Source organism: Cognaticolwellia mytili, from assembly GCF_002104475.1.
Lineage (GTDB): Bacteria > Pseudomonadota > Gammaproteobacteria > Enterobacterales > Alteromonadaceae > Cognaticolwellia > Cognaticolwellia mytili.
The window spans coordinates 1-115,343 of record NZ_NBOF01000006.1 but is presented as its reverse complement, the minus strand read 5'-3'; the positions used below and the strand labels follow the sequence as shown (position 1 = coordinate 115,343).

The 115,343-nt window shown below is 38.4% G+C and carries 96 protein-coding genes (1 of these 96 running past the window's edge); 57 read left to right on the top strand and 39 right to left on the bottom strand.

Features of this window, described 5'->3' with window-relative positions; translation table 11 throughout:
* On the bottom strand, window positions 1-100 hold the 5' portion of the coding sequence (locus tag B7C41_RS18175; RefSeq protein ID WP_085300401.1) for a ThiF family adenylyltransferase. 755 nt of this gene lie to the left of the window's left edge; only the first 100 of its 855 coding nucleotides appear in the window; it begins with the start codon at window positions 98-100; its stop codon lies beyond the left edge, outside the window.
* A gap of 288 nt (window positions 101-388) precedes the next feature.
* Between B7C41_RS18175 and prsT the strand changes: the two genes are divergently transcribed.
* Entirely contained in the window at window positions 389-3,130 is a 2,742-nt protein-coding gene (prsT, locus tag B7C41_RS18170; RefSeq protein WP_085300400.1) for an XrtA/PEP-CTERM system TPR-repeat protein PrsT, read from the top strand.
* A gap of 542 nt (window positions 3,131-3,672) precedes the next feature.
* On the opposite strand, the gene B7C41_RS18165 is transcribed toward prsT, so the two are convergent.
* The gene (locus B7C41_RS18165; protein WP_085300399.1) at window positions 3,673-4,491 is read right to left on the bottom strand and encodes a PEP-CTERM/exosortase system-associated acyltransferase; all 819 of its coding nucleotides are present in this window, start codon (window positions 4,489-4,491) and stop codon (window positions 3,673-3,675) included.
* A 151-nt stretch (window positions 4,492-4,642) separates the two neighbouring features.
* Window positions 4,643-5,482 carry a patatin-like phospholipase family protein gene (locus B7C41_RS18160; protein ID WP_085300398.1) on the bottom strand — a complete coding sequence of 280 codons (840 nt, stop codon included), beginning with the start codon at window positions 5,480-5,482 and terminating at the stop codon, window positions 4,643-4,645.
* Between the two features lie 114 nt (window positions 5,483-5,596).
* Between B7C41_RS18160 and B7C41_RS18155 the strand changes: the two genes are divergently transcribed.
* Window positions 5,597-6,361: a S1 family peptidase gene (locus B7C41_RS18155; protein WP_085300397.1), complete on the top strand. Its 765-nt coding sequence runs from the start codon at window positions 5,597-5,599 to the stop codon at window positions 6,359-6,361.
* Between the two features lie 49 nt (window positions 6,362-6,410).
* On the opposite strand, the gene B7C41_RS18150 is transcribed toward B7C41_RS18155, so the two are convergent.
* From B7C41_RS18150 to gpmI, 3 genes are all read right to left on the bottom strand, one after another.
* Window positions 6,411-7,175, bottom strand: a complete 765-nt coding sequence (locus B7C41_RS18150; protein ID WP_235839774.1) for a divergent polysaccharide deacetylase family protein — start codon at window positions 7,173-7,175, stop codon at window positions 6,411-6,413.
* Between the two features lie 91 nt (window positions 7,176-7,266).
* Complete coding sequence (locus B7C41_RS18145) at window positions 7,267-8,448, bottom strand: murein hydrolase activator EnvC family protein (RefSeq protein ID WP_143764469.1); 1,182 nt, start codon at window positions 8,446-8,448, stop codon at window positions 7,267-7,269.
* 6 nt (window positions 8,449-8,454) lie between these two features.
* On the bottom strand, window positions 8,455-9,996 hold the full coding sequence (gpmI, locus tag B7C41_RS18140) for a 2,3-bisphosphoglycerate-independent phosphoglycerate mutase (protein WP_085300395.1): 1,542 nt from the start codon (window positions 9,994-9,996) through the stop codon (window positions 8,455-8,457).
* A 279-nt stretch (window positions 9,997-10,275) separates the two neighbouring features.
* Here gpmI and B7C41_RS18135 point away from each other — a divergent pair, with 279 nt between their 5' ends.
* The 4 genes from B7C41_RS18135 (at window position 10,276) to gpsA (ending at window position 12,565) form a co-directional block, all read left to right on the top strand.
* Window positions 10,276-10,704 carry a rhodanese-like domain-containing protein gene (locus B7C41_RS18135; RefSeq protein WP_085300394.1) on the top strand — a complete coding sequence of 143 codons (429 nt, stop codon included), beginning with the start codon at window positions 10,276-10,278 and terminating at the stop codon, window positions 10,702-10,704.
* An 18-nt stretch (window positions 10,705-10,722) separates the two neighbouring features.
* A complete protein-coding gene (grxC, locus tag B7C41_RS18130; protein WP_085300393.1) occupies window positions 10,723-10,980 on the top strand; it encodes a glutaredoxin 3 in 258 nt (85 codons plus the stop codon).
* Window positions 10,981-11,050: 70 nt separating this feature from the next.
* On the top strand, window positions 11,051-11,554 hold the full coding sequence (gene secB / locus B7C41_RS18125; protein ID WP_085300392.1) for a protein-export chaperone SecB: 504 nt from the start codon (window positions 11,051-11,053) through the stop codon (window positions 11,552-11,554).
* Window positions 11,555-11,557: 3 nt separating this feature from the next.
* Window positions 11,558-12,565, top strand: coding sequence for an NAD(P)H-dependent glycerol-3-phosphate dehydrogenase (gene gpsA, locus B7C41_RS18120; protein ID WP_085300391.1), 1,008 nt, complete (start codon window positions 11,558-11,560; stop codon window positions 12,563-12,565).
* Window positions 12,566-12,676: 111 nt separating this feature from the next.
* Here the strand turns inward: gpsA and trmL are convergent, their stop codons facing one another.
* Complete coding sequence (gene trmL, locus B7C41_RS18115) at window positions 12,677-13,141, bottom strand: tRNA (uridine(34)/cytosine(34)/5-carboxymethylaminomethyluridine(34)-2'-O)-methyltransferase TrmL (protein ID WP_085300390.1); 465 nt, start codon at window positions 13,139-13,141, stop codon at window positions 12,677-12,679.
* Between the two features lie 156 nt (window positions 13,142-13,297).
* Here trmL and B7C41_RS18110 point away from each other — a divergent pair, with 156 nt between their 5' ends.
* Window positions 13,298-14,224, top strand: coding sequence for a cation diffusion facilitator family transporter (locus tag B7C41_RS18110; RefSeq protein ID WP_085300389.1), 927 nt, complete (start codon window positions 13,298-13,300; stop codon window positions 14,222-14,224).
* Between the two features lie 15 nt (window positions 14,225-14,239).
* Here the strand turns inward: B7C41_RS18110 and B7C41_RS18105 are convergent, their stop codons facing one another.
* Genes B7C41_RS18105 through B7C41_RS18095 form a run of 3 tightly spaced genes read right to left on the bottom strand, consistent with a single transcriptional unit; the run spans window position 14,240 to window position 17,409 of the window.
* Complete coding sequence (locus B7C41_RS18105) at window positions 14,240-15,250, bottom strand: alpha/beta fold hydrolase (protein WP_085300388.1); 1,011 nt, start codon at window positions 15,248-15,250, stop codon at window positions 14,240-14,242.
* A gap of 60 nt (window positions 15,251-15,310) precedes the next feature.
* Entirely contained in the window at window positions 15,311-16,708 is a 1,398-nt protein-coding gene (locus B7C41_RS18100; protein ID WP_085300387.1) for an ATP-binding protein, read from the bottom strand.
* Window positions 16,708-17,409, bottom strand: coding sequence for a response regulator (locus B7C41_RS18095; protein WP_085300386.1), 702 nt, complete (start codon window positions 17,407-17,409; stop codon window positions 16,708-16,710). Before B7C41_RS18095 ends, B7C41_RS18100 begins: the two co-directional genes overlap by 1 nt.
* Before the next feature lie 151 nt (window positions 17,410-17,560).
* On the opposite strand from B7C41_RS18095, the gene B7C41_RS18090 reads away from it, so the two are divergent.
* Window positions 17,561-18,061, top strand: coding sequence for a Spy/CpxP family protein refolding chaperone (locus tag B7C41_RS18090; RefSeq protein WP_085300385.1), 501 nt, complete (start codon window positions 17,561-17,563; stop codon window positions 18,059-18,061).
* Here B7C41_RS18090 and B7C41_RS18085 read toward each other — a convergent pair.
* The 5 genes from B7C41_RS18085 to rsgA all read right to left on the bottom strand — a co-directional run bounded on the left by B7C41_RS18085 (window position 18,053) and on the right by rsgA (window position 23,396).
* Window positions 18,053-20,032, bottom strand: a complete 1,980-nt coding sequence (locus tag B7C41_RS18085) for a M56 family metallopeptidase (protein ID WP_085300384.1) — start codon at window positions 20,030-20,032, stop codon at window positions 18,053-18,055. The genes B7C41_RS18090 and B7C41_RS18085 overlap by 9 nt on opposite strands.
* 48 nt (window positions 20,033-20,080) lie before the next feature.
* Window positions 20,081-20,467 (bottom strand): BlaI/MecI/CopY family transcriptional regulator, encoded by a 387-nt coding sequence (locus tag B7C41_RS18080; protein WP_085300383.1) that lies wholly within the window; start codon window positions 20,465-20,467, stop codon window positions 20,081-20,083.
* Between the two features lie 191 nt (window positions 20,468-20,658).
* The gene (locus B7C41_RS18075) at window positions 20,659-21,381 is read right to left on the bottom strand and encodes a glycerophosphodiester phosphodiesterase (protein ID WP_085300382.1); all 723 of its coding nucleotides are present in this window, start codon (window positions 21,379-21,381) and stop codon (window positions 20,659-20,661) included.
* Window positions 21,382-21,423: 42 nt separating this feature from the next.
* Entirely contained in the window at window positions 21,424-22,326 is a 903-nt protein-coding gene (gene asd / locus B7C41_RS18070) for an archaetidylserine decarboxylase (RefSeq protein WP_085300467.1), read from the bottom strand.
* A 32-nt stretch (window positions 22,327-22,358) separates the two neighbouring features.
* Entirely contained in the window at window positions 22,359-23,396 is a 1,038-nt protein-coding gene (rsgA, locus tag B7C41_RS18065; RefSeq protein ID WP_085300381.1) for a small ribosomal subunit biogenesis GTPase RsgA, read from the bottom strand.
* Window positions 23,397-23,608: 212 nt separating this feature from the next.
* Between rsgA and orn the strand changes: the two genes are divergently transcribed.
* The 5 genes from orn to B7C41_RS18040 all read left to right on the top strand — a co-directional run bounded on the left by orn (window position 23,609) and on the right by B7C41_RS18040 (window position 30,365).
* Entirely contained in the window at window positions 23,609-24,154 is a 546-nt protein-coding gene (orn, locus tag B7C41_RS18060; protein WP_085300380.1) for an oligoribonuclease, read from the top strand.
* A 128-nt stretch (window positions 24,155-24,282) separates the two neighbouring features.
* Window positions 24,283-24,768, top strand: coding sequence for a DUF4442 domain-containing protein (locus B7C41_RS18055; RefSeq protein ID WP_085300379.1), 486 nt, complete (start codon window positions 24,283-24,285; stop codon window positions 24,766-24,768).
* A 127-nt stretch (window positions 24,769-24,895) separates the two neighbouring features.
* Complete coding sequence (locus tag B7C41_RS18050) at window positions 24,896-28,498, top strand: hypothetical protein (RefSeq protein ID WP_085300378.1); 3,603 nt, start codon at window positions 24,896-24,898, stop codon at window positions 28,496-28,498.
* Entirely contained in the window at window positions 28,495-28,692 is a 198-nt protein-coding gene (locus B7C41_RS18045; RefSeq protein ID WP_085300377.1) for a DUF1289 domain-containing protein, read from the top strand. Before B7C41_RS18050 ends, B7C41_RS18045 begins: the two co-directional genes overlap by 4 nt.
* A 29-nt stretch (window positions 28,693-28,721) precedes the next feature.
* Window positions 28,722-30,365, top strand: coding sequence for a response regulator (locus B7C41_RS18040; protein WP_085300376.1), 1,644 nt, complete (start codon window positions 28,722-28,724; stop codon window positions 30,363-30,365).
* A 22-nt stretch (window positions 30,366-30,387) separates the two neighbouring features.
* Here the strand turns inward: B7C41_RS18040 and queG are convergent, their stop codons facing one another.
* Window positions 30,388-31,533 (bottom strand): tRNA epoxyqueuosine(34) reductase QueG, encoded by a 1,146-nt coding sequence (queG, locus tag B7C41_RS18035; RefSeq protein ID WP_085300375.1) that lies wholly within the window; start codon window positions 31,531-31,533, stop codon window positions 30,388-30,390.
* A 35-nt stretch (window positions 31,534-31,568) separates the two neighbouring features.
* On the opposite strand from queG, the gene B7C41_RS18030 reads away from it, so the two are divergent.
* The 16 genes from B7C41_RS18030 (at window position 31,569) to B7C41_RS17955 (ending at window position 51,891) form a co-directional block, all read left to right on the top strand.
* Complete coding sequence (locus B7C41_RS18030; RefSeq protein WP_085300374.1) at window positions 31,569-33,080, top strand: NAD(P)H-hydrate dehydratase; 1,512 nt, start codon at window positions 31,569-31,571, stop codon at window positions 33,078-33,080.
* Window positions 33,081-33,134: 54 nt separating this feature from the next.
* On the top strand, window positions 33,135-33,620 hold the full coding sequence (gene tsaE / locus B7C41_RS18025) for a tRNA (adenosine(37)-N6)-threonylcarbamoyltransferase complex ATPase subunit type 1 TsaE (RefSeq protein WP_143764467.1): 486 nt from the start codon (window positions 33,135-33,137) through the stop codon (window positions 33,618-33,620).
* 135 nt (window positions 33,621-33,755) lie between these two features.
* Window positions 33,756-35,075: an N-acetylmuramoyl-L-alanine amidase gene (locus tag B7C41_RS18020; RefSeq protein WP_085300373.1), complete on the top strand. Its 1,320-nt coding sequence runs from the start codon at window positions 33,756-33,758 to the stop codon at window positions 35,073-35,075.
* Between the two features lie 7 nt (window positions 35,076-35,082).
* A complete protein-coding gene (gene mutL, locus B7C41_RS18015) occupies window positions 35,083-37,047 on the top strand; it encodes a DNA mismatch repair endonuclease MutL (RefSeq protein ID WP_085300372.1) in 1,965 nt (654 codons plus the stop codon).
* A 13-nt stretch (window positions 37,048-37,060) separates the two neighbouring features.
* Window positions 37,061-38,017 (top strand): tRNA (adenosine(37)-N6)-dimethylallyltransferase MiaA, encoded by a 957-nt coding sequence (gene miaA / locus B7C41_RS18010; RefSeq protein WP_085300371.1) that lies wholly within the window; start codon window positions 37,061-37,063, stop codon window positions 38,015-38,017.
* A gap of 125 nt (window positions 38,018-38,142) precedes the next feature.
* Window positions 38,143-38,406: an RNA chaperone Hfq gene (hfq, locus tag B7C41_RS18005; protein WP_085300370.1), complete on the top strand. Its 264-nt coding sequence runs from the start codon at window positions 38,143-38,145 to the stop codon at window positions 38,404-38,406.
* A 33-nt stretch (window positions 38,407-38,439) separates the two neighbouring features.
* Complete coding sequence (gene hflX / locus B7C41_RS18000) at window positions 38,440-39,726, top strand: ribosome rescue GTPase HflX (protein ID WP_085300369.1); 1,287 nt, start codon at window positions 38,440-38,442, stop codon at window positions 39,724-39,726.
* 81 nt (window positions 39,727-39,807) lie between these two features.
* Window positions 39,808-40,950 (top strand): FtsH protease activity modulator HflK, encoded by a 1,143-nt coding sequence (hflK, locus tag B7C41_RS17995; protein WP_085300368.1) that lies wholly within the window; start codon window positions 39,808-39,810, stop codon window positions 40,948-40,950.
* A 3-nt stretch (window positions 40,951-40,953) separates the two neighbouring features.
* A complete protein-coding gene (gene hflC, locus B7C41_RS17990; RefSeq protein WP_085300367.1) occupies window positions 40,954-41,838 on the top strand; it encodes a protease modulator HflC in 885 nt (294 codons plus the stop codon).
* Window positions 41,839-42,330: 492 nt separating this feature from the next.
* Entirely contained in the window at window positions 42,331-42,516 is a 186-nt protein-coding gene (locus B7C41_RS17985; RefSeq protein ID WP_085300366.1) for a DUF2065 domain-containing protein, read from the top strand.
* A 125-nt stretch (window positions 42,517-42,641) separates the two neighbouring features.
* Window positions 42,642-43,940 (top strand): adenylosuccinate synthase, encoded by a 1,299-nt coding sequence (locus tag B7C41_RS17980; protein ID WP_085300365.1) that lies wholly within the window; start codon window positions 42,642-42,644, stop codon window positions 43,938-43,940.
* Window positions 43,941-44,490: 550 nt separating this feature from the next.
* Entirely contained in the window at window positions 44,491-45,732 is a 1,242-nt protein-coding gene (locus tag B7C41_RS17975; RefSeq protein ID WP_085300364.1) for a malic enzyme-like NAD(P)-binding protein, read from the top strand.
* Between the two features lie 168 nt (window positions 45,733-45,900).
* A complete protein-coding gene (locus tag B7C41_RS17970; RefSeq protein WP_085300363.1) occupies window positions 45,901-47,325 on the top strand; it encodes a sigma-54 interaction domain-containing protein in 1,425 nt (474 codons plus the stop codon).
* A gap of 192 nt (window positions 47,326-47,517) precedes the next feature.
* The gene (gene ccoG / locus B7C41_RS17965; RefSeq protein ID WP_085300362.1) at window positions 47,518-48,897 is read left to right on the top strand and encodes a cytochrome c oxidase accessory protein CcoG; all 1,380 of its coding nucleotides are present in this window, start codon (window positions 47,518-47,520) and stop codon (window positions 48,895-48,897) included.
* A gap of 201 nt (window positions 48,898-49,098) precedes the next feature.
* On the top strand, window positions 49,099-49,512 hold the full coding sequence (locus B7C41_RS17960; protein WP_085300361.1) for a VOC family protein: 414 nt from the start codon (window positions 49,099-49,101) through the stop codon (window positions 49,510-49,512).
* Between the two features lie 222 nt (window positions 49,513-49,734).
* Complete coding sequence (locus B7C41_RS17955; protein WP_085300360.1) at window positions 49,735-51,891, top strand: putative bifunctional diguanylate cyclase/phosphodiesterase; 2,157 nt, start codon at window positions 49,735-49,737, stop codon at window positions 51,889-51,891.
* Window positions 51,892-52,219: 328 nt separating this feature from the next.
* Here the strand turns inward: B7C41_RS17955 and metJ are convergent, their stop codons facing one another.
* Entirely contained in the window at window positions 52,220-52,552 is a 333-nt protein-coding gene (gene metJ / locus B7C41_RS17950; RefSeq protein ID WP_085300359.1) for a met regulon transcriptional regulator MetJ, read from the bottom strand.
* Window positions 52,553-52,783: 231 nt separating this feature from the next.
* On the opposite strand from metJ, the gene metB reads away from it, so the two are divergent.
* On the top strand, window positions 52,784-53,941 hold the full coding sequence (metB, locus tag B7C41_RS17945; protein ID WP_085300358.1) for a cystathionine gamma-synthase: 1,158 nt from the start codon (window positions 52,784-52,786) through the stop codon (window positions 53,939-53,941).
* Between the two features lie 123 nt (window positions 53,942-54,064).
* Window positions 54,065-56,572: a bifunctional aspartate kinase/homoserine dehydrogenase II gene (gene metL / locus B7C41_RS17940; protein ID WP_085300357.1), complete on the top strand. Its 2,508-nt coding sequence runs from the start codon at window positions 54,065-54,067 to the stop codon at window positions 56,570-56,572.
* 77 nt (window positions 56,573-56,649) lie between these two features.
* On the opposite strand, the gene B7C41_RS17935 is transcribed toward metL, so the two are convergent.
* Entirely contained in the window at window positions 56,650-57,315 is a 666-nt protein-coding gene (locus B7C41_RS17935) for a TorF family putative porin (RefSeq protein ID WP_085300356.1), read from the bottom strand.
* 326 nt (window positions 57,316-57,641) lie between these two features.
* Here B7C41_RS17935 and rpe point away from each other — a divergent pair, with 326 nt between their 5' ends.
* From rpe to B7C41_RS17920, 3 genes are all read left to right on the top strand, one after another.
* The gene (gene rpe / locus B7C41_RS17930; RefSeq protein WP_085300355.1) at window positions 57,642-58,313 is read left to right on the top strand and encodes a ribulose-phosphate 3-epimerase; all 672 of its coding nucleotides are present in this window, start codon (window positions 57,642-57,644) and stop codon (window positions 58,311-58,313) included.
* A 69-nt stretch (window positions 58,314-58,382) separates the two neighbouring features.
* Window positions 58,383-59,387 carry a tryptophan--tRNA ligase gene (trpS, locus tag B7C41_RS17925; RefSeq protein WP_085300354.1) on the top strand — a complete coding sequence of 335 codons (1,005 nt, stop codon included), beginning with the start codon at window positions 58,383-58,385 and terminating at the stop codon, window positions 59,385-59,387.
* A gap of 167 nt (window positions 59,388-59,554) precedes the next feature.
* Window positions 59,555-60,235 carry a phosphoglycolate phosphatase gene (locus B7C41_RS17920; protein ID WP_085300353.1) on the top strand — a complete coding sequence of 227 codons (681 nt, stop codon included), beginning with the start codon at window positions 59,555-59,557 and terminating at the stop codon, window positions 60,233-60,235.
* Here B7C41_RS17920 and B7C41_RS17915 read toward each other — a convergent pair.
* The 3 genes from B7C41_RS17915 to B7C41_RS17905 all read right to left on the bottom strand — a co-directional run bounded on the left by B7C41_RS17915 (window position 60,232) and on the right by B7C41_RS17905 (window position 64,416).
* Window positions 60,232-61,707, bottom strand: a complete 1,476-nt coding sequence (locus B7C41_RS17915; protein WP_085300352.1) for an NAD(P)/FAD-dependent oxidoreductase — start codon at window positions 61,705-61,707, stop codon at window positions 60,232-60,234. The two genes, B7C41_RS17920 and B7C41_RS17915, sit on opposite strands and share 4 nt — an antisense overlap.
* Before the next feature lie 496 nt (window positions 61,708-62,203).
* Window positions 62,204-63,172 (bottom strand): FHA domain-containing protein, encoded by a 969-nt coding sequence (locus B7C41_RS17910; RefSeq protein WP_085300351.1) that lies wholly within the window; start codon window positions 63,170-63,172, stop codon window positions 62,204-62,206.
* Complete coding sequence (locus B7C41_RS17905) at window positions 63,163-64,416, bottom strand: S1 family peptidase (RefSeq protein ID WP_085300350.1); 1,254 nt, start codon at window positions 64,414-64,416, stop codon at window positions 63,163-63,165. The genes B7C41_RS17910 and B7C41_RS17905 overlap by 10 nt, the downstream gene beginning before the upstream one ends.
* Window positions 64,417-64,789: 373 nt before the next feature.
* On the opposite strand from B7C41_RS17905, the gene B7C41_RS20450 reads away from it, so the two are divergent.
* The 3 genes from B7C41_RS20450 to feoB all read left to right on the top strand — a co-directional run bounded on the left by B7C41_RS20450 (window position 64,790) and on the right by feoB (window position 67,869).
* A complete protein-coding gene (locus B7C41_RS20450; RefSeq protein WP_235839773.1) occupies window positions 64,790-65,212 on the top strand; it encodes a hypothetical protein in 423 nt (140 codons plus the stop codon).
* Window positions 65,213-65,461: 249 nt separating this feature from the next.
* Complete coding sequence (locus B7C41_RS17895) at window positions 65,462-65,689, top strand: FeoA family protein (RefSeq protein WP_085300349.1); 228 nt, start codon at window positions 65,462-65,464, stop codon at window positions 65,687-65,689.
* Window positions 65,689-67,869, top strand: coding sequence for a ferrous iron transport protein B (feoB, locus tag B7C41_RS17890; protein WP_085300348.1), 2,181 nt, complete (start codon window positions 65,689-65,691; stop codon window positions 67,867-67,869). The genes B7C41_RS17895 and feoB overlap by 1 nt, the downstream gene beginning before the upstream one ends.
* Before the next feature lie 118 nt (window positions 67,870-67,987).
* Here feoB and B7C41_RS17885 read toward each other — a convergent pair whose 3' ends face one another.
* Window positions 67,988-68,908 (bottom strand): S1/P1 nuclease, encoded by a 921-nt coding sequence (locus tag B7C41_RS17885; protein WP_158089160.1) that lies wholly within the window; start codon window positions 68,906-68,908, stop codon window positions 67,988-67,990.
* A 179-nt stretch (window positions 68,909-69,087) separates the two neighbouring features.
* Here B7C41_RS17885 and B7C41_RS17880 point away from each other — a divergent pair, with 179 nt between their 5' ends.
* Window positions 69,088-69,483, top strand: a complete 396-nt coding sequence (locus B7C41_RS17880) for an MmcQ/YjbR family DNA-binding protein (RefSeq protein WP_085300346.1) — start codon at window positions 69,088-69,090, stop codon at window positions 69,481-69,483.
* 60 nt (window positions 69,484-69,543) lie between these two features.
* On the opposite strand, the gene B7C41_RS17875 is transcribed toward B7C41_RS17880, so the two are convergent.
* Both B7C41_RS17875 and B7C41_RS17870 read right to left on the bottom strand, forming a co-directional pair.
* Window positions 69,544-71,118 carry an RCC1 domain-containing protein gene (locus B7C41_RS17875; RefSeq protein ID WP_085300345.1) on the bottom strand — a complete coding sequence of 525 codons (1,575 nt, stop codon included), beginning with the start codon at window positions 71,116-71,118 and terminating at the stop codon, window positions 69,544-69,546.
* A 373-nt stretch (window positions 71,119-71,491) separates the two neighbouring features.
* On the bottom strand, window positions 71,492-72,232 hold the full coding sequence (locus B7C41_RS17870; RefSeq protein ID WP_085300344.1) for a PEP-CTERM sorting domain-containing protein: 741 nt from the start codon (window positions 72,230-72,232) through the stop codon (window positions 71,492-71,494).
* 487 nt (window positions 72,233-72,719) lie between these two features.
* Here B7C41_RS17870 and B7C41_RS17865 point away from each other — a divergent pair, with 487 nt between their 5' ends.
* Window positions 72,720-74,972, top strand: a complete 2,253-nt coding sequence (locus B7C41_RS17865; protein WP_235839772.1) for a YHYH protein — start codon at window positions 72,720-72,722, stop codon at window positions 74,970-74,972.
* 95 nt (window positions 74,973-75,067) lie between these two features.
* Here B7C41_RS17865 and B7C41_RS17860 read toward each other — a convergent pair whose 3' ends face one another.
* The 5 genes from B7C41_RS17860 to B7C41_RS17835 form a co-directional block, all read right to left on the bottom strand.
* On the bottom strand, window positions 75,068-76,861 hold the full coding sequence (locus B7C41_RS17860; protein ID WP_085300343.1) for a bifunctional diguanylate cyclase/phosphodiesterase: 1,794 nt from the start codon (window positions 76,859-76,861) through the stop codon (window positions 75,068-75,070).
* 318 nt (window positions 76,862-77,179) lie between these two features.
* Complete coding sequence (locus tag B7C41_RS17850; RefSeq protein WP_085300341.1) at window positions 77,180-77,698, bottom strand: Rab family GTPase; 519 nt, start codon at window positions 77,696-77,698, stop codon at window positions 77,180-77,182.
* A gap of 74 nt (window positions 77,699-77,772) precedes the next feature.
* A complete protein-coding gene (locus B7C41_RS17845; protein ID WP_085300340.1) occupies window positions 77,773-79,557 on the bottom strand; it encodes an OmpA family protein in 1,785 nt (594 codons plus the stop codon).
* Window positions 79,557-80,090 carry a hypothetical protein gene (locus tag B7C41_RS17840; RefSeq protein ID WP_085300339.1) on the bottom strand — a complete coding sequence of 178 codons (534 nt, stop codon included), beginning with the start codon at window positions 80,088-80,090 and terminating at the stop codon, window positions 79,557-79,559. Before B7C41_RS17840 ends, B7C41_RS17845 begins: the two co-directional genes overlap by 1 nt.
* 230 nt (window positions 80,091-80,320) lie before the next feature.
* A complete protein-coding gene (locus tag B7C41_RS17835) occupies window positions 80,321-81,199 on the bottom strand; it encodes a LysR family transcriptional regulator (RefSeq protein WP_085300338.1) in 879 nt (292 codons plus the stop codon).
* A 93-nt stretch (window positions 81,200-81,292) separates the two neighbouring features.
* Here B7C41_RS17835 and B7C41_RS17830 point away from each other — a divergent pair, with 93 nt between their 5' ends.
* The 3 genes from B7C41_RS17830 (at window position 81,293) to phrB (ending at window position 83,762) form a co-directional block, all read left to right on the top strand.
* Window positions 81,293-81,793, top strand: coding sequence for a lactoylglutathione lyase family protein (locus B7C41_RS17830; RefSeq protein ID WP_085300337.1), 501 nt, complete (start codon window positions 81,293-81,295; stop codon window positions 81,791-81,793).
* Between the two features lie 100 nt (window positions 81,794-81,893).
* On the top strand, window positions 81,894-82,163 hold the full coding sequence (locus B7C41_RS17825; protein WP_085300336.1) for a DUF6482 family protein: 270 nt from the start codon (window positions 81,894-81,896) through the stop codon (window positions 82,161-82,163).
* Window positions 82,164-82,370: 207 nt separating this feature from the next.
* Window positions 82,371-83,762 carry a deoxyribodipyrimidine photo-lyase gene (phrB, locus tag B7C41_RS17820; protein WP_085300335.1) on the top strand — a complete coding sequence of 464 codons (1,392 nt, stop codon included), beginning with the start codon at window positions 82,371-82,373 and terminating at the stop codon, window positions 83,760-83,762.
* A 76-nt stretch (window positions 83,763-83,838) separates the two neighbouring features.
* Here the strand turns inward: phrB and B7C41_RS17815 are convergent, their stop codons facing one another.
* The 6 genes from B7C41_RS17815 to B7C41_RS17790 all read right to left on the bottom strand — a co-directional run bounded on the left by B7C41_RS17815 (window position 83,839) and on the right by B7C41_RS17790 (window position 93,432).
* Window positions 83,839-84,705 carry an alpha/beta hydrolase family protein gene (locus B7C41_RS17815; RefSeq protein ID WP_085300334.1) on the bottom strand — a complete coding sequence of 289 codons (867 nt, stop codon included), beginning with the start codon at window positions 84,703-84,705 and terminating at the stop codon, window positions 83,839-83,841.
* Window positions 84,706-84,930: 225 nt separating this feature from the next.
* Window positions 84,931-89,220, bottom strand: coding sequence for a cobaltochelatase subunit CobN (locus tag B7C41_RS17810; protein WP_158089159.1), 4,290 nt, complete (start codon window positions 89,218-89,220; stop codon window positions 84,931-84,933).
* Window positions 89,221-89,247: 27 nt separating this feature from the next.
* Window positions 89,248-89,553: a DUF2149 domain-containing protein gene (locus B7C41_RS17805; RefSeq protein ID WP_085300332.1), complete on the bottom strand. Its 306-nt coding sequence runs from the start codon at window positions 89,551-89,553 to the stop codon at window positions 89,248-89,250.
* On the bottom strand, window positions 89,540-90,169 hold the full coding sequence (locus B7C41_RS17800) for a MotA/TolQ/ExbB proton channel family protein (RefSeq protein ID WP_085300331.1): 630 nt from the start codon (window positions 90,167-90,169) through the stop codon (window positions 89,540-89,542). The genes B7C41_RS17805 and B7C41_RS17800 overlap by 14 nt, the downstream gene beginning before the upstream one ends.
* 119 nt (window positions 90,170-90,288) lie before the next feature.
* On the bottom strand, window positions 90,289-91,455 hold the full coding sequence (locus tag B7C41_RS17795; protein ID WP_085300330.1) for an HmuY family protein: 1,167 nt from the start codon (window positions 91,453-91,455) through the stop codon (window positions 90,289-90,291).
* Window positions 91,456-91,473: 18 nt separating this feature from the next.
* Complete coding sequence (locus B7C41_RS17790) at window positions 91,474-93,432, bottom strand: TonB-dependent receptor plug domain-containing protein (RefSeq protein ID WP_085300329.1); 1,959 nt, start codon at window positions 93,430-93,432, stop codon at window positions 91,474-91,476.
* Between the two features lie 287 nt (window positions 93,433-93,719).
* On the opposite strand from B7C41_RS17790, the gene B7C41_RS17785 reads away from it, so the two are divergent.
* From B7C41_RS17785 to B7C41_RS17745, 9 genes are all read left to right on the top strand, one after another.
* Window positions 93,720-94,088 carry a PadR family transcriptional regulator gene (locus B7C41_RS17785; protein WP_235839771.1) on the top strand — a complete coding sequence of 123 codons (369 nt, stop codon included), beginning with the start codon at window positions 93,720-93,722 and terminating at the stop codon, window positions 94,086-94,088.
* A gap of 1 nt (window position 94,089) precedes the next feature.
* The gene (locus B7C41_RS17780) at window positions 94,090-94,863 is read left to right on the top strand and encodes a hypothetical protein (protein ID WP_085300327.1); all 774 of its coding nucleotides are present in this window, start codon (window positions 94,090-94,092) and stop codon (window positions 94,861-94,863) included.
* A gap of 62 nt (window positions 94,864-94,925) precedes the next feature.
* The gene (locus B7C41_RS17775; protein ID WP_158089158.1) at window positions 94,926-95,933 is read left to right on the top strand and encodes a WD40 repeat domain-containing protein; all 1,008 of its coding nucleotides are present in this window, start codon (window positions 94,926-94,928) and stop codon (window positions 95,931-95,933) included.
* Window positions 95,934-96,306: 373 nt separating this feature from the next.
* Window positions 96,307-97,371 carry a transporter gene (locus tag B7C41_RS17770; RefSeq protein WP_085300325.1) on the top strand — a complete coding sequence of 355 codons (1,065 nt, stop codon included), beginning with the start codon at window positions 96,307-96,309 and terminating at the stop codon, window positions 97,369-97,371.
* A 20-nt stretch (window positions 97,372-97,391) separates the two neighbouring features.
* Complete coding sequence (locus B7C41_RS17765) at window positions 97,392-97,994, top strand: YfiR family protein (RefSeq protein ID WP_085300324.1); 603 nt, start codon at window positions 97,392-97,394, stop codon at window positions 97,992-97,994.
* A complete protein-coding gene (locus B7C41_RS17760) occupies window positions 97,981-100,056 on the top strand; it encodes an EAL domain-containing protein (protein ID WP_085300323.1) in 2,076 nt (691 codons plus the stop codon). Before B7C41_RS17765 ends, B7C41_RS17760 begins: the two co-directional genes overlap by 14 nt.
* Window positions 100,057-100,645: 589 nt before the next feature.
* Window positions 100,646-102,229 carry an alkaline phosphatase gene (locus B7C41_RS17755; protein WP_085300322.1) on the top strand — a complete coding sequence of 528 codons (1,584 nt, stop codon included), beginning with the start codon at window positions 100,646-100,648 and terminating at the stop codon, window positions 102,227-102,229.
* 24 nt (window positions 102,230-102,253) lie between these two features.
* Complete coding sequence (locus tag B7C41_RS17750; RefSeq protein ID WP_085300321.1) at window positions 102,254-104,086, top strand: alkaline phosphatase; 1,833 nt, start codon at window positions 102,254-102,256, stop codon at window positions 104,084-104,086.
* Window positions 104,087-104,195: 109 nt separating this feature from the next.
* Window positions 104,196-104,906, top strand: a complete 711-nt coding sequence (locus B7C41_RS17745; protein ID WP_085300320.1) for a hypothetical protein — start codon at window positions 104,196-104,198, stop codon at window positions 104,904-104,906.
* Between the two features lie 107 nt (window positions 104,907-105,013).
* Here the strand turns inward: B7C41_RS17745 and B7C41_RS17740 are convergent, their stop codons facing one another.
* From B7C41_RS17740 to B7C41_RS17730, 3 genes are all read right to left on the bottom strand, one after another.
* Entirely contained in the window at window positions 105,014-105,979 is a 966-nt protein-coding gene (locus B7C41_RS17740) for a siroheme synthase (protein WP_085300319.1), read from the bottom strand.
* A 69-nt stretch (window positions 105,980-106,048) separates the two neighbouring features.
* Window positions 106,049-106,531: a putative 4-hydroxy-4-methyl-2-oxoglutarate aldolase gene (locus B7C41_RS17735; protein ID WP_085300318.1), complete on the bottom strand. Its 483-nt coding sequence runs from the start codon at window positions 106,529-106,531 to the stop codon at window positions 106,049-106,051.
* 123 nt (window positions 106,532-106,654) lie between these two features.
* The gene (locus B7C41_RS17730) at window positions 106,655-107,392 is read right to left on the bottom strand and encodes a substrate-binding periplasmic protein (RefSeq protein WP_085300317.1); all 738 of its coding nucleotides are present in this window, start codon (window positions 107,390-107,392) and stop codon (window positions 106,655-106,657) included.
* 129 nt (window positions 107,393-107,521) lie between these two features.
* On the opposite strand from B7C41_RS17730, the gene prmA reads away from it, so the two are divergent.
* The 6 genes from prmA (at window position 107,522) to purD (ending at window position 114,063) form a co-directional block, all read left to right on the top strand.
* Window positions 107,522-108,403 carry a 50S ribosomal protein L11 methyltransferase gene (gene prmA / locus B7C41_RS17725; RefSeq protein WP_085300463.1) on the top strand — a complete coding sequence of 294 codons (882 nt, stop codon included), beginning with the start codon at window positions 107,522-107,524 and terminating at the stop codon, window positions 108,401-108,403.
* Between the two features lie 196 nt (window positions 108,404-108,599).
* Window positions 108,600-109,577, top strand: a complete 978-nt coding sequence (gene dusB / locus B7C41_RS17720) for a tRNA dihydrouridine synthase DusB (RefSeq protein WP_085300316.1) — start codon at window positions 108,600-108,602, stop codon at window positions 109,575-109,577.
* Between the two features lie 5 nt (window positions 109,578-109,582).
* Window positions 109,583-109,870 carry a DNA-binding transcriptional regulator Fis gene (gene fis, locus B7C41_RS17715; RefSeq protein ID WP_044832893.1) on the top strand — a complete coding sequence of 96 codons (288 nt, stop codon included), beginning with the start codon at window positions 109,583-109,585 and terminating at the stop codon, window positions 109,868-109,870.
* A gap of 205 nt (window positions 109,871-110,075) precedes the next feature.
* Window positions 110,076-111,671 (top strand): bifunctional phosphoribosylaminoimidazolecarboxamide formyltransferase/IMP cyclohydrolase, encoded by a 1,596-nt coding sequence (gene purH, locus B7C41_RS17710; RefSeq protein ID WP_085300315.1) that lies wholly within the window; start codon window positions 110,076-110,078, stop codon window positions 111,669-111,671.
* A gap of 225 nt (window positions 111,672-111,896) precedes the next feature.
* Window positions 111,897-112,712 carry a class I SAM-dependent methyltransferase gene (locus B7C41_RS17705; protein ID WP_085300314.1) on the top strand — a complete coding sequence of 272 codons (816 nt, stop codon included), beginning with the start codon at window positions 111,897-111,899 and terminating at the stop codon, window positions 112,710-112,712.
* A 64-nt stretch (window positions 112,713-112,776) separates the two neighbouring features.
* Window positions 112,777-114,063, top strand: a complete 1,287-nt coding sequence (gene purD, locus B7C41_RS17700) for a phosphoribosylamine--glycine ligase (protein ID WP_085300313.1) — start codon at window positions 112,777-112,779, stop codon at window positions 114,061-114,063.
* A 96-nt stretch (window positions 114,064-114,159) separates the two neighbouring features.
* Here the strand turns inward: purD and B7C41_RS17695 are convergent, their stop codons facing one another.
* Window positions 114,160-114,903 carry a hypothetical protein gene (locus B7C41_RS17695; RefSeq protein WP_085300312.1) on the bottom strand — a complete coding sequence of 248 codons (744 nt, stop codon included), beginning with the start codon at window positions 114,901-114,903 and terminating at the stop codon, window positions 114,160-114,162.
* Between the last annotated feature and the right edge of the window lie 440 nt (window positions 114,904-115,343).

Genomic DNA, 115,343 nt, shown 5'->3' with positions numbered 1-115,343 from the left:
CTGCTCCTGCTATTGCTACCTTTTTACTGCGAAGGATCTGCTGCTCATCTTCGGTCACCCAGCCAATATTTCTGGAAAAAGCAGCTTCGTAGTTAAACATTTAATACTCCTTAACTTAATCTAATTGTGTAATTGATGGTTGTAATAGGACCCGACTCAATGAATGAAACTCTAATTATACGTTTTGAATATTGCATTAAGCAGTCTTGGTTGTTCTAATATTATTTTAAAGTGAAATTAATGCTTTATCATCATAGCTTAAATATTATATTGTTGACTTACTATTTTGATAGCAAAAGTAATCGAAAATACGTCATTAATAATACCTTTTATTAGCAATAAGGTGTGCTTAGTTATTGACTATTAATAAGAACAACAGGAAAGTTAAATGAATTTTTTTAGACCAATAATATTTGTTAGTGTTGCCATAATGCTATCAGCGTGCGTGAACGATGAATCCGCACAAAGCTATATCATTAAAGCTGAAAAATTAATTGCTAAAAAGCAAGATAATGCTGCGATTATTTCATTAAAGAATGCGATTAAAGTTGACACTAAAAATGCTCAGGCTAGGTTTTTATTAGGACGTTTATATCTGAGTACAGGTGATGCTGAAAATGCTGAAAAGGAATTAGAGCGAGCATATAGATTTAAATACGATATCGATAAAGTGATGCCTTTACTGGCCAGAGCATATATGTTGACTGAATCTGATGCAGATATTCTTGCTCTTCAAGACCAAGAGGAGACACTGTCTCAGTTAAGTACTCAATATCTCGCATATAAAACAATGGCGGCAGTACGAACGGGGAATGACAAACTTGCTCAAGTAACAGTTGATTCTGCTTTGTCTATTTCGGATGGCTATAGCATGCTTGCGAATGCTTATTTAGAGATTTCGAAGCAGAATACAGGACATGCGAGAACACTTGTTGAACGTATTTTAGAAGCAACACCCAATAATGTCGATGCCCTTATGTTGCAGGGGCAGATAGCAACAGTTGAAAAAAATTATTCTCTAGCTGTTGATAGCTTTAAGCAATATCAAAAGTTGCAACCCAATTATGGAAAAGTACAACTATTCATTGCTGATTCTTTGATTAAAAATGGGCAGTATAAAGAAGCTGAGAAAATTGCTGACGCTATTTTAGCTAAAATTCCTAACCAGCCCTTCTTACAATATATTAAGGCAATGGCGCGTTTTGAAGACAAAGACTACCAAGCTGCAAGTAACCTTGCAAATCAATCAATAAGTGCTGGATTTAACTCTTTTAGCTTAAAATTGGTTGCAGGAGCAAGCGCATACTATTTGAAGAACTATAAACAAAGTTATAGTTTTTTGAAAGACTTGACTCCCCATCTTCCAGTGGACCACTCTGCGCAAAGAATGCTTGCATTAAGTCAGTTACAATTAGGGTTAATTGATGATATTAGCGAAACACTCTCTGACTCGGATGAAAAAATTAAAAAAAATGCACATTTCTTATCAGTGCTAAGTTATGAATTACTAGAGGCAGGGGCTTACGATAAAGCACAAGAAATGGCTGATTATGCCGCGAACTCGAGTAATATTTCTGCTGAGGGAACAGCAAGAGCTGGTATTTTAAAGTTAATGATGAATGACCCCTCCGGCATTGAAAAGTTAGAATTAGCATTGCAACAAAACCCTGAATTGATTTCCGCAGAACTTGCACTGGCTTTTGCATCAATTAAATCAGGGGATCTAGCGCGAGCAAGCAAAATATCGAATAAATGGTTAGAATTATATCCAAATAAAGCGGGAGGATATAATTTGCAAGCAGCCATTTTTTTCAAGAAAAACAAGTTGGAAAAAGGAAAAGTTGCTTTAGAAAAAAGTTTACAATTAGAGCCAAATAATGCTTTTGCTTTAACCAAAATTGTGAAGTTGGCTGCTTACCAAAAAGACGTGAAACAAGCCAAGTTATTAACCGAGCAGGCATTAAGGTCTCATCCAAATAATATTGAAATTCTTTATCAATATTTTGAGTTTCATAAAGACGAAGCGGGTTTAAAGGTTATAACTAAAGCGCAGCAAGATCATATGGACAATGTTAAATATGGTATTTTATTAGCTGATGCACTTATGCAGTTAAATCAATTCAAGCAAGCTAGTAATGTATTAGATAGTTATCAGCTAAATATAAAAACGCCGAAACGCTATTGGCAGTTGGTACTTGCTGCTAACGCTAAGCAACCGGAAGGTAAAGATGTATATTTAATTTTGAATAAATGGCATAAAAATAACGCTTATCATATCGAGCCTGTATTTTTACTCGCTAATTATTGGGCTAGTAAAAGATCGCCAGATAGAGCATTAAAGATTTTGGAAAAGTCTGAGAAAATACACCCCAGTAATATAATGATAAATTTGTTGAAAATGCAAATATTATTGAGAAACTCCCGTGTATTCGACGCTAGGGCATTGCTGGATGATTTGAATGAGCTTGATGTTAATGATGACTTGATGGCAGGAATCGAAGGTCGAATTTTTTTACTTGAAAAAAAGTTTGCTAAGGCTATACCTAAACTTCAACAACTATATAACGTGAAACCGACGAGTGGTAATGTAACTTTTCTTGCCAGAGCATTAGAAGCTAATAACCAAAAACCGCAAGCAATTGAACTACTGGAAAGATTTTCAAATAAAGAAAAAATCGGTAAAAAGATTGATCTAAGGGTAAATTTGAGTCTAGCTGATATGTACTTATCAAAACATAAAAGTAAGGCCATTATGGTTTACGAGCGACTTGCCAAAGCTGCACCTAATAATATTGTGGTATTAAATAACTTGTCTTGGCTTTATATCGAACAGAAAAAATTTAGGCTGGCATTAAAGCACTCAGAGCAAGCTTATGCGCTTAATGCTAAAATGCCTAGCGTAGTTGACACTTATGCTTATGCTTTGTTGAAGTCTAATAAAAAGAGCGAAGCACTAATAAAGGCTAAAGAAGCATATGAATTATCTATGAAAAAAGATGTAGATATTGCATTAAACTTTGTTGAAATATTATTAGCAAATAATAACGATAAAGATGCTCAAGGCATACTGAATGATATAACCGCAGTAACAGCAGCACAAAAAGAGAAGAAGTTACTATTATCTCGATAATTTATTTGTGCAAATAATCTATTACCTCCGACTAAACCTTGCATCTCATCTCGATATTTTCCCGTTTTGATTAAAGTGTCGGACTTTAATCAAAACGAAAAAGGTAACTCTCATATTACATACTAGCAACCCAGCGATTCCAACCATTATATACAAAGCATGTTTAATGAACCTAACTGAAGATCTCAATAACACTCGAGGGCTTGACGAAAACGGTGCTATTTTGAGACGTAAATATAAGATTTTCCATTACTTTTTATATTAATTGATGGATATAGTGAATATGCAGAGCATCGTGATTATCAGTCGCATCTTGTGATTAACGATATCGGCTATATGAAAAAAAGCGATGCCACCATAGGAAAACAATGAAATAACCCAGTAATGCAAAGTGCTGTGGGCGAACTTTGCTAGATATTTTGCTTGATAGAAAGTGAATTTGGAATGAAAGTAATTTAGCTCGAACTTAAGCTGAAAAAATACACTGGCTCACTGCTAGACCAAGTATGAGCCACTACAAATAAAAACATTTTTATCCTCTGTTAATTTAACCGTCTTAGTTGACTACAAATATCACGTTCTATAGCGTTATATAGGCATCTAAAACCTGGCGTTAAGTTCTCCATAAAAATGGTGGGGTTGATGTAATAAGGTGCACGCAAGCCATGATAATCGATAGCATCACCTAATTGTATGAAATTTATACCGACAAACTTCATACTACGGGCCAGTCTAGGCTCCATCATCACATAAACATGTTTAACTCCAGTTTCTATACTCATAGTTGCCGCCGCCATATATAGGCCAATAGCAATAAAAGGAAAACAGCGGAGTTCCGTTTCAGAATAGCTTGTTTCGCTAATAGCACCAATAGCTGAACCTTTAAACTTATCGGCTTTACGTCGTCTAAAGTCAGCTTTTACTGCTAGGCGAGATATTTCTGCTATTTCATGACGGGGAAAGTTACTTGGATGTAGTTCTTTATTTTGAATGGCTGCCATACAATATTTTTCTATCGGTAGTAATTCATCGTCGCTTATTGACTTTACTACCCTTACACAGCTAGTGTATGTTTCTGTTGGTTTATGTTTAATCATAGAAAAAATAGATTGAGCATCGAATTCGTCTTGCTCTTTCCCTTCATCTTTTACTTGTTCAAAAGCTAATTCTTCACAATAAACATTATGGCGAATACGAAATACTTCATCTCTAAGCTCATCGTTGATTGCTACTTCAGGCTGTAAAAATTGAGTGAAGTGCTCAGCAATATTCATTGCGTCATGATTAACTTTCATTGATGCAAGTCGTTTAGCGACATTTCCAATTACCGGCGCATTTAGCAATTTCTTGCTCCAACTCATTATGACCTCAGCTTTCTAGCGTATTATAAAGGTTATGTATTGATACCATTATTACTTGTTTTTAATCTAGTTATACAATTAATTTAGCATGTTATACATAATTATAGAATATATTAGTTAAGTTATTGAACTAATATGACATTTTAATGATTTACTCGATATTAAGTGTTTGCTTTTTTAGCTTAGTCTTAATCGGAACTATCTCCATTGCGGTTTGATAGCCAATGTCAAATAAAGTCATTTTTTTTTCTTTACTTAAACCAAAGTCAACTGCCGAAGATAGCCCTGTATTGATAATGATAGTATTGTGCCAAAAAGCATCATTTATATATTCACGAGATATGGTGGTCATAAATGTTCTAATGAGTAGTGTAACGTAGTTAACTATGGGGAATAGCCCATTGGTTTTAAGTTCATTGTATTCATGTTCGCCTCGCAGTCTAAAGCACAATACCGGCGTGCCATCCATTGCCCAGTCACGATGTAGGGCGTCTTCTGATAAAATACTACCGTCAACCATCAAATGCTTGCCAAAGCTTTTAAAACTGAAAACTAATGGAATTGACATCGAGAATCTAACTGCCAAAGATATTTTCATGCCAGGTGTTCTATTACGGTTGAAAATAACAGGTCGGCCTGTTTTTACATCGGTGGCAACAATATGTAAATTATGATCGAGATCGGCAAATGTTTTCCCTTTTAAATGATGATCAACCCATTGCTCAAAAGCATCACCAGAGCTTAATCCACCATTACGAATTAAGCTTACTAATGAGAAACCTCTAAATTGATTATAATTGGTCGTTACTGCAATATGTTTAATTTCTGCTATTGAAAGTCCTGTGGCATAAAGACTGGCAATGATGCTCCCTCCAGATACACCAACAAGATGAGAAAAATTAATACCTAAGTCTTTTAACGCTTGCAATACACCAATATGAGCGGGCAGTCGTGTGCCACCGCCAGCTAAAATAGGTACAATATTAGCCAAATAATTTTCTCCACATATTTAGGTTACTTAAGTATGGGCAAAAATTTAGAATTCGCTAGCGACAAAGTGTGCTAACTTCAACTAATAATTATTAATTTTTAGAAAGAGTGAAATATGAACCGACTGCTATTGTTATTAATATCACTGAGTGTGTTGTTAAGCGCAACAGCCTACAGTGGTCTAGTTGAAACAGTGCGCTTAGTAAAGCCTTCGGTTGTTGGTATTGGAGTCTACACTCCGACAGGCCAGCCGAAAAATCAACTCTATGGCAGTGGCTTTGTTATTGGCGATGGTACGTATGTTGTGACTAATAGTCATGTAATTGCTAAAGAGTTGGACGAAAGCTTATTGCAAAAGTTAGCAGTTTTTACTGGTAGAGGTGCTGCGGAAAAAGTAAGAATAGCGACATTAATTGCTTCAGATAAAGAGCATGATATCGCTATTCTTAAAATTGATGGCCTGCCTTTACCTGCAATGCAATTGTCAGATAGTAACTTTCGCCCTGAAGGTAGTGATGTAGCTTTTACTGGTTTTCCGATTGGGGCTGTACTAGGACTTTATCCAGTGACACATAAAGGGTTAGTTGCCGCGATAACACCAACAATTATTCCGGTTGATGATTCAAGGCAAATTAGTATTGCGGTGCTAAAGCGCTTACGTGACCCGTATTTAGTCTATCAATTAGATGCCACAGCTTACCCTGGTAATAGTGGTAGTGCTTTGTACGACATTGAAACTGGTGAGGTGATAGGGATTATCAATAAAGTTTTTGTTCAACAAAGTAAAGAAACGGTGATTAGTAAACCTAGTGGTATCACTTATGCGATACCAGTGAAATATTTACATAAATTATTAAATAAACATCACATTAAAATATAATCGGCAGGATGATTAATATTTTCTATTAGTATATAGAGTGCTTTAGGTATTATTCGTCAGCGTTGATTTTTTTAGTCGAATCAGTTTCTTGAGCAATGAATAATTTTGAAATTGGCACTAGTTCTATATTATTCTCAGCTAATAGTGGTAGTAGTCTAAGCAGCGAGCTAATTGTTTCTGGATGTGGGTGAGCAATAGCGATGACAGGTTGGTGTTTTTTTGCTGCCAAAATAAGCTTGCTAAATTGCCCACTAATGTATGAGTGCTGTAATTGATTATCAAGAAATATATGTCGATGTAAGCTTGGTACCCCAAAATTTTTTGCGACTTGTTCTGCTTGGCTAGCCCGGCTGGTCATACTATCAATGAAAATCAAGTTTCGTTCTTTTAGAAACTTCATTGTCCAAGCCATTGGTTCATATAGTTCAGTGAGTTTGCTACCCATATGATTATTTATGCCTAGTGCAAATGGCACTTCAGCAAAGGCATCAGACAATTGTTGTCGAATGTTAGCTTCATTCATTTGACTTGTTAGTGCACCAGGCCCTAGTTTTTTTCCATTTCGAGCTTCCATTGGAATGTGAAGAATAACGTCATTACTTTTTGCTTTTGCTTGTAGTGCCAAAGACCGGCCATAAGGTGTACGTGGTAAGATCGCGTAGCTAATATTGCCAGGTAAATCCAAAGCTTGCAGATCACTTTTTCGATAGCCAATGTCATCAATGATAATGGCTACTTGCAATGCTTTTGCTGATGCCCAAGGAGAGATTAGCAAGTTAAGTAATATGTAAAAAGCCAGAAATATTCGTGACACAAAGAGCCTTTTCATCATGATAAATATCTATTGAGCGTAACACGTAACCAAGATGAAATCGACAGTGGCTTATTAATCATTAAATTGAGCATTATCTACACCAAAGTTTTGGATTCATTGCTCTTCCAGCATGACGAATTTCAAAATAAAGCCCTGATTGAGTTTGGCCACCACTTTGACCTATTAATGCAATAGGCTCACCGGCTTCTACGCGATCACCAACTGATTTAAGTAATGCTTGATTATGGCCATATAAACTCATGTAACCGTCACCATGATCAACCACAGAAACCAGCCCGTAACCTTTAAGCCAGTCTGAAAATAAAATAGTACCACTATGGACAGTCTTTACTTGCCGGCCAATGGGGGCAGATAAGAAAACGCCTTTCCATTTTAAATAGCCCTGTTTTCTTGTGCCAAAACTATGTTGTATTCTACCGCGAACTGGCCAACTGAGTTTTCGTTTTAATTTACTTAAACCAACTAAGTTTTCAGCAGCACGTGCGGCTTCAGCCATTCTTTTAAGTAACGCAACAATTGAAGCTTCCTCTTGTTCAAGCTTAGTTAATATTTGTTGGCCATTAAGCTGTTTGCTATTAAGTGCTTTTAAGGTTTGTTTCTGTTTGGTTTTAGATAACTCAAGAATTTGTTTCTGCTGGTTCTGTGCTTGGGTTAATTGCTGCAATTGCGCCACTTGTGCCTGATGCTGCGTTTTTATTTTATTGAGCTGAACAATGGTTTCTTTAAAGGTTTCTATCTCATTAATTCTGGCTTTGTTTAAGTACTGATAATGGGTGATGGTACGTTGCACACTGGCAGAATTTTCTTGGTTTAGTATTAATTTTAAGTAATCATGATGCCCGGTTGAATAGGCCGCTCGTAGCTGTTTTGCTAAAATTTTCTCTTGTTGTTTTTTCTCTGATTCGAATTGTTGCTTTTCTACGCTGAGCTGGCTTAATTTTTTTTGTGTATCGTTTAGGTCATTACTGGTTGTCGATAGTGTTTTTGCTATCTGTCCAATCGCAATATCATCGGCTTTTAATTGCTGCTCTAAATCGCTAATTTTAACCTTAGTGGTGTTGAGTGCACGTTTTTGCTGAGAAATAGCTTGCTGAATATCATTAAGTTTTTGGTTGGTTTTATCGGTATTTTTAACTGCTTTATCTTGACTTAATACTTGAAAAGAAAATATAAAAAGCAATAAACCTACAGCCATAATAGTAGTGATGACAGAAGAATTATTACTTTTATGCTGCAATGTTAAAAACATCATAACGACCTAGCTTAATTTCATTAAATTACTGCCGGTCATTTCTTGTGGTTGTGGTAATTCCATTAAGGATAAAATGGTTGGGGCTAAATCACTTAACGCACCATGTTCTGCAGCTTGGGCATTTCTACCGACATAAATGAGTGGTACAGGTTCACAGGTATGTGCTGTATGAGCTTGTCCGGAATTATTATCAAGCATTTGTTCTGCGTTACCATGATCGGCAGTAATTAAACATTCACTTCCTGTTTCCTCAAGTGCGGTTAACACTCTGGCAATGCTGATATCGACAGCTTCACAGGCTTTTACGGCAGCATCAAAATCACCCGTATGGCCAACCATATCGCCATTTGGATAATTACAAACAATAAAGTCATGTTCACCACTTTTTATCGCCGCAACAAGTTTATCGGTCAGTAATGTTGAGTTCATTTCTGGTTGTAAATCATAAGTGGCCACTTGCGGAGAAGGTATAAGAATGCGTTCTTCGCCTTTAAATAACTCTTCTTTACCGCCACTAAAGAAAAATGTCACATGAGCATATTTCTCTGTTTCTGATATACGTAGTTGAGTTTTATTATGTTTCTCTAGCCATTCACCCAAAACATTATCGAGTTTTACCGTAGGAAAGGCGCATGGTGCGTTAATGTCAGCCGCATATTCAGTCAACATAACAAAACTGCTTATTTTAGGTTGCTGTTTGCGAACAAAGCCAGAGAAATCAGCTTGAGTGAAGCAACGACTAAATTGACGGGCTCTATCGGCTCTAAAATTCATAAATATCATGGCATCGCCATCATTTACTTTTATTGTTTCGCCTTTACTATCAGTGATAGCAGACGCTTTAACAAACTCATCGTTTTCATCGCGCTCATAAGCGGCATTTAAGGCATCAGTTGCCGAACTATATTGATATTCTGCTTCGCCTGATACCATTAGGTCGTACGCTAATTCAACACGATCCCAACGTTGATCTCTATCCATTGCATAATAACGACCAATAACGGAAGCAACTTGACCACAACCAAGTTCAGCAAACTTTTCTTGCGCTTTAATTAGTGAAGTTTCTGCGCTGCGCGGTGGAGTATCTCGGCCATCTAAAAATGCGTGTAAGTAAACCTCTTTTGCACCTTTACTTGCTGCCATTTCTAGCATGGCAAATATATGTTCTTCATGACTGTGTACACCGCCTGGAGATAATAAGCCAAAAACATGTATCGCTTTATTATTTTCTACAGCCGTTTCTACCGCGTTTGATAGTGTAGGGTTGGCTTGGAACTCTTTATCTTCAATAGCTTTAGTGATGCGAGTAAAATCTTGATAAACAATACGCCCGGCACCTAAATTTACATGGCCAACTTCTGAATTACCCATTTGTCCTTCAGGTAAACCTACCGCCATGCCAGATGTTTGAATCAGCATGTTAGGTTTGTTCGCCATTAAGTTATCGAGTACAGGTGTTTTGGCATGATAAATAGCATTGGACTCAGGATCTTCTCTGTATCCCCAACCATCTAAAATAATAAGAACTGTCGACTTCTTGTTTGGCATTACGGCTTCCTTTAATCATTCAATGAGTGATAAAACGTCAATTAATGGGACAATATGTAAATTTCGCCGCCAGTATATCAAGAGACGAGCCTAATATCTTCTGAACATCGCGAGAAAATGTTTCAGTTTTACCTGCAGTTTTGCGTTGAAAGTTGTTGTTTATTCGATCAGCATCGTCTTATAAACATTAAAAGCCCAACTCCATGAAAAGTTCAGTTTGGGTTTATTTTATTAGCCTGTATACTGTTGCCAATTTTAGTTAATTAGAATGTAGAATTTATGGACCAACTTATTACGTTTGCAATGAGCCAACCTTTATTAAGCGCGGCTTGGCTTGCCATTGTTTCAATGATTGTCGTGTTAACGATTAGAATTCAAATGTCGCCGATTAAACAATTGAGTACGCAACAAATGACTTTCTTAGTGAATAGAGAGTCGGGTGTTGTTGTTGATACTCGTAGCGATAAAGACTTTAAAGCGGGTCATATTGTCGATGCAATTCACCTTGATAGTGAAAAAGTTAGTAAAAATGATTTCGTAAGTCTTGAAAAACATAAAGATGATCCCATCATTATTGTATGTACGGCAGGTATCAGTGCCGGTAAAGTTGCTAGCCAAATGGCTAAAGCAGGCTTTACTCGTGTGAATTTGCTTAAAGGTGGTATGAATGCTTGGCAAAGTGCTGGCTTACCAGTTGCGAAAAAGTAACAAACACAACGAGGTATCATGATGGCAGTTGAAATATACACTAAAGTAACTTGTTTTTATTGCATGCGAGCGAAAGCTTTACTTGATGATATGCAGGCTGCTTACCACGAAATTAAAATCGACGGTGATGCAGCGCTGCGTGAGAAAATGATCACACGCAGCCAAGGGGCTTCAACAGTTCCGCAAATATTTATAAACAACCAACATATCGGTGGTTGTGATGATTTATTTGCTTTGCATGCCCAAGGAAAATTAACCACACTTATTGCAGGCTGAATAGAGCAGGCGTAAGTGAAAATTAGAATTTAATTCGTCAATGAATGACGAAAACATAGGAAATAAGAAAATGGCTGACGAAAACCAAAACGGCGCAGAAGCAACAAACGAGCAACAAGCACCACAATTTGCGATTCAACGTGTTTACACGAAAGATATTTCTTTTGAAACGCCAAATTCTCCGGCTATTTTTCAAAAAGAATGGAAGCCAGAAATTCAATTAGACATTGATACAAAATCAAATAAATTGGCTGACGATACTTATGAAGTGACTTTGTCATTGACAGTAACCGCTAAAATTGAAGAGCAAACAGCATTTTTAGCTGAAGTACAGCAAGCGGGTATTTTCACTATTGGTAACTTGCCTGAAGCGCAATTGGCACATACTATTGGTGCATTTTGTCCAACTACACTATTCCCATATGCGCGTGAATCAGTTGCTAACTTAGTAAGCCGTGGTTCATTCCCACAAATTAACTTAGCACCGGTTAACTTTGAAGCTTTATTTGCTAACTACATGCAGCAACGTGCAGCACAAGCAGAGCAAGCGCCTGCTAGTACAGAAACGCATTAATTTATGACTGATAAGTCTGCAGCTATAGCTGTTATTGGTGCCGGTTCATATGGCACTGCGTTAGCTATTTGTTTAGCGCGTAATGGCCACCAAACTTTGCTTTGGGGCCGTGATGCTAACCATGTCGCAGAAATGGCCAGTAGCCGTGCAAATGAAAAGTATTTGCCTGGGAGTAAGTTTCCAGACTCGTTAGCTGTTAGTGCTGACTTAGCCATGGTAGCTAGTGCCAGCAAAAATGTTTTATTAGTTGTGCCTAGTCATGCTTTTGGTGAAGTGCTTAGTCAAATCAAGCCCCATATGCGTCAAGATGCGCGTTTGGTGTGGGCGACTAAAGGCTTAGAGCATGATTCTGGTCGACTACTACAAGATGTTGCCATAGAAGCGCTAGGGGAAGATATTTCTCTTGCGGTGCTTTCAGGGCCTACGTTTGCAAAAGAAATGGCGGCAGGTTTACCAACGGCTATTTCTTTATCATCAAGCGATGAAGACTTTGTTAGCGATATTTCAAATCTGTTGCATTGTGAAAGAACATTTAGAGTTTATAGCAATAATGACTTTATTGGCGTTCAACTTGGTGGTGCGGTGAAAAACGTTGTTGCTATTGGCGCCGGTATGGCTGATGGCATTGGCTTTGGTGCGAACGCTCGCACTGCGTTAATTACCCGTGGTTTAGCTGAAATGACGCGTTTAGGTTGTGCTTTGAATGCACAAGCGTCAACCTTTATGGGGATGGCTGGCTTAGGCGATTTAGTATTAACTTGTACTGACAATCAATCGCGTAATCGTCGTTTTGGTTTGGCATTAGGTCACGGTGAAACGGTAGAAAAAGCGATGGCGGATATTGGTCAAGTGGTTGAAGGTTATCGCAATACTAAAGAAGTTCATATGCTGGCTGAACGCATGGGCGTGGAAATGCCGATTGTTGAGCAAGTTTATCAAGTACTTTATTGTGGTAAAGATGCCAAACTTGCAGCAGCAGACTTATTGTCTCGCGAACGAAAATTTGAATGACTTTCTCAATAGAAGTAGAAAATTAGCTTAAATTAAAAAAGCGTATTAACTTAACGTAATGCGCTTTTTTTGTGCTCATAATATTGATGGTTACTTACGATTGCTTAGTAGCTAAATTGAATTTGCAAAGCCTAATTGACGCCATGCTTCGTAAACAATAACGGCGGTCGCGTTAGATAAGTTCATACTGCGGCTGTCTTTTAACATTGGGATCCTGATTTTATCTTGATCAGGGATTTGTTGCCTAACATCTTCTGGTAAACCGCCAGTTTCTGAACCGAATAATAAATAATCACCAGCTTTAAAATCTACATCACCATAATAGCCAGTTGATTTAGTCGTTACGGCAAGAATACGTTCAGGTTGTTCGCTTTCTACAAAGCTTTGAAAGTTTGCATGGCGTTTCAACGCTGCAAATTCATGGTAGTCTAATCCTGCTCTTCTTAGTTTTTTATCTTCTAGATCAAAACCTAATGGCTCAATAAGATGTAACCTAAAACCCGTATTAGCGCACAAGCGAATAATATTACCCGTATTAGGTGGAATTTGAGGTTGGAATAAAACGACGTCTAACATATCAAGCACTTAATAAATTCAATAATGAATATTATTATAACCTGCTTTAATTATAATTATGCTAAATAATTTATGGTGTCGTTGGTAAAGTAAAGTAATTAAAATAGCTAAAACGTTATCTGTAAATTGGCATTCGCATTATTAATTGAGGGCAACATGGAAACCAATAACTTACCGTCAGAACGCTATGCTGCACTGGTTAAACTAGCGGCATTTACTGCCACTGCTACAGCGTTATTACTCGTCGTACTCAAAATTTATGCTTGGTTTGCGACTGATGCCAGCGCCATGCTTGCCTCAGCAACAGACTCTATTCTAGATTTATTTGCTTCAGTGATGAACGTAGTTATATTACGCTTTGCACTTGCCCCTGCTGATGATGAACATAAATTTGGCCATGGTAAAGCTGAAAGCCTTGCTGGACTTGTGCAAGCCGCATTTGTACTTGGCTCTGCATTGCTACTCGTTTTTAATGGTGTTGACCGAGTAATAAACCCACAAGAAATTGTCAGAACTGAGGTCGGTATTTGGGTATCAATTATTGCTATTGTGATGACGTTGTTATTGGTGCTGGTGCAAAAATACGTAATTGCTAAAACCCGTTCTGTTGCGATAAGTGCTGACGCTCTGCATTATCAATCTGATCTTTTACTCAATTTGGGCGTATTATTGGCGTTATTTTTAAGCCAAGGTTATTGGTTGCAAGCCGATGGTGTATTTACTATTGGTGTTGGTGTATTTTTGTTATTAGGTGCTAGTAAAATTATTTGGATGAGTGTGCATCAACTAATGGATCATGAACTTACAGAAGACGAATTAGATAAAATAAAGCAGATTGTCTATGCCCATGAAGGCGCATTAGGCTTACACGAGCTAAGAACACGTCAAGCAGGTCAAAATCGCTTTATTCAATTTCACTTAGAGTTAGATGATGGCTTATCTCTTTTAGCAGCCCATAGCATTGGTGAAGCGATTGAAGCTGAAATTATTCAGGCTTTAGCCCCGTGTGAGGTTTTGATTCACCATGATCCTTCATCAGTTGTCAGTAATGAGCTAGCCAACAATGAAAAGCCTGTTGATTAACATCATTGTTTTACGCTATGACTTGCATGAATACCAGTTAATTGCAGAGTCTAGCGCAATGTCTCGATATTTATCAATTTCAAAAAATAGCTCGTGATAAGCACCTGAAATAATCTTGGGTTCTCCACCAATACATGCGGTATGATTAATTTTATATAACTGCTGACAGAAGCTATTTTGCGCTGCATTATCTACAATATGCTCTTCACTTGCCTGCATCATTAACACTGGCTGAGTTACCTTAGCAAGGTCATTGAATATGTTTTTGTTGGTGATCAATGCTTGGCTAAGCCAATGAAATGTTACACCACCCAATTTTAGTTCCGATTGTTCTTCGTATAGCGTTCGAAAGCGTTGAAATCGTGTTTTTGAATGCATGAGTTTATTGTCGGCAAAAGATGTTTTATTAATGTCATTTTGCCCCAAGAAATACCAAGGTGTGCTTGAAAGCCATTGATTTATTTTTGTGCCCGTATTTACTATAAATTCAGCTATTGCACTTGGTGTACCACCACTTGATACCGCTATCATTGGTGAACTAAGAACTAATGACTGCACTTTATTTTGGTGTTTTTGTAGGTATCGTAAGGCAATTGCTCCGCCCATGGAATGAGCTAACATAAAAGGGCTATGTGATTTTTCTGGGTGTAAACTAGGTAGCACCTGACTAAGTAACTGGTGCAGGTCGTCAGCATAATCATCAAACTTTGCTACATAGCCTTTAAATCGGTTTGCTAGAAGGCGTTCTGACAACCCTTGTCCACGGTGATCAATAATAACGCTATCGTATCCTTGCTGATCCAGATCATAAGCTAGTTCTTGGTATTTTAAATAGCTTTCCGAGCGTCCAGGTATAATGACGATATAAGATTCTTCAGCACGTTTAAAGTTTGTCACGTAAGCAATTTTAATCTTGTCAGTGCTGGTAAACGTTGCTTGATTTGCATTTTGCCAAAAGGCATCGATAGCGATAATTTTTTCAGATGTTAGTGTTCGTTTCGCAATTATGCTTACCGCATCGGCCATTTAGAATATTCCCATAAGTTATAAATATATAAGCTATTTTTACATAGATTAGTTTGATTCTTATAAGCTATCTTTACTGATAATGACAGGTAATTCAATGGTGACGGTAAGACCATTACCTTGATTATTGCTCGCATGAATATGCCCGTTGTGCGCAACAATAGCCTGTTTAGCTATTGCCATACCTAAACCTGTACCGCCAGTTGCTCGGTCACGTGCTTGTGCAACACGGTAAAAGGGTTCGAATAACTTGTCTAAATCTTCTAATGGCACACCAGTACCGCTATCAACAATGTCTATAGTAAAGCTGTTACTATTTTGTCTTAAGTAAACTATAAGTGTGTCACTTGGGTGGCTATATTTAACAGCATTAATCAAAATATTATTAAAGGCGCTGGAAAGTAAATTAGGATCTGCCTGAGTTAAACAGGTGCTTGCGGCCTTAAGTGTAATCGTAATTGATTTCTCATTGGCAATGTACTGAGCGTCTTCGATACAAAGTTCTAATAATTGCTGAAGGTCAACAGACATCAATTCCATTTGGCTGATGGTGTTTTCCATGCGAGAAAGTGATAAAACGCTAGAAATCATTTCATCTAAACGTGCAACTTCTAACTCGCAGCGTTGTAAGTGTTTTTGTAGTAGTGTTGGGGCAATATTTTCTTGCTGTGCAAGCCCTAAAGCAATTTGTAAGCGTGTCATTGGAGAGCGTAATTCATGAGAAACATCAGCCATCAAACGTTGATGAGAGCCAATGTTTTGCTCCAATTTTTCGGCCATTAAATTAAAGCTGCTTGCACAAGCACCAATTTCATCATTACGTTGCGCTGCTAACGGCACTCGTGCGGTAAATTCGCCATCGCCAAAGCGGGCGGCTGTTTTTTGCATTGCTACCAGCGGCTTAGTTAACGAGCGAGTCAGCAGCCAAAGAAAGATTGAGCTAATAATAATGGGGATGCTGATACGAATCCAAGTTGGTAGCCGTAACATAAAAGCACCCAAACGAGATTTTCTATCGCGACTCGCGAGAAAAACTTGATAAGGAGTGTTATTTATCTCTATAGCAATAGGGCCGGTCATGCGGAAAAATTCAAACTTCACTGTAGTTAATCTATCTAAGTTATTTTCACTTAGAAAGCTTGCCAAATGTGAAATATGCCAAGATTTTGATGATATAACTTCTTGACTCAGCATGTTTTTCACTAATAATTCTTTGTCCATCCGCTTGGGTAATATTGTCAACAAAGCTTGCGGGTTCATCGGTGCCTGACGAGAAATTAAGTTTTTGATGCGATCAAGCTTACTTATATCTGAGTGATGGGTGGGGACAATAAAGCTTTTTGGACGAAATTGCTCAGAAACAAGGCGAGTGATACCTATCGTTAATACGACGATTAGCCAAAAACAAATAAACAGCTTTGCCCCTATTGAGGAAAATCGACTGTGAAACCTTATCATTAGTTAAGCTCACCAGCTAGAAAAATATAGCCAGCGCCACGAATAGTCTTGAGTTTATCACTCGGACTAAAAGGCAAAAGTTTTCGCCTTATATTACTTACATGCATATCAATGCTGCGGTCGAAAGCGCTTAACTTTCGTTTAAGTACTCGCTCGGAAATTTCACTTTTGCTGACAATTTCACCGGGTTTAGACATTAAGTATTCAGTGATTTGATATTCAGTGCCAGTCAGCTCTACATACTCGTTATGGCAGCTGACTTGGCGGGTTGCATGATTGAGTATGACACTATTAACTTCTAACGTGCTACTTTGTTCTTTACTGGTTTGTACAATATCAATGCGTCGAAGAATAGCATTTATACGGGCTAGCAATTCACGGTGTTGAAAAGGTTTAGGCAGGTAGTCATCAGCCCCTAACTCTAAACCGAGAATACGATCAGCGTTATCGCCCTTTGCAGTTAACATTAAAATAGGCGTTTTATGATTGCCTCCAAGAGCTTTTAATACTTCAAAGCCCGTCAAGCCAGGCATCATAACATCTAATAAAATAAGTGAAATACTATCATCGAATGCTTTTTCTAAGCCAGATACACCGTCGTAGCAACAAACTAATTCAAAACCTTCTGTAGCAAGGTAATCAGATAACAACTCGGCTAGTTCTTTATCGTCATCAATTAATAAAAGTTTATGTTTTTTCATCTTTACCACAAGGTTGTGAGTATTTAATTGCCTTCATCATAGCGTATTAATTTTACTGTGCTTAGGATATTTACATAACATTTACGTTGGTTTTCGTTTCTTTTCGTTGCAGGTTTTATACTTTACTGACATTAATTGAGGAGTACCACCGATGAGAACACATAAACTATATTCAGCAATAAAACCTTACTTGACCATAGGCGTTACTGTGCTGTGTTTAACAACATTTAATGCTAGTGCTAATGCTTTAGCGAACAATAATGGCAAGTCTCATACTGGTCAACACCAAAGTAGAGGTGAGCAAGGCCACCTTAAAAAACAGATGAAAAAACGCTTTAAAATGTTGGCGAATAAATTGGAACTGACTAAGATACAGCGCCAAAAAATTCGTACAGTATTTAGTGAAATGAAAACTGATAAAAGAGAGCGTCGAGTGTCAATGTCTGGCTTTAAAGAACAAGTCGATGTTTTAGCGCAAGCTCGTGAATTTGATGAAGATAAATTTAATACGTTATATGCAAGTTTTCAGAATAAGTTCAAAGCGTTAGTAATGGACAAGGCCAAAATGCATCATGCAATAATGCAGGTGTTAACTTCAGAGCAAAAAGCTAAGTTTTCATCGATGGGCAAGCATCGCGGATCTTTATTTTAATAGACTGAAGGAGAATATTTTTGACATTTGGCTTTCTATCGCAATGCCGTTCTCTTTTGCTGGTAGAAAGCGCCACTTGTCCATGGCGTTACGAATGGAGTTTCGAAAATAATTAACCTTACTTTTTGATTCAAATTGGATGTCTTTGACAAAACCATTCTTATCAATAATAAACTCAACCATAATCTCTAACTCAATACCTTTTCTTTTTGCTGAAGAAGGATATCTAGGCTCTATTGACGTAATCAACTTAGCTAGGCTGCTTGTTGGGAGGATTTCAGCGTTCGTTGCATAGATATCATTAAACTTATTACTGATACGGCTATCAATATCACGATAAACATTGTTTGCTAATTTTGATGAATTAAACTCTGGTTGTGACTGATATTTTACACCAAGTTGTGTATTAGCCGCTTTAGGGGCGTCTAATAATGACGCCACTTGTTGTGAGTATGGATTTGCTAAAGTTGCGGCGTTATTTCTTGAATCAGTGCGTTCAAAAGCTATATCCGACATAGACTTATTTGCACTTGCTTTAAGTACTTGCTTATTAGCTAATACAGGCTCTTCTATCGATTTACTTTGATTCTGCTTGTTACTCTGTTTTGCTATTGAACCTTGTACTATAGGTAATTCATTAACATACATAGTGTCGGTGCTTGGAGTCGAATTTCTAGCTTGTTCGTTTAATGTTGATGCTTGTTTTGTAAATTTACTTTTTTGCTTAATGCCAGCTAAATAATTATTTTCATCAATAGATTGAGTCGCTGTTATCTTTTTATTTTTAACACTAGTTTTGTTGTTAATCGCGATCAATTGGTTAGCAAGTGAAGAACTCGTGTTTAAGCTTTCAATTGCTAAAGGGGCATAAGCTACAGAACTTTTATTTAATTCAATAGGTGAATGACTAAGCGAAATACTGCCTGACTGCAAATCTATGATTGGTAGTGTTAACGAATTCTGTGAAAAACCAAAAATAATAGCTAGTAAAATAGTAAATGAAGCTAACCACTTTCCTGAATCTGTTGTTTGGCTACAATGCGGTTGATTATCTAACAACCTCACGACTCTTTGCTTTAAATCTCCGCCTGATGCTGCCATTGCCATACTTGGAATAGCATGATGTCTATGTTTTTGACATAAAGAAGCCGTGTCTGCCAATGTGTGCGCATAGGCAATTGCGCTACTGCCATGTTGTACGGCAATATCATCACTGCAATACTCTCTTTCGTTACGCATTTGTTTTGAAACCCAGCGAACTGTTGGGTGAAAAAACAATAGTGTTTCTACCAGTGTTTGTAAGAAATTCACCAAATAGTCATGACGGCGTATATGTGCTAATTCGTGTAGTAACAACATATCTAATTGTTGAGGGGTTAAACCTGAAATCATACTAAATGGAATAAGTACTACGGGCTTTAACCAACCAATTGCCATTGGTACATCTGTTTTGCTAGATAGTAAAAGCGTTACTTTTTTCGTTAGACCAATTTTATTGACTAAACCTTCAAAACGAATTTGCAGCGCAGTGTTAACTGGCATTGTGCCTTGCACAGGTAATTTATTAACGTTATATAGCTCAATTAAAAGCTTAACGGAGAGCAGGGTAACAACACTTAACCAAAAAATAGAAATAGCAGGTAAATATTCAAGCCACTCAACATACCAAGCGTTTGCTTGTATTTTTTCAAGGTAGAAGCCTTGATCAAGCAAAGGTATCGATTGTACAAAGTTAGTGGTCTGCCGATAGCTATTATCATAAACAATGAAAAATGTTATTAAAGGCAAAGCAAGGTTAGCTAACATCGCTGTAGAAGCTAAGACATAGCGAGTTTGTGATTTTTGGTAGGAAATTAATGACAATAAAAGCTTTAATACCAGCGCAACGATAAGCCCTTGCCACAAAAAGTGGATAAGAGTTATTGCTATACCGGCTAATAACGGATTATTAGTTAAGCTTTCCTGCATCATTGAATACTTTGTTTACCGTTTAATTATTTGCGTTAGCTATGTTGCTAACTAAGATTGTTGCTCTAATTCGTTGAGTAACTGTCTAATGTCCTCAATATCTTCTTTACTTGTCGAGTTGTCTAAAGCTCGCATGACTAATTTAGATGTTGAGCCACCAAAAGCTTTTGATACTAAATCTTTTAATAATGATGATTGAGTCACCATTTCGCTATTCGCAGGAGCATAAACATGTGCTCGGTTTGTTTCGTCGCGAATAACTAATGCTTTCTCGTGCATTATTTGTAATATTTTCAGTACCGTAGTATAGCCAGTTTTCTGAGTTTGGCTAACAGATTCATGAATTTGTCGAACCGTCGCAGGCCCCATTTTCCAAAGGATATTAAGTAACGTTAGCTCAGCTTCGGTTGGCTTTATATCTGATTTATCTCGTAACATTGAGATTCCTTAAAGCAAAATTATTTAGTGATGTTTGCATGTTTTTAATACGAATAAACTCGTACCATATTGCACTTATCCTAGCGTGAGACGAATAAATGAGCAATAGCCGTTGCTAAATTGTTTTGGTCACTACCTGTTAAAAGTTAATAATATGTAACTAATTATTGACTACAGTAACTAAAAGCAGCTTATTGTAAGCTTAAAAGCATCTTTCGTAAGCGGTTTGGGAAATTGGTGAAAATACCATCGACACCAAAGGATAAGCATTGCTTTATCTCATCGATGTTATCAACGGTATATACCCAAACCGCTAATCCACGCTTGTGAGCGTCAGTGACTATTTCTTGGTTCAGGCAGTCTATTGCTAAATTTAATTGCGCAACTTTCAACGGCTGGCAAAACTCAGCATAATTAATTGGGCAACAGGCAATAAGTGCCGCTGTACATGCGTTGGGCAGCAGTGCTGACAATGGTAACAGTGCGTGATGATTAAACGAAGAGAGTATTAATTGTTCTTCGGTGATAACACCTTTATTGATTACCTTTTTAATTAGCTGATTTAATTTTGCTATTTCATGTAGTAACGCCGAGCCTTGTGCTGCTGATTTTAACTCAATATTAATAAAGCAATGTTTTGAAATAGTACGAAGAGCTTCTGGTAAGGTACAAATATTTTGGTTTTTAGATGGGGGTAAATCTAATAGCTGAGTCAGCGTAAGTTGATTATAGTGAGTACGTTGACCGTTATATTGTAGGTATTGATCATGTAGCAGTATAAACTCGCCACTGGCATGGTGGTATTGCACATCAAATTCAATACCGTCACAACCTTGTGCTATCGCCTGTTCAAAAGCTAATAGAGAGTTTTCTGGAAACTCTCCACTAGCGCCACGATGGGCTATTATTTTCATTTTATGCCGTTATTAGTTATGGCAATAAATAAAAAATGATAATTAATCATTATTGGTGTCGTCTTTGTCACTTGCTTGCTGTTCAAAAGCAACTAAGTCAGCATAATGCTCACCCAAGCGAGTCACGGTTTCAGGTCCTGCTTGTTGATTAAACTTCACCATATTCGGGGCGAAAGTACTAACAACGGTTGAACCCAATTTGAATCGTCCCATTTCAGCGCCTTTTTCTAAGGTAATAGCATCAATGCCGCTTGCAGGGTATTTCCAGCGAAACACATCTTTTCCAGCAGGTGGTGTTACGGTACCTGCCCATACTGTTTCAATACTAGCGACAATAGTTGCCCCGACTAATACCATTGCCATTGCGCCTTGTGCGGTATCGAAAATAGCAACCACACGTTCATTGCGTGCAAATAAGTTAGGCACATTATTCGCTGTTAACGGATTTACTGAGAATAAGTCGCCAGGCACATAAATCATTTCACGTAATGTGCCAGTAATTGGCATATGAATACGATGATAGTCTTTAGGCGCTAAATAAATACAAGAAAACTCACCATCTTGAAATGGCGCTGCGGTTTCTTTATCACCGCCAAGTAATGTTTCTAAACTATAGTCAAAGCCTTTTGCTTGAATAAGTTGACCTTTTTCAATTGGACCTTGCTGGCTTATCGCGCCATCAACAGGGTAACAAATTGTGCTCGGGTCGCTATCAATGGTGCGAGCGCCATCTTCTAGTTCACGAGTAAAAAAGTCATTAAAGGTTTTAAAATCGCTAGCATTTTTTAATTTTGCTTCCGCCATATTAATGTCATAGGCCTTGATAAAATAGCTAATTGCTTTTGTGGTTAGCCAGCCAGCCTCAGCTGCGGCAAATTTGCCAACCAAGCGTGAAATTCCATGTTTAGGCATGAGGTATTGCAGAGCGATTTTAATTTTATTGATTAACACTATTGTTCCTTAATTTTCTTTTATTTTTAATTGTTAAAGCGCGTTGTTAAGGTGTTGTCACCTAGACTTGCTAAAATTCGTTGAAAACTTGCTAGTCGTTCTGGGTGTATTTTCCCAGCATCTTTGGCAGCTACTAAAGCACAGCCGGGATCTGTTTGGTGTTTGCAGTCTCTAAACTTACATGTGCCCAAATAGTCATTAAATTCAGTAAAGCCATTGCTGACTTGTTCAGGCGATAAATGCCATAAACCAAATTCTCGAATGCCTGGAGAATCAATCAAATCACCACCATCTTCAAAATGGTAAAGCCGAGCTACTGTTGTGGTGTGTTGTCCTAAGCCTGAGTTTTCTGAAACTACTTTGGTCACAACACCTAAATCAGGCATCAAGGTGTTAGTAAGTGTTGACTTACCTACGCCTGACTGCCCAACAAATACACTTGTATGCTGGCTAAGTTGCTTTTTTAGTTCGGCAATACCGGCACCAGTTTCATTGCTGACATAAGTAACGTGATAACCAATATCACGATAAATGCTCAATTGCTTCTCAATGATCTCTCGATTGCTATCGTCAAGTAGATCAATTTTATTCATCAAAATAACCGGAGTTATGCCTGTCTGCTCTGCGGCTACTAAGTAACGGTCAATAATATCAGCATTAAAGGCTGGTAATACTGATGAAACTATTAGGATCTGTGAGATGTTAGCGGCAATCGGTTTTACACCGTCGTAAACATCTGGTCGACTTAATACCGAGTCGCGTTCATGTACAGCTTCAATAACACCAGAAATGCTGTGTTGGCTTTCTTTACCTTTACGCCAAAGGACTTTGTCGCCGCAAACTAAAGAAGAAATACTGCGGCGTAAATTACAACGACAGATTTCGCCATCATTTCCTTCAACATCAGCATGCTGACCAAAGCGACTGATAACAGTACCTGTTTCGGCTAAACCTAGTTGGTCATCTTGCCATTGCACTTTCTCAGTAGATTTTCGTAACTTCTTGCTTTGGTTAGCTTTGATCTGTCGAGCTTGACCTTTAGTTATTTTTTTGGCTTTAGCCACAAGTAATTCTCATTTTATGTTAACTCAGAATCTGTTTTTTAATCTGCCTTGGCAAATCACAAATAAATTTAATCATGTTGCATTCTAACGTATTATACACTCAAGCACGGCTTAAATGCATGTGTAATCGCGCCTTTTACCAGCAGCATATTGTAAGGTTTGTTTGGCAAAATAGGTGAATTTGAGCAAGACCAATTGATGTAGGAAAGATAATGAGCACTAATGATAGCAATTTGATTTGGTTAGATTTAGAAATGACCGGCCTAGAGCCAAGTACTGATGTTATCTTAGAAATTGCGACAATAGTGACTGATAGTCAACTAAACATATTGGCGGAAGGTCCCGTTTTTGCTATTCATCAAAGTGATGATGTTTTAAATAACATGAGCCAGTGGTGTATTGAACATCATGGTGACTCAGGTCTCACACAGCGATGTCGAGATAGTAAAACGACATTAGCACAAGCTAGCGCAGAATCATTAGCTTTTTTCGAGCAATATGCGGTTAAAGGTAAGTCGCCTATGTGTGGTAATAGCATTGGCCAAGATCGACGTTTTATTAATAAATACATGCCAGAGTTTGAAGACTACTTTCATTATCGTAACCTTGATGTCAGTACCGTAAAAGAGCTTGCACGCCGTTGGAACCCTACAGTGCTTGATAAGGTAGTTAAAACTGGCGCGCATTTAGCGCTTGATGATATTCGTGAATCGATAGCGGAATTAAAAATTTACCAAGAACATTTCTTTAAATTTTAAACGTTGTTAGCACCAAAACAAAAATTTAAAAAGACGCACTAGCGTCTTTTTTTGATAATAAACTTGCAGGTCTGACCAGTTTGTTGCAATCTTAAGTACATTCTACTGATCATATCCTAAGGACATTTATGGCTAACCGTTTTGGTCGTGCTGTTGCGTTAATCAAAAAACTCCCAATAGCTACCCACTCATTTTTATTAACAAAGTTATTTTGCTCGCAAGTTAAATATGCCAATACTTCAAAAGTTACCTTGGTTGATATTCAGCAAAAAGAAGTAAAGTTAGTCATAGCAAATCGAAAAAAAGTTCAAAACCATATTGGTGGTGTACATGCCATTGCTGCAGCGCTTTTGGCAGAGTCAGCTACAGGTATTGTTTTTGGTTTAAACTTGTCTGACAGCCATTTACCTTTGCTAAAATCAATGACAATTCATTATCAGCGTCGCATGCAAGGTGCTTTAACCGCGGTAGCGAAAATATCAGATGAGCAAATTACACAGTTAAGCCAAGAAAAAGGCAGTATGGATATTGCAGTAACAATAACTGATGAGTCAGGGCAGCAGCCGATTGAGTGCATTATGACCTGGGCTTGGGTAGAAAAAAGAAAAAAGTAGCCGTAAGCAATCCCTTAACGTAGTTAATAAATTTTAGCGAAGATTAAACGTTGCTAATTATCACTAAATCCATACACTAATGACGATATAGATTATCTACCTGACTTGTTAAGGTGTTGCTACGTTCATGGATTCAACTTTGCCACTTTATCGCCAATTTTCTGGTCGGTTATTGTTATTACTTTTGTGCTTTATTTTAAGTGCTGTTACAGGTTTTTATACTTACTTTTATAAGGAAAAACAAATTCTTGTGGTTGTTGGGCAACAATTGCCTGCAATACGAGAATATAATCAGCGTCAACGACTATTGCTTAATCATGAGCGTTTGATAAACACTATTGTTACGAGTGAAACGGCAACAAACTTTTCAACATCCTTTCAAATGTTAACTGATAACTTAAAGCAATTGTCGATTTTATCGAGCAACAATTCTCGATTAATTGATCGCTTATCACAGCGTATTCAATTACAAGTCGAAAACGTTAACGGCTTGACAGAGAATTACCGACGTAATACACAATTAAAAAATAATGTTATTATTCAGCTAACTATAGTAACCAATAGTTTATCAAAATTCATTTCAAAACAAGCTAAACAACAAGCATCGTTATATCAACAAGCTAGCTCGGGTAATATCAGTACCAAGCAAGCACTTGTACTCAGTAATATCGCAATTAATTTAAATAACAATCGAGAGCTACATCGCTCACTGCTTGATAATTTGGTGATGTTCAGCAATTTAGACTTACATTATGACTTAATTGAATTTAATTATTTGCAACAAAGAACTGATTCTGGCTTGCAGAGCTGGTTGATAACAATGAGCCATACGACTAAGAAAAGTCATGCGGAGGAGTCGTTGTTAGCTGAAGTATCGGTTTTAAATGATTTGTTATTCTTAGAGCAACATAGTTACGAAAAATGGTCCAGACAATTGAATCAATTTGATGACTTTCGAGTTGTATTGGTAGCACAAAAATTGGAACTTTCATCATTGTTATCCGAGCCATTACCCGATGTCGAATTAAAGCCAACTAAATTGGCTCAGCAATTACAATATTGGTTTTCAAAAGCAAATATAAAAGTCACTGAAGCTGATTATATGTGGTTTCTTGTCGTGATATTTGGCCTTTTAACACTAATATCGTTGATGGTAACTTTCAGTATTCGTGCCAAGTTAAAACGTCTAGGTCAGCAAGGTACTGATATTGTTATTGAATATGTTGAAAAAGGGACGTTGCCTAGTAAACTACCTATAGAAGAAATGGCGGATATTTTCGAGGCAATTAAGCAACTTTCCCATCCTAAGTATAGTGATGCTGATTATCTTCATCTAAAGCAGGAACAACAGTCAAGCCTATTAATGATGAGCGAACATAGTGCTCATGTGTTTTGGCAACTCCCAGAGCTTGCTAAAAATCAGCCATTAATATTGTTATTAACACCTAATTCAGCTGTTAAACACTGGCGCTGCCTGTTTAGCCGTAATGACGTACGTAAGATACTTATAGCTGCTCGGATAGCTAGGAAAGAAAAAAATATTCAGCGTTTATCCTTGATTACAGCCCAAGAAAAAGCTATATCGTTAACCATTGAATATAGTAATGGTCAATGGTTTGGCAGTGTGTGTTTAACTGAAGAGTTACATGGCTTACAGCACGAAAAAAGCCAGTTGTTGCAGCAAATACGACAGCAGAGCCAGAGCGAAAAACTTAGGGCCATAGCCGGAAGTGAGTATGTTGCTCGTATGGTACACAGTTATCTATTGCAAAAGCAGCTATCTTCTATCAAAAAACCAGAGCACGAATTAGCAATAGATGACTCTTTGGAGCGGATAATCAAATGGTGCAAGCAACAAAAAACCAGTGCTCAACTGCGTCGAGATGATTTTCTTCTAACACTGTCCACGGCTAATCTTATCAATGAATTAGATACTGTTATTGCTAATGTTGGGCTGCAGGAAAGTATCAATAATAATGCTTTGTACGTTAATGTTGATAACACGCTTGCTCCTTTAGTAAGTTTAGAGTGTGAGCTATTTCAAGCGATGGTGCGGGAAATTTCTTTATTATTATTAGCAAATCAGCAGCAGGTCACGCTTGATATCGGCCTTGAAGTTATTGATATCAGTAGTACACAACAAATTGTTCGTTTCAGTTTTTTATTAGATGGATATTCAAGAGCAGACGAATTGGTAAAATCAATTAATAATTTGGTAGTAGATGCAGATACAAGCATTGAAGATCAAACGGATGATTTTGATTACCTACGTGATTTAATGGTGGTATTTAATGTCCGTAATAAAGTAAATCAGCAACTAGGGAAGACAATTAATTTTAGTTTTGATATCGCTTTGGCACTTGCCGAACAAGTAAGCGTTGAAAGCAATGATACTGATATCGTAGATAAAGCAGTGCAGTTATCTAGTCGAAATTTTTTAGTTATTGCTACTGATAAAAGCAATCGTAATAGAATCTGTAGAGCATTGAGTGATACGCAAGCTAACGTGAAAGCAATGCAAGATTTGACGTCATTTCAACGGCAATTAAATCTTAATCACTTAACTAAAAATAAAATTGATGCCATCATCATTGCGCCAGAAGTGTATTGCTCTGATTATGCTTTGATTGTTCAACATTTAGCGACTTTACCTAAAGCATTATCACCGAAGGTGCTGGTGATTCAACCCTTTAATGATCCTAAAATTGCTAAGGTTGGCGTGTTCGAACACTGCATTACGCCTTGGTATGAAAGGATGTTACCTTCTCAGTTAATGCGATTGTTGAGCGGCAACAGCAGCAATAATTTACTATTAAATAATAGCCATTTTTCGCAACATAGTTTTTTTCCTACTCAAGTTAAGGTTTTACTTGCAGTAGCACAACCTAGTGCTCATCAGTCATTAATACAATTATTACACTGGTTAGGCCTGCGTATCACTTTAGTCTCTCAACAACAAAGTTTAGAGCATCATTGGCAAGCAGGCCATTACCTGGTGGTTATTTCAGAATTTACGCTTTTGAGCGTTAAACCGATGAATAACGTTGACTGTTCACGTGGATTCTTTAGTTTGGCGGCTAGCGTCAGAGACTCGGATAACACTTTTGCACAGCCAGCTTTACCCAAATCTTGGCATCAGGGCAATATATCACCAGTACTTGATGTACAGTTGATAATACGGCAGCTTTCGCCTTGGTTAACGCCTGCCGATATATTATCGGATCAGATAGAGCTAAAACAGAGTGCAGATAATGTAGATGTCAAATTGAAAGAAGTCATAGTTGAAGAAGAGGTGTTTGTTAACGAACAGGTGTTAGCTGCGCGATCAAGGCAGCCATTAATTGATTATACTGAGAACTCAGTATCACAAGATACTAAAACAGCGATACTTTTTGATTTGGCTGAATATGCAAAAAACCAAGGCTCTGTGGAGCTGGCGGCATTAATGCTCGGCGAGTATTTAAGAGATATCGAGCAAATATTATTACTGCTAGAAAAGCAGATTAGTAAGAATAATCAAGCATTAGTCCAACATTCTATTATACGAGTTCTACACCTAGCAGAAGTTATGGCGGCAAAGTCATTATCAGCTCAATGTTTGAAACTTAAATCAATACTCATGAATGAAAATAATACGCAATCATTGCAAGAAAGTGAGAATTTTCAGCAACAATTCATGCAAGTCAAGCTATGCCATATGCAGTTTTCAGAATTTGCGGAATCAATATGAATAATATAGAACAAATTAATGAAGTTGCTATCGAGGTTGCTAGCCCGTGTGTACGTAATTGTTGTTTAGATAAACAAGATTTTTGCGTAGGCTGTAACCGCCATATTGATGAAATAATGGCTTGGCGAAAGCTTAATAGTAAAGCTAAACAGGATGTATTGATGTTGTGTCAACAACGTCAGCAACAAAAATGAAGTTGATATAACGATTATTAAGGCAAAAAATGGCAGTAGTGAAAGAAAGCACCTTAGCGCAGTTTGATCAACTTAATGTCTTGATTATTGATGGTGATCTTCAGGTTCATGATATTTTGAAAAAAAGTTTGTACAGACTGGGTGTTAAGGAAGTTCATTGCGCAGAAAACACTTATAAGGCATTGAAAATATGCGATGAAATGCATTTTCATATCATTGTCTGTGCCTTTGATGTTAAAAGTGATAAAGATGGTTTTCATTTATTTGAAGAGCTTAAATTTAAAGGCCATATCACTAAAGCCACGATAGTGATTTTCCTTAGCGCTGAAATTGCTCAATCATTAGTGAATTCAATTATTGAGTTACAACCTGATGATTTTTGGGTTAAGCCCTTAGATGTTCAAAAGGTGCAAACACGCTTAAAATCTGTGCTAAAAGTGAAGCAAATGTTGCTTAATGTCTGCGGAGCAGTTGATAAAAAAGCCCATGCCCAAGCGATTTACTTTGCCGATCGACATTTGATGAATGATAAGTTGGCGTCCTTTCATCCAAATATTAACCGCATCAAAGGTGAAGCATATATACAATTAAAAGAATACCAAGAAGCAGAATCTTTATATAAACAATTGCTTAAACAATATCAATATTCATGGGTATATTTAGGTTATGCCAAAGTACTATTAAAGCAGGGGCGTGTTGAAGAGATCAATTTCATGCTCAAGACGTTAACCAATAGATCTGAAACACGCTTTGGTGCTTATGATATGATGGCACAGCACTATATTGAACACGATCAATACCAACAGGCCTATGAGCAAATAAAGAAAGCGACTATATTAGCGCCGAAAAATATAGAACGTAATAAGAAATTATGGCACTTGGCACGCCTAACCCATGATCATAAAGGTCAATATATGGCGTCACGTATTATTGCTCAACAAGCAAAAAACTCTATTTATGACTCTCCAGAGTTTCTACTAAATGCTATTCGTTCGGGCATTGATTTTTCCTGCACCATACCTGATGACGGTGCACAAACTGTTTTGAAGCAAACAGATCTTTATATTGAGCAGTTTGAAAGCGACTACGATGGTATTCAGGAATTTGAGCAGCAGCTATTGGTCGTAAAAGCTAGGCTTCATAACGTACGTAATGAGGAAGCTGAGGCAGCCAAACTAGTAAAACATCACATCACCTTTCAACCTACTGATATAATTGAGGATAACTTAGATAAGGTTAAGGTCTTACATGAAGTCGGTATGGGTAAAGATGCGATAGATTTGTTAAAAGCAATAAATGGTCAATTTTTTGGTGATACATTGAGTTGCCAAGTGATTAAACGTTATATTGAGCAAGAAACTCAAGAGCGAGCAGAAATAAAGCATACAGCCAAACAGCTTAATACCATGGCAGTGGAGCACTTTCAAAAAAATCGCTTATTACCGGCTTTAGATGCGATAATGCAAGCCTTGCAGCTAAGTCCAGGTAATAATAAGTTGATGATCAGTCAATTAAAAATATTAATTACCATTAGACAACAAGAAGCTGCAACGAGCGAGCATATTGTTTTAGTCGAAGATTTATTCAGCCACTTTGCTAGGACAACGTCAGAAGGAAAAATCCCGACTGTTTTAAAAGAGTTGACGTTAAAGTGGCAAAAATTATGTGCTTAAAATAGGGGGACAGTGTTTGAGTTTAAGCATCGCGTGGCATGCCTTTTTCAACAGAACGAATGAGTCTTGCCGTTAAGCGTAAATTTTTATCTTGGTTTAACTCTTGTAATTTTAATTCTTGTTGTTCAAGTGCCCAATGAATATGCTCAGCTACCATTTCATTAGCCGTGGCGAGTTTATCTGTTAATGCGGATACGTTTGCCAGTGAGTAATCAGCGTTACCTAATGCCACGGCAATATTGCGCTGCCAACAAGCAAAGCCAATACGCCTAATGGGTGAGCCTTCAGTTTTGTTTAAAAAGCTAGCTTCATCCCATGAGAAAAGAGTTAGTAATGAAATGTTATCTAAATTTTGCCGTGGTTTGAAATCATCTTCACTGCCGAGCTTAGCAAATTTATTCCATGGGCAAATCAACTGGCAATCATCACAACCGTAGATGCGATTACCAATGAGTGGCCTGAACTCGGCTGGAATAGCATCTCGTAACTCAATAGTTAAGTAAGAAATACAACGCCTAGCATCAACAACATAAGGCTCTACAATTGCCTGTGTTGGGCAAATTTTAATACAAGCAACACAAGTGCCACAGTCATTTTCTGGCTTTGTATCGGGCAATAATGGCAAGTCAACTAACAGCTCACCAAGAAAGAACCATGAACCTGCTTGCTTATTGATTAGTAGCGAGTGTTTACCAACCCAGCCTAGTCCAGCTTTTTCAGCTAAAGGTCGCTCAAGTATTGGCGCTGAATCAACAAAAGGGCGGTAATTAAATGTTTCGCAGTGATGTTGAATTTTCTCACCCAACTGCTTTAAGCGCTTACGCATTAATTTATGATAATCACGACCTAAGGCATAACGGCTGATATAAGCATGATCGCGGTTTTTTAATATCCGGGCAAATTTAGCGTCTGTCGGGAGATAATCCATACGGACACTAATGACGTTTAATGTTCCCTCGACCAATTCTTTTGCGCGTGCTCGCATTAAGCCGTGACGCGCCATATAATCCATATTGCCGTGGTAATTATTTTCTAACCAGCGAGTAAGAGCTGCTTCATGCGCTGATAGGTCAACATCACAAATTCCCACTTGTGAAAAGCCAAGTTCTTGACCCCAAAGCTTGATTTTTTCAGTTAATTCTTGATAGTTAATAGCAGGAGTTGTCATGGTGGCAGTAGCTAGAGCGGTAAGGTGGGAAAACAATGTCGACGAGTTTAACACATCAAGTCTATAAGGTTAATCAACTGCAGCAGTATGAAGCTGATGCAGCGCAAGCTATTGGGATTAATTTATTTCAATTAATGGAGCGCGCTGGTGCTGCGGTGTTTAATAATATTCGACAATACTATCCATCGGTACGTCGAATATTGGTGTTATCAGGTAAAGGTAATAACGGCGGTGATGGCTACATTGTTGCTAGATTGGCGCATCAAGCTGGCATGAATGTGACTGTGGTTGTCAATGCAGCGAGGCAACAGGTTAAAGGTGACGCTCTTCAGGCTCTGAACCAGCTAGAGCAATGTCCCGTATCTATAACATTTACTGCACAAGCCTCAGAGGTCAGTGATACAGTAAAAAGTTTTAGTGGAGACCTAATTCTTGATTGTTTATTTGGTATTGGTTTACAAGGACAATTATCACCAGCCTTAACTAAGCTTTTTTCAAATATAAATAACAAAAGCTGTCTAAGAGTGTCAGTTGATGTGCCGTCTGGCTTAAATGCTGACTTAGGTATTGCAACGCCAATTGCAGTTAAAGCCGACTTAACCATTACCTTAATTGCTTATAAACAGGGCTTACTGACTGGGCAGTCCGCGAATTATGTTGGTGAGCTGCACTTAGAAACATTAGAAGTTAATGCAACCTTTGCACAATTTTCCTCTACACAATGTTTTCGCTTAGCTAATTCTCAATTACCTAACTTGCCCAAGCGTCAGACAGCTAGCCATAAAGGCAGTATTGGTATGTTGCTAACCATTGGTGGTCATCATGACTTTACTGGCGCAATATGCTTAGCATCAGAAGCCGCATTGCGCACAGGCGCGGCGTTAGTGAGTGTTTGTTGTCATCAGCAATCGCGAAATATTTTACTATCTCGCCGACCAGAATTAATGGTGGCTGTAAGTAATGCTAAAGAGTTAGCCGACGCAGCCTTTTTAGCCAAAGTAAAAGCTATTGTTATTGGTCCCGGTTTAGGGCGAGATAGCTGGTCAAATGCTTTATTTGATTTGGCGATTGATTTCCCTCAGCCAAAAGTGGTTGATGCTGATGCCTTATATTTTCTAGCACAAAAACCGAGAAAACAGGAGACATGGGTGCTAACGCCACATCCAGGAGAAGCGGCAATGCTATTGGCTTGTACTATTGCAGATATTGAAGCTGATCGTTTTGATGCTGTTAAAGAAATAGCGCAGCGTTATGGTGGCATCTGTGTGCTAAAAGGCGCAGGGACTTTAGTGTCGGACGGGCAATCAATTTGGATAAATACGACAGGGAATTCAGGTATGGCCAGTGGTGGTATGGGAGATGTTTTAAGCGGAATTATCGGAGGCTTAATTTTACAAACCGCTAATTTATACCAAGCTGCTCGTCTTGGTGTCTATATTCATGGTCGTGCAGCTGATATTATTGCCAAAAAGCAAGGACAAATTGGTATACTTGCTAGTGACCTTTACCCTGAAATTCAACGGTTAATTAATGCTGAAACGTATTAGTGGATTGGCCGATATAATATTTTAGAATGATAAACAAAAGTATAAAATGAAAACATGACTAATTTTGTGACAAAACAAAGCTTTATTTTAGCTGACGAACTAGCAACAATTGCTATGGGTAAACGCATCGCTGATCTTGTAAAATCGGAGTTACAACAAGGTATTACTGTTTACCTTAATGGCGATCTTGGCGCAGGAAAGACCACGTTAACCCGTGGCTTTGTTCAAGGAATGGGGCATGTTGGCAACGTTAAAAGCCCAACTTATACTTTAGTTGAACCCTATGATTTAGCGGAGTGGCAGGTTTACCATTTTGATTTATACCGTTTAGCCGATCCAGAAGAGCTAGAGTACATGGGCATTAGAGATTACTTTAATGAGCGTAGCTGTAGCTTTATTGAATGGCCTGAAAAAGGCACAGGTATGATTGCCGTACCTGATATGGTGATTGATTTGGCATATAGTGATGAACAACGCACTATGACTGTGCATGCAGATACCGTGTTGGGTCAGAAGCTATTACTAGCTTTGATTTCATAAGCTAGTAATATCCTAGAGTTACTATAAAATGTGAGATTCAGTAAACAAATTTCGGTATAAGCTTTTTAGTATTAAAAAATAATAGTGAGAAAAATAACCGAATTCACGGCGTTATTGATAGAGGGTTAAAACTGAATGCGTTTTAAGAAAGTCGCACAGAATATGGTAAGTGTTGTAGTGTTTTGGCTTTGCTTAGTAGCCAGCGCCAGCGCCATTAATGATATCAAAAGTGTGCGTGTATGGCCCGCACCTGACAGTACTCGTGTGGTTTTTGACCTTAGTCAAAAGCCAGACTTCAAATACTTTTCTTTAAAATCACCTCATCGTTTGGTAATTGACTTTAAAAATAGTAAAAACCTAGCGCCATTAATGTCGGCCATTAAAGCGGATAGGCGAGTTAAAAAGATTCGCTCTAGCACTTCAAAGAAGAAAGACACGACCCGTTTAGTGTTAGAAATGGCTGACAGCTATCGTGTATCAGTTTTCCGTTTAGCGCCGGCTGGGCAGTATGGTAATCGCCTTGTTATTGATCTTTATGACAAGCAGAATAAAACGATTGCTAAGCATGACAATAGTAGAGGTAAGCGCGATATTGTTATTGCAATTGTTGCCGGGCATGGTGGTGAAGATCCTGGCTCTATTGGTACGGCTGGAACATATGAGAAAAAGATAACCTTAAAAATTGCACAAAAGCTTGAGAAATTAATTAATAAAAAGCCAGGTTTAAAAGCTGTGATGATCCGCAGCGGCGACTATTATGTGAATCATAATCGAAAAACTGTGTTGGCAAGAAAAGCAAAAGCAGACTTATTAATTTCTATTCATGCTGATGCTTTTACTTCTTCTAAACCTAATGGTGCATCAGTATGGTTGCAAGCGACGCGTCGTGCCGATACTGAATTTACCCACTGGATTCAAAATCGAGAGAAAAATTCAGAACTATTAGGCGGTGCTGGCGAAACTATTAAGAAAACCAAAGATGATAACTTAGCCATTGCCTTAGCTGATATGAAAAAAGAATATACTATGGCGAGTAGTTATGACTTTGCTAAGCATGTAGTTAAACAGTTAAAGAAAGTCACCAAATTGCATAAGAAAAAGCCTGAACGTTTGAGTTTAGCAGTATTAAAGTCTTCGGATATTCCTTCGGTATTGATTGAAACAGGTTTTATTTCCAACCCACAAGAAGAAAAGCGCTTAAATAATTCAGCGCACCAGCAAAAATTAGCTAAAGCTATTTATACTGCAGTGGATCATTATTTTTCTCGTAATCCGCCTGACGGTAGTTTGCTTGCAGCGAGTCGAGTGCGTGAGCATAAAGTCAGTCGAGGAGAATCACTCTCAGTGGTCGCTCAACGCTATAAAGTTTCAGTACGAAAGCTTAAATCGGCCAACAACTTGAAATCGAATGTTGTTAGGATTGGTCAAACATTAAAAATTCCTCAGGCAGATTAATTCAAACATGACCATTGCAATATTACCCGCTCGTCTTGCCAACCAAATCGCTGCAGGCGAAGTGGTTGAACGTCCATCATCTGTTGTCAAAGAACTAGTAGAGAACAGTCTAGATGCTGGCGCAACGAGTATTCGAATAGATATCGAAAAAGGCGGTGCTAAGCGCATACGCATTGTTGATAACGGTAAAGGCATTGCAAAAGACGAGTTGGGGTTAGCATTAAGTCGCCATGCCACTAGTAAAATTAAAGATCTTGATGATCTAGAAGCTATTAGCAGCTTAGGTTTTCGTGGTGAGGCGTTAGCCAGTATCAGCTCAGTTTCTCGATTAACATTAACTTCAAAGCCACAAGCACAAACATCAGCATGGCAAGCAAATGCTGAAGGCCGTGATATGGCAGTGGCAGTAAATCCGGCTGCACATCCTGATGGCACTACGATTGACGTTATTGATTTATTTTTTAACACCCCTGCAAGACGTAAGTTTTTACGTACTGAAAAAACTGAATTTGGTCATATTGAAGAAGTGATTAAGCGCATCGCACTGGCTCGTTTTGATGTCGCTTTTGTTTTAACGCACAATCATAAAGTGATTAAACAATTTCGCATCGCTAATTCTGCTGCACAGCGTAGTAAACGTGTTGCACAAATATGTAGTCAAAAATTTATTGATAATGCATTAGAAGTCGATTGCCAGCATGATGGCTTTCATATTCATGGTTGGATAGCGCAACCAAGCTTCTATCGTAGTCAAAATGATTTAACTTATAGCTATGTTAATGGCCGCATGATGCGCGATAAATTGATTAATCATGCTATTCGCCAGGCATATGCTGAATTATTACCTAATGACAGTTACCCTGCATTTGTCCTGTTTTTAAAGCTCGATTTTCGTGAAGTCGATGTTAATGTGCATCCTGCAAAACATGAAGTTAGGTTTCATCAAGGGCGTTATGTTCATGACTTTATTTATTCTGTTTGTCATCAGGCATTAATTTCCGCACGCGAACCAGAGCTAGCCATTGATGATAGCACCGGTGAGATAATCCCTGCGAATAACAACGCTTTCCATCCAAGTACAGCTAGCAGTGTCGATACCAGTTTTGTTACGCCGCTGCGGACAGAAACACGAGCAAGCAGTGAATCATCAGCAGTCCAAGCGTATACACGGTCGGAGCCTCAAGTTTCACCTTCAGACTCTGTTAGTTCTGAGCAGAGTTCGATAAGGCAACACTCGACAAGACAATATTCACCGGCGGCCACACATTCATATACATCGAAAGTGAGTGAACAAGCGAGCAAAGCTTATAGCGATTTAATGACACCGCTGGTAGACACTGAACAAGCACGAGAAAACCCTGTCATATCGGATGCGGTAGTAGCGGTTAATCCAGTACCGGACAACCAATTAGTGAGCGATGAAGAAGTAAAAATTTTACACTGGCTTGAGCCGCACTACTTAGTCTTTGAGCAACAGCAGGAATTACGGCTGCTATCAGTCAAGAAAATTGATTTACTAATAAAATTACAAACCGTGAAGCAGCGTTGGCATGAAAAGTTAATTTGTCAGCCATTATTGTTGCCAATAAAAATTACTGTTGGTGAAAAAGCTGCTGACTTTGTCGAAATTAATACCGAACAATTTCAGCATGTTGGTATGGAAATTCGTCGGCTAAATAAAACCACCCTACAAATTCGTCAATTTCCTGCTTTGTTAAGAAACCAAGATGTGACTCATACTTTTAATCGATTAATTAAGCAGTTACAAGCTGAAACCGACAATGAAGTACATTCAGAAATTGAGTGGCAGATGGCATTAGCTGAGCTAATGGTGCAAGAAGAAATGAGTCAAGAGCAGGCTTTACAAATATGGCGAAAAGCAAAAAAACAGTTTAATTATCAGTTTGAACAGCAACTGCGCTTGAATTCTGTTGCTATAGACCTTACATCATCTATAAGCCAACTAGCATAAATACTAAATAATAATGACTGACGTTGCATGCCAACTAAATGCTGAATTACAGCAGCCTCCCGTTATTTGTTTAATGGGACCAACAGCATCAGGAAAAACTGCACTTGCGATGGCACTTTTCGATGCGTTACCGTGCGATATTATTAGTGTAGATTCAGCGTTAGTATTTAAAGGCATGGATATTGGTACTGCTAAACCAACAGCTGAAGAGTTAGCTAGATATCCACATCAATTAATTGATATTCGTGATCCGACGGAAAGTTATTCCGCTGCTGACTTTTGTCAGGATGCACTAAAAGCTATTGCGATTAGCCGAGCTAAAGGACGCATTCCTTTATTAGTCGGCGGCACTATGATGTATTTTAAGAGTTTGATTGAAGGTATTTCACCTTTGCCAGAAGCCGATGTTGAAATACGCAAAGCAATTGAAATAGAAGCTAAACAAAAAGGTTGGCTGGCAATGCATGAGCAATTAGCCAGTTTTGACCCCATTTCGGCAGAACGTATTCATCCTAATGACCCGCAGCGGCTAGCGCGAGCGATAGAAGTGTATCGAAAAACAGGTAATACTTTGACACAATTAACCGAAATAAAAGGTGATAAAGTCAGCGGAAATGTTTTACAGTTTGCGATAGCGCCAAAAGAACGTAGTGACCTGCATGCGCGAATAGAGTTACGTTTTAATCAAATGATTGAGCAAAACTTTAAACAAGAAGTTGTTGCTTTAAAAGCAAGAGATGATTTACATCATGATTTGCCAGCGATTCGTTGTGTAGGATATCGTCAAATGTGGCAACATTTACAAGATGAATGTGATCATGATGAAATGGTTTTTAAAGGTATTTGTGCGACTCGTCAATTGGCGAAACGACAATTAACTTGGTTACGAAGTTGGAAAGATTTACACTGGTTGCATATGGAAGATGAAAATAATTTACAAGTTATTTTATCAGCAGTAAGCAAACTTTAAACATTGATGTATAATTAAAATAGTTGTGCATTAAGCAGCTAGTTTTATTGAATAATTTTTGGATTAATACAATAAAACATTTTGATAGTTAACTTTTACTAAAAATAACAAAAAGGGGCCAAATAATGGCAAAGGGGCAATCTTTACAAGACCCATTTTTGAATGCGTTACGTCGTGATCGTATTCCTGTAGCAATTTACTTAGTCAATGGCATTAAACTACAAGGACAAGTAGAGTCATTTGATCAATTTGTAATTTTACTTAAAAATACCGTTAGCCAAATGGTTTATAAACATGCCATTTCTACGGTTGTTCCAGCTCGCGCAGTGACTACTATGCCAGCTCCACAATCTAACCAACCAGATTATAATCAGGATGCAGAAGATTAATGGAAAAAGCTAGTATTGTATGGAGTCGCTCATTTGTTTGATCGGTATCAAGCAGGTGAGCAGGCGATACTTGTCCATTTAGATTTCCCTGATGATAACACTCGTGAAGATCTGCAAGAATTTGAAATGCTTGTCAGCTCTGCGGGAGTGAATGCGTTAAATACTGTAACAGGTAAACGTAATACACCACATCCAAAATATTTCGTCGGTACAGGAAAGGCACAAGAAGTTGCTGAAGCTGTACGGATGTATGATGCGAACGTTGTACTGTTTAATCACAGTTTGGCGCCCTCGCAAGAAAAAAATATTGAAGCTTTGTGTGAGTGTCGAGTCATTGACCGCACAACATTGATTCTCGATATATTTGCTCAGCGCGCCCGAACTCATGAAGGTAAATTGCAAGTAGAGTTAGCGCAATTACGTCATATGAGTACGCGCTTGATCCGAGGCTGGACGCATCTAGAGCGCCAAAAAGGCGGTATCGGTTTGCGTGGCCCGGGTGAAACCCAATTAGAAACTGATCGGCGTTTACTGCATGAACGTATGGTTAATATCCGTAAGCGTTTAGGTAAAGTTGAAAAGCAAAGGCAACAAGGCCGACGGGCAAGAACTCGCGCTGAAATTCCAACCATCTCTTTAGTGGGTTATACCAATGCGGGTAAATCAACATTATTTAACCATATAACTCGAGCAGATGTTTATGCTGCTGACCAGCTATTTGCTACCTTAGACCCTACTTTACGTAAAATTGAAGTAGAAGATGTTGGTCGAGTTATATTGGCTGATACGGTTGGTTTTATTCGTCACCTTCCTCATGACTTAGTTGCTGCGTTTAAAGCAACACTGACCGAAACTCGTGAAGCAGAATTGCTTTTACATGTTATCGATATTTCTGATGAGCGACGTAGCGAAAATATTGAGCAAGTAGAAGAAGTTTTAAAAGAAATTGAAGCAGGCGATGTTCCTCAACTATTAATTTGTAACAAAATAGATTGCTTGGATGACGTTGAGCCAAGAATTGATCGTGATGAGCTTGGAATGCCAATTCGTGTCTGGTTGTCTGCACAACAAGGTATTGGTATTGAACTGTTATTTATTGCGCTGGCTGAACGTTTAGGCAAGCAAATAGTTCAGCATCAGCTGTGTTTGCCGCCAAGTGCGGGTAAATTTCGTGGTCAGCTTTATGAATTAAATTGTATTCTTGATGAGAGTTATGACGAACAAGGCAATTGTTTAGTGAACATAAAATTACCGCTTCGAGAGTGGAATCGGTTACTGAAACAAGACGAAGTAGAGATAGAGCACTTTATTCAAACTTAACAGACTGATATATTAGACCAAATCTATTGTTTTATTGCGAATATATTAGTTACGCATTAATTTTTTATAGCGGAGAGTAGCATGGCTTGGAATGAACCGGGGAATAACGAAAAAGATCCCTGGAAAAATAAAGGTGGCAAAAATCAAGGTCCACCTGACTTAGATGATTTACTAAAAGATATTGGCAACAAGTTTGGCGGTATTTTTGGCGGAAAAAAATCTGGCGGTAATTCTGGGAATAGTCTTTCTAGTGTTGGCATTATGGTGTTGTTAATTGTTGCCATTCTAGTTTATGCCTTTACAGGTTTCTACACCATCAAAGAGGCTGAAAAAGGCATTGTATTACGCTTTGGTCAGTATGCTGGTTTAGTAGAGCCAGGTTTGCGTTGGAAGTGGTCGTTTGTTGAGCGTGTTATCCCAGTTGATATGCAAACAACTCGTGACTTGCCATCTGCTGGCTTTATGCTAACGCAAGACGAAAACGTAGTGCGTGTAGAAATGCAAATTCAATATCGTGTGGTTGACGCTCGTAACTATATATTCAGTGTCACTAACGCTGATGACAGTTTAAGCCAGTCGCTTGATAGTGCGCTTCGCTATGTTATTGGTCATTCGAAAATGGATGACATTTTAACCAGTGGTCGTGAAGAAGTTCGTCAAGCCGTTTGGAAAGAGCTAGATAAAATTATCGAGCCATATAACTTAGGTTTGATCATTGTTGATGTTAACTTTAAAGATGCTCGTCCTCCTGAAGAAGTAAAAGATGCTTTTGATGATGCTATTGCTGCACAGGAAGATGAAGTTAGATTTTTACGTGAAGCAGAAGCCTATGCTAGAGGCATCGAACCTCGTGCCCGTGGTCGAGTTAAACGTTTAGAGCAAGAAGCATTAGCTTATAAAGCACAGGTTTTATTAGATGCCGAAGGTGAAGTTGCACGTTTTAATAAACTGTTACCTGAATATCAAGCCGCACCTGAAGTTACTCGCCAACGTATGTATTTAACAACGATGGAAAAGGTTTACAGTAATACCAGTAAAGTGATGGTTGATGTTGATGGTGGTAATAACATGATGTACCTACCGTTAGATAAGATTATGCAACAACAATCTACAGGCCAACGTGTTATTCAACAGTCATTACCGAGTGTAAACTCAACGAATAGCACTAACACTGCGCCAGCGTTATCAGGTCGAAATGATCGCTTCAATAGTGGGAGAAATTAAGCCATGAAAAATTTTATACTGGCAATAATTGCTTTACTATTTGTTTTAACTATTTCATCCGTTTTTATTGTTTTTGAAGGTCAGCGCGGTATCGTGTTTGAATTTTCAAAAATTAAACGTGACGGCGATAGCGGCGATATGAAAGTGTATGATCCAGGTCTACATTTCAAATTTCCGTTTATTAACACGGTACGTAAACTTGATGCACGCATTCAAACCTTAGATGAAGCGCCTGATCGTTTTGTAACGTCTGAAAAGAAAGATTTAATGGTCGATTCATTTGTTAAATGGCGCATCGTTAATTTCTCTACTTACTATTTGCGTACGTCGGGTTCAATTGATAATGCTCGCGCGCTATTAAAGCAAAAAGTTAACAACGGCCTACGTACTGAGTTTGGTACTCGTACCATTAAGGAAATCGTATCGGGTGACCGTGATGACATCATGGCAAAAGCACTAGAAAGTGCAGCAAGTAGCCGTGAAGACTTAGGTATTGAAGTAATTGATGTCCGTATTAAGGCTATTAACTTACCTACTGAGGTTAGTAACTCGATATACGAGCGTATGCGTGCTGAACGTACTGCCGTGGCTAAAGAGCATCGCTCTCAAGGTCAAGAGCAATCAGAAATCATTCGTGCAACTATTGACGCAAAAGTAACAGTAATGTTAGCAACAGCACAAAAGGAAGCACAGGAAATTCGTGGTGAAGGCGATGCCTTAGCAGCAAAAGTTTATGCTGATTCATACGGACAAGATGCCGAATTCTTTGATTTCTTCCGTAGTTTAGAAGCCTATGAAACAAGCTTTAGCTCTAAGAATGATATCTTAGTTGTGAAGCCTGATAGTGACTTCTTCAACTATTTGAAAAACGGCAAGAAAGATAAGTAATATCTTTTAAGAATCGTTATAAAAGCCATGGCATTTGTCATGGCTTTTTTATGTACAGACCTCTCTCATACATCCTGTATTTCGAGGCATTAGTGCATCCGTGCACGTCGATGTGCAGTATAGCGTGATCACATAGTCGTTCTTTGCCTTCTCGGTAATTGCTCCTGCATTACCCTAATGACTTACATCCATGTAAGAACATGGCTCACGACATTAATGTATCTTTACTTGTCGATGTGAAAGAGCGTATATGTTTAGCCCTCTCTCATACATCCTGTGTTTCGAGGCATTAGTGCATCCGTGCACGTCGATGTGCAGTATAGCGCGGTCACATGGTCGTTCTTTGCCTTCTATGGCATCGTGATATTAATGTATCCCTACATGTCAATGTTCAGAAAAATATGCTTAAAGATATCGTTAATACAAATGGCATTTGGTGATAGTTTTAATTCATGTCAACATATCTGCCTAAATAGCTGCTAAGGAACGTTTATGACGACGACACTATTGATGGCAATTGCCATTGCGTTAATTATTGAAGGACTTATTCCGGCTTTATTCCCGAATAAATGGCGTGCTTATGTACTTAAACTAGCAAAAGAGTCGATTGGTTCTATTCGACAAATTGGAATTTTCTTAGTGCTCGTTGGTTTTGTGCTGCTGTGGCTGATAAATTAGTTTATTGCTAACTTACCCTAGTCCTTAGCTTTTTTATTTTCGAGTTAAAAATCAACAATTATTGCTTGGACAAAATATCGATATTTGATAGAATCCCCGCCTAATTTTCTTACCAATATGTGAACATGGGTAAAAACGTCGTAGTTCTAGGCACCCAATGGGGTGACGAAGGTAAAGGTAAAGTCGTCGACTTACTTACTGATAAAGCCAAATATGTAGTGCGCTATCAAGGTGGCCACAATGCAGGTCATACGCTAGTCATTAACGGTGAAAAAACCGTATTACATCTTATTCCATCAGGCGTATTACGTGATAACGTAAAATGCTTAATCGGTAACGGTGTAGTTCTTTGTCCTAAAGCACTTATGACAGAAATGGCTATGTTAGAAGAACGCGGCGTACCTGTACGTGAGCGTCTTTTAATTAGTGATGCATGTCCGTTAATTCTTCCTTACCACAATGCCTTAGATGCAGCTCGTGAAAAAGCTCGTGGCAGCAAAGCCATCGGTACTACAGGTCGTGGTATTGGTCCAGCTTACGAAGATAAAGCTGCTCGTCGTGGTTTACGTGTTGGTGATTTATTTTGCGCAGAATCTTTTGCCGCGAAATTAAAAGAAATTATGGAATACCATAACTTCGTATTAACTACTTACTACAAAGTAGAACCAGTTAGCTACGAAGAAGTACTTCGTGATGCAATGGCTGTTGCTGACGTTATTAAGAGCATGGTTGCAGACATTTCAGAAATGTTAGATCAAGCGCGTAAAGCGGGCGAATCTATCATGTTTGAAGGTGCTCAAGGTACATTACTTGATATCGACCACGGTACATATCCATATGTAACTTCGTCAAATACAACTGTTGGTGGCGTTGCTACAGGTAGTGGTTTTGGCCCGCGTTACTTGGACTACGTTTTAGGTATTACTAAAGCGTACACAACACGTGTTGGCTCAGGTCCTTTCCCAACTGAATTAGATGACGAAGTTGGTAATCACCTAGGCACTGTAGGTCATGAATTTGGCGCTACAACCGGTCGTGAACGTCGTTGTGGTTGGTTTGATGCTGTTGCTATGCACCGCGCTGTACAAGTAAATAGTATTAGCGGGTTTTGTTTAACTAAACTTGACGTATTAGACGGTTTAGAAACATTAAAAATCTGTACTGGTTATAAAACAGCAGAAGGCGAAGTTATCACTGTACCGCCAACAGCCGCTGAAGGTTACGAAAAAATTACCCCAGTATACGAATCAATGCCAGGTTGGAGCGAAACAACTGTTGGTGCTACATCTGTAGATGCTTTACCAGCAAATGCAATTGCTTACATTAAGCGCATTGAAGAAGTTACCGGCGTACCTGTTGATATTATTTCTACTGGTCCAGACCGTAACGAAACTATGATTTTAGTTAATCCATTTGACGAATAATTAAATTTTCACAGTTTAATCAATTTTAAGAAACCACCTTTTAGGTGGTTTTTTTATATCTAAAGATGTGTATTTACCCACATTGAACCATACGTTAGCTCAAGCTAGTTAACTCATCAGGAGGCAGGTTACTATATTCAAAGTTTCTCTATAACAGGTATACCAGTTTCCGAGAATTTTACTGAACAGTGTTAAACTTCTGAAGTTTGCGATGAAATGATGGAAAAATCGCGAATTATGAATATAGAGTATAGGTTTTAAATTTAAGTTATGGAGCTAACGTTATATCAATAGGTGTAAGTCCTATTTTTATATGAATACTTAGCGCTATATGCTGAATATTCAGCTAAGTTATGTGAAATATCAAAATGATAACGCTATATTATTTATAGCTTGTAGCGAATTAATATATATAAAAGGGCTTGAAATAACCAAGCTCAATGCCATAGTATACAAAATAGCAATAATGAATATAGATTTCATGAATTGTGCTTAAACGACAATAATAATGACTTAACTTACGCATTAGCCTAACAAACTAGGAATAGACATGACAGATTTTCGCCAGCAGGCCCTTGATTATCACGCATACCCAACTCCAGGTAAAATCAGTGTTGAATTAACGACACCTGCGGAAACCAGCTTAGATCTCTCACTCGCCTATAGCCCTGGTGTTGCGGAGCCTGTTCGTGCCATTGCAGAAAATCCTGATGATGTCTATAAGTATACAGGTAAAGGCAATACTGTTGCTGTTATTACTAACGGTACAGCTATTTTAGGTTTAGGTAATTTGGGGCCAATGGCTTCTAAACCTGTAATGGAAGGTAAAGCATTATTATTTAAGCGTTTTGCGGGTATTAACTCTTTTGATATTGAAGTTAAGCACAAAACAGTTGAAGACTTTGTTAATACCGTAGCTAATATTGCTGACAGTTTTGGTGGTATTAATTTAGAAGATATTAAAGCACCAGAGTGTTTTGCTATTGAAAAGGCGCTGATTGAACGTTGCAAAGTACCAGTATTCCATGATGACCAACACGGTACTGCTATTGTTACTGCTGCAGGGATGATTAACGCCTTAGAAATACAAGGTAAAATTCTTCGCCATGCCAATATAGTATGTATGGGGGCGGGTGCTGCTGCAATCGCTTGTATGGAACTTTTAATTAAATGTGGCGCACAACGTGAAAAAATCTATATGCTCGACACCAAGGGTATTATTCATACGCGTCGTGATGATTTAAATGAATATAAGAAACTTTTTGCTAATAATACCGATAAACGTACCTTAGAAGAAGCTATTGATGGTGCAGATGTTTTTGTTGGTGTATCTGGGCCTAATGTACTATCGCCTGATCACGTTAAATTAATGGCCTCGAACCCAGTTATATTTGCTTGCTCGAACCCAGATCCAGAAATCAAGCCTGAACTTGCCATAGCAACTCGGGACGACCTTATCATCGCTACGGGTCGTTCTGATTACCCGAACCAAGTGAATAATGTGCTTTGTTTTCCGTTTATTTTTCGAGGTGCTTTAGATGTGCGCGCACGCACTATCAACGATGAAATGAAAATTGCTGCAGTGCATGCTATTCGTGCTTTAGCTAAAGAAGAAGTGCCAGCAGAAGTACTAGCGGCAAGTGGTAGTGCAAGTTTAGTTTTTGGTAAGAATTATATCATTCCAAAACCTATGGACTCACGCTTACGCTCTGCGGTTGCTATTGCCGTTGCGCAGGCTGCTGTTGATTCAGGGGTTGCAGCATTAGAGATGCCAGACAACTATGCTGGCTAAGTAGTCTTGATAAGGTTATATAAAAAAGGAAGCATAATGCTTCCTTTTTTGTTTTCATAAACAACAGAATTATGGGGGGGCTATTATATTTTGTAAATATCAGTGATAATGCCCTCGAAATATCGTGGCTGATGTTTTCAAGCCTTTAATTTATCGATGAGAACTTAAATGAATAAAGAAATAAAAGCTTATCTTGCTGATTCAGAGTTATTACTTAACGCTGTAGGTGAAGGGATTTATGGCTTAGATTCACAAGGGCGTGCTATTTTCATTAATCCGGCGGCAGAGGCAATGACGGGTTGGTCGGCGGCGGAATTACTAGGGAAAAGTATTCATCAGTTTCACCATCATAGCTATACCAATGGTGAGCCTTACCCTGCTTGTGACTGTAAAATCTTCAATACTGTTCTTGATGGTGTTTCTCGGCAGGTAAGTGGTGAAGTTTTCTGGCGTAAAGATGGTAGTAGTTTCCCGGTTGAGTACACCACAAAAGCGGTTTTTAAGCATAGTGAAATCATCGGTGTTGTTGCGGTATTTCGAGACGTTAGTCAACAGCAGCAAGTTGAATTAGCGCTACGTGGTGCATTAGAAAATGTACAATTACTTACTGAGCAACTCAAAGCAGAAAATACCTATTTACAGAATGAGCTAGCACAAGAATGGTCGTCGGCAGGGCTAGTTGGTAAAAGTAAGGTGGTGACTAAAATGCTCTCGCAAGTAGAGCTTGTTGCACAAACTGATAGTACGGTATTAATTCTAGGCGAGAACGGCACAGGTAAAGAGCTAGTTGCACGTAATATTCATGCCTTAAGCCAGCGTAAAAACTCAACTATGGTAAAAGTAAACTGTGCCGCATTTACGCCAAGCTTGCTTGAATCTGAGCTATTTGGTCATGAGAAAGGAGCATTTACAGGTGCTACCGAACGCCGAAAAGGCCGTTTCGAGTTAGCTAATGGTGGTACATTGTTTCTTGATGAAATTGGTGAATTAACCATGGAGGCACAAGGAAAGTTGCTTCGAGTACTGCAAGAGCAAGAGTTTGAGCGTGTTGGTGGCAGCGAAACACTTGCAGTTGATATTCGCATTATTGCTGCTACCAATAGAAACTTGTCAACGATGGTCGCGAAAGGAGAGTTTAGAATAGATTTATTTTATCGACTTAATGTATTTCCGGTTACTGTGCCGCCATTGCGAGATCGCCAAGAAGATATTCCACTACTCTCGCAAGCTATAATTGCTACGTTAAATAAAAAGTTAGGCAAAAGCATTAGAGCCATAAGCAACAAGAGCCTAACTAAGTTAATGCAGTACCAATGGCCGGGTAATATTCGAGAGTTACAAAACTTACTTGAACGGGAAATGATATTAAGTAAATCATCGATATTAAATTTCAATTTTAAAAGTTCAGCAAAGCCGCCAGAAGCAATTGAATACGAAACTTTGGCGCAAGCAGAACACAAGCATATTACTAACGTACTTAAAGCCTGTAAATGGCGCATTGGTGGCGAATTAGGTGCTGCAAAGCAATTAGGTTTACCAGAAAGTACCTTACGTTCGCGTATGAAAAAACTCAAAATTGTTAGACCGAACTAGATTTTCCCTCTCTATAAAATCTCTTATTTCCACGATATATCGCTAAACCACGCTATATCGTGCTTTTTGTGTGTGATCAACATTCCGCATAAATATATTTTTTAATTTAAAACAATGACTTGTATTTATAGTTGCACTTGGTTCGTAAATTGCTATTAGCGGGTATCCTGTTGTAAGTATTAGTAGTAAACCATGAAGTTTGATTATAAAGCTGAAGATTTGATCATCAAGCCATACAAATCTGAATCCCCCGTCTATGTTCGTAAGCAAAAAGGGCGCTATCAACGTATCCGTCAGCTTACGGGTTTTGTTTTTGTCATGGTGTTTATATTATTGCCGTGGATAAGCTATCAAGGCAATCAAGCGGTATTGTTTGATATCGGTAAGCAGCAATTTCATATCTTTTCAGAAACCTTCTTCCCGCAAGATTTTACTTTATTGGCAGGCTTGTTGATTGTCAGTTGTTATTTATTGTTTTTTGTTACCACTTGGTTGGGACGAATTTGGTGTGGTTATGTATGCCCACAAACCGTTTGGACCTTTAGTTTTATCTGGGTTGAAGAATGGTTGGAAGGTAGTCGAAATCAGCGTATTAAGCGTGACACGCAGCCAAAAACTTTAGATAACATTGTACGTAAATCTGCCAAGCATATTGTTTGGGGTTTGATGTCATTTTTAACTGCAACAACTTTCATGAGTTACTTCCTGCCAACGCATGAACTTTACCTCGACTTAATTGCCCTTAATTGGACAGGACTAACAACATTTTGGGTATTGTTCTTTGCTATTTGTACCTATGGAAATGCCGGCTGGCTACGTGAGAAAATGTGTATTTATATGTGCCCATATTCGCGCTTTCAATCGGCAATGTTCGACAAAAATACCCTCTTGATCGCGTATGATAAAGTACGGGGTGAAAATCGCGGTCGTCGTAAACGTAAAGATAACCCAAAAGAGCTTGGTCTGGGTGACTGTGTAGACTGTAATCTTTGTGTTGAAGTCTGTCCGGTAGGTATTGATATTCGAAATGGTCTGCAATATGAGTGCATTAACTGTGGTGCGTGTGCTGATGCTTGTGATCAAACCATGACGCAATTTAATTATGCTAAAGGTTTAATCAGTTACACCAGTGAAAATGCCTTACTAGGCAAAAAAGCTAAGTTACTACGACCAAAAATTATTGGCTACGGCATATTATCGATATTAGCGATGATTTTTATGGCCTATACCATTCAGGTGCGAGTACCGATCGAATTCTCTGTATTACGTGATCGCGGCACCTTATTCCAAGTTGATTTCGACGACAACGTAACGAATAGCTACTTGTTAAAAGTAACTAATAAATCTCAGCTAGACCGTCACTTTAACGTTAGCGTACTTAATAGTAATGTCAGTTTAAGTGCCGATAAGAATATCTTAATTAAAGCCGGTGAAATTGCTAGTGTGCCAGTGCACTTAACTATGACACCTGATGAAATTAAAGAGCGTGTCAGTGAAGTGTCATTACAAGTGAGTGTTAGTGATATGTCTGATGTGAAAGCAGTAACGAAGACGAAGTTTTTTTCAAATTAGTTTGGTGTGTAGGTTAGGTTATTTAACCGGGGCGTCGATGGGACGCCTTTTTTTTAAATAAAATTGACGTAAAGCCCTGTAATCAAGTAGTCACTCCTTGTTTGGTAGTCTTCATACAGGTGAAAAAATCTTACTTATTGTTTAGCTCAAAATGCAGTAAAATAACCTTATTGCCTAGCCAGAAGTAAAAATGAAATTAGCATGACAAACCTTATCGAACAAAACATTTCAAATATTGCCTTAGTTGTTGAAAGTTATGATGACGCAATCGAATTCTATACCCAAAAGTTAAATTTCCTGCTTATTGAAGACACTGACTTAGGTGGCGGAAAACGTTGGGTGCAATTATCCCCACCTAACTCAAACGGTACTAACTTGTTGCTAGCAAAAGCAAGCAACGAAGAGCAGAACAAATCTATTGGCAATCAAGCGGGTGGACGAGTTTTTTTATTCCTACAAACCAATGACTTTTGGCGCGACTATGAGCACATGAAAGCGCACGGTGTTGAGTTTGCTGAAGAACCACGAGTAGAAGAATATGGCACTGTGGTGGTATTTAAAGATTTATACGGTACTAAATGGGACTTGCTCCAGCTCACTAATACTACAAGATAGCCCATGGGATATGCTGTAGTATTACTCTTTCCTATACTTTTGACTAAGATCATCTTGAGGTGATTGTTTGTCGGTCATCAAAAGTGCTATGCTTTACTTCAAACGTTTGTAGTATTGTAAATAAAGTTGAAATTTAAATAAGCTATTGATTTATCTGTTAATGTTTTAATTGTTGCTATGAATGCCGTGTTCTCTATGGAAAGTATGCCTAAATAAGGACTTATGAACGAGCATAGAATAAAAGCTATTATAAAAAGCATATCAAATATTAATAATGATAATTTCTTTGATGAAATTTGTTTATCACTGAGCCGGGCAATTAATGCCGACTTTGTTTTTATAGCGACTATTAATGATACCAAAACCAACGCAACCTCCCTTGCGGTAGCTAATAAAGGGTGTTTGGTCGATAACTTCACCTATCCGCTTAAATCAACGCCTTGTGCCGAAGTTGTTAGTGAGTCAATTTGCACCTATAGCTGTAATGTTCAAAATCTATATCCAGATGATGAATTACTCGTAAACATGAAGATTGACGGCTATGTCGGTATTCCTTTAAAAACGAGCAAAGGGCAAATTAGCGCTATCTTAGTCGCATTATTTGAAGATGCTATTAGTGATGTTCATGAAGTGGAAACACTTTTTTTACTTTTCTCTGGCTTGATAGAGAAAGAATTGCATAAATGTAGTTATCTTAAAGCAATAGAGTTCACTAACAATATAATTGAAAACGCTCATGAAGCGATTGTAGTCTGCGATAAAAATCAGCGAATTACCTATATAAATCCATCATTTACTCGAATGACGGGTTATGACCAAGCTGACTTACAAGGAAAAACACCAAGAACACTAAGTTCAGGTAAGCAAAGCAAAGCGTTTTATCAAACTATGTGGCTAGATCTTAATACAAAAGGGCATTGGCAAGGTGAAATCTGGAATAAACGAAAAGATGGACATGAATATTTAGAATGGCTTTCAATTACCGCCGTAGTTGATAAAAATAATGAACTTACTCATTACACAGCGTTTTTTACTGATATAACAGAGCAATATATTGCTAAAGAAAAAATAAAATTTCACGACTCTTATGATACTTTAACTCGGGCTGCGAATAAAAAAAGTTTATTCACCTTCATTGATCGCTCGATAGTACAATATACAAGTTTAGAAAAAAGCAACTCACCTGCCGCACTTCTTGTTATCAATATAGATTTATTCAAAAAATTCAATAGCCTGTATAGCCATGATCTTGGTGATAAAGTTCTTATTTATGTTGCTAATAGGCTAAAAGAGCTCGTTAGAGATACTGACATTGTATCACGCACTACAGGTGATAATTTCTCTATTTTTATTAATGGTTTAACGAATAAAAAGGCTGCTATCAATGTAGTAAATAGTATTAATAGTGCTTTTATGAAGCCTTTTATTATTGATGATATTAATATCAAAATAACTTTGAGTATTGGCATCGCTTTTTTTAAGGAAGATGCGCAAAATGCCCATGGATTATTTGAAAAAGCAGAGCAGGCTATGTTTGTCGCTAAAGACAATGGGCGTAATTCTTACGAATTTTACAGTCAGGAATTGTCCGATATAGCAAATATGGAAGAGGCATTTAAATTATCATTAGAATCAGCAATTGAAAATGATGAGTTCAGTAACGTATATCAACCGATAGTGTCGCTGAAAAATAAATCAGTTAACAAGTTTGAAGTTCTTGCTCGATGGAAGCATAACGGTGATTACATTTCTCCTGCAGAGTTTATTCCTATAGCTGAAAAATTTGGTCTAATATCAAAAATCGGCAATTTAGTACTAAACAAAGCTTGTAGCGAATTAAAGAGGCTTAATGAAATGGGCTTTACTGATGTTGTTTTTAATATCAACCGCTCAATTTATGAATTTTCTGCTGATGGTGACCATACTTCGTGGCTTGATACGATAAATAGTTATCACCTTGCTCCTAAAAATGTTTGCTTTGAACTTACTGAAAGTGTGCTTGCACCTGAAAATGATCGATGTATAAAGTTGCTTAATACTTTGAAAATTGCTGGTTGTCCGATTGCATTAGATGATTTTGGCACCGGATATTCATCCTTGAGTTATCTGCGTAGGTTTCCAATTGATACGTTAAAAATTGATCGCAGCTTTATTTCTGAAATGACCAAAGTCGAAGGCGATGTAGTGCTTGTATCCGCTATTATTTCAATGGCAAAAGCGCTTGGCATATCTGTAGTGGCAGAAGGAGTTGAACTTAAGCAAGAAGTCGACATTTTAGTTTCATTGGGGTGTGATGATATTCAAGGTTATTACTTTTCTAAGCCAATAGCTGCAGGTTCACTTTCACAATATTTAGTAGATTTTAAATATTGTGAGTGACTTCAAAAAATCTCTCTGCCCGATTTAAAGATGCGATTTTAAAGTGAAACTATAACTAATTTTATAACTTAACCTGAGTTCAAGATGATTGATTCTTGGTATTTAATTTGAATCAATGGGTTAAGTGTTTTTTTTGAATATTCTCGAAGATAAAAGTAACCGTATGCACCATCAACACTTTATTATCAAGGCGAGATGTTTATAAATATCGGGATATTTATCTATATTTTAATACATTTAAAAAAATGAAACAGCTATAACAAGTAGTGTAGTTGTAATAAAAAAGGCGCTTAAAGCGCCTTTTTTATTCTCGAATTTTTACATCCGCTTAATCTTCTATTTCCGTTTCGTATTCACTAAAGTCGGTGATACCTTTTGCTTCTAACGCTTTACGAACACTTGCGGGAAGTTTTTGTGTGTTGTCTTTTGCTAAGTCACCATCGTCTGGCAACGGCTGATCAGTAAAGGCATGTAAAAAAGCTTCACATAATAGTTCACTGTTAGTTGCATGACGTAAGTTATTTACCTGACGGCGTGTTCTTTCATCAGTTAGTACTTTTAGCACACGTAAAGGGATAGACACGGTGATCTTTTTTACTTGTTCACTCTTTTTCCCGTGTTCGGCGTAAGGGTTAATATACTCGCCATTCCACTCTGCCATGAATATTCCTCTAAACTTAAATTATTGTGATAAACCTGTAACTTGCTTCTCTGGTATGCCAGTAAGTTATAGGTTTATTCTTGACGGCTAATTTTACTGGTTGTGAGGCGTGAGTCAATAACGAATGTGTAGAAGCTTAGATGTCTAAAGTTCTTGACCCGAGGATTTAAACCGTTTAGATTTGTAGACGTCCAAACATCTAAATATTCAAGCGTCTATACTGGAGAGCACATGAGTGAGAAAAAAATTGCTACTACCGCGGTTCGAGCAGGTATTAATAGTGACCAACATCATGGTGCTGTTGTGCCAGCGCTTCACCTCTCTAGTACCTATGCGTTAAAGGGGTTCAACGAAAAACGTCAGTTTGATTATTCACGTACAGGCAATCCAACTCGTGCCACTTTTGCACAAGCCATTGCTGATTTAGAGCAGGGGGCTTTAGGCATAGTGACCAGCACTGGTATGTCAGCGGTGCACCTTATTTGTCAATTACTTAGTACTGAAGACACCATCGTTATTCCTCATGATTGCTATGGTGGCAGTTTTCGATTATTTACTCATTTAGCCAAGCGCGGGCAATTTAACTTAGTGGTGGTTGATCAAAACGATCAACAAGCTTTGTCTCAAGCACTAGCAACAAAACCTAAATTGGTATTAGTTGAAACGCCGAGCAATCCATTATTACGTTTAGTTGATATTGCCGCGATAGCGAAACAAGCACATCAAGTTGGTGCGTTAGTCGCTGTTGATAACACCTTTTTATCACCTGTTTTACAGCAACCATTATTGTTGGGGGCTGATATTGTTTTCCATTCAACCACTAAATATATCAATGGTCATAGTGATGTTGTTGGTGGTGTTTTAGTGACTAAAGAACAAAGCCTAGGTGAAGAATTAGCCTGGTGGGCAAACTGTATTGGTATTACAGGCTCTGCTTTTGACAGCTATTTAGCATTACGAGGTTTGAAAACTCTACCAATTCGCATGAAGCAACACCAAATAAATGCTGATGCTGTGGCTAAGTTTCTTCAGCAACACAGCGCGATAGCACAAGTGTATTTTCCGGGGTTGGAAGATCATCCTCAACATACTTTGGCGAAAAAGCAGCAATATAACTTTGGCGCTATGATGAGTTTTGAAATTAAAGGCGGCGTTGAGGCAGTGAAAGTGCTGTTCGATAGAGTTAAATTGTTTACCCTTGCGCAATCGCTTGGTGGCGTTGAAAGCTTGATTAGTCACCCGTCAACCATGACACATGCCGGTATGGAAATCGAAGCACAACTTGAAGCTGGCATTACTCAGTCATTGGTGCGACTTTCGGTTGGTATTGAAGATGTTGAAGATATTTTGGCAGATCTGTCTCAAGCACTTGAGGCGAGTCAACAATAGTTTATTCAGCCAGTTGAACTTAGCGTTGTTAACGCATTTGTTAGTGAACGTGAAATCAGCTAATTATTTGAATAAAAGTAGTTTTACATTTTAGTTGTTTGATAGATAACCCTTGGTAATAAAATGATAGATTCAAATGTAGCGGTAAAGCTTACGCCGTCAAAAAACCAATTAGCAAAAACAGCCTGCAACGTGCATAAATTTGGTGGTAGTAGCTTAGCTACTGCCGCCTGTATTGAACGTGTGGTAGATATTATTCGTCAACATTGTCAACTCAATGACATTATTGTGGTATCAGCTAATGGCGACACAACGGATGCGTTATTTAGTATTTATCAAATTGCCTTTGAGCTTGATGAAGTTAAGCAACTTAATATTGAGCAAGTTAGTCAAAGTAGTAAAGTTTCAGTATTAGAAGAACAATTATCAAATGCCATTACCGAACTAGAAGTTAACCAAGGAAATTTAATCGCAGCATTATTAAATGCCAGTAGTGCTGCGCGCCTACAAAGTTTACTGAGTGATGATATCGAAGAAATATCTCAACACTTACCAGCGAATCCTGAGCGTTATCAAAATGATTTTCTAGCCTTTGGGGAGGTATGGTCGGCTCGATTATTATCAGCAGTACTCAGTGAAAGTGTTTGCCCAAGTTACATGTTGGACGCCAGAGATTTTTTACTATTAGAAAATGAAAAAAGTTGTGCTATTGATTATGTCGTAAGTGAAAAGAATTTCACAAACCTACAGCAGCCGGAACAATTAGTAGTTGTGACGGGCTATATTGCCCGTAATCAGCACCAGCAAGCTTGTACCTTAGGGCGTAATGGTAGTGATTATTCAGCAACGATAATGGCGGCACTATCAGGTGCGAGAAACGTTACACTTTGGACTGATGTTGACGGTATTTATAGCGCTGACCCACGTGTTGTGCCACAAGCGAGAAAATTACATCGCCTGCCTAATGCCGTGGCCAATGAACTTGGTCGTTTAGGTAACCCGGTATTACATGCGAAAACATTGCACCCATTAACCAGCCATAATACCCATTTACATGTCGCTAGTAGTTTTGCACCAGAAGTCAGTGGTAGTGAAATTGGAAAATTCGGCCAAATTGCCAAACAAGAGTTATCCGTCACTTATTTAAATGATTTGATCCTCGCAAAATCGGTAAGTCTGCAAGGTGAGTGGGGCAGTCGTGCGATTAAAGAATTTTCACCGGTTTGCTATAACCTTGATGAAGGTTATGTGGTGATCACGCAAGTACAGCAAAAAGCCTTAAGTCAATGGTTGGCAAGTCACGATACTGAGGTTTCATTTAAACCTGTTGCTATTATTGCTGCTGTTGGTTATCAAGTGGCAAAGCAAGGCGGTATGCGCGCTCGGTTTAAACGAGCATTACGCCATCATCGCACTTTACACTTTGCTCATGCGGAAAATCAACACAGTTACATTGCTGTATTACCAGAGCTTTGTACTGGCGAACTACTGAATAATATCCACGCAGATATGACTAAAGATGCTAGGAATATCGCCTTAGTTGTTGCGGGGTTAGGTAACATAGGTCAGCGATTTTTAGAAATACTACCTAAGCAGTTAGCGCGCTTGCCAACGTTAGAAAATGTTCACTTAGTCGGGTTAATTGGCTCGAGTAAGGCATTGATTAATACTGATGGCATAGAGGTGACTAAAGCTATTACCAGTTATCAGCAACAGGCAAAAGCTTATGAAAGCGAGCAACTTGTCGAGTGGTTAACTAATCATCCGTATGATGAACTAGTGGTAGTTGATATTACGCCAAGTGAAGACTTTAGTCAGCTATACCAACAGTTTTTTGCGCAAGGTATTCATGTGATTGGCGCGAATAAATGGGCGGCTTCTTCATCAACTGAAAACTATCAACAGTTATTAAACACGGCGAAAGCCAATAATAGCCTTTGGCTTGGTAATACCACGGTAGGTGCAGGTTTACCGATAAACTCAAGCATTGAGGAATTAATCAATAGTGGTGATGTGATCAGTGAAATTTCTGGTATTTTCTCCGGCACATTATCGTGGTTATTTCAGTATTATGATGGTCTAACACCGTTTTCTGAATTGTTAGCCAACGCCCTTGAACAGGGAATTACTGAGCCTGATCCTCGTGAAGATTTATCGGGCAGAGATGTGCAGCGAAAGCTACTTATTCTGGCGCGAGCGGCTGGTTTTGAATTGTCATTAGCAGATATTGATTGCCAGAGCTTAGTGCCAGAGCAATTACGCGATATTCCACTAGCGGAGTTTCTGCAAAGAACTGACGAATTAAATGATTTGTTCTTATTGCGCTTAAGTGCAGCAAAAGAGCAAGCTTGTGGCATACGTTATGTAGCAAGGTTTGTTAGCGAAAATGGTAAAGTAAGTGCAAAGGTTAGTTTGGAAAAATTAGCCAATGATGATGCCTTTAGCCAATTAACGCCGTGCGATAATGTTTTTCAAATTAAGAGCGAGTGGTATCAAGAAAATCCATTGATTATTCGTGGCCCGGGGGCTGGGCGTGATGTTACTGCCGGCGGTATTCATGCTGATTTAGTCACAGTTTGTCAGCAACTGAGTCATCGACAGCAACAAGTGAAAATTAAAGGCTTAAATTAGTTTTTAGGATTGCTAAATATGGCGCGTGTGTTTGGAAGCGATTTTGAATTCACGCGCCGTGTTATTTGTTTAATTCGTTATAGGTCTAAATCAACGCTATAACTAACGACAAAGTTTACATCGCCATCAGCACCGTCAATATCGGTATCAGAAATGGCAAAGGTAAAGCCGCTTTTACTTAAACTAACGCCGTAATCAACATAATCACCGCCAGCATAAAAATCATAACTACCAACATGTAAGCTCAGCTCTAAACCTGCTGAAATTTCAAAAGCAGCATCAGCTGAAATGTAGCTATCATCGCCAAAATCACCGTCAGCGTCTGAATCGACTAAAGTGTTGTAAGTAATGGAATAGGCGTCATACGACAATGAAAAATTAACTTCACTAAAGTCAGCGTCGGCATCGCTGTCGTAGCTGTAATAAATATAGCCAACACTGTAGCCGAGCCCGTTGTCTAATTCATTTGCATAGGCCGCGTAAACATCAAGCTCGTAGGTCATGTTTTCTGCCCAGTCAGCATTTGAAGCCCACGCGCCTGCTGAAAAGCCGGAAGTGGCTTCATAATCAATGCCACCTGAAACGGCTGCTGCATTGGTAGTTTGTGTTACGCCACGCCATAAGTAGTTGCTTGCTGCCGCCGCATTTGCTGACAAGCCGTCAACCGCAAACGCAGAAGTTGAAAGACCTGCTGAAAGCGTTAATATTGCCGAAATTGAAAGCGCGTTAATTGTTTTTTTCATCTTGAGTCCACTAAGTTTTTATAATTACTAACACCATTGCAAAGACAATGCCTGACTAGAATGAAATTTTATAATCTATTTAATATCATGGTGTTAAGCGGTTTGCTTTTGTTGGTTATCATAGGTTGGTGTTGACTGATTGTGCTGAATTGGTGCAAGAATAAATGCTTATGTACAAAACAAGTGCATGGCTAGTGATTACAGTCAGTGAAAAGTTGATAAAAAATGCTCAGTAAAGTGAGCTATTGCTGATAATGTGCTGAATCTCAGTCGCATAATTTGCCTAATTAAGTTAAAGTAGCGCTGATTTTATCGAGGGTCTCACTATGTCTGATTTTTTAATTGCTCCATCAATTTTATCTGCAGACTTTGCTCGTTTGGGCGAAGATGTTGCAAATGTACTTAGCGCAGGCGCTGATGTTGTTCATTTCGATGTAATGGACAATCACTTTGTGCCAAACCTTACTTTTGGCTCAATGATTTGTAAGTCATTACGAGACTACGGCATTACGGCGCCAATCGACGTTCACTTAATGGTAAAGCCAGTTGATAGCTTAATTCCTGACTTTGCTAAAGCGGGTGCTGATATTATTACTTTTCACCCTGAAGCGAGTGATCATATTGATAGAACACTACAGCTAATTAAAGACAACGGCTGTAAAGCAGGCCTAGTGTTAAACCCTGCAACACCATTACACATTCTAGATTTTGTTATGGATAAGCTCGATGTTATTTTATTAATGTCAGTAAATCCTGGCTTTGGCGGTCAATCTTTTATTCCGACTACCTTAGACAAATTACGCTTAGTGCGTGAAAAAATTGATGCCAGTGGTTACGATATTCGTTTACAAGTAGACGGTGGTGTAAAAGCAGATAACATTGCAGAAATTGCTAAAGCAGGCGCAGACATGTTTGTTGCTGGCTCAGCCATTTTCTCAAAACCAGATTATAAAGTTGCTATTGATGACATGCGTGCGGAGTTATCAACAGTAAAGTAGTTAGCAACAGTAAAGTAAGTCACTATTTTAACTCAAGCTATTTAAATAAAGAAAATTGAAGGATAACAAATGAGCAAACCTATTGTATTAAGCGGCTGTCAGCCATCAGGCGAATTAACTATTGGTAATTACCTTGGTGCGTTAAAGCAATGGGTAAGCATGCAAGACAGCCATGAATGTTATTACATGTTGGTTGATCAGCATGCGATTACGGTTCGTCCTAAGGCCGAAGAACTACGTAAAGCGACTTTAGACGGTTTAGCTTTGTATTTGGCTTGTGGTGTTGATCCTGAAAAAAGTACCATTTTCATTCAATCGCATGTGCCTGAACATGCGCAATTGAGCTGGGTTTTAAGCTGTTACACCCAAATGGGTGAATTAAACCGTATGACTCAGTACAAAGATAAGTCTTCAAAGTCTGAAGCGAATATGAACTCAGGCTTATTTACCTACCCAGTACTAATGGCTGCAGATATTTTATTATACGGTGCTAACCAAGTACCGGTAGGCGATGACCAAAAACAACATTTAGAATTAGCGCGTGATATTGCAACACGCTTTAATAACTTACATGGTGAAACGTTTAAGGTACCAGAACCTTATATTCCTGAATTTGGTGCGCGTGTAATGAGTTTATTAGAGCCGACGAAGAAAATGTCGAAGTCTGATACTAATCCTGGCAATTTTATTGGTTTGTTAGAAGATACTAAAAAAATTACCAAAAAAATTAAACGTGCGGTAACTGACTCAGACGAACAGGCCAATATCTATTTTGATATTGCTGAAAAGCCGGGAGTTTCTAACTTACTATCACTTTTATCATGTACAACAGGTAAGACAGTTGCTGAACTTGTACCTGAGTATGAAGATAAAATGTATGGTCATTTAAAAGGCGATGTTGCTGAAGCCGTTGTAGCTTTATTAGCGCCAATTCAAGAGCGTTATCATGAAATTCGCAATAACCAAGCCTACTTAGATGAAGTGATGCGTAAAGGTGCTGAAAAAGCGTCTGCTCGTGCAAGTAAATTACTTGCTGAGGTTTATCAAGCCATTGGCTTTATCGCTAAGCCTTAGATTTTATTATTAAATTTAATGATGGCTATTCATGGAAGTGAATAGCCATTTTTTTTGCTTACTTAATATAATGGATAAAAATTTTTGTTATTCAAATTACTTATTGTTTAGTAATTGGTCTTTTGTTGTTTAAAAAAGTATGTATGGACATAACTTGCGGAGATACAGTGAAACTACAAGATAAAAACGTATTATTATTTGACTTAGATGGCACTTTAGTCGACAGCGCTCCAGATCTCGCGTTAGCGATAAATCGAATGTTAAGTGATTTAAACAAAGCTGAATTTGACGAAGACACGATTCGTAGTTGGGTGGGTAATGGCGCTAAAGTGTTAACAGAACGGGCCTTGTCAGGTTCAGCAGAAATTGATGAAACACTTGATAATGCTTATGCGGAAAACGCGTTAATCAAGTTCTTAGCACATTATAAAGCATGTGTTTGTGTCAACTCTGTTTTGTATGACGGCGTGCGTGATGGCTTAATCAGTTTAAAGCAAGCGGGCTATCGACTCGCCATTATTACTAATAAACCCGAGCAATTTATTCAGCCTATTTTAGATGGTTTAGAAATAGGTGATATGTTTGAAGTACTGATCGGCGGTGATACGTTCTCAGTACGAAAACCACATCCAGAGCCTTTATTTGGAGCGATGAATAAATTGGCGGTGACGGTTGAACAATGTGTCATGATTGGTGATTCTAAAAATGATATTTTAGCGGCTCAGGCGGCAGACATGGCAAGTGTGGGACTAACCTACGGTTACAATTATGGTGAAGATATCAGTCAGTACCAACCAAACTGGTGCTTTGATAACTTTGGTCAATTTGTTGCTGTCTTTAAGTCCTAAAAATTTAGTGCAAGAGAACTCGGGTATTCACGCTGTTCGGCGAGCTCTATCGCCCGTTTTGTGACATCGGTGTCGCTGCTTTGCTGGCTAACCGGAAAGTAGTGATGCTTATAAGGGGGAGTCAATGCAGACTCCTCAATTAGTTCACAACAGACTAGGTCAGCTAAAATTGCATCAGCGGCGTCTAATGCTGAAGAGGCTTTGACTATTTCGGCGCGGGCATAGTGTTTACTGTCGAATGACACGTCTGCAGCGCGCAAGTTGGGATCTTGTCCTGGGATTTGTTGTGCGCCAAACAAAGGCTTGGCTGCAACTGTTGCGGTGCTAAAACTTGGAATATATTGCGCAATATGGCCAATAGAGCCTAAAGTACGATGGTTTACTAATTGGGCTGGCCATTGTTTGTCAATTTTTTTAATAAATTTAGGCGCTAATTTAGGCTGGGCGCTGTTGGCCGAGCTACTGACTAAACCCTGTTCGAACAAGGTAATATCTTGAGTCATGCCGTGTAGCTGAAAATATCCGTTAGGGTAGGGCGTTAATTGTGCCATACCTTGCGGTGTTCCACGCTCACCATGAAACACGATTTCTGGCCATGCACCTTGGTATTGTGGCCAGTGCGCTACATAGGCCGCTTTAAACTCTACCATACGTTTTCGTTTGGTATTTAGCATGTCATCAATTTCACCGCTTTTAAAACCACAAGCATTGATTACATAGTCAAATTTTTGCTGATGCTGCCTGCCGCTATTGTTATCCTCTGTGGTTATATGCCAACCTAAATGATCTACTTGTGCTGACATCGCAACTACCTTACGATTCGTTTGCAAATGACAATTGGCGAGGCGCTCAATGGCTAATGTTGCTATCGCTGCTAAACGAAAAGCAGACATGCCATATTCTTGTACCAGCACGATAGGAAATTTAATGGCGTCTAAATTAGTATGATTGGCAAAAGCTATGAGCCAATCGCTTGAGCATTGTGCGGTCTTTGGAATAGTCTGACCAACCAAAGGGGCAATGTCAGCCCGAGTAAAGCATTGAAAGTAGTCTGCAGGTTCGCCAATAACTTTATTAGATCGGTCATCGCTTACCAATCTTTCATATTCTACACGTAGTTTTTCTAACCTAGGTAATAAGTCCTCAGGTTGACCTTTATCTGTTTTAGGTAATGCAATGATTGTGGGTCTTACGTTTATGCAAGAAGGGTAAACTTTGGCGGTATCGATCGACTGCTTGAGCAATATAAGGCATTGTTCGTCAGAAATTTCTCGATATAAATTCCCTCCCGCATGTAAATGACACATGGGCGGACCATTAATCAAACTCGGGCCTTTTTCGATTAACGTTGTATCGAGTCCAAGTTCAGCAAAGCGCAACGCAATAGTAGATCCGGCAACACCACCACCAATAATTGCGATTTTGGTTGGACTTGATAAAAGAGGTTGATAGGGCATTGGTTTGTTATTCATCAAAATTTTATAGAACGCTTAAATGCGAAAATGTTGCAATGATATACGTTTGATTATTGGAATGCGATTGCTAATTAAAAATTAGAATATTTATCAGTCTACCCAATAGAAATTAGCAGTTGATTGAAAGGTGGATGGTGCCCATTTTATAAGGAGAAGAACATTTGAATCCTAATCACTTCACGTGAATACACCGCAAATGTAAGTGTTATAAATACCTTGAAACTTGGTTAAATCACTAGAGTATCCGTCGTTGTTGTGGCTTAAAGGATGGTGGCACTTTTGATGCAAGAGAGTAAGCTTAGGTCTGAACATAAAAACCTAAAGTGACTTAGAATTTTTATGTTCAGAGTAAATGATATGTAGAGATAAAATGGATGTTTTGAGCGACATATGTAATTGCTTATTTTATCCCCTTAGAGATTTATAATTATATAAAAACATATGAGTACATGAACAGTCAGTACAAATCACGTCGCTGTTTCTGTTCTCATTATTAATCTTTTTTATCTTTCTCAGCGGCTTTGGCTGCTTGTTCAAAGAGTGCTGAACTGTCGCTAACAAAAGACTGTACATTATTACTCGGCGTAAACAAAAAGCTTGGTGACATAATGGTAGTGTTAAATTGCGGGCGAGGATTAAAGTCAGGCTTTTTACTCATTTGTATCACAAAGCTGCCCCCGAACAGTAATACGACTAAACCAACCGACACTACATTTCGACGACGTGGAGTCATATGAAAACCGACATAGCAGTTCAGCCAAAATAAACCAAAAGCCAATACTAATGGAATGATAGTAATTAACCAAATCATTGAGAAGTTGCTTGAGGTATTGAACTGCACGATGTTTTCAAAAATGTCGCTTAGCCACATCAAGTTAAAAAAGATAAAGCTAATGCCAATTTGCGTCCAAAAATGAGCGTCGTGCTTGGTCAAATGTGAAACTAATGCCACGCAAGCAGGCCATAATGCAAAGCCTAACATTAAGCCAATAGTTGGTACCAGTAACTGAAACGCGGTTACTTCTTTAGCATTATTTAAATCAATAATCCAACAGGCAATACTGGCGAATAGCAGCATGCTCAACGCTAATACAAAAGGATGACGAGCTAAATTGATCATACTCTCAAATGGGCTAATAGTGACACTTTCAACAACTGGGTGATTAGGAAATACAAAGCGAACTTGGCTTTTACCGATGCTAATAATATCGCCAGACTGTATTTTGTGCTGAATAATGTTGTTTTTTCTACCTTCAAGGTAACTACCATTGATAGAGCCTTGATCGTTGACAAACCAATGTTCGCCGTCAAAGTGTAATTGCAGGTGATCAGCACAAACATGTGGGTCACTAATAATAACGTCGTTATCGTAGCCACGACCTATGGTGATATTATTTGATGAAAATTTATGGCGACCCAGCAATTTATGACCGTAGGTAATTTCTTCAATAATTAATTCCATTTGACCGACTCCATAAACTTAGTCAAAAAGGCGAGAGAGGTATCTTGAGCAACCCCTGAAATAGTAAAGTGACTTAGTAGAGCGTATTGCTCGTGGTCAATGGAAATACCTATGTACATAACATCAAAAAGCTCAGGAAAATCTTTGTAAGCACGGGTACAAAAAACCGCTTTGTTATTTATATTGCTGTCTGTTGGTTCGACGATATCGTGGTGGCATTGATATTCAGTAACATCATCTTTACCGGCTTTATTACCTGGAGCGACTTGATTAAGCTGACGCTCGAAAATATGATAGAACTTAGTACTGCCTATTTTATTCGACTCCATGTAGCGATATTCCATTTCTAAAGAACCAGTGAAAAAATCTGAAGAAATGAAGGTATTTTCGTCAAGATCACAATTGGCTACTGCTGCCATAATTTGTGCATCCGCTTTGTCTGAATTCGACTCACCCCAACAACGAATAAAAGGTACGTCGATGGTTGGAATTAACCCTCTACCTAGTTGCTTTAGTTGCCAGTTACTATTTAATACGGTCGTGATGAGTTTGTCTTGGCTGCGCATTAGTTGCGCAGCCATTTGTTGCTCAATGCTTTCAGGAGGGCCAACTTTATAGGCTTGGTAAAGTGCTAAAAGTTTATCGTGTGGTACTAAGAAACCAATTTGGTTACCTGATGTCGCGACATTAATACCAACCACTTGAGTGTTCTTGTTGACGACTGGACCACCACTCATGCCTGAATTAACAGAGCCAGTAAAATGAATGCGGTCATTAAATGATTCATTTTTTAAACCATTATAAGTGCCAGGAACCACTATCATGCCTAAGTCATGTGGGTTACCTAGTGAATATAATTCTTCCCCCTTAGCTGGGGCTAATTCTGCGATGTCAAAAAATGACATTTCACTTGTTACATCACGTTGAACAATAGCCAAGTCGTTAATGACATCAACACTTCTTAACGATAATGCTGCTTGGTTGCCTTCATTGTCTAGATATTCAATATTGTATTTATTAGGATGACGAGCATAGCCTGAAATAACATGATAGTTAGTGGCTATCAGCCCATCACTACTAATTTGAAACCCCGAACCGATCGATGACTTTTCACCACTGGCTTTGTCAATCAAGCGAATTTGATAAAGTGAGGGAGCCAATTGCTTGAAAATTTCTTCGGCCTGCTCAACTGCAAAACTTAATGTGCTTATACACATAAGTAGCAGAGCAAAAAGTGCTTTCATTGAATATCCTTTTATTACTTGGTTTGGTGCGGGGGAGCTTCATGGAAATTGATATAATTAACGTGTTAACGGCCAATGATAGATAACTGAATACGGACATTAACAGTCGTAATAGCAGACTCTGATAGCTTTCATTAAATTTTTCCCCTTTAGTTCAATAATATGACAGTTTTACTGACGACAGGATATAGTTTATTAAATTGTTTCTGAAAAATATAAAAAATAACGATTAACGGAGTAAATTATGCACAATTAAACAACTGAAACTTTGATTTAACACTTTGAGATTATTAAATCATGATAGGGACATTTCTTATACACTTAGCTGCGTATTATAAATAAATTATTGTTCAGGTATATTTATTGGTTTGTAATGCTACGTTTTTTCTTAATAGCGATATTCTTATTTTACTCTTTTGATGTATTTTCACAAAGCAAGGATTTCACAGTTACTTATGCGGGTTGGACCTACCACACCACCACAGAGGATAGGAATCAGGATAATTATATTTGGGGAATAAAGTATAAAACGTTAGAACTATCGACGATGATTAATAGCTTTAATGACCGCTCCTACGTTGTTGCGCAGCATACCAAGTATTATTGGAATGACTGGATTGATTTGGGGTTGCGTGTTGGGGGAATCAGCGGATATAGTAAAGAAGATAATGCTTTCCAATTACTAGGAATTACGCCTATTGTGGCGCCAACATTAGATATACACTACGAAAACATTGGTTTTGAAGTATCTCTTTTTACTGATGTTTTTGTTTTTAGCTTAAATTTTTCTTTTTAGTATAGTTATATTGTAAGTTAAATTTTAGCCGAGTTGTTAAAGAATAAAGGCGACTTGGGCTGGAAAAATTTTTCACTGTGACAGAAATTGAGCGTCAATATTTTAATGAAAAAATAGTCAATTTAATGCTATTTATGCCTTATTCATGTACTAAAACAAGTATACATGAATAGGGGGAGTTATTATGTTGTTGCATTACTCTTGTTTTAGTATTATTAAATGCTAATTATTATCGTTTGTTAGGGCGTTATGACTTTATCCGAATTACCTGTAAATCAGCAAGCTCGCATTTGTTTTCTTCCTGAAAATTTTAGTTTAAGCACACAACTGATCGAGCAAGGCTTCGCTTTAAAAACAACTATTTCCTTAGCCCATAAAGCGCCTTTTAATGGCCCACTTGCCTTCCATTTACATGGTACTAAAATGTGTTTGCCACGTGATATTGCTAAGCAAATCAAAGTAGAGTTATTGAGCTAATGGTAGAACAAAATATTGTTTTGGTTGGTTTTGCTAATTCAGGTAAAAGCACGTTATTTAATGCCTTAACGGGTGCGAAGCAAAAAACAGGTAATTGGACTGGCGTAACAGTTGCCTCAAAACAACAGCAATGCCAGCTCAATAGTAAAGCTACATTGTTAACTGACTTACCTGGTGTGAGCTCATTAGCGCAGCGTAATCAACAGGGGAAAGATTTATCAATTACTCAAGACTTTATTAAGCAACAAAGCATAGATTACTTAATAAATGTTATTGATGCGACACAGCTCAAACGTCAACTGTATTTGACTACCCAACTACTAGAGTTGGGCTTACCGATGGTGGTGGTATTAAATAAGAGTGATCGCAAAGAAGCAGAAGATATCGATGTAAATGGGCTTTCTCTTGCGCTAGGTTGTCCTGTAGTAACTGAAAATAGCACCAGTAAAGGCGCAGGTCAGGCACTAAATAAAGCATTGGCAAGTGCGTCAACTAAACGAAAAGAACGGCACTTATTAGTTTTGCCAAACATATTAGCTGATTTTCAAGGTATGCCAATCACGTTAGAGCGCCAAGCATGTGCAAGCTCAGAAACCTGTCAATTAGGTGATGAAAAAGCGATGGCGGTTATGCAAGCTCGGTATGCCTTTATTGAGCAACTATTAAGTGAGATAACAGTTCAGCCGACTGAAAATAATAGTTTTAGCAATAAGCTTGATCATTGGATGCTCCATCCAGTTTTCGGTATTCCTATTTTCCTTGGCATGATGTATCTGTTATTCATGTTTGCCATTAATGTTGGTAGCGCTTTTATCGACTTTTTCGACATTTTAGCTGGTGCAATATTTGTTGATTACCCGTTACACTTTTTAAGTACCTTTGATTTACCTGCTTGGCTTACTACGATATTAGGTGGTGTTGGCTTAGGCATTCAAACTGTAGCGACTTTTATTCCAGTTATCGCCTGTTTATTTATTGGCTTATCACTACTGGAAAGCAGTGGTTACTTAGCCAGAGCGGCTTTCGTAGTGGATACGGCAATGCAAAAAATAGGTTTGCCTGGAAAAGCTTTTGTGCCGTTAATTGTTGGCTTTGGTTGCACTGTACCAGCAGTAATGTCAGCCCGAATTTTAGATAATGAACGAGAAAGAATTACCACGGTGATGATGTCGCCATTTATGTCTTGTGGCGCTCGCTTACCTGTTTACGCTTTATTTGCTGCAGCATTTTTTCCAGAGTCTGGGCAAAATATTGTATTTTTGCTGTATCTCATTGGTATCGCTGCTGCACTTTTTACCGGCTTAATGTTGAAGAAAACCATTTTAATGGGAGGAAATTCAATCAATATTATGGAATTGCCTCTTTATGAATGGCCTAAGTTATCCTTTTTATTGCAGCGGGTGTGGCAAAGAACACGCTCTTTCGTTTTTGGTGCAGGCAAAACCATCGTTGTGGTTGTGTGTATTTTAAACTTTTTTAATTCATTAGGGACTGACGGTGAATTTGGTCATCACGATAGCCAGGATTCTTTATTGAGTAAAAGCGCGCAAGTTGTTACACCTTTACTAATTCCTATGGGGGTTAAAGAAGATAACTGGCAGGCAAGTGTTGGCATCATTACCGGGCTGTTTGCCAAAGAAGCTTTAGTGGCAACATTTAATAGTTTGTATTCTCCGACATCTGAGGAGTCAGCTGAGCCGGATTCATTAGGTGATCTTTGGCAGCAAGCTATCAGCAGTATTTCAGATAATTTGCAAGGTATAGAAGCCGATGACCCTTTGGGTACCGATATTGGCGATGTGTCGAGTATTGAAGCTGCAGCAGAAGAACAAGGTGTAGCAGAAAGTACCATTACTATTATGCAGGCAGCTTTTGCTGGCAAGATAGGCGCATTTAGCTATTTACTCTTCATATTACTCTATACGCCATGTGCAGCAGCGATGGGGGCGATTAAGAATGAAGTTGGCACACGCTGGGCGGTTTTTGCCGCGCTATGGAGTTTTAGCTTGGCTTACTTGGCAGCCACCGCGAGCTTTCAAATTGCTTTACTGGCAAGCGAGCCGCTACATGCGTCAATGACCTTAGCGATTATAGTTTTAGTGTTTTTATCGATTTATATCGGATTGAAACGTTTTGGCAAAAATATTTTAACGATTCCGACACTCGTTACTTACCGATAATCAACTTTCTTTGTATGGAAAAACCTGAGAAATAGAATCAATAGTGACTAAGCTTGAGTAATTTAAGGAGGTAATTTCCTCCTTAAATCATTTCTGGCCTTACTTAAATGAAGCCAGCTTACAAAGACTGCTCTAAACGGTGAGCTAGCCTTACTGCTGCTTTAACGATGCGCTCATTAATAACGGGAGCGAAATATTTTTGGTAGTCATTCATTAATTGATATGGCCGCGGTGCATTAACTTTGCAATGATTATCCTTGGTCGTGGTGCAATAACCAAATTTTGGTAGTCGAGCAAGAGTAATGGACTCACTCGCCCAACGATAAATATCATCAGTTTTCCACTTTTCTACGTTACCATTTTTCTTGTTTTTATTTAATATTTTCGAGAGCTTCTGGTATAAATACTCATAACGTATTTGATCATCATTTGTCTCAACTTGCTCAGTGAGCAAGCACTGGTCCCACACCCAATGTAAATTGGTACACTTATCATCTTGAAAGATAATTTTCGTTTTATTACCACCTAAGTCACTAGCAAAGCTCACATGTAATGGCTGATGAATATCACCAAGCCAGTGACCTAAAAACATTAAGGCTTGTCGTTTCTGTTGCTCGCTTCTTGATGATGTTAACTGTTCTTGATGATAGATAACGGCTTGAGTGACGCAGTTATTACGGCAACTTTTTCTATCTATAAATGATTTATCTCTCTTTACATTGATATAGTGCCATGATTTGAAGCGTTCAAACTTTGATTCTTTTTTAATGGCATCAGCCCAAGTACAAGCCTTAGCGTAAGTCATTGGTGCTTTACTTTCGCTATGGTTATATTTGTTTAAGTGTGCCAAAGCTTTAGCTGGCATGGTATTAAGCAAGCGTATTATTTTTTGCTGGCTTTTAGGGCGCAGTTGCTCAAAGGCGAGTTGGCAAGTTAACTGGTGACCCAGCTTACCTAAAGCAAAACTGGGTTTGGAAGTCATCATTAGCATGGTAATGCATACTGCTAGCATCACGCGTAGCACCTGCTTTACATTCATGTATCTATTCATAATAAATAAAATTCTGAGGTGTTTTTTACTATTCTAGAGGGACTTTTACTGACTCTCTAGCCTTATTTTAAAATCCGAAGCTATGTTGAGAAAAGTCATTGCGATAGTTTTGCTTTTTATGAAGAATAAGATATGTTGCTATCATCTTTTTATTTTGAGCATAAAGCATGGATCATCATTTAGTACGCAAATATTTTATTGCAAAACCAGAAACTGTTGAAGCATTTCCTTTTGGTGATGATGTTTCTGTTTTTAAAGTGAAAAATAAAATGTTTGCGACGCTAGCATTGGGAAAAGGCAATGAAAAAGGCACTGAAGGAAAAATGGCGGGTCATTATTGTATTAATCTAAAATGTGACACTGATGAAGCCACAATGCTGCGAGATATTTTTGCCTCAGTTATACCTGGTTACCACATGAATAAGGCGCAATGGAACACAGTTATTCTTGATGGCTCAATTCCACAAGGCGAAATTGAACGCATGATAGATAACTCTTATTTATTGGTGGTGAGTAAAATGACCAAGAAAGATCAGGCTTCAATTAATCTCTTTTATACATAAAGGTAAGTAACTTGAGCGATAAACAGCACTTGTTATTCAAAGCTCAGGTTAAGTAAACTCCTAGGGCAAGTCTGTATCACTGACAATAATTTCTACTGTTGGAGTAAGCTTATCTGCTACTGTGCTGCTATCGCCACCATAATTTCTATGTCCCCATGTAACTACAGTCCAGTCTTTCTTTAATGCGGCAAAAGCATTATTTGTCGCATAAACATTTGTTATGTTGCTGGGGTCAATGATACTACTGTCACTTCCTGAGTTTATCTCGCCCCAAGTTACAATTGAAGCATCTGCTTTGAGAGCAGTAAAGGCATTTATTGTTGAGAATATTTTTACTACGTTCGTTAAATCTACTGCAGTGCTATCGCCTCCGCGAGTGTTCCACCCCCAAGTTATAACAGTGCCATCTGTTTTCAGCGCTGCAAATGCAAAAGCATTCGCGTAAATGGTAGAAATATCGTTTAGAGTTACATGACTACTATCGCCGCCGTAACTATTGTCTCCCCATGTCACTACTGAGCCATCTTTTTTTAGTGCTGCGAATGCAGTATCAGTAGAAAAAACTTTCACTATATTATTTAATGGAATATCGTTACTGATACCGCCGTAGTCAATATGCCCCCATGTTTCTACTGAGTTATCAGTTTTTAGGAAGGCAAAAGCAAACGGGTTGGAAAATACTTTACTGACATTTTCTAGAATGACAGGTTCACTGTTTGAGAAAGTGCCTCCGCCCCAAGTTACTATTGAATCATCGGTTTTGTGTGCTGCAAAGGCAGAATTTGTCGAGTAAATATCTTTAACATTGTTCAGCGTGACTTTGCTACTGTCTCCGCCTCGATCACCTTTTCCCCACGTAATCACTGAGCCATTATTTTTTAGTGCTGCAAAAGCTGAAGTAGTCGCGTAAATATGACTTATATCAGTTAAAACTTCAGCATTACTGTCCCCGCCATGTTCCGTATTGCCCCAAGTGACGACTGAACCATCTTTTTTAAGTGCCGCGAAAGCATAATCTGTCGCATAAATTTCTATTACATCGACCAATAAAGGATTGATGCGACTAGACGTTGGCAGTAAGCCCCAGCTAATGACTGAACCGTCATTTTTCAATGCGGCAAATCCACCATCATTAGAAAAAACTTTGCTGACATTGGTTAGCTCGACATTATCGCTATTACCCCCTATAGAGCTTTCACCCCAAGTAACAACCGAACCATCAAGCTTAAGCGCGGCAAAGGCTCTAACGTTAGAGTATATGTGAGCGACATGATTTTTATATTCAGCTGTTATTATTTGGTAGGCGTTGGCAATTAAATTAGTAGTATTGCTGGACGAGACATCAATACGTATTTTTTTATCAAGATCAGCAAAAGTTAACAGGTAACTATCTGTATTCGATATGTTCTTGCCATCAATTGACCAGCTAAACTTATTCATTGAAGCTAAACACTCTGTACAGTCTACAGCGGCATTTAATAATTCCCCTTCAGCCCATGTGCCAGTAATATTAATAGCATTGATCACCGCAGAGTTTAGCGTTTGTTTAGTCTCTTCACTTTCGCCTCCACCACCACACCCTGTGACAATAATAAAACTTAACAAAAGCGCTAAGTAACCCAGATTAAAGCTCATCTTTAATTCCCTTTATTTATTTTCATGGTAATTTGTAAAATTGTATATGAAAAACAGGACCAAAAAAATATCCAAATCAACAAAATGTAAGTTAATTTATAGGGTTATAGCACAAGCACCTTTTTGATAGTTAATTAAAGGTATTTAATTAGAGTGAGGTAATGCCAAAGTTCAGTGAGGTAGGTGAATACTTGATGGCTTTATTTAGCAGGGCATACTTTGTAAGATAAAAGTTAATACATGATAGATAATTCTTATTTATTCATGGTATGCAAACTTCCATTAATCAGAACTTACTCTCAGAGCGCCGCCGGCTCTTAAGTTTTAGTTATCGGAAAAGCACCACACGTAATGTGGTGCTTGATACTACTTATTACAATGAATTGCTATTTTTAAAGCGTCGAGAAGCCAGTCCTAATATGCCAAGTGCAAAAATAGCGAGTGTAGTCGGCTCAGAAACCGAAGCTAATTGGCTTGCTGTTTGGTCATAGTTTGCGGATGTGCTATTCCAAGTATAGAGTAAGGATTTTCCGCTCGGATGGATACCATTGGCATTACCATCATCCGCAGTGAAATAGTTAAAGTGGCTGTCATCACCTTGTGATACGCCAATAACATCATTGCCGCCATCATCACCACTGCCATTTAACTGTAAATAGTTAAAACGAATTGTGCCATTTTCGAATAAAATAGCTTGGAAGGAATTATAAAATTCTTCTTCGTAGTCAATTACGTTAAGCCAGGTCATGACAAACCTTTTATCACCAGCTGTGCCTAAGGTGTTAGTATAAATATCTCCGCCTTCTTCGGGATTAAGATCGGCATTGAATGCGGCAATCATAGGACCATAACCGCCTTCTATGTCGCTTCCTATTGCATATTCCTCCTCGTTATTAAAGAAAAGGCTACCGTTCGTTGAGCCATAAACTTGATTATAAGTAGTGTTATAAAAGCTAAAATCGAAGCCTAAGTTAAAGAGCTCGTTATTATCATCGTCACCACTTAAATCACTGAGTGTGCCGTAATTAGATTCCCACTCTATGATCGTTGCGTTAGCTGTGCCAGTAAAGCAAGTTGCTAGTAAGCCAATGATGATAAGTTTATAAAATGTCATTTTATATTCTTCCTAAATTCCGTTTGGGTTATTTGGAGTAACTCGCAGGTATAAGCACTTTATAAGCCAAAGCGATAACCTTATGTATTTAGTATGAAAATATTGATTTTTTGTTGCGATTATACTCATACTGTAAACTATTTTGACAGGCCTCTAGGGCCTTATTTGAAGTAAAATTAATTGTTTCTTAACAACTAAAACTGCATATGAAAATTTTAAGGCTTTTAATATTTAGCTTTTAGGCTCCAATAAACTCTGTTGTGCTAAGCCGTTTCACAGAAATTCTAGCGATAAATTATTCCTGTAAATATGCACTATTATTAATGACTGCGAAGAGGGTTGACGCTTTTTTCTTGATACTAGGTATTTAGTTGTTCATCTCCTCATTATTTGCACATTATATCGGTATATTCATTAATGAAATTTTCATTTATGTATTCAAGTTCATTGCTTGGCAACTATGGCTCACTTATGAGAGGAAGTTAATATGAGATTTAACATCAGTACCATCTGTTTATTCATTATGGTAGAGCTAATCGTGCTAACGGGTTGCGGCGGCGGCAGTGGCGATGCTGTGGGAGACAGTGAAATTGTGCAACCTATTCCTGCTGAACCAGAACCAGAACCAGAACCAGAACCAGAACCAGAAATTCCGCCTGAGTCTGGCGTTGATTCCTCACCTAATATCTTATTTATTATCTCTGATGATCAAGGTTTAGATGCCTCAGCGCAATATAGCTTTAGCCAAGATGTACCAATTACTCCGACGATGAATGAATTAGCTCAACAAGGTTTGGTGTTTGAAAATATGTGGGTTACGCCAGCATGCACGACCACACGAGGTACAATAATTACCGGTAAATATGGTGTAAATAGTAGTGTTGAAACAGTACCTGCAATTTTATCGACCGAACATGAAATTTTGCAGCAATATTTGAAACGAAATAGCGAAACAAAAAGTTATCAATCAGCAGTTTTTGGTAAGTGGCATTTAAGTACGGGTAATGGTAGTGAAACACATCCTAATGATGTTGGTGTTGATTATTATGCAGGTAGTTTATCTAATATTGACAACTATTATGATTGGCCATTAACGATTAATGGTGAAACTGAAAATACAACGGAATATCATTCAACAAAAATTACCGACTTAGCAATAGATTGGGTTAATGAGCAAACCTCGCCATGGTTTGCTTGGGTTGCCTATTCAGCGCCGCATACTCCATTTCATTTACCACCAAACTCGCTGCATGATCGTGACCTATCAGGCACCGCTGATGATATTAATCGTAATAAACGAGCGTACTATTTAGCCGCTGTTGAAGCTATGGATGCGGAGGTTGGTCGATTACTCAACACGCTTGATGAAGCGACTCGTGATAATACTATTGTTATTTTTATTGGTGATAATGGTTCTCCGAGTGGTGTTATTGATACCTCAGTATTTGAAACTAATCATGCAAAAGGCACACTTTATCAAGGTGGCATCGCTGCTCCTTTTGTTATTTCTGGTAAAGGCGTTACACGAATAAATGAGAGAGAGGATGCTTTAGTTACCGCAACAGACTTATATGCCACTATTGCCGAAATTGCTGGCGTTAGTGAGACCAAAGTACATGACAGTAAAAGCTTCAAAGCGCTATTAACTGATTCAACCGCCGTGAGCAACAGCTATGCTTATACCGCGTTTAAGTCTGACAACGTTAGTGGTTGGGCAACTCGTTCGAATGACTACAAGTTAATTGAATTTGAAAGTGGTGAACAGGAGTTGTACTCATTAACTGATAACTTTGCTGAAACTAATGACCTATTGCCCACTAATGATTCTTTCTTACTTGAGCAAGTGAGTAATTTAGAAGCTGTTGCTGATCTTATTTATGGCACTGAAGACTCATCAGGACCCATAGATATAACCAATGCAATTTTAGCAAACAAAAGTGAAAATTGTGCTGATTATATTGAGCAATTTACTTCGAACGTAAATGATGTGAATAACGGTATAGTTTTTCATGGCGACTTAGTTATTTCTCAAGTGAGGGATAAATGTGTGTTTCAAACTAATGCGATTCCCAATCATGACTTTAATGATGGTGGCAATGCCTTCCCCAATCATGTCAGCGAACAGAATGATCAGTTTGAAATAACCACTTCTCCTAGTATTTCTAGCCAAGTAACCAGCATTTCATTGCAAATGGACAATGCTATTATGCTCAATGGTGTGAAAGTTGATTTACTCGCAGCGGGCTGTTTTGGTATTGGCAATGGTAAAGTTGGTTGTAATGATATGGCACAACCTTGGCGATATGACCCAATGCATGAAGCGAATGGCTTTGCTGTTGATTCTCACAATGCACATGCGCAACCTGATGGAACTTATCACTATCATGGCTCACCTCTTGCGCTATTTGATGATAGCGATAATCAAGACTCACCAGTGGTTGGCTTTGCGGCAGACGGCTTCCCTATCTTTGGCTCTTACTTTGATGACCAAGGTAATATTCGCAAGGCATTATCGAGTTATCGCTTGAAATCAGGAGCACGTCCAAGTGGCACTGGCGATCCGGGTGGAACTTATGATGGCGCTTTTAGAGATGACTATGAATACATTGAGGGCGTTGGTGATTTAGATGAATGCAACGGTATGACAAAAGACGGCGTTTATGGCTACTACATTACAGAAAGTTATCCCTATGTACTAGCCTGCTTTTCAGGAGTTCCGGATGATAGTTTTCACAAATAGCTAAGGTTTCATAAAATACAGCTAAAAAGTTTTTTGATTATTACGCCTCAGCTTAAATATAGCGAGTAAGTTTAATTTGCTCGCTATAGATTTAGTTACCACTGCTCTTTAAGTATATCTAAGAAATACTCTAATTGTACTGGACGACTAAAAAGGTAACCTTGCACTGAGTTACATGAGTTTTTTATTAAAAACTTTAATTGTTCTTCTGTTTCCACGCCTTCAGAAATAACTGATAGTTTAAGGTTATGTGCCATAGCAATAACGGCGCGAACAATGGCTTTGTCATTTTCATCGGCAACTATGTCTTTAATAAAAGAACGATCAATTTTTAAAAAATCTAGCGGTAATTTTTTCAGATAAGCTAATGAACTGTACCCGGTGCCAAAATCATCGACTGATACTGTTATACCAATGGCTCTTGCATTATTTAATAATCTTTTTGCTATTGAGTAATCATCAACTAATACTCCTTCAGTGACTTCCAACTCTAATGATGATGGCTCAACCTGAGAGGTTTTAATACAGCTATGCAAGTAGGAAAATAAGTTTTCATCAATAACTTGCGAAGGAGATAGGTTAATCGAAATGATAACATTGTGACCTTTGGCGTTAATTTCCTTAATCATCTGGCAAGCACGTTTTATTACCCATTCACCTATGGTAATAATTAGGCCACTTTTTTCAGCTATAGGGATAAATTTGTCAGGGCTAATCAAACCTTTAGTCGGATGATTCCAGCGAATTAAGGCTTCTGCTTTACTAATGGAGTGGCTTTCTAAATCCACAATCGGCTGTAAAAATAATTCAAATTCTTCTTGGTTGATTGCTTGTCTTAATTCTTGCTCAACTTTAATTAAATGATGTGAGGCGTCTTTAATCTCTTGAGAATAAAACAGCAAAGAATTTTTCTTATTTTCTTTACCACTGTAGGCACTTAAATCGACGAATTTCATCAATTCTTCAACGCTTGTGGCGTCATTAGGAAAATTTGCAGCGCCGATACTGACACTAATATGAAAGCTTTCTAATTTATTTGTTTGATAAGGCTTACTTATAGTCTCTAATATGCGTTCTATAGCACCTTTACATGCCTCTTGGTTGTCGATATTCGCCAGTATGATGGCAAACTCATCGCCTCCTACTCGGGCAATAAAGTCGGATTTTTTTATGACACTCTCAATTCGTCGACCAAAGTCGATCAGTAGTTTGTCGCCTTCTTGGTGACCATAAAATTCGTTGTGACGTCTAAACTCATTAATATCAACATATAGCAGATAAAATGGTGAGCCGGTGATAATTTGTTGATCTAAAGTTTGCCAAAAAGAAAAACGATTAGGTAATTCGGTTAGCATATCTTGTAAAGCTAGCTTTTCATTACGCTGCGCTAAGTGTTTTATAGTACTGATATCATTGGCAAAAACTAGCCAGCTTTCAGGTTCGTTGAGTTTGTTTTTTACCGGGTGAAAGCCAATTTTAAGCCATTTCAATGTTGATGGTGGTGATATCCAGCATAATTCACCGTCCCAATTGGATTTGGTTGATATGATACGATCATATTCAGGTAATTGATTTTTCATCAATTTCGTAATGATATTTATCGGTCTAACCGCAGTGGTGTTATTGGATGAGTTATGTTCAAAAAGGGTTAACGCGGCAGTATTTTCAATAATTGTTGAAAAATTAGCATCGACCACTATGACGCCGAAATCTGCGTTTTCGATGACTTTAGTTAAAGCAAATACAAGATTACTTTGTTCTGGTGGTTGACTTAAAATAGAGCGTAACCGTGTTTGTAAATATTCATTTTGTAAAAATAAACGATCGTTAGATAATAGTATCTCTCGAGCTAACTGCTTAGTTTTTTGTTGAAATTGGTAATCTGCCAATTGATTAGTGATCAGTAATATATTGTGCTGTTCTTGTCTTATGGCGATAGCTTCTAGGTGAAGCGCGCTATGATTTTTAATTTCCTCGGTCCATAACCCAGAGCGAAGCTTAGCATTTTTATGATCGCGCCATACTAGTCTGGCATCAATAAGAAAATCGAATAAAAACGGTGTATCTTCACTAATAGTAAAGATTTGTTGATGATCAGAGTCTGGAAAAAGGGCTTTGGCCCACGCTCCCCCCCCTGAACTAACTTAACTTTTCCGTCGTCAATATCGATAACTTCTAATACAATTTGTTCTAATGCGTTTAAAACACTATTCAGCAGTGATGTCATTCTTCTTATCCTTTAACAATAATGCCGCCAATGCTAAGAACATATCGTCCACATGCTCACCAGTTTTCGCGCTTGTGGTAAATTGCAGATCGAAAAGTTTTTGATACGCATCTTGTTCTATTGCTGATAAGTGCCAAGTAGAAGGTAAATCACTTTTATTGATTGCCAGAACTGCCGGACAAGAGGTCACTTGTTTTGCTAAGGTGTGAATGTCTAAACCTTCAATCAGTGATGAGGCTCGTGTTTGATCAACAACGATAATATAGCCAGCAGCGCCGCGTAAGTACCTTTCTTCAAAAACGTTATAGCGATCACTTCCTTCGATATCCCACAACATGAAATTGATTTCTTCGTCATCTACCACTAGTGATTTTTTATCAACTTTAACACCTATTGTTGTGAGGTATTTTTCACTAAAAATACCTTCGACAAATTGTTTAACTAAGCTAGTTTTTCCGACACTCGACGCACCTAATAGACAAATTTTCTTTTGAATCATAGCGCCACCTCCATTTTGGCTAAGTTACCTTTTCTGAACAAAGCACTATTTACGTTGCTAACTTGCCAGTATATTTAGGGAATTAACTGACTATCTTTAATGTGTGCTTCATTTATATATACCACATTAAATATCACTTTTCTTGCGGTATTTTTGACCGCATTGATATCAATTTGACCAAGCCCAATAACATGTACTTGTTCTGCATCTAGGCCTTTTTTTATTAACTCTTTCTCTGTGTTTTTTGCTCTGTTTAGGCTTAAAGCCTTATTGGTGGCAATATTACCGGTATTGTCGCTGCAGCCAATAATTAATAGACCAATATTGATACTAAGCTCTTTTGCCAATACGCTCAATTGAGCCATATACTGCTCAATTTGATCTAATGAAATTTGCATTTTTGCTGTTATTTCTTCACTTTCTACCGCAAAGTCGAGTTGAGTAGAGGAAATTCTACCAACTAAGTCATCAAAAATTTGCTGCTTTACTTGCCTGCTTGACACTATTTTATGGGTTGAGGCTAGTTGTAATTGTTCAATGTTTAAGTTGCGCTCTTTGGTAAAACCAGCAATAGCTAAAGCGCTCAAAAGTTGCTGATAATCACTAAAATCTAATTTTCCCGATAGGGATAAGGAGCTGTTTTTCCAACTTAAACTGAGTTGTGGAAATTTATTTACAATTTTCTCGGCGCGGTAAAACAGTATTTTTGAATCAAGAGAGTGGTAGTTTTGCTCTACAATCGTGAACTTTTCAACGGCTAAGTTATTATCTTTTAGCCATTGTGTAAGTATTACTGCATTAGGATCTCGTAAAATATCAAGGTAAATATCGTCAAGATTATTGATGGTTAGCTGCCGGATAACAACGCCGGGCTCGTGGTCCAATTGCATAATTTTTTTATGTAGCTGCTGATTTTTTACCCAAGAGACTACTTGGTAGCCTAAGCTGGTAGCTATTATGAATAGTAGTGTGAGGGCCAGCCAAGGTTTTTTCTTTTTCTTTTCTTCAGTTTTTTGCTCAGACAGTAAACAGTCTCGCAGTAAGTTTTCTGCATCGGCAAAGGGGAGGTTGTCACCATCGAACTGATTGAGTTCATTAAAATAGAGTTGATGAATGTTTTCTAAAGTAAGCTGCAGTTGGTTACTAATTTTTTGTGGTGGATTTCCTATCACAGCAGCAACGACTAAAGCACTAGGACCCGGCTTTATCAGTAAGTTGAAACTGTCAGTACTAACGGTCTGTAATTGCTCTTTTTGACCTTCTTCACCAGTTAAAAAAGAGTCACCAACGAAGCTATTAATTGCTGAAAGCATCGAAGAGACCATATCTGCGTCACTTTTTTCTTCATTACCTATGTCTACCGCATTTAAGAGTAAGCCTGTTTCTCGATGAATAAGAAAAACATGTTCAACGCGATAAGCAAAAGTTTGTGATGCGGCATATTGAGCGAAGCTAACACCAGTTTGCCAAGCTCTTAATCGCCACTTTAAGCCTTTTAATGTCAGGCTATTTTCTAATAATTGATTAGTTTTTTCCATGAAGTCACTGAGAAATGCGGCCACTGACTTTCGCACTAAACTACCAACAAGCGGGTACAATGAACTTACTAGCCGCTCACTATTGTGTGCAACTGAATGTTTAACCGAATCTTCTATAAGCGGCTGTAACACTTTATTAACGGAACTGTCTTGTTTTTGTCTGTCATGTAGTGCTTCGGTGACAACATCAGTTACTAGCGTACGAGCTTCTTTTTTAACACTCTCAGTAACTAAAGCGTTATTTTTACCGAGTATTAGTGTTCTAATTTGTTCTATATGCTGTTCAGACTCAACTTGTTCTTCTGTATTGTCTTCGAGCATTATAGCTGGTCATCTTCTAAATTAGTTGCCATGGTAGATAGTAATTTAGCCAGTGTTTTTCTATCTGTTTTAGAAGAACTAAGTTCTTTCGATACACCTTCAAGATGTGACTTTAATTGCTCTATTTGTTCATTAAAACTTTTACTAAGGCCATCGCTCTCATTATTAAGAGACTGTTCAATACTTTTGAAGTCTTGCTGTGTAGATGCTGCAAACATTTCATGCTCGGAAGCTAAACTTGCTAAATCTTTCTGAATAACAGATTCGTTATCTTCATGAGTTTTATCTGATAGGCTGAGGCGCTGCTCAAGTTCAGTGAAGCGCTGTTCAGTCACTTGCTGAAAACTAGCTAAATTTGCGTTAAAACTCTCTTTTTGAGTATTGAGTGCTTTTTGCATTTCAGCATGTGTTGATGATATTTTTTCTTTCAACTGTTGCTCAGCATTGCCAAAAACAATTTTTCTAAGCTGCTGCAATTCATCTATCGGAGGAGAGGCTTTCGATTCGTCCTTTCTTACATTATTATTTGGCATTACTTACATTCCACTATGAGTCGATTTTTCTTTTAATTTCAGTATAACGAGGAATATAGATATTGCCTGTTTTATGTGCGTTTAATTGTTATATATCAATATATTGTTAATACAGCTTTGTGATGGTTTGATTTGTTTTAAGCCAATTTTTAGACTGATAACCCCTATTTTTATAGTACACTTGTTAAATCGTGCAGCGAGTATATCGTGCTTGCCACTAAAGCTAATATTCAACTAGCACCTAAAAAATCGATGATTATGCTCTTAAGCTGCTTATTCCTAGTACTTTCAAAGGCATTTTTATTCTGACAAAGATATATGCCTTCACTGACGGGGTTTGCCAATGGTTGAATACGAATTAATTTTTGTTGATGAAAAGCATTGGCTGCATGTAAGGGCAAGACAGTAAAACCAATATTTCGGCTAACCGGCTCAAGAATTAGGCTGATTTGATTAGAAAAACCTTTATGCGTAAATTGGTCTATATGTTCAAATTCTTTGAAGTTCTCACTCAGTAATAAGTTTGCATGATGCTCAACATCGGGGTGCAGGATAAAACCTAATTTTGTTAATACTTGCCAATTTATTTTTGTAACTTTGTTGCTAGTCACTAACACCAAGGGCTCTAAAGCAATACATTGACTGGTTAATTTGTTTGTTTTTGAAGTTTCCGTCATTAGGCCAATATCGATTTTACGATCAATTAAAGCCGTTTTAATGCTGCTATTCGGCGCAAAGGTGTAGTCTAGTGATAATTCTGGATGCTTTTGTTGAATACCTAACAGGTGTGGGTAGAGCTTTAAGCCGACACTGCCTGGAGATGAAATTCGGATATTACCAACATAGGCTTCATCTTGTTTTATCGAAATGGCAAGGTCATCGCTAGCTTGTAAAAGCTGTTTACCGCTTTGATACAAGTGCAAACCAGCGTCTGTTAAAGTAAATGACTTTCCCTCTCTAAGCAAAAGTGCAATGTCTAACTGCTGTTCGAGTTTCTTTATATGCTGGCTAACGCCAGACTGGGTCATATATAAGACATTTGCAGTTTTAGTAAAATGGCCTAGCTCAGCCAAGGTACAGTAGGTTTTTAACCAAAGTAGATTTATCATAATAAAATGTACTTATAAGTATAATTAATGATAATTTTTTATACTTTAACATCTGCTCTATACTTTTCCCATAAACTTTAAGGAGGTAAGAGCATGAGCAAAGCATATCCGAGAACTTTCTCACATATTGGTATTTCAGTGCCGAATGTAGAAGCAGCCGTTAAATTTTATACAGAAGTATTGGGCTGGTACTTGATTATGGATCCGACTGAGATCATCGAAGACGATAGTGCTATCGGTGCAATGTGCACTGATGTATTTGGTGCAAATTGGGAAAAATTCAAGATTGCCCATATGTCGACAGGTGACCGTATTGGTGTCGAATTATTCGAATTTAAAAATCAACAAAACCCAGAAAATAACTTTGAGTATTGGAAGACCGGTGTTTTTCACTTCTGCGTACAAGATCCAAACTTAGAAGAGTTAGTAGAAAAAATTGTTGCGGCTGGCGGTAAAAAACGTATGGTCGAACCACGCTATTACTACCCTGGAGAAAAACCATTTCGTATGATTTATATGGAAGATCCGTTTGGTAATATTTTAGAAATCTATAGTCATAGTTATGAATTAACTTATGCGGCAGGGGCATACTAAATAAGTAAGTGTTAGTGATTTAGCATTGAAATAAATAATCACATTGAACTTTATTGTTAGCTATCTCGTATTTATTGGAAATCAATATCGGAGAATTGTTATGCATTCAAATTCAACATCTTGTTTACTGCCTGTGATCATTGGTGTTTCAGATTCAAGTCACTATTTAGTTGGAATGATCGACTCGAGAGATAACCTTGGCGGCTTAGATCAAAATACAAAGGCAGCAATGTTTAAATCGCTAGTCGATGCTAAAGCCTATTTACGCCGACATAATATTTTTTCAGCATTACTTGAGTTTCAAAGTGCTTATGATGAAATGTGTGGTCAGTCTACTAGTGATTGTTATCGCGAATTTGCCTCTTTTTAATGCCATAAAACAATAGAATTGCTTCGAATGATTAACTGGAGGTATTTGATATCACTATTACTAAGAATATCGGGGTAGTGCCGAAGATGTTATTGGACAAGCTTATGGACAACATGTGGTTTTTGCTTTTCAATGGCAGTACTACTTACTGGTTCTAAGTAGTTTTAACTTTATGTTAGCCTCTTTATTAAATACTAAGGAAAGTCATTGTTACTTTGGTTTCGCAACGATATTAGAATAAACGACAATCCCGCCTTACATTACTTTCTTGAGCAACATAGTAGCTCAGAGTTTGGTAAGGCCATTTTTTTTGTCAGTGAAAAACAATGGCAAAGTCATGATTGGTCATCGATAAAAATTGATTTAATTAAACGTCATGTTAATACACTAGCACAGCAATTATTGTCGTTAAATATTGTTTTACAAGTAGAATATTGTGATGACTTTTCAAAGCAAATTGAATTTTTAAAGCATTACTGTCACCAGCATAATATTAGTGAAATAGTTGCTAATAAGGAACTAGAAGTAAATGAGAACTTGCGCGACAAAGCTTGCGTGGAACATGGCATTGCTCTGCGCTTATTTGAAAGTGATGTTATTGCTGAAAAAGGTAAGGTGCTGAACAAAAACGGTGAGATGTATAAAGTATTTACGCCATTTAAACGTGCCTGGCTTTCTTATGTAAAACAAGTTGGTTTTAGCTATTTAGGTAAACCGGTAATATCAAAATCAAAATCAAGCCAAGTATCAAGTGAACTTATAAAACCTATTATTTGTTCTGGTGAATCGAATGCTTGGCCACTAGCTGACAAAGTAGAGCAGCAAGTCATTCCAACGTTCTTTCAAGATAAAGTGCAGTATTATGGACAAGAACGTGATTTTCCTGCCATTAAAGCAACGTCGGGTCTCTCGCCATATTTAGCTATTGGCACCATTAGCCCACGGTATCTTTTAACCTTGATGATACAGCGTTTCCCCGATATTTTACTTGCCGCTGACAGTGAAGAATTTGTCTGGGTAAATGAAATAATTTGGCGTGAGTTTTATCGTCATTTGGTGTTTCATCAAGAAAAATTATCAAAACATCAATCTTTTAATGAGAAATACAGTGCTACCGTGTGGCCCAATAACTCCGAGCACTTCCGAGCCTGGTGCGAAGGCCGAACTGGTTATCCGTTAGTCGATGCTGCAATGGCACAATTAAACCAAACGGGTTGGATGCACAATCGACTGCGTATGGTCGCCGCAAGTTTCTTAACCAAGCACTTATTAATTGATTGGCGTTTGGGGGAAAAATATTTTATGCAACAGCTTATTGATGGCGATTTAGCAGCTAATAACGGAGGGTGGCAATGGGCGGCGAGTACTGGCTGTGATGCTCAACCTTACTTTCGCGTTTTTAATCCTATTAGACAAAGTGAAAGGTTTGATTCTGATGGTGAATTTATTCGAAAGTATTTACCCGAGTTGGCGGATGTACCAAGTAAACACATCCATTTTCCACATGCTTACCTTGCAAAAGAAAATTTAGCCATTTATTGGCCGGCAATAGTCGAACATAAATCTGCTCGAATAGCCGCCATTGAGTTTTATCGATAACTACTGCTAGTTTGATAACAGATTAATGCGGAAAATAAATAATGAATATTTACCGAACATAACCTTAATCGATGGTCTACTGGTGGATGTTTAACCAATCAATAGCGTGTTGCCATAGTACTTTTGATTTTCGACTAAAGAACTTCATATGACCAATCTCAGTTAAGTCGTATTCTTGAGCTGATAATGTCAATATTTTTGCATCAAGTTTAGTAAATACTGACAGCATATCGCTGACGTTTTCATTATTGGCAATATCATCATCAGGAGCATTGACCCATAGAGAGGGAGCAGTGATATCATCATATAAGTGATTGTGTATGGTTTTACCAAAAGCCGTTTTGACATAACCTTGTCCGTTACACCAAGTTTGCCATTCTTTGGCAACTTTTTTAGGGAGAGGTTCGCCCATACCAAACCATTGAGACTTTGTATGACCAAATAAGGCATTACTCAATGGGATAAAAGCGTTCATAAAAAAGTGTGCTTTAAGTTTATGCATAGATTTCATGTTGCTCAGTTGTCCAGAAGAACAAGCAACATTAAAAATTGAGCTGAAGTCCATAGCATTATGCATTAAACCAATGAGTTGCCCACCAGCACTATGGCCAATTAAGTGGTATTGTGTCTTTGGAAATACTGCCTTTAGGTGTTCAAAAGCCGCAGGCATGTCTTTTTCCCCCCAGCATTGTAGTGATGCCTCACTGTCACTAACCTTACCGTTTAATGATTCCCCTATACCACGATTATCAAAGGTAACAACACCATAACCGGCTTCAGCAAGGTAACTGGCAAAATTTGCATAAAATTGCCTTTTAATACCTGTTGCAGGGCCGAGTAAAATAGCGCCTTTTACCTGACCTTTAGGCTTAAATACTGTAGCTGTAATCGTTTTACCGTCAACGCAATGTATTTGATCATTATGGAAATTATAGTTTTGCATTAGCAGTAATCTAGTAGTAAATTTTATTTAGCATAACCATGGTCAGACCAGACTGCAAGACATCGTTTATGATTAAGAAAGTATTCATATTCAGAGAACACGAAAGGTAATGCTTGATATTCAGAAATTGAAACTATACTTATAAAAAGGCACCATCGATTGAAATGATGGTGCTCATATATGCCCAAGCTATTTAAGCGCTATCACAAGTATAAATCATATCGACTAGGCAGCCTTATTTGTTATGACCTGATTTTTTGGTGCGATTAAATATATTTCTTGATGCTTTGTTTTAGCTGCACGAGTTTGCCAAACTGCGCCGCAGGCTATTAAGAATAAAATACCGAACAAGCTATAGTAAATAAAGTCGTTAGGCTTCATTGTTTGTTGCACTTGTTTTTCCAGTTTTTGTCCTTCAATTTGTTGCTCTGCATTTTCTGATTTCTGCTCAGCCAATTGTTGATTGTTCATGGCTTTTTGAGCGTCAGCACTTGCTGCCATTGCTTCCATTGTTTTGGTTACTAGTGGCGCTAAACCATAACCTTCGGCAAGTTCATTAACATGAGCTTTTACGGCGTCATTTAAAATAACTAAGTCGTTGTTATTAACGACGTCAATATACTGCTCAACCAATTGTTTTAAACGTTCAGGGTCAGCTTGCCAATAGTCTTTACGCTCAGCTTCTAACATTCGCTCCATCATACGAGCAAACGCTGCTGGGTTGATATCTTTAAACCATTCATCAAGTGCTAGGTTTAATTTATCATTAACGTAAATATCTAAATATTCATCCCATTGGTCGTTGCGAATTAAGTTAGGGTCAACCACTTGCCAGCCAAAGAAATTGTCCATTTTCGATGCTAAAGAAACCGCGCCTGAATAACCTTCTTTTTGCAGTTCTTTAATCCAACGAGGATGGAACATACGAGTACGTAGTTCTTTAGCGAGAAATAGCCCGGCATCTTCTGCTTTAGCATTTTTAGCGTCACGCAAATTTGCCACTACCATGTCAGGGCTTTTACCGTCGATATTTCTCACCGCTAAGCTGAGTGAGCCAAAGTATTCAAAGGGATCATCTGTGCTTAACATGCCAAATAAGTTTGAAGAGCGAGCAAACATCGCAATGTCAGTGCCTGATAATTGCTTGGTATATAGCTGAATATCTTTACCCTCAGTATTTTCGCCTTTTTCACCCCAACGGCTATTGTCGGCGCCGAAGAAGTAGCCCATTTTACCTAAGTAGTTATCAGATATTTTCTTGTCAGTTTCCCACGTATCGCTGGCCCACGCGGCATCATCAACGCCAGTGCCATAGTCACCAGATTGATTTGAAAATATGCGAATCGTTGACAAATATTCTGCTTCCTTTTCGTCAACACCTTCGGCGAGTAAATTGGCTTTTACTTTTTGGCTGTTTTGCCAAACTGAATTGTTGTCTTCCTTTAAGGCGGCAACTTGGTTAACCGCTTTTGCTAACATTTGCATGACATTAGGAAATGCGTCGCGGTATAAACCGGTTGCAGAAAGCACAACGTCGATACGAGGGCGTTTTAATTCACTGTAAGGAATAACTTCAGTGCCAATAACTCGACCGCTTTTACTCCATTTAGGTTTAACACCCATGGCATACAACACTTGTGATTCCAGCACGCCGTAATGGCGCATGGTTTCAATCGACCATAACGAGAAGGCCATTTTATCCGGGTAGGCTTGGTGCTTTTCGTAATAATTGGCAATCATCTGCTCAACTAACTCTTTACCTTGTTCGAATGCTGCTTGCGTAGGAACTCGGGAAGGATTAAAACCAAATAAGTTATAGCCTGTTGCGAGTGATTCTGGGTGACGTATTGGGTCGCCGCCAGACTTTACCGGGATATATTTAGCATTAAGAAAATCAACCATAGCATCAAGTTCGTGGATGCTCGCCATACTTTGGTAAAGTTTTTTACCTCGTTCAATATCAGCTTGTAGTGGCTCAGAAAGCTCAGTTAAAGGCACTGGTTGCTGCGTTGAAGGCTCATCAGTAGCAATGATGTAGTTCTTAACGGTTAAGTAACCTGATAATCGTGTAATGTCATTTTCGTTTTGATCTTCATTTACAGGGCTAAGCGCTTGCTCTGACTTCTTGTCAGTACTGTTTTTATCACGACTTGCAGGGTCTTCAGAATGATAAGTATGGCTATGCGAAACGCCTTGATCTTCGTCATCATCATGATGCTCGCCAACTAAACTATCAGCGTAATTCTCATGCTCAAATTCACTTGCACGTTGGGTAAAATCGTTACCTAGCATTTGTACTAAGGTTGAAATAGTTAACGGTTGCTCAGGAATATAGCCATAGGTATGTAAGCCTAACGGTTGGTTCGCTGTTGCTAAGTCTTCTAAGTGAATATGCAAAGCATCGATAAATTCGTCAAATGCAGTAGTTATTTGTGCTTGTTCCCAGCCTAAGTCTTTACAAATATTGGTATCGAAACATAGTTTAGTTAATTGGCTAGCTGTTTTTTGCTTTACGCCACCTTGATCAAGCTGTTTATATTGATGCATTAACTCATGTAAATTACGTATTTCACCCTCTAAACCTGCAGCAGCAAAGGGTGGTGTCATATGTGAGATAACTGTCGCTCGGCCACGGCGTTTGGTTTGCATGGCTTCACCAACATCATCAACAATAAACGGATAAACCACTGGCGTATCCCAAACCGCTAAATTGCCTTGGTCATAAATAGATAAACCTCGTTCTTTTCCACCTAGGTATTCTTGTGAGCCATGGGTACCCAAATGCACAATGGCGTCTGATTGCCAATATTCACGGGCATAAAAATAGGCTGCAAGATAGAAGTGATTAATTGGCACTAGGCCCTGATGATAAATCATATTCTCGTCATTCTTACTATCAGAGCGAGGAGGTTGACGCATAACTAGCATATTGCCATTACGAATACGCGGCAAAATGAAATAGTGTTCACCGTCTTTCTCTACCGCCATAAAGTTGTCTTGTGGTTGTCCCCAATGGTCATTTATTTTTTGTGTTAATTCAGTGGGCAGGGCATTAAACCAAGCTAAATATTTATTAATGGGCATTAATTCAGCTAAGTCGTTATCTAATAGCTCTGTTAACTGGTAATCGCGGTAAAATGGGTCAAGTATTTTTTTTGCATTTTCTACAAAGTATTCAGCGTCACGTTCTGCGGTTTGATAACCTTCGTTGGCCAAACGTTGACTAATGGCTTCAATACTTTCGGGAATATTCATAAAAGACGCGCCCACGTCTTTATCACCCCAAACAAACATGGTTAATTTTTTATCCTGGTTTGCTTTATATTTTAAGTTAACGACGTTAATCGCTTTATTGACTAAGTGCTCTAGCTGATAATCGATAATTTCAACGTTTTGATCTGTCATATTCATGGCAGCGACGATCATAGGGTCGACCACGCCAGCGTTTTCAGGTAGTACTAAGGTGAAAGACATCATGTTGGCGCTCACACCTTGCATGTCTTTTTCCCATGTGGCTTTATCGCCCGAATAATAAGTCATGGCGTGCATTACAGGAACACCGAACTTTTCAAACTCTACTTTACGTTTATTGGCCCAGTGAATATTGCGGAAGCTGATAATCAAATCAACATCTGTTTTCATCGCTAAGTCTTGAGCATTTATGGCTTGGCTGTCTGTAGCTTGTTCAGTACTTGGAATTTGCAATAGTTGGGTGTAGTCACCGCTAATAGGGCTAAGCTCAAAAAAGAATGGCACCACGTAAGCACCTTTAGCTTCTAGCTGTTTAATTGTGGCATCGATTAATTGTGTTTGTTCAGACTCGATTAATGCTCGTTGCAACAATACCGCTATTTTAGCTTGCTGTGGTTTAACTGGACGTAATTTTTTATACGCGACCAAGTCATCAATGATCAAGTTTGGTAGTGTTGGGTGGTAAATACCTTGCTGTGGAAAAATAATTGGCGCGGGCACATTGGCAATTGTTGCTGAATTGTCATTTTTTGAGATAACTGTTGCGGCAATAAAGCTCAGCATATTGTCGAGATTACGACGGCCAGCATTCATCCAGTAATCTTGTAATGTACTTGTATCTTTACCGGTTAAACCTTTATTAAGGGCTTGATTTTTTAAGTAACTAAAGGCAACAACTGCAGTTTTTGCCTTTGCTATTTCACTTGCGTAGCTATCAAATGCAGCGCTGGCTTCTCGCACTGATACAGCATCAAGAATGACCAAATCATATTGGTTAAAAAGTGCCGTTAGATCGCCAACTTTATTGGCTGTTTTTAATAAAGACTTTGCTGATTTTTGCGAAATATTCCAAGTTTGATTGCTTCTTTCATCAGCGACTTTTTTTAATAAAGTAATTTTTGCGGTATTTGTATGGGCGGTACTGATAAATAGCACATTGTGGTTATTTGCGCTAACCATCTGCTTTTTACTAGTACTTATTGTTTCAGCAAAAACATTACCCATTAAGGTAAATATGCTGAATAACAATATGGAAATTTTCATTAAAGAGTTTTTCATTAGATATTATCGCTATTCTTTTACGTAAATCATGCTGCCGTCTGCCATTTCATATGCAGTGCCCGCTTTTTTGCCCGTACCTGAGCCCGTTTTTCCATCACTTTTAAAGCTTTCTATGGTATTGCCTTTTTTCACGATGATTTCCATATTATCTTTCCCCTCATTTTTAATGACGGTGACATCTTCAGCGAGGAAAGGGTTCAACGGATTTTGTGCAATAGCAATCAGTAGTGCTGCTACTAGGACCAAGAACACATCAACTAAATTGACAACGGATAATGCAGGGTTAATACCTTCGTCTTCATCAAGCAGCCTCATAATCTTTCTCCAAGGTTTGTATTGGCAAAGCCGATTCTGTCACTGTGGCACTTTCAGCCGTTTGTTGATTTTTAATAGCTTGATGGTTAAGTAACGGCATAATGGCGACAAGTTCTTCTACCATCCAACGCTTTTTGATTGATGCTATCCAAAAAGTAATGGAAGCGATGATTAAACCGAAGATCACGGCTGAAAATGCAACAATGAGATTTTCACTAATCCCTTGGATATTACCGTCGGCTAAACTTTTTAATGCAGGACCCATTGGGATCATGGTGGCTATTAAACCTAGCATTGGCGCAAGGCGACTGACGTTTCGCACACCTTCGAGTTCTTTTAAGGCTGCAACATCAAGTTGGTCTTGACTAATATTAGGTACTTCATTGGCAAGTGATGCCATTGGGTAGCCATTCAATTTTAATGCTTGATTACTGCCTAGTTCACTATTGAGCAATTGGAGAAATGACTTGTAATGTCGACGGCGTTGCATGGTTTGACTAAAAAACTGGCCAGTGGCAAACAGTGAGTAAATAAATAGCAGTGCAATAAGACATAGTACTGGTGCCATAAAAAAGTCAGACAGTTGGTACATGGTTTGTTCGATCTGAGCGATCATAATATTTCCTAAATGGTTTTCTTTAATGTGCTAATTCATTCGTTTAACATAGTGAATCAGAGACTCAAGACACTGTTATAGTTTGGTGTCTTGAGTTTGAACCTGTGCTGTTTGGTTAATTACTCGCTTTCACCCGCAAGTTCATTTACTTCATCCGATCTAAAACTAATGTTTCCTGAAACGCCATCAGCGTTGTAGTAACTAGTCATTTGTAGCTTATGAGTGTTCGTTGGTGTTTTAATTAAGTAAACGTCGAATTGTGACCATAATAAATGTCCGCCATTTACACCGTATTGATACCAAGGAGTACCATCAAATGCTTTTACTGAGTAACTGTTTCTTTGGAAGCCATAGTAGGCAACGGCAGTTGGGTCAATAGCATCGTAGTTATTATCGAAATCGTGCATGGCTTGAGCGTCATCAGCTATGTTAATTGTGAAATCAGCACCAGTTTTATCAGCCGCACAAGGAAAGTTAATATCCCAAGCATCAGCCATAGTAACTTCTTGGTTGATGTCAAAATCTACATAAACATGTGTCACGTCACCTGAACAAGTTAATGCTGCGTCAATAGTGAGCTCTTGCTCTGCGGAAAATGCTGCATCACTGCTACTTTGATAAGCCGTTTGAAAAGTAATTTGGCCTATACCTCGGCCAGCAGTGGTAATGCTGGTTGCTCTAAATTTAGTGAAAGCGTCATCAGAGTTGGCGATAAAATATTTAGTATCAGCAGCGGTAACAACATGAGTCGTTGAGTTGTAGTCATAAAAACCTTCAATGATGTTTGATGTGACATCAGCAACAAATTTAGTCTCATCAGTTGGAATATCACTAGTTTTTATTGCTAAGTAATCATCCAACTCAGTTTCCGCCGTTGCGGCAATAAAGCTCGCGGCAATTGCTTTACCGTCAGCATCAAAAAAATCACTGTTATTGCCAGTAGCATAAGCCTTTACGGTATTATCACTGTGTTGATTTAAGAAAATACCGCTGCGTTTAAAAGCGACATCCCAAACGGTATTTGTTGCCGCTTGTTCTGTTGTTAGTTCAATAACGGCTTTAGTCTCTAAGTCGTAATAAACAAATACAGGTTCGCTAACACTACCTGTGCTATGTGGACCACTAACAGCACCTTGTGCTGGAGTTGGTGCTGGTGTTGGTGTTGGTGTTGGCGCTGGTGTTGGCGCAGTCTCATTGCTTGAGCTACTGCCACCGCCACAGGCGGTTAATAATACGCATAGTGCCAAGCTGGTTAATTTAAATGGTGTCGTAAATTTAGTGTTCATTTTTCTCTCCGAGATTTCTTAAAATTGATAGCTAATACCAGCACTTATCGTGCGACTACTAACAGGTCTTGCGTCAAATAAATTTTGGCGATTGGCTGAGCTACTTTTGTGTTGATCAAAAATGTTGTCGACACTGATGCGCCAAGATAACTTGTCAGTTAAGGCTTGGTTTAATACCGCGTTGAATGTGCTGTATTCATTATTTTCGACACCCTGATAACCATCAGGGACTGCTTCTCCTGCCTGATAAACTGCATAGGCAATAAGCTCAATGTCGTAGGCATCAATGTCATAATTAATATTGAACTTCACCTGATGGCGCGGACGAGAAAGTAAGCGTTTATTGTGTTCATCTTCGCTGGTTAAGTAACTGTAATTTAATTGCATTTGCCACTGGTTAAATTTAACTTCAGTGCTGAGGTCAAAACCATGAATTTCGGCTTCGCTAATATTTTGATATTGATAAATAGACAGGCCTGTTAACTCTGATTGTTCAGGATCAACGACTGTATCGATAAGATCGTCAGTTTTAGAGTAATGAATACTAATATCACTGCGCAGTTCGGCAGCGTTATCAGCCAAGGTAGTGTTAAATGTTAAGCTCGAATTAATTGAATTGGCAGTTTCAGGTTCAAGTGCTTTATTACCTAATACCATATAGCCGAGTGCGCTGTGGTCAAAAATATAGAAGCGCTCTTTTAAATTAGGCACTCGGTAGCTTTGGCCTAAGCCAGCACGCCACTGTAATTTCCCGGAATCTAGGCTAAAGTTTTTCATGGCACTAAGACGAACAGCGTTATGCCAACCAAAGTCAGAATCATATTGGCTGCGCATCCCTGCAAGCACTTGGTGATTTTTTTTAACCCAGTTACCCTGAGCAAAAACTTCGACACTTTCCCTGCTTTTATCATCAATTTCAATAACACCGTCAGCAGGTTTGTCTTGGTTTAACTTATCTGCATGAATAACCCCACCGGTGACAAGTTCAATATTATCTATCTGAAATATTTTTTGACCATTAACCTCGGTAAGCACAATGTTGGTGTCGCGTAAGCCGTTTGACTGACCACTGGTTTCTTGGTGATCGATATAGCGGGCGTTAATTTGCCATGGTGACTTCGGATTTTTAATACTTTTAAGACCAATATCTAGTTGGTGTTCTGTCGCATCGGTTTGGTAGTAAATAACTTCACTTTGCCCAGGGATGGCAAAGCTATCACGAAGCTTTTTATCGTCTAACCATTGGTATTTAACACTAGTGGCAATATCGTCATGGCTTTTACTCATACTTAAGCTAACGATTTTTTTCTCGACGCTAGCAGCGTCTTGACTGACGGTATTGCTGTCGTAGTCATAGCCTTGGTCGTCAATGATGAGCGCATTAAGTTGCGTGCGCCAACCAGAAAAAACATCTACCGCATAAGCTTTCAAGGTGTGATTCAAATCACCAGTGTCAATTGTATTACCTTGGTATTGACTGATATCGTAATCAAATTTAAGGTTAGGCTGGTCTGTTTTATGGGTGATGATATTAATCACCCCACCCATAGCAGAACTACCGTACATTACCGATGCTGCCCCACGAATAACTTCTATTTGGGCAATATTGCTAGCAGGTACTTGGTCTAAATCTGCAGAAGAGCCAGTTGGGCTAACAATTGGCTGCCCATCAATAAGCACTAATACATGATCACCGTCAAAGCCTTGCATTTGAATATTGTAACCGTCTTTTACACTGCGCTTTACTACAACGCCAGGAATGTAATTTAATGCTTGTGCCAAAGTGCCGTGACTAATTTTGGCAATGGTTTCACCGTCAATAACGTCCACTAAAACTGGTGAATTACTCAATAGTTTTGCTGTACGGGTTCCTGTGACAACAATGTGTTCTTCTTGATCTTTGTCTGGCGTTGTTTGCGCTATTGAAGTGATAGGCAAAGCCAAAATTATGGCCGATAGGCTAGCTTTTATATACATTTACTCTTAATACCAATAGAAATCTAAATAAGAATGATTATCAGTCGTGCATGGTATAGGTGACATAAAGTGATAGCAAGAAAAATTGCAGGGTTTGGCTATGTTTACCTATTAAATTAAGCTCTGAAATTTAATTAGTATAAATAAATCATTAAGTTAATTGTTTTGTAAATGTTGTGTAAATTTTTTGAACTAATTAAAATTTGTGTATCATCTACATTGTAGTAAAAATATTTTTGCAACTATCATCTAATTAACTACAATGTAGTTAATTAGATGAGGAAGGCATGATGGCAGATAAAGAAAAGTTTCTTGGTGAGTTCGAACAAATGACAATGCTGGCTCTGATCCGGTTAGGTAGTGAAGCTTATGGAGCGAAGATTCGGCAGTTGTTGCATAATGAAGTAAACCGTAATGTTGCTATAGGTGCTATTTATTCTACGTTAGAGCGTTTAGAAAAAAAGGGCATGGTTAGCAGTCAATTAGGCGCAGCTACTGCTGAACGAGGTGGGCGAGCTAAACGTTTTTTTACTGTTACCACACAAGGGCAAGTTGCACTTAAACGCGCACGTTCGGCAATGGATGTGCTTTGGCAAGATGCCGCGTTTAACACACGAGTTGATGCTAAACTATATTGTTTTATTGGGGAGTACTGACATGAATAATGATACTGAAAATGGTATTAACCGTGTAACTTTGTTACCTCCAAGTTTTGCTATTATGTTATTAACTTGGATTCTACCAGCTGCGATGCTCGAGGTGATTCTTGGCGATTTGATGGAAGAATTTGACGAAAGAGCGCGGGAGGATATCAAGGCTGCTAACACTTGGTTTTGGCATCAAGCAACATGCACAAGTATGATCTATTTTAAGAAAAAATTTAGCTCGCCAAACTTTGTTCGAAAGATAAATATTGTTTTACCATTGGTATTATTTTCAATAGCATTTATCTTGATTTTATGGCTATCTTATGTCGATAATTTAGCAGAATATGCACCTGGTTTTTGGCAAAAATTGTTAACAGGTCAAGCACACATGGCATTGTTTGATGGTGCGTTTTGGTCAAGTGTTAGTGGCTATATGAGTCGTGTGGATAGTGTTTGGTTTCTACTTGATGGACCTTCATTGATTATTACATCCTTAAGTATATCTCTACTGATATACCTTGATAGAAAATCATCATTTACAGCACTTAAAATGGCATGTTGGGGCTATGCGTTGGTTATACTGCCTTATATTTGGTCGATAATTCACATTAATAGTAATCATTTATTTGCGAAACAAGTAGGTCCAATTATTGCCATTGGTTTACTCACCTTTTTATATATGGTTTTACCTGTAAGTTATTTAGTACACCGTAAATTGAAGCAAGTAGAGAGTAATTTAAAATTCACTAGTGAGCAAAATAAGTTAGGTGATGGTTCAGAATAAAGTAAGCTGGATAGAAGTGAGAGTAGATATAAAATTAGAGATGACAAATGATTGAGATACTTATGAAAAAACATTCTATTTACAATCCCAGGGCCTTTATAGGCGTACCGCTGTTTTTATTGTGCTTGAGTGCATGTTCACCTAACCAAGTGCAAACAGCGCAAGCAACTGAAACTCATCGCTATGCGCAAACAACTATTAAAGCGGCGTCGATTTCATCTGATGGATTACTGTCGCTAATTGCTGAGCCTGAGCAAATTTGTTTATGGAATAATAAGTCAAAACAACAGCAAATGCCGTGTATTAAAGGTAAAGATGCTGAGCATATTGAGTTGGTAGGAATCTCAGCGTCGCAACAATATTTTTACACTTCAAACCAAATGGTTGTACGCTTGTATCAATTGCAGGCTAATAAGAAAGTGAAATTAATTAATGAGTGGTATGCTGATAACAATATCATCAATGACATTGCGATATCTGCAAATGGCGATACTTTATTGCTTGGCTACCGTAATGGTCAAGCCAGTATTATTAATACAAAAACGGCAAAGAAGCACGTATTTCAACAGCACCGATTAGATATCAACGCCGTCGCATTGTCGGCTGATGGTCAGCTTGCTTTTACCGGCGCTAGTGACAAAACAGCAGCAGTTTGGCAAACAAGTAATGGCGAAAAAATTTCAGTATATCAACATAGAACACGAGTAAATCATGTCGATATTAGTGATGATGGTCATTTAGGTTTTGCTATTGATTCGATCAACGATCGATCGTTTTGGCAATTAGACGCAAAGAATGAAAATGAGTTAAGCGAATTACAGACGAGCCTTAAGTTTCTAGAAATTAATCATTCAGCATTCTCAGCAGATAAACATTATTTTTTAACTGGCTCACCTAAACAAAAAATCATGCTGTGGCGGGTTAATGATGGTGAACTTGTTGGTCAATGGCAGTCAGCAAAGATTGGCCGATCTTCTGTGTTGCAGGTCGCATTTACTTCCCCTAATAGCATTGCAGTCATCACCAGTGATGGAAATTACCAAGTGTTTCCGCGGGGCTTACTGAATTAACGCGGGGCCCTTCCTCATCATGGGTAAATTATATTCAAACTGTATTTGATAAAGTATGTTCGATTAAACATTTGATGGATAGCGACAGACCGTTGATAAAATTGAGGTCTCTTTTTTTGGTTTTATTAATGGTCATTGAAAAGTAATATTGGTAAGACTATAGGTTATCGAGTGCTGTTGACAAAGAATGGTAGTCAAATAATGTTCAAGCAAGCATAGTATTTGTACATAAAAACAAGTTATCATTCACTGCTCAGGGAATGCCCTTTAATGTAATAACGTATGCAATTATGCATTAGATAAAAATTGTAATTCATTCCGTATTAAGTTTTGTTAGTGTGCTTGCCTCGCTGTTACCAAGGTCGCTTGTTGTATGAAAAGTATTATGTTTTCTAAGCTATTGTTTGTAAATTTATTTTTCATTTCTGCTTGTCCGTTTTTAGCTATCGCTAATACCCCCTCTGAAATGGCTGATTTAAGCTTGCAAGAGTTGTTTGCACTTTCTACTGACGACATGGACATGCGTACCTATGAACCGTGGAGTTTCAACTTTCTTTATAAGCGTTCTAAGTTAGATGGCTATTTAAATGGTAACGATAAAGTAACTAATGATGAAGTTTACTTCGACGGTGGCGAACCTCGAACAGATGATAACTATCCAATACTGCCAACAACAATTACCCAAGCGTCTTATATTGCCAGTATTAGTTATTTTCTAGCGAAAGAGCAGAGCATTAGTATTAGTTTGCCTTATATTGTGCAAAGTACTGATCATATCAGCCTTGTACCCGGTTACGATGAGTTTAATATTAGCTCCGATGGAATGGGGGATATAACGGTGAATTTTACGACGCTATTAAAGAGTTGGGATAATGAAAAGCTTTCATTGTCGGTAGGGGTGTCATTACCTACGGGCTCTATAGATGAAAAAGGTGATACGCCGCGCGCTTTAGGCAATCAACAATTACCTTATACTATGCAGCTTGGTTCAGGTACTTGGGATTTACCTATTGGTTTAAGTTATATCAACGATCAAGATTCTTACCTTTGGGGCGGCAACCTTTTTGCTAAAATTCGTTCCGGAAAAAATGATCGAAATTACCGTTTAGGTAATCGATTTGCGGCTTCGATATGGAGTAAATGGAATTTAAACAATACTTTTCATCCCGTAATGAAAGTTGTATTGCAAGATTGGGGGCAGATTATTGGTCAGGATGATGAGATCATCGTTCCTAATCCACAATTTCCTTATCCTGCCGGGATAACTAAACCAAGTAATTACGGTGGTCAAAAAGTTAGTGTCGTTGTTGGTGCTGATATTATGATTTATTCGCAAGCCTTTGCGGTTGAAATAGCTAAGCCTATTTATCAAAATTTAAATGGTATTCAGACCAAAGAAACGTTGAATTTCAGTGTTAATTGGCAAAGTGATTTTTAAGTATTGTTATCTTGGCTAGTATGCGATTAAAACTCAAAAAACAGCAAAGGCAGTGCAATGTTTTTATTGTCTGTTTACTTTTTTTTATTTCTATATCAAGTGCTTTTGCTAAAGGTGACGTTTCTAAGCATCAGCAGATCATGGCTGGGCTGTTATTGCACTTAACGTCGTTTACTCAGTGGCCGGAGCAAAGCAGTGAAAGTATTAATTTGTGCATACTCGGTGATGACCTGTTTGAAAACTATATTAACGACATTGCTAAGCGTCGGTCTAAAAGTCGATCAGGCAAGGCAATAGTCATTTCACGTTCAAAAAATATAACTAAAGCTAGTGTTGACTCCTGTCAGATGATTTATATTGCTCCGAAACAATTAAGTCAGCTTTGGGATGTACTACCTGAAGAACACAATATATTACTGGTTAGTTATTCGAAAAACTTCATCGCTCAAGGCGGCATGATCAACTTTGTTACCGACAACAAACGCGTGAAGTTGGAAGTTAATTTACCTGCAGTGTTAAATGCAAAGCTTAAATTAAGTTCTACATTATTGAAGCATGCAAAAATTATCTCTGGTGGGCCGCAACCCTTAAGTAGTGAGGAGAAAAAAAATGAAGGGAAGTAAATTTTTTTCTATTCGCTATAAACTGATTATTTTAATGGTACTGGTAAGTATTGTCGTGTTGAGTGTTGCGGGTTTGTTATTCTATAAAAACAATGAAACTATCCTTGAAAACTCTACCATAGAAAGTGCTCGTATTCAGGCCGCAATTGTTGGTTCGTCGTTAGTGTCTGCGATTATATTTGATGATGATACGTCTGCTGCAGACACTTTAGCGTTATTTTCAAAGAATGAATATATTGAATTTGCTGCAGTATATTTAGCTGATGGCAGTAAATTCTCTCAGTTTCATCCTGATCCCGAATGTTCAGAGCATAGGTCAAATGCTAACTACCTCGACGAGAATCAAACTCAGCTTTCGAAAGGCTTGCAAAAAGAAAGCATGATATTGGGTGAAAACTATCTTGAAAGTGTTGATGTTATAACTTATCAAGGGCAGCCTTTAGGCTATCTTTATATTCGCACTTCATTAGAAAAACTTAACCAACAACGAGTCTATTATCGTGACATTTTACTTTATGTTATTGCGTTTAGTGTTTTTCTCGCCGGACTTTTATCAACGACATCGCAACGGTTTATCACGCAACCATTAAATCAAATGGTCCATCATGTGCGCGAGATTAGTCAGAGTAAAGATTATAAGAAACGTTTAGATTTAAAGCTTAATGATGAGCTTGGCACGTTAGCCCATGGTTTTAATCATATGATTAATGTTGTTGATGAGCGCGAACAAGAATTACAAAACCAAAGCAACAACTTACAAGCTATTGTTGATGAAAGAACTGAACAGTTGTCTCAAAAAGCTCATTATGACTCTTTAACCTTATTGCCCAATCGTTATTTGTTATCGGACCGTTTAGAGCATGCTATTGCGACAGCAAAACGAAATAAAGATGGTTTGGCAGTGCTGTTTATGGACCTAGACCGTTTTAAAATTATAAATGATAGCTTAGGTCATGACGTTGGTGATGAATTACTGAAAGCGGTGGCGAAACGCTTAAAAAATATTGGTCGAGATATTGATACTGTTGCTCGCTTAGGGGGGGATGAGTTTATTTACCTTGCGGAAAATATTCATAAACCTGAGGCGGCTGGGCGAATAGCACAAAAAATTCATCAAGCTTTTGAAGTGCCGTTTGTCTTGAATAAACATACATTACATGTTTCTACCAGCATTGGTATTTGTATGTATCCGACTGATGGCACTGAAAGTCGTCAATTATTAAAGAGTGCCGATGTCAGTATGTATCATGCTAAAGAGCAAGGGCCAGGACATTATAGTTTCTACCATAATGATATGGACGTGGCTATTCATGAAAGATTGACTATTGAAAATCATCTGAGAAATGCAATTACTAATAATGAGTTATATTTAGTTTATCAGCCACAAGTGAATATAGAGTCAGGTGAAATAGAAAAAGTAGAAGCGCTGTTACGGTGGAATAGTTCTGATTTGGGGGCTGTTGCCCCCGCAAACTTTATTCCTGTAGCAGAAGAAATTGGCATTATTAATCAAATTGGCAAATGGGTGATCCATGAAGTTTGCCGACAGCAACAAGCATGGAAAAATAGCGATATTCGTGTTGCAATAAATATTTCATCAAGCCAATTACTTGATGTTGACTTGGTGCCTTATATTAAAGATATTACTAAATATTATGAGGTTAATCCTAAGTGCTTAGAGTTTGAAATCACAGAAGAAGTTTTTTTAGAGTATTCAACTCGTACTATCAAAGTGCTGACTTATTTACAGGGGCTAGGCATTAAAATAGCGATTGATGATTTTGGTACGGGATATTCATCATTACGTTATTTAAAAGAGCTGCCTGTTGATACTTTAAAACTTGATGGCATGTTTGTGATGGATTTGGCTGAAAATAATGCCAGCCGAGGCATTGTTTCTTCGACTATTATTTTAGCACACAGTTTGAATATGAAAATAGTTGCAGAGTGTGTTGAAACTCAAGAACAATTATCGTTTTTGAAACAGCAAAACTGTGATTATGCCCAAGGCTTTCATTTACATAAACCGCTATCAGCAGAAGCAATGCTAGCGTTTTTGTAGTGCTCTACTCTGGTTGTTTCAACAACAAGTATTTTGACGTCACTCCTAGTTTTACTGCTGTGTAATGGTCTCTAGCAATAGGTCTTAGTGTAATCAAAGTAACATCAACTAGTGAAACATCGGAAAATTATTCGCTGAAATTCAATGTAAAGATGAGCAAAGCGCTGAACTAAATGGGAAAAATTGGCTCTATAGGATTATTACCTTAGCTCTAGTTCGGAAACGCCTATGCAATATAATGCCAAGTTACACAACCAAATATCGGTTATTTCAATATTCATTTTATTAATCGCCATTGCATTTGCTGCCTGATTTTTTAATATTTGTTTTGAGCTAAAGCACTTGTAAAATTTACTGTGATGGTTTTTCATGCCCGTATTAGCATTATCCTATCTCTTTCAATGTAGTGTGTTTTCTTAAGCTATTTGTATTCACAATCGAGCTGTTTGTCATCTTCACGTTATAAAGTCGTCACTATTCCTTCATTTTTCTTTTACCTTACTGTCATTTTTAGTGGTTAATCTGCTGTTGATGTTAATGCGCGGCGTTAACAAAAAACTAATTTAACTCAAACACCAAAGGAAGCATTATGAACTCGAAATGGGTTTCACTTTCAGCTTTGTCATCATTTGTACTCTCTAGTGTTGCTATTGCCGGGGTTGTGCCAAATGCACAAAAAGATAGTCAGTGGTTTGTTGATGGCCAACAATCGGTTATTGCTAAAACCAAATTGACGACAGCGAATAAAGCTAAAAATGTAATTTTATTTGTTGGCGATGGTATGGGAATTTCGACGCTGACGGCGGCACGTATTCTTGATGGTCAAAATCAAGGCAAGTTAGGGGAAGAGGGGTATTTAAGTTTTGAAGAGTTTCCTTATTCAGCACAAGTAAAAACCTACAATGTTGACGCCCAAACACCTGACTCTGCTGGCACAATGACGGCGATGATGTCAGGTGTTAAAACTGATGTCGGTGTTATTGGTGTTGATGAAGATATTGCTCGCGGAGATTGTTCAACAGTTTCGGGTAATGAGTTAGTCACGGCCATTGAAGCAGCAGAAATTAAAGGCTTATCAACGGGGATTATTTCTACTGCACGTATTACGCATGCTACGCCTGCTGCAGCATATGCGAAATCAGCTGATCGTAACTGGGAAGATGTTTCAGATATGCCTGAAGCGGCAGTGACTGCCGGCTGTGTAGATATTGCTAGCCAACTGGTTAATTTTGAAAGTAATTTAGAGCAAAGGTTCCCCGGCGTTGATGTTGACGGTATTGAAGTTGCCTTTGGTGGTGGACGTCGTCATTTCTTACCAAAAGATGTGGCTTTTAATAGTGCAGATGCTGCTAGTGAAATTGAGGGTGACCGCACAGATGGCGTTGACTTGACGGCAAAATGGCAAGCGCAATATCAAAATGGCGAATACATTATTGATCAAGCAGGTTTTGATGGCATTGATGCAAATACAACTGAGCGAGTGTTGGGCTTGTTTAATGAATCACATATGCAATATGAAGCGGACAGAGAAAATGATATTGCCGGTGAGCCATCATTAACAGAATTAACCAGTAAAGCCATTGATATATTAGATAACAATGATAAAGGTTTCTTCCTTGTGGTTGAATCAGGCCGTATCGATCATGGTCATCATGCTGGCTCAGCTTATAATGCCTTAACAGACACTATTGAGTTTTCTAATGCGGTAAAAGCTGCCGTTGCTAATACCAATCCAGAAGAAACTTTAATTTTAGTTACCGCCGATCACAGTCACGTCTTTACTATTGCGGGTTATCCAAAACGGGGCAATCCAATTTTGGGTAAAGTTGTTAACGTTGGTGCTACTGAACCTACATTGGCTGCTGATGGCATGCCATATACTACGGTTGGTTATACCAACGGTCGAGGCTTCCGTAATTTAGTTAATGAAACTAACGCTGATGTAACTTATAGCGAAGATTCAATTGCCGGTCGTCAAGATTTAACCGCTGTCGACACTGCGAGCAATGGCTTTCATCAAGAAACGACCGTACCACTGAGTTCAGAAACACATGCCGGAGAAGACATCAGCCTACACGCTAAAGGCCCAGGTGCACATTTAGTCCAAGGCGTTGTTGAACAGAGCGTTGTTTTTCACATTATTAATCAGTCTCTTGGCTTAATTGCTAATTAATTAGTTACTTTATAGGAATTAACCATGAAAACTTTACATATTTTATCATTGGCTGTGTTGGCGGTTTTAACCGGCTGTGGCGGTGATGACGGAAAAAACGGTGTTAGCGGTACAAATGGCGTAAACGGTACAAATGGGCTTAATAGTTTGATTAATCAAACCATGTTAGCAGTTGGCCATGAACAATGTTTGAATGGCGGCATACAGGTCGATTCGGGTATTGATGACGATCATTCCGGCACACTTGAAAATGCTGAAATTGATATGACAGAATATCTTTGTTCAGCGCCGGTTAGCCAAGTACAAGGTTCGGCATTAGATGCCACAACAAATAACCTATGGTATGAGCAAGGTCAGCAGGTATTAGCACAGGCTAAAATCAATCGTCAAACCATTGCTAATGCGCGCGGTAAAGCAAAGAATGTGATTTTGTTTGTTGGTGATGGTATGGGGTTATCAACAGTGACAGCTGCACGTATTCTTGCCGGTCAACAACTTGGCAAAATGGGTGAAGAGCATCAGCTAAGCTTCGATAAGTTTCCATTCTCAGGCTTTGCTAAAACTTACAATGTTGATGCACAAACGCCAGACTCTGCTGGCACCATGACGGCAATGATGTCAGGCGTTAAAACCGACGTTGGTGTTATTGGTGTTTCAGAAGCCATTGTTCGTGGTGATTGTAGTTCAGTTTCTGGTAATGAACTGGTCAGCGCATTAGAGCTTGCGGAAATTGCAGGCAAGTCGACAGGAGTTATTTCTACCGCAAGAATTACTCATGCAACACCTGCGGCAACTTACGCAAAATCAGCTGATCGTAACTGGGAAGATATTTCAGATATGCCAGCAGATGCGGTAACGGGTGGTTGTATTGATATTGCTTCACAGTTGATTAGCTTTGAAAGTGACTTGGAAAGTCGCTACGCCGGCTTAGATGTTGACGGTATTGAAGTTGTTATGGGCGGTGGTCGTCGTCATTTCTTACCAAAAGATGCGGCATTTAATAGTGCAGATGCAGCGAGTGCAGTTGAAGGCGATCGTACTGATGGTCGTGATTTAACCGCTGAATGGAAGGCACAATATCCAGCGGGTGATTATGTTATTGATCAGGCTGGCTTTGATGCCATTGATGCTAATGCTACAGACCGTATTTTTGGCCTGTTTAATGAATCACATATGCAATATGAAGCTGATCGCCAGAATGATATTTTAGGTGAACCTTCATTAAGTGAGATGACCCGTAAAGCAATTAATGTCCTTGATAATAACGATGATGGTTTTTTCTTAATGGTGGAAGCCGGAAGGATTGATCACGGACATCATGCGGGTAGTGCTCATGGTGCCTTAACCGATGCGATAGAATTTGCTGATGCGGTACAAGCTGCGGTTAACTCAACCAACCCTGAAGACACTCTGATTATTGTAACGGCAGATCACAGCCATGTTTTCACTATGGCTGGTTATCCTAAGCGTGGTAACCCCATCTTAGGTAAAGTTGTTGGTGTTGGAAAAACTGAGCCGAGTTTAGCAAGTGATGGCATGCCTTATACAACCTTAGGCTATACCAATGGTAAAGGTTTCCGTGATTTAGCAGCTGAAACTGATGCTGATGAAGGATACGCTGGCGATGCCGTCACAGGTCGAGTTGATTTAACCAGCGTTGATACAAAATCTGCTGGTTTTCATCAAGAAGCATTAGTACCACGAAGTTCTGAAACCCATGCCGGTGAAGATGTTGGTATTCATGCTATGGGACCCGGTGCTCACCTTGTTAGTAGTACCAATGAACAGAGTGTTATTTTTCATGTCATGGACTATGCAGCCGATTTGGTTGGTCTTGCAGAAGCCGCGCTTGAGTAAGGTCATCTCTATTACGAAGCAAGCGTGAAGAAGTAAAGAAAGTTGCAATGTCTTACTGGTGTTGCAGTTTTCTTATTGTCGGATTATTAGGTTATTTTAGGTTGTTCTTATGAAAGTTATTATCATTTTTTTATTACTATTTTCGTTTCATAGTTTTGCTCAAGAATGCACCAACGAAGCTAAATTTATTAGCGCCCAGTATGAAATATCAGAAATGGTGCCGGTTAAAGGAAATAGCTTGAAAGGTAATCTTTCGTCGACATTGCTTGAATTTCATCGTCAAGGTAATCGCGTTTTACAACGATTCTCTGATGTTGGATTCAGTAATATATGGAGACAAGGTGCACATGGGCGTATTTCGCTGTTACGTGCTTTCGATGAATATCAGCATGCGATTGAATACCAGCCGAGTGAATTAAGTTATAAACCAAATTGGCAAAGTATATATCAACCAATCTCTATACCTGCTCTCAATGAAATGGTGTTACTTTCTCAAACGGGTAAAGGTTGTGAGCTGAAGCAATATTATCAATTGCAAACGGATAGCGCTGAATATCGTGTCACTTGGCTGCCTAAATTAGCATTGGTGAGTTACTTTCAAATACAAAGTAATACTATTAATAAAGAGTGGCAGCTAAGTTCACACCAAGTAAGTAGCGAGCGTTCTACATTGTTGTTTAGAGAGTATGACAATTACCGCAGCACTGACTATGCGGACATAGGCGATAATGAAGCTATGCCATTTTTAGCTAAAATGATTAATCAAGGGTTTTCGTCTGCGCAAGTTGTCAACCGTCAGCAGCATAGTCATCAGCACTGATGTCAGTAGGTATCTGTTTATGTAGTTAATAGCGACAACAAAAGTAAATAATAAACCGCAGTGCAAAGCTGCGGTAAGTGCAAGATTTATTAAGTTACAGCTTTAACTTAACTACCGCTATAAAGGTGTTTTTTCAAAACATTACTTTGATTAAGCATAGAGTTATTTGGAATATCAATATTGCCTGCAAGTAAGTAAATGACTTTTTCGCCTTGTTCCGCTAGCTCTAATGCGTGTTGGATATTTATTAGAATACTCGATGCGATGTCTTGCGGGTACTTGTTAGCATCTCGACGTATATATTCAATCAAATCAGTATTAACTTCTTGATCATAAAAAACAGCATCAGCAAATTGCATCTCGCGATGTGCCTTTAATGTTAGGTGATCTGGGTTACCGTCTAAAGTATGAATAAAAACGATTTCACCACTCGGCGGTGGTGTTTGTGCTTGTAAACTGGCAATAAGCTGCTGTTCCGCTGTTGTTGTTTGCCCGTCTAAAATAGCTTGGCCAATTTTACCACGTAAAGTACGTTCCCAAAATGTACGACGATCACGCATGCTTTTTACTCGCGCTTTAACATGATCGCGAAACTTAAATGAGAAGTCAGCTAATTTTCCATAGCCGTTAGGTAAGGTTTTTTCTATTTGCTCACGGAGCATGCGTAATAAAATTGGTGCGCTACCGGAACTCGACATTGAAATAATAATGGGGCTTCGGTCAATAATGGCTGGCGTTATATAAGTGCAAAGTTCAGGTTGATCCACAACATTAGTCAGCAGTTTTAGTTTACTACTTTCTGCTGCAACGGCGCTGTTTATTTCAGTGTTGTCAGTTGCTGCAATCACAATATTGATATTGGCGAGGTGGCCAGGTTGATAATTATGCTTAAGCCAAGTTAATTGGTGCAGGTTTACTAAGCGTTCAACACTGCTACTTAATTTTTCAGACATAATGGAAATATTAGTGGTCGACTTTAATAACAAGTCTATTTTGCGGGCCGCAACTTCGCCACCGCCTATAATCATCGCGTTAATATGTTTGGCATCTAGATATATAGGAAAATACTTCATTGTTATTATTCTCTAACGTTTAGCTATACTTGCAACCTCAATGACACCAACATCACAAAGGTTAGATTGTTAAAAGGATAATAGTGCTTTACTGATGGCTAAGCCATTACTATCGCCATAAATATATTGACCTGGATTAAACGTTAGGCCTGCAAAGCTTATTGAGCTATTAATTTCTCCTTGGCCTAACTTTTTAGTTTTGATTGGGCAGCAACCTAATGCTTTAACGCCAATAGCCAGGGTGGCAATAGTGTCTGCATCTCGTATGCAGCCGTTAATAACAATACCTTGCCAGCCATTTTGTACTGCTTGTTCGGCGAGCATATCGCCAAGTAGAGCACGAGTAACACTAGCTTTCCCGTCAACGACCATCACTTTTCCAGTGCCATTTTGTGCGACTAATTCTTTAACTTTCGAATTATCATTTATACAGCTAACGGTAACAATTTCGCCATAAAATATTTTTTTGCCACCATAATCATTGAAAATTGGCGCTGCGAGGGCAAGTTGCTCTGCATATTCATCAAATAAATCAGGTAATAAATCTAACATGGCTATCCTTGAAGTAAAATTATTGGCGTTAAATCTACAATAGCAAAACACTACCGACGATTTTACTATTAATGGTTATAACGAATATAAGTTCAAGCTATAGCACATTTTATCTGTAGAATTTTACATCTGCCATTTGGTTAAAATACGTTGGTAACTGCCATCGGCTTTTATATCCGCTAAGGCTTTTGTTAGCGCATCAACAATTTTTTTATCTGTGCTCAAGCTTGCAGCAATATATAGCTCACTAGCAAAATTAGGTATTTGGTAATTGAGCTTGAGCTTTTTCGGGTCTAACCCAAGAGATTTAATTTCATAACGCCATAATAAACTATTGGTAAATGCTACATCTATTCGGCCACTATATAGCAGCTCCCACAAAACATTATATTTACTACTAATGAATAAATTTTCATTCAATAAAAAGCCGTTGTCCAACAAGTGATTTTCCGCCAAGTCACCTCTAATTGTTCCAACGCTGTAGTCGTTTGCATCGGCTAATCTGTTAATTTTAATGTCAGAACGTGACTTTAAGTTAGTGAGATAAGATTTAACGGTATATAGTTTTCCTATCCAGTGAAATTTTTTTTCTCTCTTCGTATCTCTGAATAATGAAAAAATTATAGTGTTTTTCTCGCTTAAGGCTAGCTGGTAACTACGCGCCCATGGATAAATGTTGATATCAGTAACGAGTTGAGCCTTTTTTAGCATGGCGTTAACAACTTCTACCATGGCACCCGTAGGTTGGTGATTAGCATCAAACATTTGTAGTGGTGGCACTTCTTCACTGACAATGCGTAGTTGCTGTGCAAAAGTGAGTGGCATAAAACCAATAAGACATAGTAAGACTACCTTGAGCATTATATTCTCAACCTTATTAAACCTAAAATAGTGCTAATTTTGCACTACTTTATTTTAGTATATGGCTAATTGGGTAGGTTGTCGCTTTATAGAATGTTAAACTAGCTAAAAATATCGATGAGAATAAAAATGCCTTGGATCCAACTTAGATTAAGTGCTGATGAAGAAACAGCGGAAAAATATAGTGACTGGCTGAGTGCGTGTGGCGCACAAGCGGTTACGTTTATTGATGCTCAAGACACACCTATATATGAACCTTTACCAGGTGATGAAGTTATTTATTGGAATAATACCGTGGTAATGGGCTTGTACGATGCTAGCCATGATATGGATAAAGTGCTGAATTATTTAAAAAGCATTCACCCAGATAAAAGTAATATGGTTTATAAGCTAGAGCAGCTTGAAGATAAAGATTGGGAGCGTGAGTGGATGGATAACTTTCATCCAATGAAATTTGGCCAACGCTTATGGATATGCCCAAGCTGGCGTGATGTGCCCGATCCAACTGCGGTTAATGTTATGCTTGACCCTGGTTTAGCATTTGGCACTGGTACGCATCCAACAACGGCTTTATGCTTAACTTGGCTTGATAGTTTAGACCTTAAGGGCAAAACAGTAGTCGATTTTGGTTGTGGTTCTGGGATTTTATCACTCGCGGCTTTAAAGTTAGGTGCTAAGAAAGTGATTGGCATTGATATTGATCCACAAGCATTACAAGCGAGCTTGGAAAATGCCAAGCGCAATCAATGTGAAGATCGTTTGGCGTTATTCCTCCCTAAGGATCAACCAAAGTTTAAAGCAGATGTTGTTGTGGCTAATATATTAGCAGGACCATTACGTGAACTTGCACCGGTGATTATTGAGTATGTTGCTCAAACTGGTTTGTTGGCTTTATCGGGTGTGCTGGAAGAGCAAGCCGAACAATTGCAGGAAATTTATGGTGAATATTGCCAGATGGATGCCATTGCAGTGCAAGATGAATGGGTACGTCTGTCCGGTGTGAAAAAATAGCACGAGTAAAAGCCTTAAAAAACGAACAGTTTCTGTTATCAAATTGTACAGAAACTGTTCCCATCAACATTTTATAAAATGTCAATATAAAAAACGTGAAAAAAAACGCTTTTTGTTCAATTTATATCCTTTTCAATCTCAAAAAAAACACGTAAACTTAGCGCCCTTTTGACTAGTAGCTCAAAAAAGCAACAGCGTGAAGATAGGTCCATACACACTAGCAAGCAATACTATGCTTGCACCCATGGCGGGAATTACTGATCAACCCTTTCGGCAATTGTGCTGCCAAATGGGCGCAGGTTTAGCAGTATCAGAAATGATGTCTTCGAATCCTAAAGTGTGGAATACGGGAAAATCTCAGCGTCGTATGCTGCATAGTGCAGAGGCGGGTATTCGTTCAGTGCAAATTGCTGGTTCGGATCCTGAAGAGCTTGCTTTTGCTGCTCGGTTTAATGCAGAGCAGGGCGCACAGGTTATTGATATCAATATGGGCTGCCCAGCGAAGAAAGTAAATAAGAAGTTAGCAGGTTCAGCATTACTGAAAGAACCCGGATTAGTTGAACAGATCGTTAAAGCTGTTGTTGATGCGGTTGATATTCCGGTAACGTTGAAAATTCGAACTGGCTGGTGTGAAAACACTCGTAATGGTATTGAAATTGCTCATATTGCTGAGTATAACGGCATTCAATCACTTGCAGTTCACGGTAGAACACGCAATGACTTTTATAAAGGTAATGCCGAATACGATACTATTCGAGCGATTAAGCAAGCAGTGAGTATTCCTATTGTTGCTAATGGCGATATTACTTGTGCTGAAAAAGCGGAACAAGTACTAAATTACACTGGGGCTGATGCTATTATGGTTGGTCGCGGTGCCCAAGGGAAACCTTGGATTTTTCGAGAAATTAATCATTTCTTGAAAACTGGCAGGCATTTGTCTGCACCTTCAACGGATGAAGTACGTTCAATTTTAATTGAACATGTAAAGGAACTGCACAAATTTTACGGTGACTTTATGGGTGTGCGTTTTGCCCGTAAACATGTTTCTTGGTACATGCAAACGCATGAACAAGGAAAATCGTTTCGTTCTATTTTTAATGCGCTTGAGTCTGTAACAGAGCAACTCGATGCATTAACTATGTATTTTGATAATTTAACTTTAGAAAGAGTCTGAACTTTATGTTTGAACAAAATATTTCCTCTCCATTTATTACCGGTGATTTACAAACTCAGACAAAGGCATCGCCTTTGCGCACACAAGCGAAAGTAGCTATTAAAAATTACTTATCTCAGTTAAATGGTAATGACGTTGATGATATGTACGACCTTGTGCTTTCAGAAATTGAAGCACCAATGCTTGAAGAAGTAATGCAATACACTCGTGGTAACCAAACCCGCGCAGCAAACTTGTTAGGCATTAACCGTGGTACATTACGTAAGAAGTTAAAAAAATACGGTATGAACTAAGATTGACGACAGGTTAGCCTGTCAAATAAAAGCACCCTCGGGTGCTTTTTTGTTATTAGGGCTTAAAAAGTTATCCAAATAGTCAACTTTTAGTCCCAAGAAAATATCGCATATCAATGATAATGGACGCGATAAAGAGCACACCGCCACGGACATGTGTCATAGGCCAGACAATCATTTTAATTTATAGGTAATTAGAAAAACCATGAATACACCACGCCCAATTAAACGCGCCCTGTTAAGTGTTTCAGATAAAACTGGTATTGTAGAATTTGCTCGCTCGTTATCACAAAAAGGTGTTGACCTTTTATCTACGGGTGGTACTGCTAAGTTATTAGCAGACAATGGTATTAAAGTAACAGAGGTATCTGATTACACCGGTCATCCAGAAATTATGGATGGTCGCGTAAAAACACTTCACCCAAAAGTACACGGTGGCATTTTAGCACGACGTGATATGGATGAAGCTGTTATGGTGGAAAACAACATTAGTGCAATTGACCTTGTTGTGGTCAACCTTTACCCATTTGCCAATGCCGTTGCCGATGAAAACTGTAGCCTAGAAAACGCTATCGAAAACATTGATATTGGTGGTCCAACAATGGTTCGCGCTGCCGCAAAAAACCATAAAGATGTTACGATTGTTGTAAATGCCCATGATTATGACCGCGTATTAGCGGAAATGGATGCCAACAGTGATTCTTTGGTTTATCAAACTCGCTTTGATTTAGCTATTGCTGCCTACGAGCATACTGCTGCATACGATGGCATGATTGCAAATTACTTCGGTAAAATGTTGCCAGCATACGGTAGCGATAATACTGCAAGTGAAGAAAAACAAAAATTTCCACGTACTTTTAATAGCCAATTTATTAAAAAGCAAGATTTACGCTACGGTGAAAACTCTCACCAAGATGCGGCATTCTATGTTGAAGCAAGCCCAGAAGAAGCCTCGGTTTCAACGGCGAAGCAAGTTCAAGGTAAAGCATTATCTTACAACAACATTGCTGACACTGACGCAGCACTAGAATGTGTTAAAGAATTTGATGAAGCTGCTTGTGTTATTGTAAAGCATGCTAACCCATGTGGTGTTGCTATTGGTGATAATATCTTGGCAGCGTATGAAAGCGCTTATAGCACTGATCCTACTTCAGCATTTGGTGGCATTATCGCGTTTAACCGTGAATTAGATGCGGATACGGCGAAAGCTATTGTATCTCGTCAATTTGTTGAAGTGATTATTGCACCAAGTATTTCTGGTGCAGCAGCACAAATTATTGCGGCTAAGCCAAATGTTCGTTTGTTAGAGTGCGGTTTATGGTCAACACAAACCACCGGTTTAGATTACAAACGAGTTAATGGTGGCTTACTAGTTCAAGACCGAGATCAAGGTAAAGTAACCAACGATGATTTAAAGATTGTCACTAAGCGCCAACCTACTGATGAAGAAATGCGTGATTTAAAGTTCTGTTGGAAGGTTGCGAAATACGTGAAATCTAACGCGATTGTTTATGTTAAAAATAGTATGACGATTGGTGTTGGCGCAGGACAAATGAGTCGAGTTTACTCTGCTAAAGTAGCAGGTATTAAAGCGGCTGATGAAGGTTTAGAAGTAGCAGGCTCTGTTATGGCTTCTGATGCATTTTTCCCGTTCCGTGATGGTTTAGATGCTGCTGCTGAAGCGGGCATTACTGCAGTTATTCAACCTGGCGGCTCTATGCGGGATGACGAAGTTATTGCAGCAGCAGATGAGCATAATATTGCTATGGTGTTTACTGGTATGCGTCACTTCCGCCATTAGAAAATGTACTTTGTTATACAGTGCTTAGCTATATTAAATAGCTGAGCACTTTTATTAAGAGCCTGGTGTAAACGTTGCCTAATAAATTATTACGTTACATTTGGAAATATTGAGATAAGTTCAAACGTCGCTTTTTATCGATAAGATGATACTAATGGCACTGAACATATGAAGAAAATCTGCTATAACTAGCGTTTAAAAATAACTAGTTAATGGAAGATAGCAATGTATACAACAACTCAAGTCATAAAAAAAGTTTTTACAGCTTCAATTATCTCTGCCACTTTATTATGCTCAGGTATTGCCACAGCGCATGTGCATGGGCAACTTGATCAAGCAATTGCCGGTGATCATCGTTCGGATAAAAATAAGTCTCGCGATCAATTTCGCCATCCAAAAGAAACTTTAGAGTTTTTCGGATTTAAACCGACAATGACTGTGGTTGAAATTACTCCTGGTGGTGGTTGGTATACAGAGATTTTAGCGCCAGCGGTAAAAGGAAAAGGCAAACTATATGGTGCGCACTATCCTGATACCAATGAAGATAATTATTTCAGTAAATCACGTAAACAACTAGTGAAAAAATTAGCGAGTGATGCGGTATTTAGCGAAGTCGAATTAACTAATTTTGTACCTCGCAAAGCAAGTGAGCTTGCTCCTGCAGGCAGTGCTGATTTAGTACTAACTTTTCGTAATTTGCATAACTGGCGTGACGCTGGCGTAGAACAAGCATTTAAAGATGCTTACACAGCGTTGAAAAAAGGTGGCGTATTAGGTGTTGTTGAACATCGTTTACCTGAAGGTGTTGATGCTAAAAAAGCGATGGGTTATGTTTCTCAAAGCAAAACAATTGCACAAGCCAAAGCCGCGGGTTTTACTTTAGCAGCAAGTAGCGAAGTAAACGCTAATGCGAAAGATAAAGCCGTTTATCCTAAAGGCGTTTGGACATTACCTCCTGTTTTACGTCTTAAAGAAGAAAATAAAGCGAAATATATGGCGATTGGCGAGAGTGATCGCATGACATTAAAGTTTGTAAAATAACATAATCTAACCGCTATACTGCGATGCAATATAGCGGTTTGCAACATATTAGGAAATTAAGTAAATGAATGTTTTGGTAATTGGTGGTGGCGGTCGTGAGCATGCATTAGCATGGAAAGCCGCACAATCGTCTTCAGTAACAAAAGTGTTTGTTGCACCAGGTAACGCAGGTACAGCTACTGAAGCAAAATTGGAAAATATTGCAATCTCGGGTGCCGATATTCCTGCTTTAGTCGAATTTGCGAAAAGCAATGATATTGCTCTTACTATTGTAGGCCCTGAACAACCTCTTGTTGATGGTGTTGTCGATGCATTTCAGGCTGAGGGCTTAATGATTTTCGGACCAAGTGCCAAAGCTGCACAGCTTGAAGGCTCTAAATCATTTACTAAAGATTTTTTAGCACGTAATAATATTCCTACAGGCGCATACCAAAATTTTACTGAAATTGAACCTGCAATTGCATACGTTCGTGAAATGGGCGCTCCAATCGTTGTTAAAGCCGACGGCTTAGCGGCCGGTAAGGGCGTTATCGTTGCCATGACATTGAAAGAAGCCGAAGATGCTATCAAGGATATGTTAGCGGGTAATGCTTTTGGTGATGCTGGTCATCGTGTTGTGGTTGAAGAGTTCCTTGAAGGTGAAGAAGCAAGTTTCATCGTTATGGTAGACGGTAAAAATGTTTTGGCATTTGCGACCAGTCAGGATCATAAGCGTGCATACAATGGTGATCAAGGACCGAATACCGGTGGCATGGGAGCTTATTCTCCGGCACCGGTGGTTACACCTGAAATTCATCAACGCGCAATGGATGAAGTTATCATGCCTACTGTTGAAGGCATGGCTAATGAAGGTGCTCCTTATACAGGCTTTTTATACGCAGGCTTAATGATTGATGCTGATGGAACACCTAAGGTAATTGAATACAACTGTCGTTTTGGTGATCCGGAAACTCAACCTATTATGATGCGTTTAAACTCAGATCTTGTTGAATTGTGTTTGATGGCATGTCGTGGTGAATTAGATCAAGCAACCATTGATTTTGATCCTCGTCCCGCTGTTGGCGTAGTTTTAGCTGCAGCTGGTTATCCAGCAAGTTATCCTAAAGGAGATGTAATTTTAGGCTTAGCTACCAACAAAGCTGATGATCGTAAAACTTTCCATGCAGGTACTGCAGAAAAAGATGGTGCAATTGTTACCGCAGGAGGCCGAGTACTATGTGCTACTGCTATGGGCGACAATGTTACACAAGCTCAAAAGTCTGCATATGAATTACTAGCAGAAATTTCTTGGCCAGGTGTAGAATTTAGAACTGATATTGCTTATCGCGCAATTGCACGTGAACAAAGTTAGTTAAAATTTACTGATATTTTTCAAGTTAAGCAGTAAAATGAAAAAAGCCCATCATAACTGTTGGGCTTTTCAATCTTTAGTTTTTGAATTAAACGTTCAGTTATTTAGCTTGGCTAAGGTTTCTTTTTTCGCACCACCAGCAATGGCTGCCGCAATTGCTGAATCCCTATCAACACCAGAATCTATTGCTGCATTGACGATACCGCTATTATAACTATCATCGCTTTGTGTAACAGCAGTAGTAACAACAGTACCTGCTTCTAATGGAAACAACGCCAATATATCTTTTACTATATTAGTCGCTTGTTCTGGAATCGCCGCTAGAGCGGCGGTAAGAATATTTAACATTTCTGACGGGTAGTTTGATGCAGTATTATTAACAATATTAGTCATATCGTAAGGTTCAGTGCGTATTGCTACCCTCACAATGCTTTCAAGTTCTGCGGGACTATACTTTAATGCTGTATTAACAATCTCTTGCGCATAGGCAGGCTCTGCCTTAATTGCTATCTTTACCAATTCACTGCTCGGGGCAATGTCAGCTTTAATTGCATGCTCTATAACATCACACGCTAAAACGGGCTCTGCGGATAGCGCCCCCATTATTATTTCACGATACTTCTCAGGATATCGATCTAAAGCTACCGCCATTACAATATCTACCTTTTCAGGATAACGAGAAAGAATTGAATGAACGCTACTTTGTACACTTCTATGTTTTTTAACTTGCTGGTTCAATATTTTAGCAATTAAACGTTCTTGTTTGTAATCGGCAATATCCTTTGCCATAGCTGTATTACTAATTCCTACAAGCATTAACAAGATGATAAGTTTTTTCATTTGCTATGCTCTTTGCGTAAACCTATTTATATTTACACTTTATTATTTTTATGTGAAAACAATATAGAGGATAAATACATTATTATCTCCTGTGTTTTTATACATGATAATTAACTCTACGGAAAAAGCTAATAGTGTGCTGTAAACAAAGTCGTTGCATTATTAGTCCGTAAAATAAACGAATAGCTCAATAAAAAAACATACAAACGTTATTATGTAAATAAAGTGCATTTAAGTGTTGACGTGCTCTGAAAAATCGCCATAATGCGCTCCACTTCTTCGGGGCAACCCAAGAAGCTTGTTTTAAAGAGTAAACTACACTGGTTTAGGCCAAAGTAGCTGACTTAACGTTATAAAGTAGGGTTTTGAATCTTCTAAAAAGAAAGTTCAAAAAAACGAAATAAAATGTTGACTTTAAAACACGGAAGCGTATTATACGC

What these genes read in the sequence shown, in the direction of transcription:
- B7C41_RS18085 (WP_085300384.1), bottom strand. Translation starts at nt 20,032, where the DNA reads ATGATGCAGGAAAGCTTAACTAATAATCCGTTATTAGCCGGTATAGCA.
- B7C41_RS18045 (WP_085300377.1), top strand. Translation starts at nt 28,495, where the DNA reads ATGAATAATATAGAACAAATTAATGAAGTTGCTATCGAGGTTGCTAGC.
- B7C41_RS17795 (WP_085300330.1), bottom strand. Translation starts at nt 91,455, where the DNA reads ATGAACACTAAATTTACGACACCATTTAAATTAACCAGCTTGGCACTA.
- B7C41_RS17840 (WP_085300339.1), bottom strand. Translation starts at nt 80,090, where the DNA reads ATGCCAAATAATAATGTAAGAAAGGACGAATCGAAAGCCTCTCCTCCG.
- gpsA (WP_085300391.1), top strand. Translation starts at nt 11,558, where the DNA reads ATGACTGATAAGTCTGCAGCTATAGCTGTTATTGGTGCCGGTTCATAT.
- B7C41_RS17935 (WP_085300356.1), bottom strand. Translation starts at nt 57,315, where the DNA reads ATGAAAAAAACAATTAACGCGCTTTCAATTTCGGCAATATTAACGCTT.
- B7C41_RS18040 (WP_085300376.1), top strand. Translation starts at nt 28,722, where the DNA reads ATGGCAGTAGTGAAAGAAAGCACCTTAGCGCAGTTTGATCAACTTAAT.
- B7C41_RS18165 (WP_085300399.1), bottom strand. Translation starts at nt 4,491, where the DNA reads ATGAGTTGGAGCAAGAAATTGCTAAATGCGCCGGTAATTGGAAATGTC.
- grxC (WP_085300393.1), top strand. Translation starts at nt 10,723, where the DNA reads ATGATGGCAGTTGAAATATACACTAAAGTAACTTGTTTTTATTGCATG.
- B7C41_RS17905 (WP_085300350.1), bottom strand. Translation starts at nt 64,416, where the DNA reads ATGAAAGCACTTTTTGCTCTGCTACTTATGTGTATAAGCACATTAAGT.
- B7C41_RS17915 (WP_085300352.1), bottom strand. Translation starts at nt 61,707, where the DNA reads ATGAATAACAAACCAATGCCCTATCAACCTCTTTTATCAAGTCCAACC.
- B7C41_RS18155 (WP_085300397.1), top strand. Translation starts at nt 5,597, where the DNA reads ATGAACCGACTGCTATTGTTATTAATATCACTGAGTGTGTTGTTAAGC.
- B7C41_RS17785 (WP_235839771.1), top strand. Translation starts at nt 93,720, where the DNA reads ATGATGGCAGATAAAGAAAAGTTTCTTGGTGAGTTCGAACAAATGACA.
- ccoG (WP_085300362.1), top strand. Translation starts at nt 47,518, where the DNA reads ATGAAGTTTGATTATAAAGCTGAAGATTTGATCATCAAGCCATACAAA.
- B7C41_RS17695 (WP_085300312.1), bottom strand. Translation starts at nt 114,903, where the DNA reads ATGAAAAAACTTATCATCTTGTTAATGCTTGTAGGAATTAGTAATACA.
- B7C41_RS18050 (WP_085300378.1), top strand. Translation starts at nt 24,896, where the DNA reads ATGGATTCAACTTTGCCACTTTATCGCCAATTTTCTGGTCGGTTATTG.
- B7C41_RS17960 (WP_085300361.1), top strand. Translation starts at nt 49,099, where the DNA reads ATGACAAACCTTATCGAACAAAACATTTCAAATATTGCCTTAGTTGTT.
- purH (WP_085300315.1), top strand. Translation starts at nt 110,076, where the DNA reads ATGAATACACCACGCCCAATTAAACGCGCCCTGTTAAGTGTTTCAGAT.
- mutL (WP_085300372.1), top strand. Translation starts at nt 35,083, where the DNA reads ATGACCATTGCAATATTACCCGCTCGTCTTGCCAACCAAATCGCTGCA.
- B7C41_RS17970 (WP_085300363.1), top strand. Translation starts at nt 45,901, where the DNA reads ATGAATAAAGAAATAAAAGCTTATCTTGCTGATTCAGAGTTATTACTT.
- B7C41_RS17875 (WP_085300345.1), bottom strand. Translation starts at nt 71,118, where the DNA reads ATGAGCTTTAATCTGGGTTACTTAGCGCTTTTGTTAAGTTTTATTATT.
- B7C41_RS17985 (WP_085300366.1), top strand. Translation starts at nt 42,331, where the DNA reads ATGACGACGACACTATTGATGGCAATTGCCATTGCGTTAATTATTGAA.
- B7C41_RS18090 (WP_085300385.1), top strand. Translation starts at nt 17,561, where the DNA reads ATGAGAACACATAAACTATATTCAGCAATAAAACCTTACTTGACCATA.
- prmA (WP_085300463.1), top strand. Translation starts at nt 107,522, where the DNA reads ATGCCTTGGATCCAACTTAGATTAAGTGCTGATGAAGAAACAGCGGAA.
- B7C41_RS17740 (WP_085300319.1), bottom strand. Translation starts at nt 105,979, where the DNA reads ATGAAGTATTTTCCTATATATCTAGATGCCAAACATATTAACGCGATG.
- B7C41_RS17845 (WP_085300340.1), bottom strand. Translation starts at nt 79,557, where the DNA reads ATGCTCGAAGACAATACAGAAGAACAAGTTGAGTCTGAACAGCATATA.
- B7C41_RS18100 (WP_085300387.1), bottom strand. Translation starts at nt 16,708, where the DNA reads ATGATAAGGTTTCACAGTCGATTTTCCTCAATAGGGGCAAAGCTGTTT.
- B7C41_RS17805 (WP_085300332.1), bottom strand. Translation starts at nt 89,553, where the DNA reads ATGAGGCTGCTTGATGAAGACGAAGGTATTAACCCTGCATTATCCGTT.
- B7C41_RS18020 (WP_085300373.1), top strand. Translation starts at nt 33,756, where the DNA reads ATGCGTTTTAAGAAAGTCGCACAGAATATGGTAAGTGTTGTAGTGTTT.
- B7C41_RS17780 (WP_085300327.1), top strand. Translation starts at nt 94,090, where the DNA reads ATGAATAATGATACTGAAAATGGTATTAACCGTGTAACTTTGTTACCT.
- B7C41_RS18105 (WP_085300388.1), bottom strand. Translation starts at nt 15,250, where the DNA reads ATGGCCGATGCGGTAAGCATAATTGCGAAACGAACACTAACATCTGAA.
- metJ (WP_085300359.1), bottom strand. Translation starts at nt 52,552, where the DNA reads ATGGCAGAGTGGAATGGCGAGTATATTAACCCTTACGCCGAACACGGG.
- trmL (WP_085300390.1), bottom strand. Translation starts at nt 13,141, where the DNA reads ATGTTAGACGTCGTTTTATTCCAACCTCAAATTCCACCTAATACGGGT.
- B7C41_RS17755 (WP_085300322.1), top strand. Translation starts at nt 100,646, where the DNA reads ATGAACTCGAAATGGGTTTCACTTTCAGCTTTGTCATCATTTGTACTC.
- B7C41_RS17955 (WP_085300360.1), top strand. Translation starts at nt 49,735, where the DNA reads ATGAACGAGCATAGAATAAAAGCTATTATAAAAAGCATATCAAATATT.
- B7C41_RS17865 (WP_235839772.1), top strand. Translation starts at nt 72,720, where the DNA reads ATGAGATTTAACATCAGTACCATCTGTTTATTCATTATGGTAGAGCTA.
- B7C41_RS18080 (WP_085300383.1), bottom strand. Translation starts at nt 20,467, where the DNA reads ATGTTACGAGATAAATCAGATATAAAGCCAACCGAAGCTGAGCTAACG.
- B7C41_RS17880 (WP_085300346.1), top strand. Translation starts at nt 69,088, where the DNA reads ATGGATCATCATTTAGTACGCAAATATTTTATTGCAAAACCAGAAACT.
- B7C41_RS17975 (WP_085300364.1), top strand. Translation starts at nt 44,491, where the DNA reads ATGACAGATTTTCGCCAGCAGGCCCTTGATTATCACGCATACCCAACT.
- gpmI (WP_085300395.1), bottom strand. Translation starts at nt 9,996, where the DNA reads ATGCCAAACAAGAAGTCGACAGTTCTTATTATTTTAGATGGTTGGGGA.
- prsT (WP_085300400.1), top strand. Translation starts at nt 389, where the DNA reads ATGAATTTTTTTAGACCAATAATATTTGTTAGTGTTGCCATAATGCTA.
- B7C41_RS17895 (WP_085300349.1), top strand. Translation starts at nt 65,462, where the DNA reads ATGACTTTATCCGAATTACCTGTAAATCAGCAAGCTCGCATTTGTTTT.
- B7C41_RS17775 (WP_158089158.1), top strand. Translation starts at nt 94,926, where the DNA reads ATGAAAAAACATTCTATTTACAATCCCAGGGCCTTTATAGGCGTACCG.
- hflK (WP_085300368.1), top strand. Translation starts at nt 39,808, where the DNA reads ATGGCTTGGAATGAACCGGGGAATAACGAAAAAGATCCCTGGAAAAAT.
- B7C41_RS18095 (WP_085300386.1), bottom strand. Translation starts at nt 17,409, where the DNA reads ATGAAAAAACATAAACTTTTATTAATTGATGACGATAAAGAACTAGCC.
- rpe (WP_085300355.1), top strand. Translation starts at nt 57,642, where the DNA reads ATGTCTGATTTTTTAATTGCTCCATCAATTTTATCTGCAGACTTTGCT.
- B7C41_RS17910 (WP_085300351.1), bottom strand. Translation starts at nt 63,172, where the DNA reads ATGGAATTAATTATTGAAGAAATTACCTACGGTCATAAATTGCTGGGT.
- feoB (WP_085300348.1), top strand. Translation starts at nt 65,689, where the DNA reads ATGGTAGAACAAAATATTGTTTTGGTTGGTTTTGCTAATTCAGGTAAA.
- B7C41_RS17730 (WP_085300317.1), bottom strand. Translation starts at nt 107,392, where the DNA reads ATGCTCAAGGTAGTCTTACTATGTCTTATTGGTTTTATGCCACTCACT.
- fis (WP_044832893.1), top strand. Translation starts at nt 109,583, where the DNA reads ATGTTTGAACAAAATATTTCCTCTCCATTTATTACCGGTGATTTACAA.
- B7C41_RS18145 (WP_143764469.1), bottom strand. Translation starts at nt 8,448, where the DNA reads ATGATGTTTTTAACATTGCAGCATAAAAGTAATAATTCTTCTGTCATC.
- tsaE (WP_143764467.1), top strand. Translation starts at nt 33,135, where the DNA reads ATGACTAATTTTGTGACAAAACAAAGCTTTATTTTAGCTGACGAACTA.
- metB (WP_085300358.1), top strand. Translation starts at nt 52,784, where the DNA reads ATGAGTGAGAAAAAAATTGCTACTACCGCGGTTCGAGCAGGTATTAAT.
- orn (WP_085300380.1), top strand. Translation starts at nt 23,609, where the DNA reads ATGAGCACTAATGATAGCAATTTGATTTGGTTAGATTTAGAAATGACC.
- B7C41_RS20450 (WP_235839773.1), top strand. Translation starts at nt 64,790, where the DNA reads ATGCTACGTTTTTTCTTAATAGCGATATTCTTATTTTACTCTTTTGAT.
- B7C41_RS17885 (WP_158089160.1), bottom strand. Translation starts at nt 68,908, where the DNA reads ATGAATGTAAAGCAGGTGCTACGCGTGATGCTAGCAGTATGCATTACC.
- hflC (WP_085300367.1), top strand. Translation starts at nt 40,954, where the DNA reads ATGAAAAATTTTATACTGGCAATAATTGCTTTACTATTTGTTTTAACT.
- B7C41_RS18030 (WP_085300374.1), top strand. Translation starts at nt 31,569, where the DNA reads ATGTCGACGAGTTTAACACATCAAGTCTATAAGGTTAATCAACTGCAG.
- B7C41_RS17800 (WP_085300331.1), bottom strand. Translation starts at nt 90,169, where the DNA reads ATGATCGCTCAGATCGAACAAACCATGTACCAACTGTCTGACTTTTTT.
- B7C41_RS17830 (WP_085300337.1), top strand. Translation starts at nt 81,293, where the DNA reads ATGAGCAAAGCATATCCGAGAACTTTCTCACATATTGGTATTTCAGTG.
- B7C41_RS17815 (WP_085300334.1), bottom strand. Translation starts at nt 84,705, where the DNA reads ATGCAAAACTATAATTTCCATAATGATCAAATACATTGCGTTGACGGT.
- B7C41_RS18055 (WP_085300379.1), top strand. Translation starts at nt 24,283, where the DNA reads ATGGCTAACCGTTTTGGTCGTGCTGTTGCGTTAATCAAAAAACTCCCA.
- B7C41_RS17735 (WP_085300318.1), bottom strand. Translation starts at nt 106,531, where the DNA reads ATGTTAGATTTATTACCTGATTTATTTGATGAATATGCAGAGCAACTT.
- B7C41_RS17980 (WP_085300365.1), top strand. Translation starts at nt 42,642, where the DNA reads ATGGGTAAAAACGTCGTAGTTCTAGGCACCCAATGGGGTGACGAAGGT.
- B7C41_RS17870 (WP_085300344.1), bottom strand. Translation starts at nt 72,232, where the DNA reads ATGACATTTTATAAACTTATCATCATTGGCTTACTAGCAACTTGCTTT.
- B7C41_RS17705 (WP_085300314.1), top strand. Translation starts at nt 111,897, where the DNA reads ATGTATACAACAACTCAAGTCATAAAAAAAGTTTTTACAGCTTCAATT.
- secB (WP_085300392.1), top strand. Translation starts at nt 11,051, where the DNA reads ATGGCTGACGAAAACCAAAACGGCGCAGAAGCAACAAACGAGCAACAA.
- queG (WP_085300375.1), bottom strand. Translation starts at nt 31,533, where the DNA reads ATGACAACTCCTGCTATTAACTATCAAGAATTAACTGAAAAAATCAAG.
- B7C41_RS18135 (WP_085300394.1), top strand. Translation starts at nt 10,276, where the DNA reads ATGGACCAACTTATTACGTTTGCAATGAGCCAACCTTTATTAAGCGCG.
- B7C41_RS17750 (WP_085300321.1), top strand. Translation starts at nt 102,254, where the DNA reads ATGAAAACTTTACATATTTTATCATTGGCTGTGTTGGCGGTTTTAACC.
- B7C41_RS17765 (WP_085300324.1), top strand. Translation starts at nt 97,392, where the DNA reads ATGCGATTAAAACTCAAAAAACAGCAAAGGCAGTGCAATGTTTTTATT.
- B7C41_RS17810 (WP_158089159.1), bottom strand. Translation starts at nt 89,220, where the DNA reads ATGAAAATTTCCATATTGTTATTCAGCATATTTACCTTAATGGGTAAT.
- B7C41_RS17835 (WP_085300338.1), bottom strand. Translation starts at nt 81,199, where the DNA reads ATGATAAATCTACTTTGGTTAAAAACCTACTGTACCTTGGCTGAGCTA.
- trpS (WP_085300354.1), top strand. Translation starts at nt 58,383, where the DNA reads ATGAGCAAACCTATTGTATTAAGCGGCTGTCAGCCATCAGGCGAATTA.
- B7C41_RS17745 (WP_085300320.1), top strand. Translation starts at nt 104,196, where the DNA reads ATGAAAGTTATTATCATTTTTTTATTACTATTTTCGTTTCATAGTTTT.
- B7C41_RS18075 (WP_085300382.1), bottom strand. Translation starts at nt 21,381, where the DNA reads ATGAAAATAATAGCCCATCGTGGCGCTAGTGGAGAGTTTCCAGAAAAC.
- purD (WP_085300313.1), top strand. Translation starts at nt 112,777, where the DNA reads ATGAATGTTTTGGTAATTGGTGGTGGCGGTCGTGAGCATGCATTAGCA.
- B7C41_RS17770 (WP_085300325.1), top strand. Translation starts at nt 96,307, where the DNA reads ATGAAAAGTATTATGTTTTCTAAGCTATTGTTTGTAAATTTATTTTTC.
- B7C41_RS17850 (WP_085300341.1), bottom strand. Translation starts at nt 77,698, where the DNA reads ATGATTCAAAAGAAAATTTGTCTATTAGGTGCGTCGAGTGTCGGAAAA.
- B7C41_RS17790 (WP_085300329.1), bottom strand. Translation starts at nt 93,432, where the DNA reads ATGTATATAAAAGCTAGCCTATCGGCCATAATTTTGGCTTTGCCTATC.
- miaA (WP_085300371.1), top strand. Translation starts at nt 37,061, where the DNA reads ATGACTGACGTTGCATGCCAACTAAATGCTGAATTACAGCAGCCTCCC.
- metL (WP_085300357.1), top strand. Translation starts at nt 54,065, where the DNA reads ATGATAGATTCAAATGTAGCGGTAAAGCTTACGCCGTCAAAAAACCAA.
- B7C41_RS17760 (WP_085300323.1), top strand. Translation starts at nt 97,981, where the DNA reads ATGAAGGGAAGTAAATTTTTTTCTATTCGCTATAAACTGATTATTTTA.
- B7C41_RS17825 (WP_085300336.1), top strand. Translation starts at nt 81,894, where the DNA reads ATGCATTCAAATTCAACATCTTGTTTACTGCCTGTGATCATTGGTGTT.
- hfq (WP_085300370.1), top strand. Translation starts at nt 38,143, where the DNA reads ATGGCAAAGGGGCAATCTTTACAAGACCCATTTTTGAATGCGTTACGT.
- B7C41_RS18110 (WP_085300389.1), top strand. Translation starts at nt 13,298, where the DNA reads ATGGAAACCAATAACTTACCGTCAGAACGCTATGCTGCACTGGTTAAA.